Here is a 115,343-nt window from a genome sequence, read left to right as displayed (position 1 = left end):
AGGCTCTGGTCCTAATGATCTTAAAAGAGTATTAGGGTTCATTGTACCTGCACCTTTTTCAACATCATAAGGCTGCATCATGATACATCCTTGCTTTGCCCAATAGTTTTGCAATGTAAGTATCATATTTTGGAAATTCATATGAATACCTCCTATAAATTTTTAATTTTATGTATATTGTTAAAACTATAATTTTTAGTTTAAGTCTTATTATAAGTTTTAAAATATAAATTCCTATATGCTTAACAAAGCCTTTCGAATTAACGAAAGGCCTTTAGTATATTTCAACTTTTAGAATAACAAATACTTGAATTTTTGTCAATCTTATTGAAAAATCATAATTTTATCTCTATTTGTTGTTATCTAAATTTGAATTGTCATATTCATTTATAAGCTCATCTGTTATGTCTTTATCGTCTTTTTTGCTTTCCACTACAGTATCTTTTATCCCTTTAGCAGTATTACTTAGCATTTGCTTTAACATACTTAACTTTTCTTCATTTAATTCCCCTAAATCAACTATTGAACCATCTTGTTCATTTTGAATCATTATGTTATATTTTCCTATAACTGCAGCTGAAAGTCCAACTAATGTTACCAATGGACCAAGTGCTAAACCTACTACTCCTACTGTAAGAGGTATATTCATTATATTTTTACCATTTTTTTCTACTATAACTCTTATGACGCTACTTTTTTGAAGTAAATCTTTTACTTTATTTTTAAGTTCTTTCATATCTTCACTATCTTTTGAAAATACTTGTTCTACATTCTTTTTAACCTTTTTACTTTTACCGCTAAAGCCTATCTGTCCTTCTAGAGATATTATCGCTTCTATAACATCTCCATTAGTTTTTGTTAATGCACTTTTAGCTTGTTCATACGTAGCACCTGGTACTCTTTGTATAACAGCATCTAGTTTTTCTATTGTAATATTTTCATTCACCATTATCCACTCCCTTATAATTATTCTAAACTTACTCATTCAAATCTTCTTTTGAAGATTTTTTCATTTCTCTTAACATGTATAAAGATTTTTGATTTATATTATCTACATGTACCGCTAAGTATTGTTTTAGTATTTTTTCTAGTTCATATATGATATATTTAGATACTTTTGCTTTGGAACATCTTAATATATCGTTTGATAATATATATTCCATTAATTTTAACGTTGTTACATCTATACTTATGTTGTCTTGTACATTTTCACTACAACTACTACATAATGCTCCACCTTCGTATACATTAAATGCTGGTGATTTTAAGTCTCTAGTACCACATATTGAGCACCTGTTTATTATTGGTCTAAGACCTATATAATCTAAAAATTTTAATTCAAATACATGTGTTACAAATTTCTTGTCTACATCAACTTGAGTATATAGATATAAAGTTTGTGCAAGTAGTATAAATAACCTATTGTTAGTTTGATTTTCTAAGGTTGAGTTTTCTACTAACTTAGTTATATAGGTAGCATAAGAAAATGCATCTATATCGTAGGATATATCATAAAAACTTTTTATAATATCACTTTGACTTACCCTATACATACTTCCTTGTTTTCTTAATGTATAATTACAATAAGCAAAAAGCTGCGAAGATGAAAGTAGAGCGCTCTTGTTTTTTTTAGCTCCTTTTGCTAATGCTGATACTTTTCCAAGCTTTCTTGTAAATAGAGTTAATATAACATCGTTTTCTTCATATCTTACTGCCTTAAGTACTATCCCCTGGGTGTTCAATACTATCATAGTCTGTTTCTATCTCCCTCATAGTTTCTACTTCTTCATTTAGTGTTTTATAATCTTTTAAATATAAATAGGCTTCTATATTGCCTGTCTTTTTAAAAATTTCCCAACATAAATTGTTCATTTTTAAAAAACCCCCTTCTTACAGTTATATTTATATTTTAAGTAAGAAGAGGGTAAATCATACATTAACTTATTAAACAATTTTTGCCAAAAGCAAAGTTGTTATCATTAAATATATAGCAATTCCTACTATATCAAGAAGTGTTGCTATTATTGGTGCTGATATTATTGATGGATCAACATCCATTTTTTTAAATAAAAATGGCATAAATGCACCTATCATAGCTCCAACTATCATGTTTATAAATAGAGATAAGGATACTACTAACACTATATCTATGTCCCTCATAAATATAAATATTACTATTCCTATTAATATACTACATATTATTCCTGTTATAAGACCTACCATACCTTCTCTTATAACATTTTTAAATTCTAAATCTTTATTCGAAAGAACCATAACAGCAAGTGCTGATGACTGTGTTCCAATGTTTCCTCCCATACCTATAACAACAGGTATAAAAAATACTAAAGATGCATAAGTTGGGTTCATTATAAAATCTAAATTAGAAAATATTACCATAGATAATAATCCACCAAGTAAAGTTATTATAAGCCATGGAATTCTCGCTCTAACTGATGATATTATTTGTTCTTTTGATGTTGGATTAACTTTTTCTACAAAGTCTCTTTCTTGTTCCGAAGTACCTGCAAATTTATACATATCTTCACTTGCTTCTTCTTCCATAACATCTATTATATCATCTACTGTTATTATTCCTTTAAGTCTTTTTTGTCTATCTATTACTGGTATTGCTATTAGATTATACTTAGATACTAATCTTACAGCCTCTTCTCTATCTTCATCTACATATACAGATATTATGTTTTCACTCATTAGATCTTCTATAATGCTAGAATCTCTAGCTGTTATTAACTCTCTTAGAGATAGTACTCCCACTAGCTTTTCAGCATTATCAACTACATATATATAATATATTGTTTCTGCTTCCTCAGCATGACTTCTCATATGTTCAATTGCTTCTTTAGCAGTCATGTCTTTATTTACTTCTATGTATCCAGTGGTCATTATACCACCTGTAGACTCTTCTTCATATATTAAAAGTTCTTTTATATCATCTGCATCTTCTTTACTTAGAAGTTCCATTATATTTTCTATCTCGCCTTCTTCAAGCTGACTTAAAATATCTGCCATATCATCCAAAGACATTAATTCTAAGATATTTTTTCTATGATCAATATCTATCTTAGATAAAGTACTACTGAAAAACTGAGCATCACTTTCTTCTAATATAGATGCTGCTACATCAAGGGGAAGTACTTCAAATAATTTTATTTTCATATCTTCCTCTAAATGTTCCATAATATCAAAGATATCAATTGTATGATATTCTTCTAATAATTCTCTTAATTCTAGTATTTTATTATTTTCAATTAAACTCTTGACTTCGCCCAACAAATCCTGGGAAGCATCCTGTTTCCTATCCATATAATCCACCTTTATTATTTATCAGTATATCCAAAGTTACTCACATAATTTTGTAAGTTTCTCCAGTTTTCTTTTACCTTTACCCATAATTGAAGATTTGCCTTAGAACCTAATAATAGTTCCATATCTTCTCTTGCTGATTTCCCTATACCTTTTAATTTTCTTCCATTCTTACCTATTATTATACCCTTATGAGATTCTCTTTCACAATAGATAACAGCTGATATATCAACAATTTCTTTATCTTTTCTTGATTTCATTTTTTCTATTTCAACTGCAACTCCATGAGGAACTTCATCATGAACATAGTGTAATACTTTTTCTCTTATAAGTTCAGCTACTAACACTCTTTCTGGTTGATCAGTTATCATGTAGTCTGGGAAGTACTTTGGTCCTTCTTCTAAGTAAGTTTTTATTACTTTTATAAGCTCTTTTATGTTTCTTCCCTTAAGTGCTGATATTGGCACTATTCCTTTAAACACATTTTCTTTGTGATACATTTCCATTAATTCAAATAGTTCATCTTCTTGTAATTGATCTATTTTGTTTAATACTAATATAACTGGTCTCTTTACATTTCTTAATTCTTCTATTATTTTTCTGTCTCCAGGTCCTATCTTTTTAGAATCATCCACAACAAATAATACTAAATCAACATTTTTAAATGCATCAGTTGCTGATTTAACCATGAATTCTCCTAATTTATTTTTAGGTTTATGTATACCTGGCGTATCTAAGAAAACTATTTGAGCTTCTTCATCCGTATATACTGCTTGTATTGTATTTCTTGTAGTTTGAGGTTTATCACTCATTATAGCTATTTTTTCTCCAACCACATTATTCATTAAAGTAGACTTACCAACATTTGGTCTCCCTACTATACTAACAAATCCTGATTTAAACATATAAATGTCTCCTGTCTTTTCTTTTGTTTTATTTATGATTATCTACAAAGTCTATTCCTGAGAAATAGTGAGGAACTAACTCTTTTATAGTTGTTTCCTTTATAGTTCCTTCAGAATAACCTGTTATTATTCTTATATCTAACCCAAATTCTATTATAACCTGTCTGCATATTGCACATGGGTATGTTGATTCATTTTTTTCAGAGTTATCACTAGCTACTGCTATTGCTTCTATATCTCTATGTCCTTCTGATATAGCTTTAAATATTGCTGTTCTCTCAGCACAGTTAGTAGCTCCAAAAGATGCACACTCTACATTACATCCTGTGAATACTTTTCCATCTTTAGTTAAAAGAGCTGCTCCAACTCTAAACTTTGAATATGGAGAATAAGAATGTTTTCTCGCTTCTTCTGCTATTTTTAATAATTCTTTATTATTCATAATATATGCCTCCTGATATATCTTATAAGTCTATATTATAAAATATATATAATAAATATTCTTATTTCCGTATTTTATATTTAATATATTTATTTAGTACCTTACATTATAACACAAAATTGATAATTTAAGACTTATTTTTTAATAAAATACTCTTAATTTGAGTACTTTAATATATATTTTATATTATTTACAATATATTTTTGTATCTGCCTAATTTCTGCTTTTTAATTCAATATATCTATTAATATAATCAATATACATAACTTACTCATAATATAGGTAGTTAAAATGAAATATAAAAAGAGCCTCCCTAAAAAGATTAAAAGAAGACTCTTATATATTTAATAAAACCATCCTATTTGATATACTGCTAACCCCACTAAAACTCCTAATATTGATCCTGCTACTGTTTCCCAAAATGTATGTATCTTTCCTTCAATTCTACTTTGTGCAACTAAAAACGCCATTAAATATGATAGCGTGGATTGTATAAGTCCACCTGTCATCATAGTTATCATTGTAGCCATTGCAAATGCTAATGCTGAATGTCCGCTTGGCATTCCACCTTTTAGTGGTGTTCCTGTATTTGTCAAGGTTTTTACTACTACAACTGCTATTAAAACTACTACTATACATATTAAAGTTATATGAAGTTCTGACCTTCTTATAGAGTTTATCAAGTTTTCAGCCGGTTTTGATATTTTATCATAAAACACTAAATAGCCTACTACAACTGAATTTAAAGTAGCTATTAATACTCCTCCAGCTGCTACGTCTTTTGATATTTTAGCTAATGGATGATGTTCTTCTGTTACCATGTCTATAGCTTTTTCAATAGCCGTATTAAACATTTCTGATATTACAACTAAGCTTATAGCCATAATTAAAGCTATCATCTCCATTCTAGAAGGCTTAAAAAACATACTAGCTACGAGTACTATTACAGCAACACAATAATGTATTTTCATATTTCTTTCTGACTTAAATGTATATAATATACCTTCTATAGCTACATTAAATGCCTTAACTATCCCCTGACGTTTTTTTGTCCCCTTCATAAACTTACTCCCTTGTTATACTTAACTTATTTAGTATATGCTCTTCCTTTTGTCTCATTTCTTTTGTATTTTCGTCAGTATCATGATCATATCCTAAAAGATGGAACATGCTATGACATACTAAAAAACATACTTCTCTTTCAAAGCTATGATTGTATTCTATACTTTGTTCAAAAGCTCTTTCTAAAGATACTACTATATCACCTAGTGATTTTTCTTCTAATTCTATATCAAAATCATCTTCACTTATCATTGGAAAAGATAACACATCTGTTGGTCTATCAATCCCTCTAAATTGCTTGTTTAACTCATGTATTTCTTTGTTGTCTACAAAAGATAAACTAACTTCATAATCATCGTCATATCCTTCATAGTCCAAACATTCTAATATGATATCTTTTATTTTCTCTATTAATTCTTCACTTATGTCCATTTTATCTTGTCTATTATCCATTATTAATTCCATTTTATTCACTTCTTCCTTAGTTATTTTCTTTTACTTTTTTTATCTTTTTTACTTTCTTTCTTATCTAATTCCTTATTGTCAAATCTATCATAAGCTCTTATTATTCTTTGAACTAATTCATGTCTTACTACGTCTTTGTCTGTTAATCTTATACTTCCTATTCCTTCTACTTTATCTAGTACTTTTATAGCATGAAGTAATCCACTTTTACTTTTTCTAGGCAAGTCTGTTTGAGTTAAGTCACCATTTACTACTGCTTTAGAGCCATATCCTAGTCTTGTTAAAAACATCTTCATTTGTTCTGGAGTAGTGTTTTGAGCTTCATCTAGTATTATAAAGGCATTATCTAATGTTCTACCTCTCATAAATGCTAAAGGTGCTACTTCTATAGTTCCTCTTTCTAAATATTTGCTAAACTTTTCAGGACCTAGCATATCAAATAATGCATCATATAATGGTCTTAAATATGGATCTACTTTATCTTTTAAATCCCCTGGTAAAAAACCTAAACTTTCGCCTGCTTCTACCGCTGGTCTTGTAAGTATTATTCTACTTACTTCATCCTTTTTAAAAGCTTTAACAGCCATTGCTACTGCTAGATATGTTTTACCTGTTCCAGCTGGCCCTATTCCAAAAGTTATATCATTTTTCTTTATTAAATCTATATATGTTTTTTGACCAAGAGTTTTTGGCCTAACAGGATTACCTTTTTTAGTTAATACTATAGTTTCTTCTAGGTCTTTTATCTTTTCTTCACTACCTTCAAATAAAAGAGATAAAGAATAAGATATACTTTGCTTGTCTAAATGTTTTCCATTTTGTACTGTTGAATGTAGTTCATCCATTAGTCTTAAGGCTTTTTCTACATATTTTTCTTCACCCATTAAAACTATATTGCCTTCTCTTAATATTACATCTATATTTAAAGCATCCTCTATCAATTTAATGTTTTCATCAAAGTTACCAAATAATTCTCTTTCAAACTTCTCTTCTGATACTATAAATTTCTTTTGTACTATCAATTTACGTCCTCCTTAGTTTGTATTTGAATTTTTATCTTTTTCTTTGCTTTTATCATTTTCTTCTTTATCTTTATCTTCAAATTCATTTCTTATATCATTAATCGGTCTTTTATCAGGATTTTTAGGAATTTCTTCCTCTGACTCATTTTTTTCACTTTCTTTTATATATTCCTCTGCTTCTGACTTGCTAAGTGCGTAAGTATGCGCAATATTCTCAGTTGTTTGTACTGTTAACACATATTCTAACATATTATTTTTATTTACTTTATAATCATGGTCTACTTTTATGATTCTAGCTGATGGAGGTATAATATATTCTATTTCTTTTTGAGCCCTTTCTGATATTTCTTTTTTCAATTCTTCTTTATTCTTGCTTATCTTTTTATTCTTAGCTTCATAGAAAGTACTTACTTCAATTTTTATAGGAAAAGTATAATCTCCTATAGATAATTTATGTGTTTTGTTTTCTATAATATAATCCTTATACTTTATATTTCTCCTTAATGTATATTTTTTATCATAGAAACTTATGGTATATACTCTTTTTTTATTTCCTGTTTTTTCTTTTATAGTATCTTCATAGCTATCAGTTTTTTTAACTTCATAAAAAGTTGTTGCCCATATTTCAGGGAGAGACTTTGTATTTGCGTCACTTACTAACACATCTCCCTTTTTTACTATATCTCCAGGATTTACACTTGGGTTTCCACTTCTTGGTATTACCTTTTCTATTATACCATTTTTACTAGCAATTATATTACAATAATTTGAATCTTTAGTAGATTTTAGAGTTTCTGCTTTTTTTGTTACAGTTACAAATATATTTGTACCTTTAACATTTATAGATATGTATGCTATATCATTAAATTCTAACATTATATGGTCTCTTATTTCTTTTCTATCAATATTTTTTTTATAAACTCCAGGCTTTAGTCCTGCATTATATAGCTCTTTTCGTACATCATCTTTGTTTATCCCTTCTGGAACCTTTATGTATATATCTGTTACAAATTGAGATGTCATAATAAGTAAAAACAACGATATTATAGCACAAATCCACATTCCCTTTAATTTATAGATTCTCTTAAGTATAAATGGTACACCTGTTTTTTGCTTTACCTTTATATCAAAATTATTTCCCCTATAAGCTCTTTTTAAATCCTTCATATCTTCTCTATTTACACAAAATTCTATTTTAGTCTTACTTATTCTTTTTACATTATAAACTTTTACATTACTTCTTATTAAAAGGTTTATAAACTTTTCTATCTCCACTCCCTCTACACTTATAACATAATATCCCCTTATATAGCTTATCATGCGTATTTCCCCCTAATCTATATATTCTACTGTGTATATAACTCCTTTTACACCTATTTCTTCTTCTTGTATATATTTAAGTGAAAGATCACTTCCGCATATTTTTATTGTTTTTTCTCTAGTTTTTATTTTTATTAAATCTGATTCATAGGTGATTATAGATATATAATTTTCTATACTTACGAAGGTATTTGAAATTATAGTAACTGTTGGTTTATTTACTAACAATTCTTCTGAAATATCTATCATACTATTCCTCCTTAATTTTTTTACTTATTTTTCTTTTATGGAATTTAAGCCTAATAACTCCATACTAATATGATTATTTTTTTATTTAAATAAAGTCAGCGTGTAAACTTATAATATCTATTTGAATAAAATATCTATATATTTATGTTATTAAAAAAGAGGTGATTAAATGAAAAATATTTTTGCAAAAATCATACAAAATTGCATTTACCTAGATATATATTTAAGCTATCTCATAGATTATTCTTATTCGATTGATACGTTAACTTCTATAAAAGAGGAAAATAGTAGGAATACGAAGCTACTCTCTCAACTTTATAAAAATATATATCATAATTCTCTAGATAATGAATTTATCAGAACAACCAATTCATTATCCATAAATGAGGTAGATTTAAATTCTATACTTATACTTAGCTTTAATATACTTTCTGATTTAAAACGTTTAAAAAAATATGCGATAAGTAATTATTCGAAAAATATACTTACATCTCTTAATAATAGTTATTTTAATTTAATTTCATCTATGCAATCTTTATATCCATTAATTAAACCTAAATCTAAAATTAACTTAAGAAATTCTTATAATTTACCAAGTGACTCACGCATATTAAATATATGCGAAAAAACAAAAGATGATACTTTAGATACTACTTCCGATGAATATTTACGTTTTATTTGTATAAAAACTATAAATGCTATATTTGATGATTCTATTTGTGAAGAATCTATAATCGATGAAGATTTTGATATATTTTTCGATAATAATGATGCACTTAAGTTTTATCAGTATTTTTTTAAGACTAAAAATAAAATTTACAAAATAAGAATTTCTAAAAAAGATAATAAAATATTTTATATCTATCAGCGACCATATTTTAATTTAAAAATTCTTCCTATTCAAAGCAAAGATTTTTACCAAAAAATAGTTGATGAATTTTTGAAAAATAAATTAAGTAATTCTTATAATGATTTATACTATGATAAAAACTATATAAAAACTTATCAATATGATAATATAATTGAAAGTTATACATTTAAATATGATTATAAACATAATAATCTTAATAAAAGTTTATATATAAATATAAATACTCTTAATTCTCTAGTATATGAGTTGCTTCTTCTAGAGAATAAAATATAAAAAATACTGAGAAAAATCTCAGTATTTTTTATAAGCTACATATCTTTATTCATGCTCTATTAATCCATACCCACCATTTTTCCTTTTATATACAACATTTATTTCATAATTATCTTGATTTCTAAATATAAAAAAATTATGTCCTAAAAGTTCCATCTGAAGTACTGCCTCTTCTATGCTCATAGGTTTTAGATTGAATTTTTTTCTTCTTTTTATTATTATTTCATCATCTTCTTCAGCTTCTTCTGACTCTTTTATTATTAATGGGTCTGTACTAAATTTCAATTTTGATTTATACCTTATTAGCTTGCTATATACTTTTTCAAAGGCAGCATCTACTGCAGAGTACAAGTCTTCATTTATACTTTCCACTTTTCCAATATTTACATTATCTTCACTCATTAAAACCTCAATGTTATACATGCTTTCATCTTTTTCTATAATAACTTTGACACATCCATCTTCTAAAGAGCTTTTTAACTTATCAAATTTTGAATTAATATACTCTTTTATACCATCCCTTAATTCTACATTTCTACTACATATACTACGTTTCAATCAAATCCTCTCCTTAAAGTCTAATAAAATTGTATTTTATTTTTCACTTTATAGTCTCCCTTAATTTAATCATTGGCTTCTACTAATGTTTTATATTATAAGTTTTTTAATTATGATTAATTAAGTATATGTAGTATGTTATATATTGTTGCTTGTTCTATTTATTTATTATCCATATAAAATAATTTAAATATAAAGCATACATAAGCCATAGAATATATGGTATATTTATATAAGTTGCTTTTTTATTTATTTTAAAGAATTTATATGTCATAACTATTACAATTAACAATATTATTACAAGCACTATTAATGCTGTTAGTCTTAAATCAAATCCAAAAAATAATATGCTCCATAAAAAATTAAGTCCAAGTTGTAACCAATAGTAAAACATTGCATCTTTTACTTTAGTAGATTCATAACCTTTTTTTAATATTAAATAAGCTGATATTCCCATTAATATGTATAGAATTGTCCATGCTATTGGAAATATAAAGCTGGGTGGTGCAAAGTCTGGTTTTATTAAACTTGCATAGTTGGCTGCTGTATTTGTTCCTGCTATTATTTGAGATATCATACTACTAGCATATCCTACTACTAGTGGTATGAGGACACTTATAAAAAAATTTATAACTTCTTTTACGGATATAATCAAAGTTATCCCCCTCTTTTCATTGTTTTCTTATTTATAAGTATGTACAAGTTCTCTTTTTTATGACAAGTTTATTTTCGGTATGTCAATATAAAAAATCATATATATAATTTCATAAGCAGTATTTCTATTTCTCAAATTTTATAGTTTTTAATTATAGATTATCAACAAAATAGGTAACTTATGATTTCTTAATATAAATAAAAGCCAATTCTAATTAGAACTGGCTTTTATTTATATATTATTCTTTTTTCTTTTTTTTATTATAAATACAATGATACCTATTAAAGCTATAATACCAACTACTAATATAGCTATATTTTTTATATTAGGTATTTTAACTTTAGCATATATATTATCTACTTTTCCTAAGTTAAAATCCCAATTATATGTATGTATACCATCTTTTTCTGAGTTAGATGTTGCATTTGATTCTATCAATTCTAAAGGTGTATTTAAGTGGAAATTCAAATCAAAACCAGAACCAAGTAGACCTAACATACCTACTTCTTCACTACTCATATTTTTTTGCATATAATCTTTTAGCATTATGTTAACATCATATATATTATATAAAAATTTATCTTCTTGATTTATTTTTATTAAATCAGCGTATTTGCTTAAATCCTTGTTGTTATCAATTTTTATATCTTTGATATTTCCTATGTTTTCTGTTATTTTATAACCTGTTTTTCCTGGTTCTGTTATTTTTTCTACATTAGAATATGATTCTTTTAATTTGGCTTCATCTATACCTTTCATTAGGTAATCACTACTTAATATTTGTGCCGATGCACTTATATTTCCCTTTTTGTCTATATCTAATGTTATGTCTGTATTTACACAACCTGTCAAAACAAAAATAGATATAAATATTGTTATTAATGTTGTTAGTTTTTTCATATTATCCTCCAGTTGTTATTGCTATGATTATTTTACCATATTATATGGAAAGTATTTAAATTTTATATTTTAATTCATAATTTATTCCATTTTTAATATAATATAAATACAAGCAAAAGGATATACAAATCTTAATTAGATTTATCTTTACTTTCGTTTTTAGATTTTATAGCTTTGTATACAACTCTTTCAATAGAGGCGTTACATCTTCCACATCCCATACCAGCTTTTGTTTTTTTCCTTACTTCATTTATAGATGTTATCCCTTCATTTACCGCATTTTGTATATCAGCTTTAGTTACTTCAAAGCAACTACAAACTACTTTATTTTTGTTGTCTTTGTTTTCTTTATACTTTTTAATTATATTCTTAAGCATTTTATACTCCTTAAACTTTTATAATATTTATATTATACCCATAGTTTCATACTTAAAAAACATCTACTACAAAGTGTTTTCTATTTAGTAAATACATTTTTCAAGTATTTTTAATTTTATCTGATAAATAAATATTATTATATTTAATATAAATTTAAATAACTAGACAATATAAACTCCTTATACTATAATAGTTGCAAAGTAAATGAAGTATTTTATATTATGTAAATTTAAAATATAGAAAGGATAATTATGAATAAAATAGGATTAATATTAGAAGGTGGTGGTATGAGAGGAATTTATACTGCTGGCGTATTAGATTTTTTCATAGAAAAGAATATAGGAGTTGATATGGTTGTTGGAGTTTCTGCTGGAAGTTGCCATGCTTCTTCTTATTTATCAAAACAATATAAAAGAGCTTATCATGCTACTGTAGATTATGTAAATGATAAAAATTACTTAAGCTTTCGTAATTTAATTAAAACAGGTTCTATATTTGGTATGGACTTTATGTTTAACAAAATACCTAATGAGTTAAATGTTTACGATTACGATGCTTTTAATAAATCTACTACTAAATTTATAGCTGTTGCTACTAACTGTGAAACTGGAAAACCAGAGTATTTTACTTTAAGTGATTTAAGAAAAGATATTATTTATCTTCAAGCCTCTTGTTCTATACCTATGTTTGCAAATATAGTTGAGGTAGACAATTATAAGTTGGTTGATGGTGGAGTATCTGATTCAATTCCTATTGAATACGCTATAAATCAAGGATATAAAAAAAATATAGTAGTACTTACTAGAGATTATACTTACAAAAAAAATAAACAAAAATTTACTTCAATTGTAAAAAGAAGATATAAAGCTTATCCTAATCTTGTTAGTGCTATTGAAAATAGACATATTAATTATAATAAAAGCCTTGATTTAGTAGATGAATTATCTAAAAAGGGAGATGTCCTTGTTATTAGACCTAAAAAACCTGTTAAAGTTAGTCAAGTTGAAAAAGATGTTAATAAACTTACAGCATTGTATGAAGAAGGTTATAATGACGCAAAAGAGCTATACGATGAAATATTAAATTTTATAGTTTAAATTTAAAATTCAAATAAGGACTAGAAAAATTTCTAGCCCTTATAATAATCTTCTTTAGTTATCTCACATCTATGGATTTTTCCCATAACCATTTTACCTTGTAGCTTTATTTCTCTTTCTTCACTTCCTAAATATTTCATACCACATTTTTTCATTACATTACCTGATTTTATATTTCCGTCATAAAATTGTGCTTCTATTTTTTCTAATTTTAAATCATCAAATCCAAATTTTATTAGCCTTGTTACAACTTCAGTCATTATGCCTTTATTCCAATAGTCTGGGTTTAGACAATATCCTAGTGTTGCTACTTTATTTTCTATTCTACAAAACCCTGATGTTCCTATAAATTTGTTATTTTCTTTGTATGTTATACCATAATCATAAGATATTCCTTGTTTATACCTTTCTATAAAAAAGCTTTCTATTAAGTTTTTAGTATTTCCTAAACTTTCATGTTTTGGGAATGTCATATATCTTACTACTTTTTCTTCTTTTGCGTATTCATACATATCTTTTGTATTTTCTAGACACACTTCTTTCAAAATACACCTTTTAGTCACTAATATTGGTAGCATAATATCCTCCCTTAATTAAAAATTTAATACATATTCTATATTGATACTTTCAAAATACCCCACTTCTTTTAGATATATTTTAATATTGTAGCAGAACATTATATGTGTTTCATTAATATTTGTATTTATTTATATGGATATATTGTTTTTCAATGGCTATAATTTAAGTATAATTTTTATTTAAACTTATTTTTAGAAACTCTATATCTATTTTTTTATATAATATTTTAAAGGAGGATTTTATATGGATATTCTATTGGATATAGGTGAAATTATTGCCGACTTTATATTAACTATATTTTCCGGTGATGACTTAAAAAAATTAAATAAGCACATTAAAAAACCTAGAGACTAGTCTCTAGGTTTTTCTATCTATTGTAAGTTAGCTTTCACTAACTCGTTTATTAGTTTTCCATCAGCTCTTCCCTTAACTTTAGGTCTAACAACTGACATAATTTTTCCCATATCCTTCATAGAAGTAGCTCCTACTTCAGATATAGTTTCTTTTATAATTGTGTTTAGCTCTTCTTCGCTTAACTGTTGAGGTAGGTACTCTTTTAAAACTTCGATTTCAGCCTCTGCTTCACTTACTAAGTCTTCTCTTCCAGCTTTTTTAAACTCAGCTAAACCATCTCTACGCTGTTTTAACTGCTTAGCTATTATATCTATAATGCCTTCATCATCAAGCTCAACTCTATTGTCAACCTCGAATTGCTTTATAGAAGCTCTTATTAAAGTTACCACAGATTTTCTTACTGTATCTTTATTTTTCATAGAAGACTTTAAATCTTCTTGTAACTTTTGTTTAAGGGACATTACCCTCACCTCTTTATTTCTTTTTTAACTATTTCTTAGCGTTTTTTCTTCTAGCAGCTTCTGCCTTCTTCTTACGTCTAACGCTTGGCTTATCATAGTGCTCTCTTTTTCTAACTTCAGACATGATGCCAGACATTGCACATGAACGCTTGAATCTTCTTAACGCGCTGTCTAATGTTTCGTTTTCTCTTACTCTTACTTCTGACATTTCATTTTCCCTCCCTCCGATAGTGCGAATTCTGCTGTGTCTATAACAAAGATTATAACATTTATATGTATTATAACCTCACACTTTGTTTATTATAAACTACTTTTATTTTTTTTTCAAGTATTTTATTTAAGAAGAATTTTTTAAATTTTTCTTACTTATTCATAGCTTCATACATCGGTAATTTTTGGCCACCTAGTATATGATAATGAAGATGTTTTACTTCTTGACCTCCATTTACGCCACAGTTGTTTATAACTCTGAAACCATCTTTATCAAAGCCTTGTTCTTTAGCTATTTTGTTTATCACCTTATGTATATGCGCCATTATGTCCATTTGTTCCTCAGATATATCTATTAAACTATCAAAATGTTCTTTTGGTATTACTAATATATGTATAGGTGCTACTGGATTTATGTCATTAAATGCTAATACTTTATCATCTTCATAAACTTTAGAACATGGTATTTCTCCATCTATTATTTTACAGAATATGCAACTCATAATATTTCTCCTTTTTGTTTATTATTTAACTTTTTAGGCTACTTAATCTATTTGTATATAATATTTTACCTACTATTATTTAAAATGCCTTACACAAACCTTTAAACGCGTATTACGCAATTTTTTTAATATATACTGTATTTAATTAAATGTACTAAAAGAAATTATGACAGTTTTTATAAATAGCCATAATTTCTTTTAAGTCATTTTATATTTCTACATATTATACTAAAATTCCTTCTACAAATTCATCATTAACCTTAGTTATCTTAACTTTAAGTATTTGACCTTGTATATCTTTTTCACTATCAACTATAACTCTTATATAATTAGTTGTTAATCCTTCAAATTTATTATCCTTCATTCTATGTTCAAATAGTACTTCTACTTCTTTACCTTCATATTTTGATGCAAACTTTTTAAAGTTTGTATGACCTAAAGCTATAAGCTTATCACTTCTTAACTGCTTCATTTGAGGATCTATTTGATTTTCCATAGTTGCAGCTGGTGTCCCTTTTCTTGGTGAATATTTAAATACATGCATTTGTGAAAGTTCTATTTCTTCTAAGAATTTATTTGTTACACTAAATTCTGCATTAGTTTCCCCTGGGAAACCTACTATAATATCTGTTGTTATTGCAACATCAGGTATATGTGCTCTTAATCTATCAACTATTTCTTTGTATTCTTTAGTTGTATATCTTCTATTCATTCTCTTTAGTGTTTCGTCACATCCACTTTGTAATGATAAATGATAGTGAGGACACACTTTGTCCATTTTAGAAACTTCTTCAACAAACTCTTCTGTGAATAATACTGGTTCAACTGAACTTAATCTTATTCTTTCTATGTTTTCTATTTCATCTATTGCTTTTATAACAGTTAATAAATTCATATTAGCATCTGTTACATCTTTTCCATAAGATGCAACATGTATACCTGTTAGAACTATTTCTTTGTATCCTTTATCTGCTAATTTGTTAGCTTCATTTACTATACTTTCTAAATCTCTACTTCTTACTTTTCCACCTCTAGCATAAGGTATTATACAGTAGGAACAAAATCTATCGCATCCATCTTGTATTTTCATAAATGCTCTAGTTTTTCCGTTTGTTTGATTTATTTCTATTTCTTCAAAGGCTCTTACCTTCATTATATCATCTACTGTACTAGCTTTTTGAGATGCATCTAGTTTTTTAATTTCTTCAACTATTTGTCTTCTTTCGTTAGTACCCATTACTAAGTTTACTTCTTCTATCTCAAGTATTTCTTCTGGTGATACTTGAGAATAGCATCCAACAACTGCTATTATTGCGTCTGGATTTTTCTTTTTCATTCTTCTTATATATTGACGTGATTTTCTATCACTCATATGTGTTACTGTACAAGTGTTTATAACATAAACATCTGCATAGTCTTCGCTTTCAACTTGAACATATCCATCTTTTTTGAACATTTCAAGCATAGCTTCTGTTTCGTATTGATTTACTTTACAACCTAATGTGTAAAATGCTACTTTTTTCACTTATGCTTGTCCTCCTAAGTCACTTAATTCATATAAAACTATAGAAGATGCTACTACTGATGCCGTTTCAGTTCTTAGTATTCTAGGTCCAAGAGATACCGATTGACCATTTATATCTTCTATTTGTTTAATTTCTTCTTCTGCAAATCCACCTTCTGGGCCTACAAATATTCCTATATTATTTATATCTATATCTTTTATAGCTTGTTTTATAGACTTCGTTCTTTCATTTTCATAAGGAACTATATTAAAGTCATTATTTTTCATATCAGCTAATGCTTCTTTGAAACTTAAAACGCCTCTAAGTGTTGGTATTTTTCCTCTTTTACTTTGCTTTGCAGCTTCGTATATTATCCTTTCCCAACGCTCTATTTTTTTGTCTTCTTTTTTATCATCAACTTTGGCTACACTTCTTTTAGTTTGTACTAAGATTATTTCATCCACTCCAACTTCTGTTAACTTTTGAAGTATCATTTCCATCTTAGGACCTTTTGGTAACCCTTGGTATAGCCTTACTTTAAGGTCTGATTCTCTTTTTATATCTATAGTTTCTACTATATCTAGAGTTACTTCTTCTTTAGATATACCCGAAATCTCTGCTATATACTCATTATTGTCATTGTCACATATTTCTAGGCATTCTCCAACTCTACATCTTAAAACTTTTGATATATGTTTTACATCTTCACCTTCTATTATGCAAGTGTTATTTTCTAGGTTTATGTTTTTCTTTTCTACAAAAAATCTATCCATAATTTCACCTACTTAGCTATTTTAGATACTATAGCATTCCACTCACCTAAAGATTCTACATGTACTATTTCTAATCCATTTGAAACTAGTGCTTCTTTAACTTCATCAACCTTTGCATGTATTATTCCTGAAGATATAAATACTGCATCATCTTTCATAAAGTTTTTGATATCTTTAGCTAATAATTTTATTATATCTGCTATTATGTTTGCAACTACTATATCAGCTTTATCAGTTACAACTTCCATTAAATTACCGTGAAGTGCTTTAACACTTTTAGATACATTGTTAAGTTCTATATTTTCTTTAGATACTTTAACTGCTACTTCGTCTAAGTCAACTGCTAGTACATCTCTAGCTCCAAGCTTTGCAGCCGCTATTGCAAGTATCCCACTTCCACATCCGATATCAAATACTTTACTTTCAGGCTTAACGTATTTTTCTAATTCTCTTATACACATGCTTGTAGTTTCGTGAGTTCCTGTCCCAAATGCCATACCTGGATCTAGCTCTATTATAAGGTCTTCATCACCAGCTTCATATTCTTCCCAAGTTGGTTTTACTACTATTTTTTCTCCTATTTTAGTTGGCTTGTAGTAGTTTTTCCATTCATTAGCCCAGTCTTCTTCATCAACGTATGATAATTCAACTATTGCTTCTCCTACATCTATACCGAACTCTTTTAATCCATCTATTCTTTCTTTTATAGATTTAATATCTTCACTTACATCTCTTTCTTCTGTTATGTATGTTTTTATTATTACTCCGTCGTATCCACTATTAAATATTTCTTCTTCAACGAAATCCCAATCAAATTCATTTTTCTTTTGGAATTTGAAGTCTTTAGGATCTTCTATAGATACTCCTCCTACATTGTGTTCGTATAATATATTAGTTATAGCTTCAACTGCTTCTGTTGAAGTTTTTATTGTTATTTCAGTCCATTTCATGTACTACACCATCCTTTTAGAATTCCTGTTTTTACGTAAATTTTATTATATCATATTTAGTATTATCTTTAAAAATAATCTTTTATACTTTTAAAGAAAATTAATTTTTAAAAGTAGTTTTCTTTGAAAGTATTATTAATTAATTTTATAATATTAAAAAAGGCCAAGAAAATTCTTGCCCTAATTTACATTAGCATATTTACCTATATATTGTATATTTGCCTTTTATAGCTTCTGTTGTCTTTAATTTATTGTCATGTGCTATACCACCCATATCTTTGACTACTTGTGTATATATAATATCCAATACAAACATCTGAGCAAGTTTTGAATACATTGAACCACTTTCAAATACTCCTTCATTTGAAATATACGATAAACATATGTCTGATAAACTCCTAACCTTAGAATCTTTATCATTAGTTACAGAAATTACAGTAGCTTCATTTTTCTTCGCCATTTCTACTGAACTTACTATATCTTCTGTCTCTCCTGTATGAGATACACAAACTATTATATCTCCTTTTTTCATTAAAGAAGACATCATTAATATAGTATGACTATCACTAAAGTAATTACAATTTATCCCTATCCTCATAAATTTATAATTAATATCTTGTGCGATTATTCCAGAGTATCCAACTCCAACAAAATACACTTTATTTGCTTCTCTTATTAGTTTTGAGCACTTATGAATATCTTCATAGTTTATTATTTGTGCTGTATTTTCTAAAACATATATGTTGTTATGTAAAAGCTTTTTAGCAGTTTCTCTTGCATGTTCCTTATTATCTATACTGCTATCTATTATATGCTTGTTCTGGATATTCGTAACTTCTTGTGCTAAGGTTACCTTAAAGTCTTGAAATCCACTAAACCCTATCTTCTTAGCAAATCTAGTTATAGTAGCTTCTCCAATATTATTATCTTTAGCTATTTCTGATATAGATTTATATGAAAAGTTTTCCATATCATTTTTTATGTAATCTATTATTTGTCTTTCTGATTTAGTAAATTTTAAATTTTTATCATCTAATTTATTTATTATACTCATTTAACCAGCCCTTTTTATAATAATTCTTTAACTTCCTTTAATTATTTTTAATATTAAAAGGTGTATAAAATATTATACACCTTTTAAGTATTTAGAAACTATATAAATTATTCATTAGTTCCTAATATATCATTTATTATATTTTTATATAAAACTGCTTTGGCTCCAAATACTGCTTGTATTCCTCCACCAACTTCTAATACATCTATTGCTCCTATTTTTTTAATTGTAGCTTTATCTACTTTATTGACATCTTTAACCGATACTCTAAGTCTTGTTATACATGCATCAACTTCTTCTATATTTTCTGCTCCACCTAATGCTTCTATTATAACAACTGCATCGTCCTTTAAAGAATCTTTATCAGTTACTTTAACTTCTTCAACTTCATCGTCTCCTCTTCCTGGCGTTGGTATATTAAACTTTGTTATGAAGAATCTAAAAGACACATAATATATTGCAAACCATAATAATCCTACTGGTATTACTAACATCCAATTTGTTTTGTCATTTCCTTGTAATACCCCAAATAATGTGAAATCTATTATACCGCCAGAGAAAGTATTACCTATTGATATGTTTAATATGTCTGCCACAAAGAAAGATATACCATCTAGTACTGCATGGAAAACATATAAAAGTGGTGATATAAATAAGAACATAAACTCTATTGGCTCAGTTATACCTGTTACAAATGAAGTTAAAGCTGCTCCTAAGAATAATCCACCTACTAAATTTCTTTTTTCTTTAGGTACACAGTGATACATTGCTAAACATGCTGCTGGTAACCCAAACATCATTGTTGCGAATCTACCTGCAAAGAATCTTGTTCCTTCTGTAAATAACCCTACATGATTTGGATCTGCTAATTGTGCAAAGAATATATTTTGAGCTCCTACTACTTGCTTTCCTGCTACTGTTGCTACTCCTCCAAGCTCTGTCATCCAAAACATTGGATATATCATGTGATGAAGTCCTACTGCTCCACAAATTCTCATTAAGAACCCATAAAAAAATGTTCCTACTGGCCCAAGTACTGCTATCTTCTCACCTAATACTACTAACCAACCTTGGAATGTTGGCCATACTATAAAGAATATCGCTCCTACAAATATTGATGCAAATGCTGTTGCTATTGGAACAAATCTTGAACCACCAAAGAAACCAAGTACTGCTGGTAATTGTATGTTATTGTATCTATTATGTAGCCATACTGCAACTGATGCTATTGCAATTGAACCTATAACTCCAGTATCTATTGCGGGTGCATCTGGTGTAAATATTCCAAGCATTGCTTTTATAGATGCATTCATTATAACGTATCCTACCAACGCCGCTAATGCCGCTGTTCCCTTATCTTTTTTAGCTAACCCTACTGCTAATCCTACTCCTAATATTAATGCTAAATTTCCAAATACAGCGTCTCCTGCTGATGACATTATAGTAAATATTGCTTGTAGCCACGGTATATTTAAAAATGGATAAGCATTTATAGTATTTGGATTTGATAATGCTCCTCCTATTCCTAAAAGTAAACCTGCTGCTGGTAATATTGCTATAGGTAGCATAAATGACTTTCCTACTTTTTGTAAGTATTTAAACATATTTGTCTCCCCTTTATATGATTTTACTTTATAGCATTTACAAACTTTGCTGTTATAAGTTGTGGTCTAGTTATAGCTGAACCTACTACTGCTGAAAATGCCCCATTTTCATATACATCCTTTAAATCCTTTGGTGTATTTATTCTTCCTTCTGCTATAACTGGTATATATAATTCATTTGATAATTTTTTTATAAGCTCTAAATTTGGACCTTCATGCTTTTCTGAGTAAGAAGTATATCCACATAATGTTGTCGATATACAATCACACCCTAGATTTTGAGCATTTAAGGCTTCTTCATATGTTGATATATCTGCCATTACTAAAATACCAAAGCTATGTATATAATCTATTAAATCTTTTAAAGTTTCACCATTTGGTCTAACTCTATCAGTAGCATCTATTGCTATCATTTCACATTTTGTCTTTGAAAGTTCTTCTACTTCTTTTTTGGTAGGTGTTATATATATTTCTGAATCACTATAATTTCTTTTTATAATTCCTATTACTGGTAAATTAGTTGTTTTTTTTATTTCTAATATATCTTCCACGCCTTGTGCTCTTATAGCTACTGCTCCACCTTCTTTAGCTGCTTTTGCCATCTTTCCCATTACAAATGAACTATGTAATGGTTCATTTTCTAAAGCTTGGCACGATACTATAAGTTTTCCTTTTATTTGTGTAAACATCATCTTCCCCTCTTCGCAATCGTTTTTTATGTTCAAATTTTATCATATCATTTTTATTTCTGCAAGTTTTTTTCCTTTTTTATTATTTTCTCAGTCTATTATTTATATTTTAGAAAAATATTTTCATTTTTGAAATTAATCAAAATATCTATATTAAATTCAATTGTGAGTATTATCTTCTTTGTATATAAAAAGCTGTCTAAAAGTATTTTAACTTCTTTTAGACAGCTTTTTTCTTATGTATCTTGATTAGATATTTGCCTTGGCCACGAAAGTAAATCTTTTCTAGATATTTCTAATTCTTTTTCTTTAGGAAAATGTATACTACAGAAATAATTATGATAATTTGCAGTCCATACATACTTGTCCCATACTCTCATGTTTTCTCTATTTATAAATAATTGTTCTTCTATTTTCTTTTTATGTCTAAGTAATAATTCATATTGAACTCTCTCAAATTCATATTCATTACTACACTCTGTATAATATTAAATATAGTATTTAAGTAATTTAAAAACCAATTTCCATCATTATCTATAAGTATTTTATTTTTCTGAGGTGCTACATCATAATGGTTCATATAAGTTTGTACTTTTGATACGGTATTGTTATCTAATATAATCCTTGGGTAACAAGCAATCTTACTTTCTGTGTTGTGGGCATCCAATAGCGCTGGTCCAAAAACTATATCTTCATTTATATAAAAGTCCCCCATGCTTATACCACCACGAACGAAAAGTCCTTCTAAGGATAGTTTAAACTGATACTCTGCTACATTTTCTAATATTTCATCTAGTTCTTTTTCTCCATCCCCTTTTATAGGATAGGCCACTACCATGTTATCCGTAAATATTTTTATTTTACCTTTACTGTATTTATTAGGTATTATACATTGTTTATTTTTATTTATAAGGTAGTTTATTTCTGTTGGTAGATTATTCCCATATCCATTTTTAGAGGAATTCACTATCATTTGTGAAAATCCTAGTATGTCTATCGCACATACAATAGAGTTTACCAACCTTGGATTGTCTCATCATATTTTATTACATTCATTTTTACAAATCCTTAACTAATAATCATATATATTATACTTTATTTTTTAATAATCTACTATAAGCTTGTATGCGCACATAAATAAAATATATACTACCTTTAACTTATATTTTTTAGTATAAAAATACTCCATATATTTTTTAGTATAAAAATATATGGAGTATTTTAGTAATTCTAAGATTTTTTTCTTTATTTATGTTTTTCTATTAATTCCTCAATTTTAGAAATACATCTGCTGCCTTTACATGGACCAGTTGTTGCTTCAGTCTTTTCTTTTACAGCTTCTATACTTGTTGCTCCTTCTTTTATAGCTTTTACTATTGCTTCCTCACTTATGCTTTTGCATAGACATATTATATTTTCACTCATATTTTCCTCCTTATTTTTGCTTGAATGTAGAACATTTTGTTTCCATATATAAGTTTACATTTTCTCCACTTACTTGTACTACATCTGCATTGCATAATTTGTTATTGTTATATGTACATGTAGCTACATTGCATATTAAACAATCACAAGCATTACTTGAATTTTTACCTTCACTTGCATTATTTATTAACGTTGAGTAATGTCTTTTGTCTAAGAAAGAACCACAACATGTTTCTTCTGTATTTTTTGCTCCTTGTCCACCTATATTTACACGATTAGCATAACAAGTATCTTGACAATTATGAGCACAGTTTGTTACACTACAACTTATTTTTTTCATATATACTCATCCTTCTTTTTATATTTTAAACTAAGATTATTTTTAACAATTTAAAAAGTATTATACAACTGTTTACTTAAAAATCTTTTCTGTACTTTATTTTTCTTTTGTATAGATTATAATTTAGATGTCTTATTAGAAGTTTCATACTTTAAAATAAATAACATATGCTAATTATATAAACATAGATGCGATAACTTTTTAAGACATAATATTTTAATTTTTATGATTGAACACCTTTTCCTTGGGTATCTACAATTGTAAGAATATATTAAAGTTTAAAGGAGAATTTAAAATGGAAAATAAAACAGTATGTTTTTGTAAACAAGTTAAATATTTAGATATAAAAAAAGCTATAGAAGAAGGCGCTAAAACAGTAGAAGATATTAAAAATGCTACTGGTGCAGCTACTGGATGTGGTAGATGTGTATCTTCTATAGAAGAAATCTTAAAAGAAAAATAATAAATAAATCTTAAAAATATTACTCATACAAAAAAAGTGCTTAAATTAAGCACTTTTTTGTTTTCTTATTTTTGTATTTTTAAGTTTAATTATTTGTTTATAAAATTTATATAATAATTTAACAATAAAGGAAATGTCTAAAATATGTACTGGTTTAACTTTAACAACTAATAATATCTATCATTTATTTTGAAAATCTATGGATATTAAATATAATTTTAATCAATCTGTTCATTTTATATCAAGAAACTTTACTTAAATAAATGCTGTTAATGGTAAAATCAATAAAATGAAATATGCAATTTTAGGAATGGTAACTACTATAGACAATCATCCTTTGCTTAATTATGTTCTTAATGAAAAAAGATTAACTTATGCTGAATTAAATTTTCTAGAATATGCTTACTATGAGAAAAAATCATTAGAAAGTAAATTAAATTTAGGTCCTTGGTCGGTGGCTCTGTTATTACACCTCAAGGTAAATATGTTCAAAGAAAATTTAGATGCAGATACTTTAAAGTCTTTTACATATATTAATAAACCTGTTATACATTTTGCTAGTTAGTTTATGTAATCTAAAACATACTTTAATTTATTTAAATAAAAAAGAGGATAAGTATCCTCTTTTTTATTTTCTATCTAATTTAGTATAAATACATTTTAAATATATAAATTACGCTCATTTAAGTTTTATTTTTATGCTCCTTTTTTCTCTTTTCTATTTTTAGCATATTCTGCCACGGCTGTAAAAAGCACATCCGTAGAAGAATTTAATGCTGTTTCACAAGAATCTTGTATAACCCCTACTATAAATCCTACTCCTACTACTTGCATTGCTATATCGTTTGATATACCAAATAAGCTACAAGCTAGAGGTATTAAAAGTAGTGACCCTCCTGCTACTCCAGATGCTCCACAAGCACTTACTGCTGACATTAAACTAAGCAATAATGCCATACCCATATCTACTTCTATTCCTAAAGTATTGACTGCTGCTAATGTTAATACTGATATTGTTATAGCAGCTCCTGCCATATTTATAGTTGCTCCTAGTGGTATTGATACTGAGTATGTGTCTTTATTTAAATTTAATTCTTCACATAGCTTCATGTTTACTGGTATATTTGCAGCTGAACTTCTTGTGAAAAATGCGGTTATTCCACTATTTTTCAAACATTTAAATACTAAAGGATATGGATTTTCTCTCATGTATACATAAGCTATTATAGGATTTACTACTAATGCTATAAATGCCATACATCCTATTAATACTACTATTAAATGTCCATAACTAAGAAGTGATTCTATTCCTTGTGTTGCTATAGAATTAAATACCAATCCCATTATACCAAGTGGTGCAAAATTTATTATCCACCTTACAACCGTTGATAGAGCATCTGATACATTTGATATTACTAATTTTGTTGAACTTGAGGCATTTTTTAAAGCTAATCCTAGCATTAATGACCATGATAATATACCTATATAATTTGCATTTAAAAGTGCACTTACTGGATTATCAACCACATTCATTAGTAATGATTTTAATACTTCTACTATACCTTCTGGTGGTACAACATCTTTAGCTCCCTCTACTAATGTTAATGTTGTTGGAAATATAAAACTTCCTACTACTGCTGTTAATCCAGCTAAAAATGTTCCTAACAAATAAAGTACTAAAATTGATTTCATATTTGTTTGCTGACCTTTTTCATGGCTAGATATCGCTGACATTACTAAGAAAAATACAAGAATTGGTGCTACCGCTTTTAATGCCCCTACGAATAAAGAACCAAAAATCACTATTGGACTTGCTATGTCTTTAGCTGTAAGTGCAAGTATTATTCCTATTATCAGTCCTATTAATATTCTTTTTACCAAACTTATTTTATTCCATTTGTTTATTAAACCCTTCATGATCTCCCCCTTTTTCTTTCTTCTATTTTTAGTTCTTATAGAGTATATATGCTTTTTTACTAACCCTATTCTATTTATTTTTAACTTTATATATAAAGTTAAGTAATGATTTGATTGTATAGATTCTAAATTTGTTAATAGTTAATTTTTATAATATTTTTTGAATTTTTAGATATGTTTTTTTGATGTGCTTTAGGGTAAGTACACTACTAATAACAAATTTTATAAAAAAGGAAGCGATTTTTATGTTTGATTTACTAAACAAAATAGTTAATGAAAACAAAAAATACATAAAAAATGGTCATGTAGCTACCTATATACCAGCACTTGCTGAAGTTGATGAAAACCAGCTTGGTGTAGCTATTGTAGATTTGAGAGATTGCAATTGTAAGGAATACTTTGCTGGAGATTATAATAAATCTTTTGCAATAGAAAGTACTTCTAAGGTCATAGCTCTTATAATGGCTATGATGGATAATTCACCACAGTATGTTTTTAGAAAAATAGGGGTTGAGCCTAGTGGTTTTGCTTTTAATTCTATTCTTAATATGAAAATAAATAATAAGCCTTATCCATCTAATCCATTTATAAATGCAGGTGCTATTATTGTTAATTCACTTATAATGGGTAAAAATAGTAATGAGAAAACCAATAGAATATTAGAATTTACTAGAAAGTTAACTAACAATCCTAATATTCATGTAATTGAAGATATTTATTTATCTGAAAAAAGAACTGGTGATATAAATAGGTCTTTAGCTTATTACATGAAGGGGCATGGCCTAATTGATAATGTTGAAGATGTTTTAGACTGTTATTTTAGACAATGTTCTATTTCTGTTACTGCTATAGATTTGGCAAGGATTGGGGCTATTTTAGCTAACAAAGGAGTCAGTCCTTTTACTGGCGAAATGATTATACCTAGAGATATTTGTACTATTGTTAAGTCTATAATGGTTACTTGTGGCCTTTATGATGAATCTGGTGATTTTGCAGTACATATTGGAATACCTGCTAAATCTGGTGTTGGCGGTGGTATACTTGCTACTGTACCTAATAAAATGGGAATAGGTGTATTTGGACCTTCACTTGATGCTATGGGTAATAGTGTTGCTGGTGTTAAGATTTTACAACAGTTGTCTAACGAGCTAGTTTTAGATATATTTGATTAAATTAAAAAGATGCTTAAAATAATTATTTTAAGCATCTTTTTATGATTGTATGTTAAGCATATAGATTATTATGTAATCTATTAATTTTCTCTATTGTTGTTTTTTCTCACTTAGCTCTTCTATTAAAATATCAAAACCTCTTTTATTATTTATTGATTTAACATATGCAGTTCCTATATTACTATTAAGACTAACTATATTTACTGGCTCATTTTGATAATATACTACGATATTTTCCTTTTGCTTTGAGTTCATTATCTCTGCTGCTCTTCTTAATTGCATGATGTTCCTCCTAAATGTTGTTTTAGTCTTAGTTTTTCATTTTTAAATTATTTTATTCTTACATACATATCATAATCCTATATATATCTTTAATATGTTTAATCATATTCCAGTATACTTTTATTTCATCTGCTGCTTTAAATAAATCTCTTTGTCATTCCATAACTCTACTTGTCTATTTATCTTTTCTTGAAGCTCTTTTTGGGTACTTGCCTTTATAATTTTAGCTTCTTTTAAATAAGTATTTTCTATAACTTGTAAACAATTATGTTTCTTTAGCATAATTCCTCCTAAAAACTTTTACATTAGTTTTTTCAAAATTTATTCTATTTATCCATGATTTATCCTTCTAATATTTTAATATTACCATCTGCATATCGCTTTATATGAAACTATTATAAGTTTAGTTGATATATACTTTTGTAATTCCTTTTTTTATATGTATAATATATATATAACTTACATTCGATAAACTTTGGTGAATTCAAAGAGATTTATTGCAAGATAAATGTGATTTTTTATTGTTATATAAAAAATCACTTATATACAAATTTAATAGTTTTTTGTAAATTTGATAGATACTATTTTTTATTTCGAACTTAATTAAAAGAGTTGAAAATAGACATTTTTAAATAGGGGTGGTATTATGAAAAAAATAAGTAAAAAGCCTAAAAATCTTTTGCAATACATTTTTTTAATCCTTTTAATGACAGTAACCACTTATTTAGTCGCTAGTACATTAGATATAAATATTTTATCTGATATTTTAAAAGTAATTGATTATAAGTATATAGCTGTTGGATTTTTATTAATGATTTCATATATAATTTTAGAAGGTTATATTTTAAGAGTTATAATAAACTCTATACATGGAGCTAAAACCAAATTTTTAGGATATAAAGTAGGTATATTAGGTCTTTATTATAACTTAGTTACTCCTATGGCATCTGGTAGTCAACCTATGCAAGTTTATGAGTTATCAAAATCTAATATATCAGCTAGCAAAGCTGTTGCAGTTGTCTCTAATAAAACTGTTATATATCAAATTATGGTAACTTTATATTGTATTTTTTTAATGGCTTTTAATGTAGATGTTCTTAAATCTACTTTAAAACCTGTACTTACTTTCATTGCTATGGGTATGTCTCTTAATATAGTTACTTTATGCTTCGGATTTTTTATAGTTTATAGACCAACTCAAACTAAAAAGTTTGTTCACTTTATTTTTAATTTATTAAGTAAAATTAAATTTTTAAAATTTTTAGATAACAAACGACCAAAAGTGAATAGCTTTATAGATGAGTATAATTTTTCCATTAAATCCTTTATAAAGGATAAGAAAGCTTTGTTTAAATCTACATTACTTACAATTGTTCAGCTTACTATTTACTTTAGCATAGCATTTTGTATATATAAAGCTCTTAGATTAAGTGGTGCTTCTTATTTTTATATGCTGTCACTACAAGTCTTTTTATATATGGCTGTTTCTGCTATGCCTACACCAGGCAATGTTGGTGCTAATGAAATAGCATTCTTTACAATATTTGGTGGTATATTCTCTAAAGCTATTATTGGTTATTCTGTATTCTTATATGGAATATTTGTATATTATTTTATTTTAATAGTTTGTGGATTATTTACTATATTATCTCAAGGTAATGTATTTAGAAAAATAAGATTATGGCTTAGATTTGCAAAGTATAAAATGAACACGGCTACTAGTAAGTAGTAGATTCTAATATAAAAATCCAACAGCTTTTACTGTTGGATTTTTATATTTATTTAAAATTACATAATTTATTAATTTATCATATTTATTTTATTATTTTAAAGTTAGTTGTTAAGTTTATATTAGCTTTTTTTCTTATTTTTTCTGCTTGATTCTTTACTTTTTCTAAAAGCTCTACCTCATCTAATACTAATATTTCTTTTTCTTTCATTAACCACTTACCATCACATATTGTTGATTCAATATTTTCACTACTCATAGAGTATACTATATTTCCTATTGGATTATGCATTGGCAGTGAATGTATAGTGTTTGGGTTAAGTATTATCATATCTGCTTTTTTACCAACTTCAAGACTTCCTATTTCCTTTTCTAATAATGCACACTTTGCACCGTTTATAGTAGCCATTTCTAATACTGTCTCTGCATTTACAACTTCTGGGTTTAACGTTCTACCTTTATGTATTAATGATGTTAGGTACATATCTCTCATCATGTCCATTCTATTGTTTGACGGAGCTCCATCTGTTCCTATTGATACAGGTATTCCCTTTTCTAACATTTCAGGTACTGATGCAAACCCTAATACTACTTTCATAGCTGCTGCTGGATTATGTGAAACTTTAACATCATAGAATCTAAATAGCTCTATTTCTCTTTCTGTTAACCATACTGTATGAACAGCCAATAAATTTTTATCTAGCACTCCTAATTTATTTAGATGTTCTACTGTTGTAAGCCCTGCTCTAAGCTTTGCAAATTCAACTTCATCTTCTATTTCAGCAACATGCATATGTATACCTGTTTTGTATTTATCTGCTAATTGTTTAGTTTTAAGTATTAATTCATCAGAGTTATTAAATATTGTTCTAAGAGCAAACCATATTTTTACCCTTTCATTAGATGTATTGTTATATTTATTATATAACTCTTCTTGTGTATCTAATTCTTCTTGTGCAGCTTTATCAAATGCTTTAGGTAATCCTTCCCCCTCATCCATTACTGATTTTGCTAAACATGCTCTTATTCCTGTTTTATTTACTGCTTCTACCATTGCATCTACATATTGTCCGCCTGATTCTAAGAAAGTTGTTACTCCTGAACGTATTAATTCTATACAGCAAGCTGTTGATGATATTAATGAATCTTCATAATCAAAACTACTTTCATAAGGCCATACTCGTTCTCTTAACCAAGTTAATAAATTTACATCATCTGCTATTCCTCTGCCTAGTTGTTGAGACAAATGAACATGAGTATTTACTAATCCTGGCATAAGTATTTTCCCTTTTGCATCATACACTTCTGCACCAGAACTTACTATACTTTCATCAAAATTTCCAACTGCCTTTATTTTATTATCTTCTATTAACAGTTTGCCATTTTCATAAACTTCCCTTTGTCCATTCATTGTTATCAAATATGCATTTTTTATAAGTATCTGCTTCATAATAAACTCCCTTTTTCTCATTTTTTAAAATTATATATTAATCACGAACATTTTTCAATATTTTAAACTTAAAATACGATTTATTTATTTATTATTTTTATTTAATACATCATACTTATTGAATATTTTTTATTAGTATATCATATTTTGTATTTTTTTATAAAAAACTGTTGTATTTTATATAAGTTTTATATTAAAATAAAATCAATCAATGAACATTGGAGGTAAAATATGAGGTTTAAGAAAATATTGACAGCAGGGGTTGTTTTATCATTGATGTCTTTTGCTCTTGTGGGATGTAGTTCAAGTAGTGGTAGTAAAGAATCTGATACTTTAAAGATAACTATGATATCTGACTTAGGTGGTATAAATGACCAGTCTTTTAATCAATCAGCTTGGGAAGGACTGCAAAAAGCTGAAAAAGAGCTTGGAGTTGATGTTGAAGTCATACAATCTAAACAAGTGTCTGATTATGCTCAAAATGTTGAAACAGCTGTAGATAATGATTCTGACTTAGTAATTGGTATAGGTTTTCAAATGGATGAAGCTATAAGAGAAGCTGCTGAAAACTATCCAGATCAAAAATTCGCTATTATAGATCATTCTTATGAAAAGCAACCAGCAAATGTAAACTCTATAATGTTTAATGCTGAAGAAGCATCTTATTTAGTAGGATTAATAGCTGGTATGAAAACTGAAACTAATACTGTTGGTTTTATAGGGGGCACTAAAAATCCAATAATAGAAAGTTTTGAGTATGGTTTCTTAGCAGGTGTTGATGATGCAGGAAAGGGTACTAAAGTTTTAAGACAATATGCAGATACTTATTCAGATGCGGCTAAAGGAAAAGCTATTGCTAATCAAATGCATTCAAATAATGTAGATATAATATTTACAGCAGCTGGAGATACTGGTTCGGGAGCTATAGAAGCTGCTAGAGAAAATAATAAAATGGCAATAGGTGTTGATAAAGACCAAAACTCTTTAGCACCTGACAATGTTATAACTTCTGCTATTAAAAGGGTTGATATGGTAGTATATAATACGGTTAAAGATTTAGTTAACGGAGATTTTAAAGGTGGGGAAATAAGTGTTTTCGGAATTAATGAAGATGGAGTTGGAATAGCTCCTACTACTGAAAAAAATGTTAATGAAGAAATTTTAGCATTTGTTAAAGAACAAACTGAAAAAGTGAAAAAGGGAGAAATAACTATTCCTGTTAATCAAAAGGAATATGATAATAGAAAATAATATTTAAAATATATATGACATTTTAGGAGGATTTAGACATGGGATTAACACCACATAACGCTGCAAATTTAGGAGATATAGCTGAAACTATACTTTTACCTGGAGATCCATTAAGAGCTAAATTTATAGCTGAAAATTTTTTAGAAAATGCAGTTGAGTATAATACGGTTAGGGGAATGTACGGATATACAGGATATTACAAAGGTAAAAGAATATCAGTTCAAGGTACTGGTATGGGTGGACCTTCTATGGGAATATATTCTTATGAATTAATACATTTTTATGGTGTTAAAAATCTTATAAGAATAGGTTCTGCTGGTGCTTTAAATAGCAATCTAAAAATACATGATATAGTTATAGGTATGGCAGCTTGTACTGATTCAAATTACGGGTCTCAGTATAATTTACCTGGTACATTTGCTCCAATAGCTAGTTTTGAATTAGTAAAAAAAGCTCATGATATAGCTTTAGAAAAGGGAATAACTCCAGTAGTTGGTAACATATTCTCTAGTGATGTTTTCTACAACGATGGCGGTTTAGATGCATTAAAATCATGGAGTAAGATGAATGTATTAGCTGTTGAGATGGAGGCTGCTGCTTTATATATGAACGCTGCTCGTGCAGGAGTTAATGCATTATGTATGTTAACAATATCTGATTTACCTTTTGAAGGTGTTGCTACTACTGCTATGGAAAGACAAACTGCTTTTACTAAAATGATGGAAATTGCTTTAGAATTAGCTTAATGTTATTATCTATGAAATTATTTCTTTAAGCACTACAATCATGATATAATACCTAAATTTTTACAATCAATTTCAAATTAAATTAAAAAGCTATATAAACTTTAAGTTTATATAGCTTTTTAATTTAATTTTATGAAGACTATCTTTTAATTGAGATATGACTTTACGTATTAATTATTAATTCTAAATATACCCCACATACCTGATTCTATATCCCATCTTATAAGCCCAGATCTATATAAATAGTCCCCAGGTATCATGGATGCTCCATTTAGTAATTCTATATTAAACACATTTCCTATATTCATAGCTCCTTGAGCTGATATGATTCTTGTAAATGGTTCTTCTGGTTGGGCTTTCCATTCATGTCCATGAAGTACAAAGCAAGTATTTCTAGGCTTATCGGCTGGCATTAGAAGTCTTATTATAACTTTTTCTCCTGGTGAAGCTTCAAATATTGGTGTAGCTGGATCTCCATGAACTTTAGAGCTAAATATTTTTGATATATCATAGTTAGGATTATATTTTAATCTATTAAAAAATCTTTCTGATCTGTAATTAAATCCTTTTTCACCTCTATCTTCAAAATCTACTGGTTCAGGTACTTCACCATCTTCATTTACTTGATTAGTTTTTATTAAATTACCATGTGCATCCAAAAGTCTTATTCCATTGTGCATAAACATTACAAACTCTCTAAATTGTTCATTTCCATCTACAGATACTGTTACTTGTTCTTTATAATTGTCTTTATTTCCATTATTGCTAGAACTACGTATTTGTGATCCTTCTGGCTCTATTATTATTGCTCCAAATAAACCATGATATCTATGATTTCTTATATCTGTAAATGATGATAATAAGCAAGTTCCATATTCTTCATCTGCGTACCATAAATATTCTATACTTTCTCCAGGTCCTACAGTTTGATCTACATCGTTATATCCTATATTTATACCACTACTATTTATTGGATCAAATTTTAAAAATTGTGGGCTAATTCCTACCCTCATAGACGGCTTAATTTCTTTATCCACTGGTACTCCTGGAAAATCTTGGTATGGTATTGGTTTAGTGAATAAATTAGTTAAAGTTACTTTTATATATTCACCTTTATTTGCTCTTAATATTAATGGAATTGGTTCCATCGTTCCATTAATTATAGCATCTTTGTGTTCATATGGCACAAATAACAATCCATCTGGATCATGATCTTTAAAATTATTATATAGTATATCTTTTTGGATGGCTGCTATATGAAACTCTCTAGTGATTATATTTTTATTTTTCATTGTATCCATATTATTTATACAATTATTATTATTACCTATAGGCAATAATTTTTCAGTTTTATCTTTATAAACTCTTATTATTCCCCATAAACCTAACCAGAAATCATCTTGTCCTCCAAAGTAATAAATATAATCACCTGCTTTATAGTCATCTGTTATTTTTATATTAAATGCTTCTGATATTCCTAATGTTTGAGATTGAACTAATGGTGATTTTTTATCTGTTATTTCTTTTCTCCACTTCATTCCATTTATATTAAATGCATGTTGCTCTTCTTGTGCTCCATCTAATAATCTTATTACAATTTCATCTCCTGGATATGTTTCTAGTAATGGTGTCACTGGGTCACCATGTACGTTAGAACTAAATACATAAGCTGGATCATTAAATACATGATTTGGGTCATTACCATTTAATCTTTCTCTTAAGGGTTCGCATTTATAATTTATGCCCATAACACCTGGATCATCATGTGACCCTGAAAATGGCGGTGGATTTAATGGATTTTTATCTTTATCAAATAGTAATGCAAAGTCATGAACAAATAATCCAAACTCCCTGAAAGTTCTACCTGAAGGTGTTTTTATTACTGCTTTTGTCCCATATTTTATTGGATTACCTGTTTTCGGATCATGGTATGTGGATCCTTTAGGTTCTATTATAAGACTTCCAAACACTCCATGTTGTTGATGTGAATTTGGATTAAGATGGTCGTGGAAGAAACAAGCATTTAATTCTTCATTAGCATAATATCTTTCTACTATAGTTTCTCCATAAAAAACAGAAGCCATATTATTATATCCATTTGCACCACCATCTGAAGCTATAACATCAAACTTAACTAAATGTATATGAAAGCCTACATTATCAGTTAAAGTTTCTAATTGAAATTCTGTTTTCGGTAATGTTTCTGGTAAGAAATTAGTAAGTCTAACTTCTATACAATCACCCTCATTAGCTCTTATAACTAATGGCTCTACATTAATCTCTTCATTTTCTATTCCAGCTACATACATTTTAGCTAACTTTTCTTTATTTTCATCTGTCATCTTATGTCCTGTATATTCTTCTATTTGCTCTTTCATAACATAAAATCTTCCATATGGATCATTCCACCCTGCATTGTTATATATCAATTTTGCTTGTAGTGCAAATAGTTCAAAAATAGCATCTGGCTCTTTAAAGTAGCATTTACTTGTATCTGGACAAGGTTGAGTGTATAAAGCTCCTCTAGTAACATCCTTCGAAAGGTTTGCTCTTTCAATATCAGTTGGGCACATTTTATTTTGACCGTTTTGATTAAGTATTCCTAAAGGCGGCTGTTTTGCCCTTTCTTTAAACACTCCATTTATAAACCCTGGATACCCTGGATGGTCTAAATCTTTTTTAGGTGGTTTTTCTCTATCTGGTAAAGGATTTAGAGCTTTTATATAAGTTCCATCTGGATATAGTGGACGTATGATTTCTCCATTTTCAAGTATTACATCTTTGCCTGTTTCTAATCTATCAAATACTCTCCATAAAGACCACATTCCTTCATGAAAGTGAGGGTATAAATGACAATGCCATATGTGATCTCCTATAGACCCAGGTAAGCTTCCTGCTCCGTGTAATATATCTATAGTATGACTTTCTTGAGGGCTTACTGATATAGAGTCTATTATAGTAGAATTCGGATCATCTGGTTCTAACTTCCATTGATGTGTATGAAGATGGAATACATGTGTTTCTAATACACCTCCATGTATAAGTCTAAATTTTGAGGGGTCTCCTTTATATGCTCTTGGTATAAAAGTTGATGGATCTCCATAAGTCCATGAACTCATAGAAACGTCTTCACCATCTACTAGCATATGATTAGGCTCTATTATATCTGTACGGCTGCAGCTATCCTCTGGATTAAAAGGATTACAACATTTAATACCTCTATCTTTTAGCGGTATTAAATTAGCTCTATTTACCATTGGCTCTGATCTATAACTGATAGCAGTTACTGCCATTGGTTGATTAGTATGAGGATCTATTATTTGATTTCCAAATCTATTTACAACTTCAAGTTCATCATGAAAATACACTGCATATTCTCTAAAACTTGGCTTAAATGGATTGTGTATATCAGCAAATATACCGCTTCGAAGTTCAGATCCATCTACAGGGTCTGTCCATGTAGATCCTTTAGCTTGTACTATAAGTGCTCCAAATAGGCCATGTATATTAGTTGCATCTTCACTAAATCTAGTATCTCCCATATCACTAAAGTAAAATATTCCTTCTCTATCTGCATACCATTCATATATTATCTTTTCACCTGGACCAACTGTAGAATCTTCATTGTAACCTACATTAGCACCATCAGATTTTATATTTCTGTACTTAAGTCCTTGCATATGAATTGATAACCTTCTATTTTCATTGTGCTCAAACTCTATTCTTACTGTATCTCCGACATTTGCCCTTATTGTAAGAGGTTGAACTTCTTCTGTAGGTATTGGAAGTGGATCTCCTTTTTGATCTTTATTGTTGAAATTTTTCAAAGCCTTCTCTTTCACTTTCCCTTTATCTTCACTTAATATATACATCATTCCATTTGGATCATAGTCACCAAAAAAGTCATATACAATCGGAATGGATAATACTGTAACATTAAATTTTCTAGTTATATTGTCAAAGTTATTACTATACACCTATATTCCTCCCTTAATTATGTGTTTATATATTAATATGATGTATAGTTTCAAACAGTTACACTTTTATTGCTTTTTTGACATATTATAACCTTGGAAGAATTTAAGTAATTTATAATCTACTAATATATAAAAAAGCCGTATCATTTGATTGTGATACGGCTTTTTTATTATTTTAATTTTTCATATATATTAGTTATTCTATTTATTACATATACATCTTATAAATTAGATAACTCATCATAACTTGATATAACTTTACTTACTATACCATAATCAACTGCTTCCTCTGCATTTAACCAGTAGTTTCTATCTGTATCTTTTTCTACCTTTTCTAAGGATTGTCCTGTAGCAGCACTAATTATATTATTAATTCTTTTTCGAACTCTTACTATCTCTTTTGCTTCTATATGTATATCTGTAGCTTGACCTCTACATCCACCTAATGGTTGATGTATCATATATCTAGTATTAGGCAGTGAATATCTGTCTTCTTTGTCAGCAGCAAGGTAAATTGTTATACCTGCACTTGCAACCCATCCAGTACCTATTATAATAACGCGAGGTTTAATAAACTTAATCATATCATGTATAGTATCCCCTGCTTCTACATGACCACCTTGACTATTAATAAATATCTTTATTGGTTCGTCTCCCATTTCCTGTAGAATTAATAATTGTGTTGCTACTTTTTCAGCCAACTCTTGGTTTATCTCTCCTGAAATGATTATTGATCTAGAATTTAATAGTTTTTCTACTACTACACTAGATGTATCTTTTACATTCTTTTGATTTTCCCCTTGATTATTCATATGTTCCCCCTATTATTTAGTAAATTTAATAATCTGTTAATAATAAGTATAGCATAATTATTCTAAATTATATTTATATTTTAATACTATATAAATATTTTCATATCCATAATAATATTAAAACTAAATCTTTTATAAAACTCATAATTAGTACTTTCTTTTTTGACATATTACACATAATACATTTATTTATAAGTTAAAAACCGCATCACTTATAGTGATATGTTTTTAACTACTTTGCTTCATTATATATAGTATTAATCGGAGGCTTTGATACAGATACATAATCGCCCTCATTTAATGAATTAATAGCTTCTATATCTTCATTTGAAATTTCAAAGTTAAATATGTCTATATTTTCTTTTATTCTATCTTCATTTGACGATTTTGGTATAGGTATAATTCCTCTTTGTATATGCCATCTCAATACTATTTGAGCTATTGTTTTTTTATATTTTTCTGATAAGTTTACCATTAAATCACTAGAAAATACCCTCCCCCTACTTATAGGGCTCCATGCAATAACTTGAATATTATTGTCTTTACAGTAATTTAAAATTTCATTTTTAGTACTAAAAGGATGAATTTCTACTTGATTTATCATTGGCATTATTTTTGCGCTTTTCTTTAGATCTTCTAAGTGATTTACTTTAAAATTGCATACACCTATAGCTTTTACTTTTCCTGTTTCGTATAAGTATTCAAATGCTTTCCATGTTTCATTATTTAATTTATTTGGCCAATGAATTAAATATAAATCTATATAATCTACTTGCAAATTATTTAGTGATTTATTGAAAGCTTCAATAGTTTTTTCATATCCATGGTCATCATTCCAAAGCTTAGTTACTAAAAATATTTCTTCTCTATTTATTTCACTATCTTTTATCCCTTTACCTATGCCAACTTCATTTCCATAAAAATAGGCAGTATCTATCATCCGATATCCTGCATTTAAAGCCTTTATTACTAATCTAGCCGTTTCTTCATCATTTCCTGACTTGTATGTGCCAAAACCAACTAAAGGTATTTTTACATCATTGCTTAATATTTTAAACTTTTCATGCATAATTAATTTTCCCCTTTTAATTAATATCTCACCTATTGATATATTATTTAAATCAATAAAAAAACATTGCCTAGATATATGCTTTTTTTGCATCATTTCATTATCATCTGAGTATTTAACTAGTTACCTTTTAAGTATAGATTACACATTAAATATTATCAATTCTATTTTCAAATTACTTATATATAAGAGAATATATTTTTAATCTACTTTGTGTTATACTATATGTCGTGAAATTCTTACATAAAAATACAAAATTTTACAATATATATTGTAAATATAGTTACTATTTATATAGCTCATAAGCTTAAGTAACTTCATTAACAAATAATTGAGATCATAGTAAGTTTTTTCTTATCAGATTTAAATCTAATAAAAAAAGAAGGTATGATATGGGTAAAATAAATTTTTTTATTACTAAGGAAAAATTAAATTCCAAGACTGGAATTTCGAATTTAAATTATAAATCTAATTTTTATGAATTTATATATTTTCATATACATATGGCTTCATCATGAGTTTTTTAATGATGAATTGTATTTTATAAATTTTTTGATGAAGTTACATAAATCAACCATTTGAGTAGTATAAGTATGTATTTAGATATTATTAAACTAAAGTACTAAAATTAAGACATATATTTGATGGAGATATATATTATGAATCAGAGAGAAAGTGAATATTTATTAAGTGTTGCCCTTGAAATTGGAAAATCAATGTTAAGTGCTGGTGCTGAAATATGGAGAGTTGAAGATAGCATTAGACGTATTTGTAAGACTTATAGTATAGATAATGTAGAAATTCATGCTTTAACAACCTTAATAATTGCAACTATAAAGACTAAAGAAGGCTATCATTCTACTCAATCAGTAAGAATAGAAAAAGTATCAAATAACTTAGGAAAATTAGAGTCTTTAAATGAATTATCAAGATATATTTGTAAAAATGCCCCAAATATAAAAGATATTGAGTATATGACTAAAAAGGCTGTTTCCTCAGTCAATTCCGGCTATTATAGCTGTGTTGGATATATTTTATCTTCTCTATCCTTTGCTATATTTTTTGGAGGAAGCTTTTTAGATGGTATATTAGCAGGAGTAATAGGTGGGATTGTTTTCTTTATGGAAAAATATTGTAATTTGAATGGTTCTAATAATTTGATATATACAATGATTTTAAGTTTTATAACAGGATGTTTCGGAATAATTTTAGTTAAATTTGGACTAGGACAAAATGTAGATAAAATTATGATAGGAAATATAATGTTATTTATTCCTACATTAGCGCTAGTAAATGGTGTTAAAGATATATTTTATAGAGATATTATATCCGGTCTTTATAGAATAATTGAGTCTGTCTTAATTGCGTTATCCGTTGCATTAGGATTTGGCTTATCTCTTGTAGTATTTGGTATTTTTCATATATAGTCTTGGAGGATTTTAATTATGGATAGTAATTTAATACAAATTATAACGGCTGTCTCTGGTACAGTTGGCTTTGCTATTTACTTTAATGTAGATAAGTCAAAGTTAATACCAATCTCATTTGGTGCATTTATTTCATGGATAATGTATTTATTCGTTTTGAATATGAGCAATAGTTTATTTCTAGCAAATTTTTTATCTGCTATATTGGTATGTATATATTCTGAGATTATGGCACGTGTGTTAAAAACACCAGCTAATATTTGTTTAATTCCTTCAGTTGTTCCATTACTTCCAGGTAGTAGCTTTTATTATACAATGTTAGCAGCAATAAGTATGAATATGAATGTATTTAGACAAAAGGGAATGGAAACTTTTATGATAATTTTAGGAATATCTCTTGGAATAGTTATTGGTTTTTTCATATTTGTACAATCATTAAAAGTTTTTCATAAAATTAAATCTTATAATCTTAGTTAAATAATTAAAATAAGTACAAAAAAGACCCTATATCGAAAACACGTAAAAGGTATTTATATGAGGTCTTTTCTGTATAATATTAAACTAGGGTATTTTGCTAATTAAAAAGCTGACTCCTATTAAGTTTAGTAGTCAGCTTTTAGATACTTAATTATACTCTTTATTATATTAATTTTAATTTGATATTAGTTCACTAAATATATTTATACTACATCATAAAGTTCATATATATCTGAAAACTCTAGCTGTATCTTTTGTATATCTACTTTGTAAACATTACTTACTATTTTTTTGCTATTTTCCTCTTCTAAAACTTCATTAGGTAATAAAATAGTAAACTCTGTTCCTCTTACCCCATCACTTTTTAAGTTTATATTACCACCCATTAACTCAACAATAGATTTTGTTATACTTAACCCTATTCCACTACCTTCATTTTCTCTTCTTAATGACTTATCACCCTGGACAAATCTATCAAATATCTTATCTTGAATCTCAATAGGTATACCGATTCCCTCATCCTTTACCTTGATACTTACCCACTTGTTTGTAGTTGACATATCTACTAAAATAGTTCCACCATTATCACTAAATTTTATAGCATTTGATAATAAATTTAACATGACTCTTTCTATCATATCTGGATCACATTTTATGTTAAGCTCTTCTACATCTGTATCAAATATTACATCAATTTCTTTTACCTTAGCATAATTTACAACAGATGTACTTATCCCCTCGACAAGTCTTACTATATCATAGTTACTAAAGTCTGGAACTTTAAACCCTACTTCTAATTTAGTTATATCCACTATATTATCTATTAATCTAAGCATTCTTTTGCAATTTATATCTAAGCTATTTTTATATTTTAAGTATATTTCCTTAAAGTTATTTTTATCTAAGCTATAATTTAATAGTTGCATAGTTGAATATATTATATTTAAAGGAGTTTTAAGTTCATGACTTATATTAGCAAAAAATTCATTTTTCATTCTTTCTTCTTTTTTCATATTTTTATATTCTAATAAAGCTGTTTGCATTTTATACTTTTCAGATACATCCTTAATAATTACAACTTTATATCTCTTATCATTTTTTTTAAATAATTGTATAGATATATCTATGAATATATCTTCACCTTCTATGTATATTTCTTTGTTATAATGATCATATTTTTGTAAACATTCTTCTATTTCATCAAAAAGTATTTTTCCCTTAAATATCTTGTCAATATTAAGTTTATATTCTCTATCACGGCATAAATAATCTGAATACTCTTCCTTCCTACTTGATATAGCCTTTTTATTTAAATATTTAATGTTATATTTTTCATCACAGATTATTATATTATTATGTTTACTTTCTTCTACTATACTAAAAAATAGACCTTTTTGCTCTTCTAGTTTTTTGTTTTTCTTTACATTTTCGCTAAGTTCTATAAATAATCCTAATATAAACATTATAAAACCTATATAAGTTATTGAAACTGATGTTAATCTAATTTCATCATTCGTATATATATAACTTGCTATAGAATATATAGACTTTGTTGCAAACATGAGTATACTAGATGCTATTACTCCATATATATATTCTTTTTCTGATATACTTTTTATATAAAAAATAACAGCTATAAATAAATATATAAAAAATAGTAGTATATTATATGCTATGAAAAATTCCATATTCATTATACTTTCTGAAATTTTGTAGTTATACTCTATATACGTAACCATAAAAGTGCTAATTACCACTATTATAAATGCTTTAACTTTATTTTCTATAATAAAGCCTTTAAGATTTTCCATGTTACTAATAGATATAAGTGCGATTACAACTCTTATAAACGTTGTCCCTATTGCAAGATATACCTCAACATTATTACTTTCATAGTTTAATTGATTAGAAATACATATATCTAATAAAAAAACTATATACATTAGTGATATTAAAAATAACTCTTTTTTCTTATTGCTACTATATGATAGTAAACAACTTAAAACTCCTAATGCAGCTAAAATCGCATTGAAAAACCTTATAAACTCTGATCTTGTGAATTCAAAATTTGATTGTCCATCTATAAGTGATCCTAATCTTATTATATAAACCCCAAATACTATAATAGATATTAGAAATATAATTATCATATTATTTTTATTTTCTTCTCTTATATCCTCAAAAACATTAAAATTTTTCATTAAAATCCCCCTTCAATACTATGATATGTGATTATATCATATAAATTGTAAATTTTTGTTTTTTAGATTATATTTAATAATATATCTTATTATTTACCATACTAAAAAACTATATATAAACATTAGATTTTATATATAGCTTCTTAGTTTATTTTTTTAATTTTATTATTCTAATCCCTTCATAAACTCCACCTATAATTATACCTAAAAAAAGCCCTAGCATTATTAAAAATTCGATTTCATAAGATTTTACTCCAACCCTAGTTGATAGTACATAAGTTACTAGAACTATTGATGGTACTGTTAAAAATACTATCCATCTAAATACTATCTTTTTCATCTATCTAGTTCCTTTGTTTTAAATATTATTAATAATATTTATGCTAAATTGTAAATATATTATTATAATTAAAAAGCTTTATAGTATATAAGAACTTTCATTATATAACTCATATATATCTGAAAATTCTAATTGTATTCTTTGTATATCTATATCATAATCTTTATGTATAACTTTATTTTTATTGTATTCTTTTAATACTTTATTAGGTAGCAAAATAGTAAATTCTGAACCTATATTTTCCTCGCTTTTTAAGTAAATTTTGCCATCCATCAGCTCAATTATAGATTTTACTATACTCAATCCTATGCCACTACCTTCATTTTCTCTTCTCAAAGATTTATCACATTGAACAAATCTATCAAATACCCTTGATTTAATATGAGAAGGTATACCGATACCTTCGTCCTTTACTTTTATTTTAACCCATTTTTTATTAGTTGATATATCTACTAGGATAGTACCACCTTTATTACTAAATTTTATAGCATTTGATAGCAGATTTAACATAACTCTTTCCATCATGTCTGGGTCTAATTTTATATCAAGTTCCTCTACATCTGTATCAAATATAACTTCTATATTTTTAATACTAGCATAGTTTATAACAGATGTAGTTATCCCCTCAACAATTCCCACTATATCATAGTTTCCATACTGAGGAACCTTATATCCTACTTCAAACTTAGTAACATCTACTATATTATCTATTAGCCTAAGCATTCTTTTACAATTTATATCTAAGCAACCTTTATACCTTAAGTATATATTTTTAAAATCACTTTTTTGTGTACTAGCCGTTAATAATTGCATAGTCGAGTATATTATATTTAATGGTGTCTTTAGTTCGTGACTTATATTAGCAAAAAATTCTGTTTTAATTTGTTCTTGTTGTCTTATATTTTCATACTCTAGTAATGCTTTTTCCATTTTGTACTTTTCAGATACATCCTTTAATCTTACCAACTTGTATATGGTGTTATTTTTTTCAAATTCCTGTATAGAAACATCTACTATCATATCATTTTCTTGTATGTATATACTTTCACTATAATTTTCATCTTTTCTAAGTTTTTTTTCAACTTTATCAAGGACTGATTTGCTTGAATGTATAAACTTTAAGTTATGTTTATCATTATCTCCTTTTGATTCTTTAATATTAAATGCTTTTAGGTTATTATTTCTAGCTCTTTTATTAGCATATTTTATATTGTATTCTTCATCACATATAACAATACTACTGTACTCATTTTCTTCTACTATTTTAAAAAATAAGTCCCTTTGTTCATCTAATTTTCTATTCATCTTTATATTTTGACTAAGTTCTATAAATAGACCTATTATAAATATAATAAAACCCATATATATTACCGATGTTGCAGTTAAGCTAATTTCTTCATTATGTTTTATCAAACTACTATAATCATATATAGATTTTATAGAAAACATTATGGCACTAAAACCTATTACCCCATATATATAATCTTTTTTAACTATACTTTTTATGAAAAATATCCCTGATATAATTAAATATATTATAAATAATGATATGTTATAATTTTTTATAAAATTAATATCTAGAAAATTATTATATAAATTATATTTATACTCTAAGTATATAAATAAAAACGTTATCAATACAATTATTGATGTAGCCTTTATTTTATTTTCATCAATTATATTTTTTAATTTTTCTAGGTTACTAGCTGCTATGCTCATAACTATAAGCCTTATAAAAGATGTTCCTATTGCAAAATATGTATATGTTTTATCACTTTTAATATATATTTGGTTTGATACAAATATATCTATAAAAAATATAGTGTACATTAATGCAACTATAAACAATTCCTTTTTTTTGTTACTATTATAAGATATAATACAACTTAAAATACCTAGTATTGACAAAACGGCATTGAAAAATCTTATAAAATAAGACCTGGTAAGCTCAAATGATACTCCCTCGTTTACAAGCAAATTTAACCTCATTATGTATAAGCTAAATATTATCATTGATATTAAAAGTATTATTACCATACTTATTCTTTTTTGTTCTATGGAATTATTAAAGACATTTCTCACCCTCACTAAAAGCCCCCTTTTATAAATATCTTTACCTAAATTATAACATATAAATTATTCTTTTAACATAAATTGACAAATGCTTTAATTTTTAGAATATGTTTTAATATAGTATTAATTTTTTTAAGATATAATAGCAGAGTATCCATGCCCTTTTTATATATCAATTTTATAATATTACGTTGTAGGTGTTAGTGTCATATTGTAGCCATGTTGTCTAGATAAATAAAAAAATGTTATAAATCTTTTAACATTTTCATTTTCTATATTTAGTTTTTTCATTTCCTTTTTTGCTACTCTTTCTAAAAAATCTATATGATTAAGATTAAATAACATAACCATTCCTGATGTAAAATTTACATCACCTATGCTTATTATTCTTGTAAATACCAAATGGTCTTTATCTAAAGTTCTTGAAAGAGATATATCTATTATATTTATTATTTCTTTTGTATTTATATCTTCTATTTTAATTTTAAAGTCTTTTTTATCTATATCTATTACTTTGTAAAGAGAAGTTTTTGAGTTTTTCATTGATTCTATAAGCTCTATTTCTGATTTGTCTTCTAATTTATGACTTTCTAGAAATAAGTCCACTCCGCTTTTATTATTTAGAGTTTTTTCATATAATATAAAGTCATGACAGTAGTCAAATTCTATATTCTTATCTAAATATACTCTATTATTTTTAAGTAATCCCATTATATTAATATCATTTAACCCTTTTTGGGTAGTTTCTAGATAATCAAATATTTTATCATTTAGTATCTTACTTATTTCTCTATATTCTCTGTATGACTTTATAGATTTTTTTGATTCTAGATAAAGTGTATTTATATCTATCAATTTTAAATCTCCTTTTTTCTTTTTATTGGTATTATGAACTTAATACTACAGATTATACAAATATATATCTTTAAATAAATTAAATTTAATATTTATCATATTGAAAATATATAGATATTACTATATAATAATTTAAGTTATAATAGATATTAGTATCTAGTGCTAAAACTAGATTAAAAAGGAGACATAATGAAAAAGACATCTAAGAAGAAAGTGTTATTTATAGCCATTATAATGGTGTTATCTCTACTAGGTGGTTCCTACTACTTAGGAAAACTAGTGTATTACGGATCTGTTGGTTCATCTGAAGTTAATAAAAGTGAAAATATAGTTGAAGTATTCTCTCAAAAACCTGATAAACCTTTAGATAAGTTAAAAAACTACAAACATGAAAATTTAATGATTAAAACTAAAAACAATTATAAAATAGAATCTTTACTTATAAAGTCTAATAAGAAAACTAATAACACTATAGTAATGGTTCATGGTATTGGTCGTTCTTATTATGATATGCTAAGATACTCTTTTAACTATTTAGATAATGGATATAACGTATTAGTATACAATCAAAGACACACAGGAAAAAGTGGTGGTGATGATTATAGTTTTGGACTTTATGAAAGATATGATTTAGATAGTGCTGTTAAATATATTAAGAAAATATACCCTGATGGAAAAATAGGTGTTCATGGATTTTCTATGGGAGCTGCTACTTCCACTATGCACGTTGCTTTAAATGAAAAGAATAAAAATGTTGATTTTTATATATTAGATTCCCCATATTCTAAAATGGAAGATGCTGTTAGATTAGGTATCGAGGCAGAAAATATTCCTCTTATTCCTACTAGCTATATTAGTTTTTGGGGTGATATTTATACTAAGCTTCATTCTGGATTTAATTTTGATGATGTTATGCCTTATAAAGCTGTTGAAAATTCAACTGTTCCTATAATGCTTATTCATGAGAAAGGTGATAAGGTGTGTGCTTCTGATAATAGTGAAGAAATATATAAATCTATTCCTCATAACAAAAAAGAGCTTTGGATTATAGATGGTAATAATCATATTGGTGGATATGATGATACTGGTAATGAGTATTTTTTTAGAATTTTTAAATTTATAGATAAGTACGCAAAATAATTATAGCACTTTATTGTATAAATAAAGCCTATTTTTCAAAGTTACAATTTTCCTAACTCAAAATTATTTTTTATAATTCTATCTCTATGATTTCTAGCGATTGATTTTATACTTATAAAATTCATTATATTAACTTCAAAATATTATACTTTTTTGGTATAAATTTCAAAAATATAACTCATATACTACATTGCTAATAACAATATAATATATGAGTTATATTTTACTATTTTTATAGCTACATAATTTATAAAAACTATTAAATTATTAAAATATGTAATTTTAAGCTTTATATTAGTCTTTTAATAATATTATTATTTTGAAGCATCCATTATTTTATCATAATAATTATCCTCTATAGACTTAAATCCTACTTCAATTAAAGATACATAATCATAGGCATTAAAGTTTTTTTCATTTGATATGTAAGTGATTCTAGCCATTATTGTATTATCCTCATGTAAAAAGAAATTAAGTACTAAATTTTCTTCATTAAAAGCATTAATAAGATTTAATAAGTCATTCTTCTTATGTAGATTATCTAATCTACCTATACAATAATATATAGGAGCTAAGTTACCACCATTTAAACTTAAAGATATAATACAATCACCATTCTTTAAAGTTTGCTTAGCTTGGAAAAGTACACTTTTAGAAGTTTCCCTTGAAATAGTAAATATATTGTCTAATCCTCTTTCCTCAAGTGCTTTTATTACTTGAACTTGCTGTAGTTGGTAATTCATAAAAAGACCTCCCCTAAAGTTGATTTGTATAATTTTTTATACCCTATGCAATTTATTGTAAACAAACTAAAAAAAATAGGCAGTATTAAAAATTTTCACAAAATTTTATAATAAATACTTTTCAAGCTTCAAAAGATGATGGTTTAAAGTTAGTTTAGATATGTATAAATTATTTAAAACTTTTGACATACTCTTTAAATACACAATTTAATAAAAATAATTTAAACTACTTATATGTATATTACGCTACCACCAATATCTAATTACAAAGTTTAAAATCATTATCCATTATATTAAATGTTTCTTTAATTCCCTCTGTTATATATACTTCTTTATCATTAGTTATAAATATTGCATCTATATTTTCTAGACTTTCTACAAAATCAAATCCTTCTTCTAGTCCTTTTGTAAAAACTAATGTAGATAAAGCATCTGCATCTACTGAATAATCAGCTATTATTGATACACCTGCTATTTCAGTTTTATAAGGATATCCAGTTTTGGGGTTTAGTATGTGATGATACTTTATATCATTTTCTTCTATAAATCTTTCATAAACACCTGTTGTTACTATAGATTTATTAGCTACTTCTATAGATCCTACTACACTTCCTCTATCGTCAAATGGATTTTGGATACCTATTTTCCATTCTTTATTCCCTTCTTTACTTCCTAGAGCATATATATTTCCACCTAGATCTATTATAGCTTCTTTAACACCCTCTTCTCTTAACAAATTTGCAAGTTCATCTGCAGTATATCCTTTTGCTATACTTCCTAAATCTAGCATCATACCTTCATCACTTAGAAATACTTCTTTGGTTTTATCGTTTATCTTTACTTTTGAATAATCAATAAGTTTTATAACTTCATCAATTTCTTCTTTTGTCGGGACCTTTGCACCTTCAAGGCCTATACTCCAAAGTTTAACTAATGGACCTATAGAAATATCATATCCACCATCAGATAGCTTTGAATATTCTATTGCTTTTTTTATAATTTTATAACTAGTATCACTTAGTTTTACTGAAGATTTACCTGCATTTTTATTAAGTTTATATAATTCTGTACCTTCTTTGTTTATACTCACTAGGTTTTCTATTTCTGAAACTTTACCAAATGCTTTATCTAATATTTCTTTGCTACCCCCGCTATGCAAGGTAATTGTTATTGGTGTCCCCATAAATATTTCCGTTCTTCCTATTTGTTCACCTTGTTCTTCTTTTTGACATCCCACTAAAATGATAGTTAAAATTATTATTATTATACTAACAATCATTTTTCTGCCCATATTTAATTTCCCCTTATATAATAATATTTGCTATCCCTATAATCTCTAATTATAACTATATTCTGTATACACAATAATTAAAATACTTACCCTTTTTTATTTTTATGATACATAAGTACATTCTTTTATATATAGATTTATCATTATTTGATTGTAAAGTCAATATTTAAACAATTATTTAGTTATAAAAATAATTATATATATTAATAGTTTTTCTTTTTACTTAATTTGTAGTTTTTTTGCTCTTTGAGTTTTAAATTTTTTCTTCAGTTGAAGAACATTCCATTTATAATGGGATTATACACTCTAATTTAGTAAACATATTAATATTTTTTTATAAAATATATTTTTTAGATTGCCATTTATATTTTATATCCTTTAAAATTCAATTATATGAAGATTTAATATTTTTGAATAACCTAAAGGAGAAATCATTTATGAAAAGTTTAAAAAAGCTTGATATTATTATTATTGTATCATTACTTATTTTATCTTTTGTACCGAGTATAATTTTCTCAAAATCCCTTTCTAAAAATTTTAATTCAACTTATGTTAGTATAAAAGTTAATGGTAAATTTTATGATAATATACCTTTATCTTCTTTTAAAGATGAGAAAACCTTTACTATAAAATCTAAACATGGTACTAATGATGTATTAGTAAAAGATAATAAAATAAAAATTATAAAAGCAAATTGCAAAGATGAGCTTTGCATAAAGCAAGGTGAAATATCTAATGTAGGTGAAAATATTATTTGCCTACCAAATGAATTAATAATTGAAATTAAAGGAGCTGAAAAAGATAGTTCATCTGATGATATGATACTATCACACTAATTATGAAATTAAACAAAACTTCTAAAATGATTTATATGTCATTGCTCGTGTCAATGGCGTTAATACTATCCTTGATTGAACGAATGATGCCAATTCCATTTGTAACTCCTGGTGCTAAACTTGGACTTGCAAACTTGATTATAATAATATCAATCTATACATTAGATAATTATAAAGATTCTTTTATTATACTTATATTAAGAGTATTTTTAGCTGCAATCTTTGGTGGTAATATGTCTACACTGTTGTACAGTGCTACTGGTGGTATATTTAGTTTTATTGCCACTATAATTACTAAAAAATTAGGTGGTAAACATGTTTCTGTAATAGGTGTTAGTTCTTGTGCTGCTGTATTTCATAATGTAGGCCAATTACTTGCAGCATCTCTTATTTTAAATAATTTTGGAGTATTTCTATATCTTCCAGTATTGTCTACAATAGGTATTATTACAGGTATATTTATAGGACTTTCTGCAAATTATCTCTTGAGCCATTTATCCCAATTACCTTATTTTAGAAATAGATTAAATTTGGATAATAAAAAATCTTCATTAAAATATAATTAAAAAAGGAGGTATCTCAAATCGAGATTCGCTCCTTTTTTAATATATTTTTAATATTTGCTTAATTGTTCCATGGACCAAATATTCATTATAAGATAATATATCCCATATTTAGTTACATAATTTCACTAAAAAATAATACAGATATTACATGTCAAAATAGATTAAACTTCCCCCCTTGAAGTTATACAGAGCTCTTGCAAATAGCAAGTTCATGTCCACCTCCCTCTGTATTTCTAGACTTATCTCCTCAATAGTCATATTTTTAAAGGTAATTTGAACATTTTTATATTCATCTACTATATAAATATACTCTCAAATTTTCCATAAGATATTTACTTATATTTACAAGTAAATTTATAAATGATATATTAAAATAAATTTGTAATTTCCCCAGTATACATATCTACATTATACCATCCTAGAGTAGCTATATGTGAACCCTCTCCCTCTATTTCAACAAGTTCATAAACTTGTATAACATAATTATTACCTTCTATATGATCTACTTTAATTTTTGCATTCAACCCTTCTCCTATTAATTTATCTTTAACTAGATAAATAGCCTCTTCTTCTGATAGTTTATTTGTCATATTTTCAGTAGGTTTTAAATCTTCATTTTTACTATTATCTACATTTATTTTTACTGTTTCTCTTTCTATCTCTGTTCCATCTTTATTAAATCCATAAGCTACTACATAGTACCCTTTATTACCTAATTCATCAGTCCAAGTTATGCAATAGTTTGGTATAGTTTCTGGTTCATGTAGTCTTATTATTATTGAATTATTTTTATCTAATATTACATCCTCAAGTTCTATATAATTAAGTTCACTATATTTTTCTAAGTATGCATCTATATCAACTCCTACATCCATAAATTCTTCACCTAACTCATGTACTCGTATATTTTTTATGGCTCCGTCAGTTTCAAGTAATAATAATACATTTCCTTCTATTTGCGTATTTGTGTATATTTTACTGCTTTTAGATTTTGATTTTAACTCATCTATACCTTCTTTAGAAGTATCATAAGATTTTTCTATAAATAATGTCTTTTCTTTTAATTCATTACTGTCTTTAGTTATTTTCAAATCTTTACCTGTTTTTCTAGCTGATTCTTTATCTTCTTTTTTAGCTGCCTCCATGACTTCTACCGATACATTTGACTTAGTACTTGTTTTTTCTCTAGGTTTTTCTTCAGCCTTAGAACACCCCACTAATAATAAAGAAATTATTAAAATTAATAGATTTAATGTTATTTTAATTTTACTAACTAATATATTTTTCATATAATACCACCTCTATTATATATATGTCCTAATTGAGTATATGATTTTTAATTATTAATTAGTATAAAAGTTTTCTACAATAAGTTGTAATCCTCACTATTTTTCTAAGAATCCTAATTTTGGATAATTCATAGCCAAAGTATACTTAAATATAGTTATAATTTTATAATAATTATATTTAGATTTTCATTTTAATTTTTCACCCCTTGTAAGTTTTATTATTATATAGTAATATGTATAATCAATAATTCGATAAGGAGTCATATTATGAATAAATTTTTAAATGAGTTTAAAGAATTTGCTGTTAAAGGAAATATAATAGATTTAGCAGTAGGTGTTGTTATCGGAGGTGCGTTTTCTAAAATAGTCACTTCTTTAGTCAATGATATTATAATGCCAATAGTAGGAATGGCTACTGGTGGAATAAACTTTTCAGAGTATAAGATAGTATTAAAAGAATCTATAGGATCTATTCCTGCCGTTACTTTGAATGTAGGTAATTTTTTACAGACTTCAGTTGATTTTTTAATAGTAGCATTTTGTATTTTTATATTTGTTAAAGCTATAAACAAGTTAAAGTTTACTAGAAAAAAAGAAGAGGCTGCAACTAAAGAGGAAAATGCTCCTCAAATATCTGAGGAAGTTTTGCTACTTAGAGATATTAAGGATTTATTAAAGAATCAAAATTGATAAAAAAGGATAGACAAAATAAGTCTATCCTTTTTTATTACTTATTAATTTAGTATAGCATTCTTTAAATTTATACTGAAATCGCTTAAATTTTTAACTATTTTATTTTTTACCACAAAATTAAAGTTTACTTATATTATTTAATTTACTAAGTTAATACTATGCAAAATATTCATTAGTGGCTTTTTTTACTTTTGGAACTAATACAATCAATGCTAAAAGATTTGGTATTATAAGAAGCCCAAGAGCACAATCTTGTATCAGCCATACTATATCCATACTAACTAATGCTCCAATAATACTAAATATAGGAAAGACATATTTGAAATTAACTGCTACAGTTTCTCCCAGTACATAATTTAGCCCTACATATCCAAAATACCACTGACTCATAAGAGAAGTTAATGAGAATAAAATTAAACTTAAAGATACAATATACCCCATTAATGGATGTATTGTTTTAAACGCATTTATTACTAAAATAGATGGATGTTCACCACTATTTAATACACCTGTACATCCTAAAATCAATCCTGTTATGGTACATATTACAATTGTATCTATAAATACTTCAGTAACACCAAATATAGCTTGTTCTACAGGATGTTTTACATTTGCTGCCGAATGAATTACTGGAGCAGAACCCTCCCCTGCTTCGTTTGAGTATAATCCTCTGGCTACACCAAATCTCATAGCTTCTTTGATAGTATGACCTGCCATACCACCTACACCAGCTTCAAATGTAAATGCACTTTTAATTATATCCTCTAATACACCTGGAACTTTATCTATATTAACTAATATTAAAAATGAGCCAAACAATATGTAGAATATAGCCATTATAGGAACAATTTTTTGAGTAACAGTTGCTAATCTTTTAAGTCCACCATAAACTATGGTAAAAACTATAGTAACTAATAATATACCAGTTATCAATGGAGATACGCTAAATGTATTCTTCATCACACTAGATATAGTATTAGATTGTATAAGATTACCACCTATTATTTGAACAGTCATAAGTATAGCAGTTATACTTCCTAATATAGGTAGATTTAACCCTTTAGAAATATAATACATAGGTCCGCCTATATATTCACCTTTATTATTTTTTTCTCTATATAAAATACCTAAAATAATTTCCCCAAACTTAGTTGCCATTCCTAAAAATGCAGCTACCCACATCCAAAAAATTGCACCTATTCCCCCAGATGCAAGTGCAGTAGAAACACCTATAATATTTCCACTACCTACGCAACTTGCTAAAGCTGTGCACATTGCTTGAAATGACGTTATAGACCCCTCAGAACTTGATTTATCTCCTTTAAAATTTTGCTTCATAGGATTTATTATTGTCTGGTTTATTATATACGGAAATTTTTTAAATTGAACAAATCCTGTTGCAAAGGAATATAATAAACCTACTGCTAAAAGGGTAAATAATAACCAATTTCCCCATAAGATACTTGCAAGCTGTCTCAAAAAAAGTTCCAAATTTTCCATACTTCTCCCTCTCAATGTCAATACATTTATTTTGACTTTATATCATCTATAAATATAGGATTGCTCCATGCTATTTTACCATATTTATCAACACATTCTATTCTTATATATGTTTCATTTCCTCTTAGCTCAAACTCTGCTCTTGTAATACTATCTTCTTTAGGCTCTCCCCAATATGAAAAACCACCATTTATAGCATTTCCAGACATAAAGTTGACATGATTTACAGGAGAACATTCTACATATGCAACTCCATCTTTTATACCAAAATCATATATTTGAGGACCTGATGAAGAATAGTAATCTCCATTTATTAATGCATTTATTATATTATCATGTTCTAGAGATTCAGCTTTAACCATTACCCATCCTCCAAATGAATCCGGTAAGAAATCTTCATTATGATTATCATCTGATGCAAATGCAAATACTTTATTTCCTTTTCTCAACATAGTATCCCAATGAGTTGTATCATATCCTGTATTACTTTCTAATACTGTACCATGATTATATATTTCTAAAGCAAAGATTCCTTTTGTATCTATAAAATCTTCTTGGTCTACTCTTGACCATAAAGGGTGATTATAAGTTGATATACACCCCTTAGCTTCCATAAGATTAGCTATGTCTTGAGCGGTTTTAGCACCTTCCCATACTAGAGGTTCTAAAATTTCCATATGTTTGAAAAGCTTATCCTTAGCCTTTTCTTGCATTTCTGTAGTTCCCAATAATCCATGCAAATGATGTATTTTTTTTCTTTGATTATCCTCATCATATAATACACTTGAGCATTCTATCCCAGGTAATATTATAAATCCTTCACTATTTAATTCTCCTCTAAAATCTGTGTATATATCATGCTCACTTAAGCACATAAAATCATATCCATTTCCTTTATACAGATTCACTGATTCCTGTGGAGTTAATTTTCCATCTGAAACTGTAGTATGACTATGTAAATTTCCTTTAAACCATTCTCCATTTCTCTTAAAACCATTTATATTTATATTTTTCATATTATTTTTCTCCTATTTTAAATAATACATGCTCTATGATTTTATATATAATTACTTCTATAACCTATGGATATATCCACAGGTTATAGAAAATTTTTTAATTTTTTATTTAACATATCTCTTATACTTATCTTGCATCTTCTGCTTGCTTACGTTTTATAACTCTAACTAAGTAAGAACTTATAAAAAATCCTAAAATTGAGAATCCTACCATTGTCATAAATACCATTTTATATCCTGATAATCCTGGACTTTTATCTAACATACTTCCATAAAGAGTGTATGCAAATGTTGATGGGAAGTACCCTACAAGAGATCCTATAGACATCGCTGCACCACTTATTTCTTTTGGTACTTTTATTTCATCCATTGGAGCAAAAAATACTGCTCTCATTGTGAATATTATAGCTCCAAATCCTAGTGTTAAGCTCATCCCAGTATATATACTCATTGATTCATGAGGTAAAAATATTATTATTGTCATAGCTATTGCTGCTACAACAAATGCTGCTCTTATATATTTAGCTGTAGATTTAGTAACTTTATCTGCTAGGAATCCTCCCACTGGCCCTCCTACCATCTTTAGTCCATATTGGTTTATTATACCATATGCCCCTACTAATGTTGCTGGCATAGCATATACATCACTTAAAAATGGTATAAAGTATGTAAGGCCACAATATACACAATATACAGAGAATATTGTAAATGCAACAACCCATATTTCTTTCATCTTTATAGCATTAATCATGCCTTGGAATGCAGCTGCATTTTTACCAATTTTTTCGCCTGATTCATTTACTTCCTTTATTTCATCATGTGGAACTGTAAAAAACGATATTATCCCAACTACTATAACAACAGCTGAAAAAAACAGTATACCAGCTTTAAGACCTTGTGCACTTTCACCCATTGCTGAGAATATAGCTAAAGCTGAAAATGCTACTATTGTATCAACTATACCACGTCCAGCTTCTAAAAAACCAAATATTCTACCTTGCTCTTTTTCAGTAGCTATAAGTCTAACTGCTTTTAAAAGTACTGGCCAATAAATAACCTCTCCGAATATAGCAAGTACGGCAAATGCTGCTAAAAATCCTGCATACGGAGGAAATGTTGATAAATAAATACCTACAAGTCCTACTCCTATCAATGAGAAAGATATCATATATTTCTTAGAAAACCTATCTGCTAAATAAATTGAGAATATTAATCCAACCGTTTGTACCATCCCATATGTAGATAAGGCCATACCTATTTGAGTATGATTTAATCCCATATATTGTTGCATAGGTATGTAAAATGCATCTTTAAGTGAACTAAGCTTAAATATAGTTCCTGCACCTAGTACAAGAATTGCAAATGTAAACCACCTATTACAAGCATACTTTGTTTTTATTTGTAATTCTTTTTCGTTCATCTTAAACCTCCATGATTAATTTTATAAAATCGTTTTCAAGGTTAAATATATTTACCCTTTTCTTGTTACGGTTATAATTATAATTGGTTTTTTTTGTAAATACAAGTTTTTTATTGTTTTTTTTTGTTTTAAATTGTTTTTTATAGCTTTTTATATTGTTTTTTATAGCTTTTTATCCTTTTTCCATTACTTTTTTCTATAATAAGTGGATTTTTATAAATTTTTGATATATAATTTATAATTAATACCAAAAATATACAATCTAAAATTATTTTTATCCAATTAAATCAACATTTTTTGATGTCAATATTTTTAAATTTATTCTGGAGGTGGTATTTATAATAGCTGAAGAAAGATATGCCATAATTTTAGATAAGCTAAAATTTGATGGTATAGTAAAAACATCTGATTTAAAAAAAGAATTAAATGCCTCTTCTGAAACTATAAGAAAAGATCTTAAATATCTTGATGAGGCAGGATACTTAGATAGAGTTCATGGAGGAGCTATTCCTAAATCTGATGTAAAACCTGATGATAATGATGATGATGTATATATATCATTTAAAGTTCGTCAATCACAAAATTCTGATATGAAACAATCTATAGCCCTTAAAGCTGCTGAATTAGTCAAAGAAGGTCAATCAATTGGACTAGATTCTGGGACTACCTCTTATGAGCTTGCTAAGGTTCTAAAGAAAAAATTTAATAACCTTACAATAGTTACTAATTCTTTAATAAATGCTTATGAGCTAGTTGATAAAAAAGGATTCACTGTAATTGCGACAGGGGGAGTACTTACCCCTGATGAAAATTCATTTGTTTCTGATTTCGCTACCCTTATACTGGATAAAATAAATCTGGATATGATGTTTTTAACAACATGTGGCGTTTCCTTAGAAAATGGTATAACAGACCAAAGAATGGATGAAGTTGTTATACATAATAAAATGAAAGATTGTTCAAAAGAAGTTGTGGTTTTATCTGATAGTACTAAATTTAATGAAGTGTCACTTATAACAGTCTGCCCTCTTGAAAGTATAGATTGTATCATTACTGATTCTAACATTGATATAGAATTGGTAGAAAAATTTAGAGCTCAAGAACATAATATAATTATCGCTGAATAATGGTTGTACTAATCAGCAATAAAACGAATTTAGAAGTATAATTGTATATTCTTAAAATTTAATTTAAGTGGTTAATTAAATTTTATATAGGGCTATAACTACTTAGATATAGTCCTTTTTCATAATTTCTATAAAAATAAATTTTATTGCTTATGATATCATTTTAAGTTTAATGTCCTTATATACTCTCTTTTCCCAGTTAAAATTTTTTAATACAAATAAAAAAGGAAGTTTTAAATCACTCCCATTTTTACACTATCCTACAATTCTGTATTAGTTTCAAGTGCTTCCACTATCCTTATAATATCAACCTTAAAAAAATTAACTCCACCTATACACATTCTATCATCTGTATTTTCGTCAACTAAATAAACTAATTCTTCTAATTTTTCCTTAGATAAGCCTTTTAAATGTTCTTCTAATGCTTTAACTTCTTGTTCATATGTTGGTCTCATTTTAATTTCTCCTATTTATTTAAAATTTGATATGGATATCCCTATTTTGAGTAAGAATCTGTAAGTTATTTAATATTCTCACTTTTTATAATAATTTATACCCAAATTAATCATTATAATTCTAACTATATTTCTTAATATATATTATATATAATACTAAGAGAATACTTCAATAATTTTCTTTAGCTTTTAAACTTACTCTTAAATCAAATAAGATTTTATTAGCTTAATAAATATAGTAAATAAAAAAGATATAAGCATCTTAGTCATAGCAGACTATACAACCTATATCTTTAAATATTATATTTAAACACTTAGCTTTACTTATTATATTTTTTACTATAATCTAATTGTACATAAATATCCCTATTAATATAATAGATACAATCAACATAATTATAGTACTACAGATAGTTATAAAGCTTTTTACTTTATTATCATATTTAAATATACTTTTAATGATAGTATAAATACCTATTCCAATAATCCCACCAATCGTATTTGTTATAATATCAGTTATATCACTAGCACCTATACCTAATATATATTGACTAATTTCAAATATAAAACTTATTATAACTATTATACATATACTTTTAGATATCCTTACATCCTTTATTATCATATTTATATATATCCCAAATGGTATAAATAAAATTATATTCCCATATATATCCATTTTATTAAATTTACCCTTAAATATATCATTAAATGGAATTATATTAAGTGTCTGTGAAAAAAACCTATCATTACTGAATATCTCTAATGGAGATACATATTTAAACAAAATATTCCACAAAATAAACAATAAATAGAAAATAAATCCCATAATAAATAGAGTATTAATTATTTTCTTGCGCATTTAATTTCCCCCTAGTTTTATATTAAACGTCTTATACCTACAATATAATTATATTGTAGGTATAAATTATCATATTTAATTATAACTTAAACTCTACTTAGTATCTATAACTTCATGTGCCATTTTAACTAATTCATCTTGTGATAAATTGCCATCTCTAACTAGGAAATTATAGTAAATACCATTTTGCTTCCAATTTAAATATTTAACCTCACTTACCTCTATTTCTTTAGATCCATAGCTAAACACATATTTACCAGATAACTCATCTTTTTTATCTTGTTCTGTCATTTCATAATCACCTGGTACAAGCTTATTTTTATATACATTATAATATATCTCTATACCTTTATAAGTATCAACCACTGTTTCTCTATTGGATTTTTCACCTAATATTCCTTCTTGCATTGAAAGATTTATTTTATCCTTGCCATTTTTATAAACAAAATCTATTGTTTTTGACTTCTCAAGTGAACTTCCTTCCTCATCGATACCTTCATAATTTGTAGTGTATCCATTTTCAAATACATATCCATTACTAAATTTATCTACTAACTTCGGTTCAAAACCAAAATCTTCTTTTACTTCTTTATCTGTTGGCATATCAGTATAAATTGGTATATTACTAGAGTGTCCAACTATAGAAAGCATTTTCCCTGCTGCAAATACAGTTGTCCCTAATGCCATAGTTGCCACTAAAGCGGCTATAATCCTTTTTTTAGCCGATACCTTCTTATACACTTTTCTATCTTCCATTTCACTATTCCCCCTTTTTTCTGGTAAGTTATCTAAAGTATCTCTTACCATATTTTTAAAACTTTGTGGTGTATCTAAAAAAATATTATTTAAATTTTTTTTATTCATAAATTACCTCCATATTTTTTAACTTTATTTTTAATAGCTTTCTTCCTTTTGATAATCTACTTTTTACAGTTCCTGAAGGTATTTTTAAAATTTCTTTAATTTCATCCACGCAATACCCTTCTATATAGTAAAGAACTATTGTAATACGAATTCGTGGAGGTAATTTACAAATAGCCAAATATAGTTCACTATAGTCTTTTTTATCATCATTGTAAACTTCAATGCATTCTTCATAAGGTACTACTTTACTTGCTCTACGTTTTAAACTATAGCATTCATTTATAAGTATTCTAATTAACCAAGTTTTAAAATACTTCTCTTCTTTTAATGTATTCAATTTATCATAAGCTTTTAAAATTGCTCCTTGAACTGCATCCTCACAATCTTGGTCATAAATCAAGATTGACTTAGAAACATGATATAAAGTATGTTCAGCTTCAAGAACTTTCTCTATAAATGTACTTTTATTCAATATACTTCCTACCTTTCCTTGCAAATTATAGCGCTATTTCTTTGCTTTACACTAATTAGATGTTTTAATAGAACAAACGGTTCATTTTATTTTAAAATTTTTTAAACTTAAATTTGTAATTTAATTGCAATCAAAAAGCATCTAGCTTTAAACTAAATGCCTATATTTTATATTATTAAATTATTTTTTATTTTTAAATATGTATTTTATATTCTCTCTACTTTGTATCTAAGCACTGTTTTTAACTTTTCAGGTTCAGTCTTTCTAAAATCTGATAAATATATTTCTCTATGAACTTTAGTCCTTAATCTTAAATTATTTTCATCACAAAACTTTTGCATGATTTCAAAAGTTATAGGCTCATCATCATAAAATCCAATATGTAACATTTGTACAGATAAACTATCTTTAATACTTTCAAATTTCACCTTATCTAATAATCTATGTGGCTTTTTCCTTTTTACTTTTTCCATGGCTCTATTAAATACTTCATCATTTACAAAGCTAGGTTGTCTAATCATTAGTGTATATATTAGCTCATTTTTATCTAAATATTCTAGCCCTCTTCCATTTTCTTTTAAATCCCATAATCCTTCTAGAGGATATACTGTATATTCAAAATATCCTTCTGGTATATTATCACTTTTATGCATCATTCTAACTGTATAAGCTAATTAATATAACACTCCTATAGCTTCACTAAATTCCTCACTATTTGGATTACTTCGCCCCTTTATAGTAAAAAATTTAAACTCTGGTATTTCTATTAACTGCGGTTTTTGCTTTGGTATGTAATATTCCTTTTCTTTTTTTCTCCACTCGTGCTTCATACTTACCTCCTTTATTATTTAATAGCTATCTAAATAATATTATACATTCTTTTTGGTTCAAATTGGCAACACTAAGTGTTTAACTAAAAGAGCCTACTATCTTTGTCATAAAAAATAAAAGAGTATCAATATATTAATACTCTTTTATATAAATAGCTATTTATTTCCTTTTAAAATTTTTTTTAATTTACATATATCTAATGGCCTATAATAAACATACCCTTGTACCATGTCACATCTAAACTCCCTAAGTATATCTACTTGCTCTCTACTTTCTATTCCTTCACAAACTACATCGATGTTATACTCCTTGGCTAAATTAATAATAGCCTTTAATAAACTCTTAGTCTTTTCATCTTCTTCTATATCAATTGATAAAGTCCTATCTATCTTTAAAACATCTATATCAAGTCTCTTTAAATTGCTTAGATTTGAAGAACCTGTTCCAAAATCATCCATAGAAACCTTGATACCTAGGCTTTTTATATCTCTTATTCTATTATTAATATAATCAATATCATTTAAGGCTGCAGTTTCTGTTATCTCAAATTCTAAGTATTCTGGTGAAATATCATATCTCTTCATAGTATTTCTTATATAATCTATTAGATTATTTTGATAAAGCTCTACCCTCGATAAATTTATAGCGATAGGAACTATATTATCTTTATTTACTTCGCATTTTTTTATTTCTTTGCAAACTTCTTTTATAACCCATCTTCCTATAAGATTTATATCTCCATTTTTCTCAGCTATTGGTATAAATATATTTGGTGATATATATCCTACATCTTTATGTTTCCACCTTATTAAAGCTTCTGCAGATACTATCTTTTCACTATTAATATCTACCTTAGGTTGATATAATATTTCAAATTCTTCATTTTTTAAAGATCTTTTTAAATCCCTTTCTACTATCAGCTTTTGTTGTATCTTATACTCTAGTTCATCATTATATAAATAGTATAATTTATCTCCTACTTTTTTTGATTCTATCCTAGACTTATTTGCATTATCTAAAGCCTTATCAATTTCAATACATTCCTTTTTCATCTTAAATACACCTATATGGGTATTTAATTCTAATTTTTTATTAATATAACGTTGCTTTGTAACATGCTTATTTATATACTCGATTTTTTTTTCAAAGTCTTCATCGTCCTCTATTTTGAATAATAGTGTGAATATATCTTCCCCTATTCTTGCACTAATATTTTCAAACTCTATACTTCTTATATTATCAGCTATCATCTTCAATACCTTATCTCCCTTATCATAGCCAAATAATTCATTTATAGCTTTGAAATTCTTTATATCAAATGCCACTATTACACAAACATAATCCTTAGCCCTATTTAATATTATCTTTTTTGCATCTAATTTAAACTTTAACAAATTTCTAAGATTAGTTAAGGAATCTACATAACTAGCTTCTTCTAATTCTTTTTTATTTTTTATATCTTCATAAGTACCAATAATTACGTATAAGAATAATGACAATATAATTGTAAATAAAGATAATTTTATTGTACTATGTGTTCCTGTAAATACTTTTGCTATAGGAACTATAGATATAGCATACCAATTGTTACTGTTTTTTACCTTATTATAAGCAATTACATTTTTTTCCCCATGTTCATCAAAACTATCTATACCATTATTTCCTTTTTCATTGATTAATTTTAATATTATATCTCTATACATGCCTAAATTTTCTTTAGACCCTAACACTATGTTCCCATTAGAAGTAACAATATATACCTTTACTTTATCTGAAAATGTATTATTTACTAAATTTTTATCTAATATCTCCTTAGGTTCAATCCCTACAATTGCTCCTTTGATTTTTCCATTTATAATTAATGGTCTTGAATATACTGTATCTAGTTCATATTCTAATCTATTTTCTATAAGTTTACTTACATGGTTACCCCCAGATATGGCTTTTTTAAAATACTCTCTATCCCCTACATATACCTTTTTATCATTATCACCTATATTTATGTACCCATCCATACCCACTATGCCTATGTACTTAAATAAACTTCCACTACTAATTCTATTTATATTTTTTAAAAATATGTCTTCATTATACTTATCTTTGTATTTTTTCATATCTTCGTTTATATATTTATTTATATAATCTAATTTCTCCATTCCATTGTATATATCTATAGATACTTTATTCGAAACCTGCCTATTAAACTCTCTTATACTTCTTTTAGATTCTTCATACAGGTTCATTTCTACTTTGGTTATAAATATTATACTTATTAATGTTATTAACAATATCCCCTTCATTCGCTTTAACATTGATTTAACATTAAATACACTCATGCTTGTGTTGTTGCTATCCATTCTAATTCCTCGTAATTTTTTACATTAGATTTCTTATTTTTAATTATTATACTATATTTTTTAATCCTTTTATATGTTAAAATTAAAATACCACTTCAAAAAAATTCCTCTGAAGTGGTATTTAACTTAATTTATTTGCTTTTTTTAAAACTTTCTAATAATATAATTTTATCTATTCCCTTTTAACTACTATGACATTTAACTATAATATACTGCCCCTTATTTATTGATATTTATTACTCATATATAAACACATTATAAAACACCCCATATAAATTACAAACAAAATTGCTAGATTCATAAAATACTCTCCCACACTTTAATATTTATTAGCATTTTTTTGATATTATTAATCTACCTTATATGTATTATTAAAAAATTTATTTTCCCCCAACTCTACACACATAATTATTTATTTAATTCAAAGTTTTTTTATTTTTCATTAAATATCTAAATTTATATAATATAAATAATATATCTATACTTTTTATAATCATCTCGATGTTGTTTACATATAGATCCCACCAAATATATGATAATCCTAATCAAAATCAAAATCAATTTATTTCCTTTTCATTTTCAATAATTTTATGTAAATAGCAATTTTAAAGTATAATTTAGATTTATATATTAATAATAAATTTACCTATAGACATGTTCATCAAATACTATTTAGCATGAACAATTTCCAAATAAATTATCTAATCTTATCTTAAGTTCTTTATTCTTAGATCTACTTATAGGTATTTCAAATCCTCCTATAATTATAGATTTTTCCCTTAGTTCTTGGATTTTCTTTAAATTTACTAAATAACTATGATGACATCTGTAAAAGTTATAACCTAAAACTTTTCCTTCTAATCTTCTCATACTAGCTTCGATAGTATAAGTTTTTTCTTCTGTATATATTGTAACTTCTTTTTTCCTAACCTCAGCATAAAGTATATCTCTAACTGGCAATACTAAAGTTTTTTTCCTAGATTGTATGGATATTATACTATGTTTTTCTAAATATTCTTTTATAGACTTTCTAAGCTGAAGTCTTATTTCCTCATACTTTAAAGGCTTAGCTAAGCATCTATAAGCTCTTGTTTCAAAAATATAATCTGCTGGCGTAGTAAACATTACCTCTACATTCTTATCAATTTCCCTTATTTTTCTGGCAATATCCGTGCTGCTTATTCCGTTAATTTTAATGTCTAAAAATAATATATCTAAATTTTTAGGATAGTCATTTAATAATTCTTCTTTACAAGAGTATTTAAGCAAATTATATTCTATACTCTCCTCTTTTAAAATTTTATCTATATGCTTTTCTAATATTCCTATATTTAATACATCATCATCGCAAATGGCTAACGTAAAGCTCATATTTACTCCCCCTATGTTTCTATATTTAAATTAAAATAAATATCAATAGAGATTTATAAAATTAAAATCTTTATATGTAAAAAAATATTGTCATCTTTATATTACTATATTTTTAATTTATAAACTACTTTTATCTAATATATAATTAGTAGGATATACATTTTTACATTAATTAATAAAACAAATAACTAATATAACCTTCCTAAATAAAAATAAAAGCCTTCTTTTTTAATATTTTAAAAGAAGGCTTTTGTTTAAGTTTAATCATATATTATATTTCTATTTTTTTCAAAACACCTAAAAATGTTGCTAAGTCATTATCTGGCGTACTTATATGTCTTATATTAAATGTATCTACTAAGTATTGAAGCACATTAGGACGTCTTGAAGTGCTGCTATTTCTGAAGTCTTTCCACATACTCCAACTTTAGTACATCCCTTACTTCCTGATGTTTGTTCACATTGATAACAAAACATCGGATAATCAATATAGTACCTCCTTATTTTTTCATTCTATAATAGATTTACTATATTTCGTCTATATATAATTACTTATAAAATTTTATTTAAACAAAAGCCAAGATTAAATTAATTTAATCTTGGCTTTTTCAATTTATATTTATCCTAATATTTGTATTTCTATATTTTGTCTACCAAAGTTTGTACATTGTTGCTCACTACCCATGAATATATCTATCTTATTACCTTTTATAGCTCCACCACAGTCTTCTGCAACGAATACTTTGTCAAACATAGGTATATAAACTTTAGTTCCATAAGGTATAACAGATGGATCTACTGCTATTGTTCCCCACTTAGGAGTAGCTCCTGTAGCTGTTATGCTATGTCCTGAATAAGCACTTGCATTTACAGTAAGTTTACGCCCTTTAGTGTTTGATGTAGCTTTCTCTTCCTTAACTGGCTCTTTTTTCTCAACTACATTAGATTTACTTGCTGAAGTCTTTGGACTATCTGACGTAGTATTTGATACTACATTATTTACTTTTTCTACTCTTTCTAATTGTTGCATTTGAGCTAATTCTTGTTGTCTTTTAGCCTCTTCTTCTTTTTGCTTTCTTTCTTGAGATTCTGTTAATACATATTCAGCAGAAACCCAACCAGTTTTTTCTTCTTTTTTATCATCATTTGAAGCTTCTTTTTCTGATTTTGTAGCTTCATCTTCTACTAACTTAACTTGGTGCCATACTTCTTTTGTATCTTTATTTTCATCTTTAATCTCTGCTGTTTTTAACACTTCAACAACAGTATTATTCTTTAATGTTTCTAACTTTTCTTCATCTGTAGATGGTCCTTTTCTTAAGTTTAATTCATCTACATTTACCTTAGCTTTTTCTTTAACTGTAAATTCACCACTTACCCAACCTTCTTTTCCATCAGAAAGTTTTATCTTATCCCATCCATCTTTAGTTTCTAATACTTCTACGACAGAACCTTCTTTTAAAGCACCTATTTTGTCTTCATCTTCAGATGGTCCTTTTCTTATATTTAATATATCTGCAACTACTATTTCATTGTTTTCTATTTTCATTTCTTGTTTTTTATCTGAATTTACTTCCACTTTGTTATCTGCATATATATTCCCAGCTGATGCGTACATCCCACCTATTACTAATCCTAATGCCAATATCGTTGATTTATTCATTCTCTTTTTCAAACTCATAAAAACCTCCTAATAAGTAAAATTATATATTATTAACTATCTCATATTTTTTAATTCATATTCTTTTGTTTGTTACTTTTTTGTAACTTTTCTTAACTTGTTATTAATCTTAATACACTTTTTAGGATTTGTAAACACCATTTTAGGCAAAAATTAAAAAAGGGTAACAAATTAGTTACAAATTGTAACAGTCTTAATCTATTGAAGTTCCAACGTTTCTTAAACATTAGATTTTGCTAAAAAATTTTAAAAAATTTTTTTTAAAAAATAGCTATTTAAGCATAAATTTTTGCCTAAATAGCTATTTTAATCATACTTACTAACTATTATTTTTACTAGTAATTAGTAAAAAATAGTTACAATATTAGCTTCATTTTTTATTTTTATATTCATATATAAATTTTATTAAAAACATTAAATTTATATATGAAATTTATAGTCAAATTAAGCTGTAACTTTTGCTTTTTTAGCTTTTACCATTCTTAGGTGATAATAATTTACTCTTAACAACTTATAAAAAATATTCATGTATAAAATCATCTAATGATAAAATATTTAATAAAAAATTAACGATATTATATGATTTAAAGTCTTATATCAGTGTTATTTTATCTGTTAATTTATACTAATATTTAATACTAAAATAAGTTTATAGATATCCATGTAAATTAATTTATAAAACCTAGTTATTTCAAGATATCCACCTTATTTTTTATTATTTTTTTCAATTTTTTCTTCTATTTAAAATGAAACCTGTAAAATATATTTATTTTTTATATTTAATATAAATTTTATAATTTAAGTCTATTAAGTTATTTTTAAAGTATAAGTAAACTATAAAGAACGAATATTTTGACTTTTGTACAATAATTAAACAATATCTACAAATATAAAAGTAGTAGTTTTAAATCCTATTAAAACTACTACTTTATTTATATATTATTTATTTACCTACTTATATATATTATAAGAAATACTCACTAATTTACCATTTTCATCCTTGTTAATTATAGCATCAACCTCGTAAACTTCTTTTATAAGTTCTTTAGTCATAACTTCACTAGGAGTCCCATATGCTATAATTTTTCCATCCTTTAAAACATATATTTTATCACAATACATTAATGCAATATTTAAATCATGTATTGCAGCTATTACTTCTATATTTAATCCTTTTACAATACTCATTAACTGCAATTGATGCTTGATGTCTAAATGATTTGTAGGTTCATCTAATACTAAGCAATCCGTTTGTTGAGCAAGTGCTCTTGCTAGTATTATTCTCTGTTGCTCTCCTCCTGATAAAGTATTGAAACTTCTTTCCTTAAAATCTATCATACCTACTTTTTCTAAAGCATCATCAACTATTTCAAAGTCTTCTTTAGAATCTCTCTCCATTATCTTTTTATGAGGTGATCTTCCCATAAGAACAATATCATATACCTTAAAATCAAAATCATAATAGTTATGTTGAGATAATACAGCTAATTTCTTAGCACTCTCCTTAATAGGTATAGTTGATAAATCTTCATCCCCTAACATAATAACTCCGCTAGATGGCTTTAAATTTCTGTAGATACATTTTAAGAGAGTGGATTTTCCACTCCCATTTGGACCTATTATTCCAACAAATTCTTTATTTTCAACATTTATATCTATTCCTTTTAATATGTCATTGTTACCAATACTTAGTTTTACACCTTCTGTTTTTATATGCATTAACTTTTACCTCCAAAACCATAAGTCTTTCTAATCATCAACCAAACAAAACAAGGTGAGCCTATAATAGATATAAGAATTCCTATAGGTATTTCCGTTCCTTTTATTATACTTCTGGATAATACATCTGCCCATATCATAAATATTGCACCTAATATAGAAGCTACTGGGATTAACTTTTTATGATCTGTACCAAATATCATTCTAACTATATGAGGTATAATAAGACCCACAAATCCTATCATCCCAGACGAATAAACTAATAGTCCTATCATAAGAGAGGTTATAATAAGGTATAAATGTCTATATTTATGAAGGTCAGTTCCTAGTGTAACTGCAACTTCATCCCCAAGTAACATTAAGTTTAAAATTCTAGATTGAGTAGCGAAAAATACTAACCCAATTAATATAGAAGGAAGTATAAATACTATTTGTTCCCATTTAGCACCAGCTAGGCTTCCCATAAGCCAAAAAGTTATCTTTTGCACACCTTGTGCGTCATCTGTGATATAAATTATAAAACTAGAAAATGCACTACATACAGAACTAAGTGCCATACCTGCTAATAATAATTTTACAGAGTTTGCTCTTCCTCCTATATTAGATATAATTAAGACTGATATAGATACTGCAAATGCTCCTATAAACCCTGCAATCCCAATATAGTTTCCACCAAATACACTTCCAACTCCTAACATTATGGCTAATGTTGCACCTAGTGATGCTCCTGATGATACTCCTAATATATATGGGTCTGCTAATGGGTTTTTTACTATAGCTTGCATAACTATTCCAACTACAGATAAACCTATTCCAACTGCAATAGCAAGAACTATTCTTGGTAATCTTATAAGCCATACTACATCATGAACTGCGCCATTTGATATTACTTCATTTTGACTTAAATTAAATATCTTATTTATTATAATAGTGTAAACTTCTCGAATGCTTATATCTACTGAACCGATTGTTACAGCAAATCCTATCGATAAAAATAATAATACTAATAATACAACAGAAACACCTATATATATAGGTGTCTCCTTAAATAATTTTTTCTTACTTGATGATAGATTCATTCTATTCTCCATAAAGTTGCTCCTACTTATTTAAGTTTGGATATAATCCTTTTGCAAATACATTTATTCCATCTATTGTCCTTATCCCACTGCAATACATATCTCCTAGTGGTATAGGGTTAACTCTATTATTTTTTACTGCTTTTAAGCTTGAAAGAGCAGGATTTTTTAGTATTTTATCAACTTCTTCTTGCACTGCTTTTTCATCTCCTCTGTTCATGTAAACGACAAATATTGAATCTGGATTTAATTTTATTAAATCTTCTTCTCCAATATTTCCACCTTCAGGATTTAATACTTTACCACCTAATCTAGTTACCATATCTCCACCTAAAGTTTTTGCCCCATAAGTATATATCTTACCATCCATATACTCTATTATTAAAGTTGTTTGTTCTTTTTGGCCTTTAACATTTTTAGATGCTTCACCTATCTTTGTATTTATTTCATCAGTTATTTTCTCAGCTTTATCTTCTACATTAAATATTTTTCCTAGGTTTAGTATATCTGTAATTTCATTTTCAACGGTTCTTTCTTCAGCCACTCCACTATTTAGAGCCATATATGTATTTATACCATTTTTGTGCCAATAATCAACATCACCTAACTTCTTGTCATCAAATAAAGAGTGCCAAGATAATATAAAGTCTGGTTGCTCCATTAATACAGTTTCTTTATCTGGCGCAAATTGGTCTGAATAATTTATTTTAGAGAAAGCTTTTTTATATTCATCTTTAACTTCATGATCAAGTCCTGCTGCTAATTTTATTTTATCCTCTAACCCTAATGCTAACATAGTTTCTATTGAGTTTTGATATATAGCAACAACATTTTCTGGCTCTTTTTCAAAAGTTATTTCTACTGGTTCTTTTTTATAATTATGAGTTGTTATAGTAACTGGATAATGTGAATTAGTTTTACTTGATGACTTTACATCACTTTCAGTTTTTTCAGTTTTTGTTCCACTACATCCTGTTATTCCTAGTATCATTATAGAACTTAATATTATAGCTATACTTTTTTTCAATTTTTTCATATTATTCCCCCAAATTTTGTCATTTAACTATTGATATTATAACACACATTTATTTTGTTTTATTGTCGAAATTTACGGACAATTATGTCGTTATTGTGTCATTTTTAGGACATCTTATATAAATTTAATATTTGTTCAAATTTTATCTACTAATTATGTATTTATTTTGGGATATAAACCTTTTGCAAAAGTTTTTATAATAAAAGTATAATCACTTTATTTTAATGTTAGCTCTAAATAAAAATTTAAAAACACTATGTCCTAAGTATTGCCTTTAAAAATTTACATAAAAATAAATCTTAAGAATATTTTTTCTTAAGATTTATTTTTAGATAGTTATGTTTATTTTTAACTTAAAAATGCTGCTCCTATTATACCTGCATCGGCTCCTAAATTTGCACATACTATGTCTGCAAATTCATTGTTTTTAAATACAAGCTGCTCTCTTACTAATTCTTTTAATCCAGAAAGTATAATATCACTAGCTCTTGACACTCCTCCACCTAGTGATATTATATCTGGGTCTAATGTGTTTACTATATTAGCTATTGCCTTGGATAAGTAAAGTTTAAATCTATTTATAGTTTCTACTGCCACTTCATCATTTTCTCTATAAGCATCAAACACTATTTTAGCATTTATATCTTCTGCATTACCATTTGCCATATCTAATATTATACTTGCTCTTCCTTCTTTTATTAGCCTTTGTGCATACTTTATTATGGCTGTTGCCGAGCAAAAGGTTTCTAAACACCCGTTATTTCCACAATTACAGTCAAAGTAATTCTCACCTATTATAACATGTCCTAGTTCAGATCCCATACCATGTGCACCTGAAAATGCTTTACCGTTTATTATTATTCCACCGCCTACACCAGTTCCTAGTGTATACATAACAGCACAATTTTTTCCTTTCATACTACCTGATTTAGCTTCTGCTAATGCTGCAACTGTTGCATCGTTTTCAGCATATACATCAATCTCATTAAATTTATTTTTTAAAGACTCTATAAAATTAACGTCTTTCCAACCTAAGTTTACAGCAGTTGCCATACCTTGTTTATTTATAAAACCTGGTACACCAAATCCTATAGACTTTATATCTCTCATATCTAAATTATTTTCTTTTAGTAATCCCCTCACTAAGTATTCTATATCATTCATAACATTTTCAAATCCATCTAAAGAATTAGTCTTACACTCTTTTCTAAAAAGTATTTCACCATTTTCATTAACTATCCCTGCTTGTATTCCTGTTCCTCCAATATCCACTCCTACAAAATACATGCTTCTCCTCCTTAGTAAATCTAATTATAACATGGTAATTTTTTAACTTAATTATATTATAAATGCTACCTTAATTTAATTCTATCTTATATTATTAATTTTTTTACCAAAATTTAAATTATTTATTTTTTTCTAAAAATAAATTCCTTTTCAATTGAAAATACAATCTAAAAAAACATTTTCTTTATTATATATTTCCAATGATTTATACTATATAGTATATATAATAACAACTTAAGGGGGTTTATTATGGAAAGATTTGAGAGATTAAAGTTATTTAAAGATATACAAAAAGTATCAGATAAATATAAGAATTTGCAACTTAAAGATGGTAATAAAGAAATAGAAGACAATATAAAATTAAATTCACTACTTGGATTTTATAAGGAAAAAATAGATGATATAACAAACCGTTCTAATATGTTGTTAATAAAAACTAAGGATGAATTAAAAGACAAAAATTTTAAAGATATACATAAAGTTTTAGTAGATTTAAATACTTTCTCACTTCAAAAATTTAAATCAGTAAAAGATGAAAATATAGATTCAACTACTGTTATGGCAGTAACTCATGCTACAGTTGATGAACTTAATCTTATAAATGAATCTATAAGAAATAAAGAGTATTTAAACGATAAATATACATACTTTTATATTTATGAAAAAGTTTTATTAAATGCATTCATAACATTCCTGGCTTTAAAGGAGATGGATATGAATAAAAAAACTATCTCAGACCTTTCTCAGGGTATATTTACCCAACTTCAAACATTAGCGATAATATCTATATAAAATTAAAAAAATAGGAATGTATTTAAATATATTTCTATTTTTTATATAATATTTTGTTTTCATATGGTAATTTTTGGGTATGGTTTTTATAGAGGTGAAAAATTATTATGAACAGCATAGACAAAATATTTATAAAAGAATTTCTTTCAAAACTTGACTCAAGTACATTTGAGGTAAAACTTTGGGATGGAGAAGAATTCTTAATTGGGCAAGATGAGCCTAAGTTTAAGGTTTACTTTAATAAGCCAATTAGTAAAAAAGATTTATTAAATAGTACATCGTTAGCTTTAGGGGAAGCATACATGAAAAAAGATATTGATATTGATGGTGATTTACTACTAGTCTTAGATGCTTTATTTAGCTGTCAAAAAGAACATTTTCATACTAACTTTGCAAAATTATCAAAACTATTCCATAAAGCAGGAAATGAAAAGAATCAAAAATTAGAGGTTTGTTCTCACTATGATATAGGAAATGATTTCTATAGCCTTTGGCTAGACGATACTTTAAGTTATTCTTGTGCTTACTTCGAAAATGATGATGATACTTTATACCAAGCTCAAATGAACAAAATACATCATATTTTAAAAAAATTAGATCTATCAGAAGGTGAAACTTTACTAGATATAGGATGTGGTTGGGGATATCTTCTTATAGAAGCCGCTAAGAAATATAAAATTAAAGGAACTGGTATTACACTAAGTGAGGAACAATATAAAAGATTTAATGAAAGAATAGTAGAGGAAGGACTTCAAGACTATTTACAAGTAAAACTTATGGACTATAGAAATCTTGAAACATCTGGTATGATGTTTGATAAAATTGTAAGTGTTGGTATGTTAGAACATGTTGGTCGTGAACACTATGATTTATACTTTAAAAATGTAAATAGTGTATTAAAACCTAAAGGGTTATTCTTATTACATTATATAAGTGGTTTAGTTGAATCTCCTGGCGATGCTTGGATTAGAAAATACATATTCCCAGGTGGAGTTATTCCTTCACTACGTGAAATTATAGACTTACTTCCTAAATATAATTTTTATACATTAGATGTTGAAAGTTTAAGAAGACATTATACTAAAACTTTAGTTGAGTGGTATAAAAACTTTGATAAACAAAGAGATGTTGTAGAGGATATGTTTGATGAAGAATTCGTAAGAATGTGGGACTTATACCTTTCTTCTTGTGCTGCTTGTTTTAATAATGGAGTTATAGACCTACATCAGATCTTAATGAGCAAAGGTGTTAATAATGAAATAAGTATGACAAGAGAATATATTTATAAAGATTAAAAAATGAGTAAATTTTATTCTATAATTTTTTAAATTATATTATGAAATGTGTACATTTTAAAAAAAAGAGACATAGTTTAAACTATGTCTCTTTTATCTTTTGTTATATTTACTTGTTTATAAATTACTTTCTTTTAAACATGTCTTCTATTTTTTGTCCAAAAGTCTTTTTCTTTTCGTGAACATCTTCTCCACATTCTTTAGCAAATTCTCTTAGTATTTCTTTTTGCTTTTCATTTAATTTCTTAGGAGTATCAACTATAACCTTAACATATTGGTCACCTCTTGAGTTACCTCTAAGTCTTGGTATACCTTTTTCTCTTAGTCTAAATACAGTTCCAGTTTGAGTTCCTTCTGGTATTGTATACTTAACTTTTCCATCTAGTGTTGGAACTTCTATTTCATCTCCTAATGCAGCTTGAACAAATGTTATTGGCATATCAAAGTATATGTCAGTTCCTTCTCTTGTAAATAATGGATGAGGTTTAACATTAACTATTATATATAAATCTCCTCTTGGTCCACCTTTAGATCCAACTTCACCTTGACCTGATAATTTTATCATTTGTCCATCATCTATACCTGCTGGTATATCAACTTCTATAGTCTTAACTTTTCTATTATATCCCTTACCGTGACACTTTGGACATGGTGATTCTATAACTTCACCTTCTCCATTACAAGCACTACAAGGTCTACTTGATGCTATATTACCAAATGGAGTTCTTTGAACAGTTCTAACTTCTCCAGTACCATTACATGTTGGACAAGTTTTCTTAGATGTTCCTGGCTTAGCTCCGCTTCCATGGCATTCTTCGCACTCTTCACTTCTATTTATCTTTACAGATACTTTCTTTCCAAATGCAGCTTCTTCAAAGCTTATACTAACACTTTGTTTTATATCTGCTCCACGCTCTGGACCTCTTCTTCTGGCTCTACCACTGCTAAATCCACCTCCGAATATATCACCAAACATGTCACCAAATATATCTTCAAATCCACCGAATCCTTGACCACCAAATCCTCCTTGGCCACCAAATCCTCCTTGACCGTTTACACCATCATGTCCGAATTGATCGTACATTTGTCTTTTACTATCATCTGATAATACTTCGTACGCTTCATTTATTTCCTTGAATTTTTCTTCTGCTTCTTTATCACCAGGATTTCTATCTGGGTGATACTTCATAGCAAGTTTTCTATATGCTTTTTTAAGGGCTTGAGCATCGGCACTTTTATCTACACCAAGCACCTCATAATAATCTCTCTTAGCACTCATTATTTGTCACCACCTTTATTATTACAAAATAATAGCTTGTAGAATATCATACTACAAGCTATTATTATTTTTAAGTATTAGTATATAACTATCTACTTATGAAAAGATACTCTTTTCTATTATATATTAAACTATATATTTTCGTAACCTATTTTTCGTCATTTACTTCTGTGAAGTCAGCATCTACAACGTTATCGTCTTGAGCACCTTGACCAGTTTCGCCACCCTGAGCCCCAGCCTCAGCTTGTGCTTGTTGATACATCATTTCAGAAACCTTATGGAATTTGTTCATAACTTCATCCATAGCTTTTCTTATTTCTTCACCTGTTGACTCTTCTTTATCTTTAACTGCCTTAAGTTCAGCTATTGCAGCTTCTATAGCACTCTTATCTTCAGCGCTTACTTTGTCACCTAATTCATTTAAAGTTTTTTCTGTTTGGTATATAGTTGAATCAGCTTGGTTTAATGCTTCTATTTTATCTTTCTTTTGCTTATCAGCTTCAGCATTCATTTCAGCTTCTTTAACTTTCTTTTCTATTTCTTCTTCACTTAAATTAGTTCCAGAAGTTATAGTAACTTTTTGCTCTTTTCCAGTTCCTAAGTCTTTAGCAGTAACGTGAACTATACCGTTAGCATCTATATCGAAAGTAACTTCTATTTGAGGTATTCCTCTTGGAGCTGGTGGTATATCAGTTAATTGGAATCTACCTAAAGTAGTGTTATCATATGACATACTTCTTTCACCTTGAAGAACATGTATATCAACAGCAGTTTGGTTATCAGCAGCAGTTGAGAATACTTGTGACTTCTTAGTTGGTATTGTAGTGTTTCTTTCTATTATTTTAGTCATTACGTTACCCATAGTTTCTATACCTAATGATAATGGAGTAACATCTAGAAGTAATAAATCATTAACATCTCCAGATAATACACCTGCTTGTATAGCAGCACCTGCAGCAACACATTCGTCTGGGTTTAATCCTTTGTGTGGCTCTTTTCCTATGAATTTCTTAACAGCTTCTTGAACAGCTGGTATTCTTGTAGAACCACCAACTAATAATACATCATCTATATCAGAAGTTGAAAGACCTGCATCTTGTAATGCCCTTCTTGTTGGTTCCATAGTTTTTTCTACTAAATGAGCAGTTAACTCATCAAACTTAGCTCTTGATATATCCATAGTTAAGTGTTTTGGACCTTCAGCAGTAGCTGTTATGAAAGGTAAGTTTACATTAGTTGTCATTGTTGATGATAACTCTTTTTTAGCCTTTTCAGCAGCTTCTTTTAATCTTTGAAGAGCCATATTATCATTTCTTAAGTCTACACCTTCAGCTTTTTTGAATTCTTCAGCTAAGTAGTCTATTAATACTTGGTCAAAGTCATCTCCACCTAATCTGTTGTTACCAGCAGTAGCTAAAACTTCGAAAGTTCCATCTCCTATTTCAAGAACTGAAACGTCAAATGTTCCTCCACCTAAGTCAAATACTAATATTTTTTTATCTTGGTCTAACTTATCCATACCATAAGCAAGTGCAGCAGCAGTTGGCTCATTTATTATTCTCTTAACATCAAGTCCTGCTATTCTACCTGCATCTTTTGTTGCTTGTCTTTGAGCATCTGTGAAGTATGCTGGAACTGTTATAACAGCTTCAGTTACAGGTTGCCCTAAGTAGCTTTCTGCGTCTGCTTTTAATTTTTGTAAGATTATAGCTGATATTTCTTGTGGTGTATAATCTTTACCATCTATATTAACTTTGTAATCTGTTCCCATGTGAGTTTTTATTGATATTATAGTTCTATCTGCATTTGTAACAGCTTGTCTTTTTGCAGGCTCCCCTACTATTCTGTCTCCGTCCTTAGTAAATGCTACTACTGATGGAGTAGTTCTCATACCTTCTGCATTAGTTATTATTTGTGGTTCTCCACCTTCTAATACTGCTACACAAGAGTTTGTTGTTCCTAAGTCAATTCCTATTATTTTTCCCATGACCAAATTCCTCCTAAATAATTTTTTATGATTTTTATTCTATATAGAATTTAGTTATTATTTATTTTATATATTTAAATATCTAAGTTCTAATTTTGCTAGAACATAAGATATATTTTAGCTAAATTCTTAAACTTTATTGCTATTTATATCAAACTAGCAAGATACTTTAACCATACTTGGTCTTAATACTTTATTTCCTAGTTTGTATCCTTTTTGAAGTACCATTACAACCTTATTTGCTTCAACTCCATCAACACTTTCTTGCATTACTGCTAAGTGTAAATTTGGATCAAAGTCTGCATTTTCAGCTTCTATTGCTTCAACTCCATACTTTGTAAGTATTCCTTGAAGTTGCTTATATACTAAGTCTATTCCTTGGTACATACTTCCTTCTTTGTCATCACAAGCTTCTAAAGCTCTTTCCATACTATCGATAACAGGTATTATATCGTTTAGTATTTTTTCATTTGCAAATAATCCTATAGTTTCTTTTTCTTCATTTGTTCTTCTTCTATAGTTTGCATATTCTGCTTGAAGTCTTTGATGCTTATCATTAAGAGCCTCTAATTCTTCTCTTAATTTATTTTCTTCTAATTTGTCATTTATATCTGTAACATTGTCTTCTACAACTTCCTCAGTCGTTTCTTCAATTTCACTTGAAGTTTCTAATTCTTCTTTTACATTTTCTTTTTCTAAATTATTTTCTTGCAATATGTTACACCCCTTAATCTATTTTTTGTTAAAAATCAAACTCATATAATTAACAATTGTATAAATCTTAGCATAGTCCATTCTTGTAGGCCCTATAAAACTTATACGCCCTACTAGATCTCTACTTATATTATAAGTTGCTGTAACTATACTACAATCTTGCGCTAACTCAAAATCATTATCACTACCAATGATTATATTAACATTATCCTTCTGTATACCTTTTGACTTAGCCATACTAGATATCATTTCCTTATGTTCTAGCATATGTAAAAATGACTTGGCCTTAAGTACATCATTAAATTCGGGATAGTTAAATATATTAGTTGCTCCACTTAGTGAAATTGATGTATCATCATTGGTATCAAAATTTAGTGCATCTATTAATTCATCTATTAACACTGCATGTTCACTTATTTCATATTTTATAAATGCTATAAGTTTTTCATCTAAATCAACTATACTTTTTCCTGATAATTTTCTAGTTAGATTGTCAGAAATTATGTTTAATTTTGATTGATCTAAATGAGTGTTAGTAGCTAAATTTACATTTTTTATATCACCTTTATCTGTAACAACTATTAATAAAATGTTGTTATCACTCATACTAACTAACTGTATGTGTTTTATAACACTTTGATTAACTAAGTTTTTAGTAACAGCTACAGTTGTATAATTAGTAATTTCTGATAATAGCTTAGAAGTCTCATGAATTAAATCTCTTATATCATTAACATTTTTATTTATACAACTCTCTATTAAAATTTTCTCTTCGTCACTAAGTTCACTTTGACTCATAAGAGAATCTACATAAAGCTTGTATCCTTTCTCAGATGGAACTCTACCTGCCGAGGTATGTGGCTGGATTAAATATCCTAATTCTTCAAGGTCAGCCATTTCATTCCTTATAGTGGCAGCACTTACACCTAAGTCATGTTTTTTTGATATAGTTCGTGAGCCTACAGCCTCAGCTGTTTCTATATAATCTTTAACTATAGCTTTGAGGATCTTTAATTTTCTTTCATTTAATTCCATCACCTTCACTCCTCGCTGTTAGCACTCACTACTTTCGAGTGCTAAAAAGATTATATATATTATATATCATTTTATTTTATTCTTGTCAACACTTTCTAATTAATTTATGAATTCAACAAATACAGAATTTGATATTTCTCGTCCCTTTTGGGTAAGCTTAATACCTACTTTACTTTCTTTTATTAAGTCTTTATTTTTCAAATCCTCAATTTGCTTATTATATTTATTTTTGAATTCTATATTAAATTCTTTTTTAAAGTCTTCAAAATATATCCCTTCATTCATTCTAAGTCCCATAAATATTTTTTCTTGTATTTTATCTTCTATACTTAAATTTTCTAAATTGCTTATAGGTTTTTCATTTTTTTCTATCATATTATGATACTCATCTAGATTTTCTACATTATTATATCTAATATTTCCTAGATATCCAGATGCCCCTGCACCTAACCCTATATAATGATAACACTTCCAGTATAGTATATTATGCTTACACTCAAAACCTGGCTTTGAATAGTTTGATATTTCATATTGATTGTACCCATTTTGTTTTAGGTAATTTATTGTGTGATTATACATATTTATATCTGTATCTTCATCTATAAGTTCAAATTCATTGTCTTCATACATATCATATAACTTTGTGCCCTCTTCTAATATAAGTGAATAAGCTGATATATGTGATGGGTTTAATGAAATAATTTTTTCTAAGCTTTCTTTCCATTCATCAATGTTATGATTTGGAAGTGCATACATTAAATCTACATTTATATTATCAAAACCAACCTCTAAAGCTTCTTTATAATTTTTCTCAAACTCTTCATATGTATGGATTCTTCCTATTTCCTTTAATTTATTATTTTGCACTGCCTGAAGACCTATACTTAATCTGTTTACTCCACACTTTTTCATAGTTTCTAATTTTTCTCTTGTTAATGTTCCTGGATTGCACTCCATAGTTACTTCAGCATTATCCTTTATATTGAAGTTCTTATAAATATTATTAAATATTTCTTCAATTTCATTAGATGTTAGTATGCTTGGAGTTCCTCCCCCTAAAAATATACTACATATTTCTTTTTCATAATTTTCTTTTTCTATATCTTTCTTATAAAGTTCCATTTCCTTTTTTAAATCATCTATGTATCTTTTCTTTAAGTTTACATCTAATTTGTATGAATTAAAGTCACAGTAGTTACACTTACTCACACAAAATGGAATATGTATATATAATCCTAACATTTATTTTTCTCCTATTCATATATTGCTTACATTATTAAATATATTTTACTATATTATAACAATATATATGTGATAGTTGTTATCTATTTAAAAATGCTTTATTAATTTAAAATATATAAAAGGCACCTAAATGTAAAGATGCCTTTTACTTATCTTAATTTAATTTTATAAGAATATACTAGTAAACCAATAAGTGTAACTATTATTCCTCCTAATGAAACTAAAGTCATTGTTATTAATTGATTTATTATAACAAAAAGTCCACCTAGTATAGCAACAATAGGAACAATTGGGTATAATGGAACCTTATAAGGTCTTACCATATCTGGTTTTTCTTTTCTAAGCTTAACTACTCCATAGAAAGTAAATATATAAAATACCCATATTATAAATATAGTTAGATCACTTAACAGGTTAAATTGTCCAGATAAAGCATATATACATCCAAGACCGGCTATTAACCAAATAGAGTTGTATGGAGAACCACCTTTATTTAACTTAGAAAATATTTTTGATCCTGGTAATAATCCCTCTTTTGAAAGTACATATGGTACCCTAGGTGCTGTAAGTAAATATCCATTTAGAGCACCAAATACTGATATTAGTATACCTATGGATATTAATTTTCCACCTGTATTTCCAAATATTTTTTGTGCAACAAGTGCAGCTGGAGCTATTGATGTAGCAAGTTCTGATGCTGGCGCTACCCATAAATATGCTAAATTTATCAATATATATACAGCCATAACTATTGATAAACCTCCAACTATAGCTAGAGGTAAATTTTTTTCTGGACTTTTCATTTCACCAGCTATAGCTCCAACATTTATCCAACCATCATAAGCAAATAGTGTAGCTATTAATACTTGTCCTAAAGATCCTATGACAGTAGTTTCACCTCCTACTAATGGTGTTAATATTGGGTTTCCATTTCCTTTTATAAATCCAAATATTATTATAAGTATTAAAGGTAATAACTTACAGATAGTAGATACAGTTTGTATAAATCCACCAAAAGATGATCCTACTGTATTTAGCAAAGCTATAAATATTATTATTCCTAAAGATACTGGTAAAACTACTACCATATTTTGTGGACCATAACCCATAAGTTCTGATACCTGTTGCGAAAATATAACTGCAAGCGCTGCAATAGTACCTGGAAAATATAATACCGTTTGCATCCATCCTGTCAAGAATCCTATTTTTTCTCCATATATTTCACTGAGATAAGTCATCATTCCACCAGTTTTAGGTATAGCTGCTGATACTTCGGCTGCAGTTAATCCTGCTGTAATAGTTATAATACCACCTAATATCCATGCTATTATACCAAGACCTGGTGCACCATTGGTTGCCGTGTATATTGCTTGAGGCTTAAAAAATACTCCAGACCCTATAACCATACCAACAACTGTTGAAAGAGCTGCTGGTAGTCCTATGGTACTATTAAGCTTACCATTCATATATGTCCTCCTTGTGCTGTTTATATTTATGATATTTTTGTATACTTTGCATTTTTTAGTATTCCCAAGTTTTTATCTATTATTAGAATTTAGATATGAGGACAGGTTTTACACACGATTTTAGTTAATAGAACTTATAATAAAAAAGCCAAAGGAAAAATCCTTTGACTTTAGCTATTATTCATCTAATTTTAATACTGACATAAAGGCCTTTTGAGGAACTTCTACAGATCCGATTTGTCTCATACGTTTCTTACCTTCTTTTTGCTTTTCAAGAAGTTTCTTCTTACGAGATATATCTCCTCCGTAACACTTAGCTAAAACGTCTTTTCTAAGTGCACTTATAGTTTCTCTAGCAACAACTTTATTTCCAACAGCTGCTTGTATAGGAACTGCAAACTGATGTCTTGGTATTTCATTTTTTAATTTTTCACACATAGCTTTACCTCTTGGATAAGCACGAGATTCATGTACTATAAAGCTAAGTGCATCTACTTGCTCTTTATTTATTAATATATCAAGCTTAACAAGTTTAGAAGGAGTGTATCCCTTAATTTCATAATCTAAAGATCCATATCCTCTTGTTCTAGACTTTAATGCATCAAAGAAATCGTAAACAACTTCATTTAGTGGTAAATCATAATGAAGCATAACTCTCTTTTCATCTATGTATTCCATATTTATCATTGTTCCACGTCTTTCTTGACAAAGCTCCATAACAGTACCAACATAATCTTTAGGAACTATTATATCACCTTTAACGATTGGCTCTTCTATCATATTTATTTCTGATGGTTCTGGTAAGTTTGTTGGATTTTGTATCATTACAACTTCCCCATCATTTTTAGTAACTCTGTATATAACAGATGGTGCTGTTGTTACTAAGTTTAAGTCATATTCTCTTTCTAGTCTTTCTTGGATTATTTCCATATGAAGTAGACCTAAGAACCCACATCTAAATCCAAATCCTAATGCAGCTGAAGTTTCAGCCTCAAATTCCAGCGCTGCATCATTTATTTGCATTTTTTCTAATGCATCTCTTACATTTTCGTACTTTTCACCTTCACCTGGGTATATACCACAATAAACCATTGGAGTAGCTTTTTTGTATCCTGGCATAGGTTCATCAGTTGGATTATTTGCATCTGTTATTGTATCACCAACTTGACAACTTCTTATATCCTTTATACTTGCAGCTATGTATCCAACATCTCCTGCAGCTAACTCATCAAGTTCTCTTTGACCAGGAGCCATAACACCAACTTCAGTTACCTCAAACTTTTTGTTAGTATTCATCATTTTTATAGTCATACCTTTTTTAACAGTTCCTTCATAAACTCTAACATACGCTACAACACCTTTATATGCATCGTAATATGAGTCAAATATTAAAGCTTTTAAAGGAGCATCTTTATCACCTTGTGGTGCTGGTACTTTTTCTACTATGGCTTCTAATACATCTTCTATATTTAAACCACTTTTAGCTGATATTAAAGGTGCATCACTTGCATCAAGTCCTATTATATCTTCTATTTCTGTCTTTATTTCATCTGGTCTAGCACTTGGAAGGTCTATCTTATTTATAACTGGTAGTATTTCTAAATCTTGATCTAACGCTAAATAAACATTAGCTAATGTTTGAGCTTCAACACCTTGTGCTGCATCCACTACTAATAATGCACCTTCACAAGCTGCTAAACTTCTTGATACCTCATAGTTAAAGTCAACATGACCTGGAGTATCTATAAGATTTAAATAATATTCATTTCCATCCTTAGCCTTATAAACTAACCTAATATTTTGTAACTTTATAGTGATTCCTCTTTCTCTTTCAAGATCCATATTATCTAGTAATTGATCTTTCATTTCTCTTTCACTAACAAGTCCAGTTTTTTGTATTAATCTATCTGCTAAGGTAGACTTACCGTGGTCTATATGTGCTATTATACTAAAGTTTCTAGTTCTACTTTGTTTACTGTCCACCTTTATTCCTCCTTTTTAATACTTAAAAATTTTATTCTTATTTATCATAACTTTTATTTTATAATATATCCGCATTTATGTAAATAATAAGGACAAAAAATAAGACTTAAGTGCCTATAAGTCTTATTTTTTACTATATATTAAGTTGAGAGATTAGTTTTTTAGTCTTATCTGAAAGTATCTCTAACTTATTTTCTATAAATTTTTGTAAATCTTTAATATTTTCTTCTATATTATATGTATCCTCACCTAACATACTTTTGGCACTTTGATTTATTGTAAATATACATATAAATAAATTTGCAGTCATAAGCAATATAAATAGTACTTTACTTATGAATTTTCTTTTTCTTTTCTTTATTTTTTTTTGTATATTTCTTTCAACTCTACTCATACTTCAAGTCTACTTCTTTTCTTTAAAATATTCGTCTAGTACATTAGCTATATATTTTACACTATTTTGAGCCTGTTCTAAGGTTGTCCCATTACTTCCTACTTCTATAAGAATATGATTATCAGCTACATACTGATTAAATTTACCATATGGCTTTTCTATTACTGGTAAAACTAAATCTGGGTACTTTTTCTTTGCAAAATTTGTAATATCATTAGCTAGTGCTCTTACTTCTTTTACATTTGGATTTCTTTGTCCAACTACAAATAAAAACTTAGCTACTTCTTCACCATTATAATTAGCAACCATTCTATTAGTTTCTTTATCTTTTTTTGCCTGTGTATCTAATGTTCTAGCATCTCTATGTAAGTCAATGGCTATATCTATGCTATTTTGTTCACTCATTATGCTATTTATAGTTTTTAGACTATTTGAATAAGATGAGTTATAATCTGGAAAATCATGATACTTTGTACTATGAACTATACCCCATCCTTTTTTATTTAATTCTTCTGTTAAAAGACTTCCAACAGATACTATCGACTTATTATTATCTTGGCATCTATAATTATTTTCTGGAGAATCTGAATAACTTTCAGATGCATGAGAATGATATATCATCATTGTTGGTTTTTCTCTTGTTATCCTTATGTTGTTAGTGTAATTTGATGCTAATGTATTTGAAGCTTCCTTACTTTCTTCTTCATCACTATTATTTTCTTCCTTTATAGTAGGTATATTTTCTTCTCCTATAAAGAATTCTATATATTCTTCATCTTTACTAGTACTTTCTTTTTTTTCATCTTCTTTTACTTCTTCTTTAGCCTCTGGATACGATGAATTAACTAAAAATTTTAGGAAATCATCTTTACTTATGGCATATGAGACCGTTGGTAAAATACAAATTAACACACATGACACAATAGATGTCTTAATGCGTTTATTAAACATATTTTCTCCTCCTTACTTGGTTATCCTCCCTGGATGAAGAGACCTATTTAAGCCCTCGCTTATTATTATAGATAGGTTTTCTATTGTTTCGTCTATATCTTTTGGTGTAACTATAAGATTTTTATCATATGGTTCTAATGATTCTTTAATAAGATGATACTTTTCTTCTTCTTTAAGCGTTTTTAACATATTATAGAAGTTATCTGCGCCCTCTGATTGATTTATAAGATTATCTATCGCTAAATCTAGTACATCACTAGTTAATGTAGCTGCATCTACTACTGTTGGAACTCCAATCGCTATAACATCTACGCCTAAATATTCTTTATTTAAAGCTTTTCTTTTATTTCCAACTCCCCCTCCAGGAGATATTCCTGCTGTTGATATTTGAATAGTTTGATTTACTCTTTCCATTTTTCTAGATGCTAATGCATCTATTGCTATAACTCTATCTGGTTTTATTCTATCAACTAATGACTTTACAGTTTCACTTGTTTCTATACCAGTAAGTCCCATTACTCCAGGGCTCAGAGCTGATACTTCTGTAAAATCATCATCGTAATCTTTATTGTAATTTTTAAATATATGTCTTGTTACTAACGTCTTAGAGACTGATTTAGGGCCTAAAGCATCTGATGTTATATTCCAATTTCCTAACCCTATAACTAATGTTTTTTTAGTTTTGTCAGTCCCTAATATATCTACAAGTTCATCTTTTAAGTATGTTATAACCTCTTCTCTTGATTCATCATCATCAAACTTCATTAAATTGCTTTCTAATGTTACATATTTTCCTATTCCTTTATTCATTATTTCTGCGCCTTGTTCATTTATAATCTCAACTATTGTTACTGTTGCATTGTCTAATTCTTTTTTATCTAATTTAACTCCAGGTATTTCTTTTGGTTCTTGGCTTTCCTGAACTACTTCACTTGCTTCTAGCGCTAAATCTGTTCTTATATTAATCATACTAAACCTCCAGGTGTAATTTAAATGATACTTATAATTGTTGACAGTTTTTAGCATTTTAAAACCAAATCATATTTAAAAAGTTTAAATTTATAAATCTCTGAATATTTAATTTGGATGTTGTAAATTATTTTTATATAGGTTATAATCTAAAAAGTCAAAACAAAAAGATATTATAAACTTATAAATAATTATCCTTGATTTTTAGATTTATTTCTGTTAAAATCTAATATGTTGACGATGAATAAGATAATAAAGTAAACGAGGGGGTGAACCACGGTGGCAAACATAAAATCAGCTAAGAAGAGAATAAAAGTTATCGAAAAGAAAACTGCTTTAAATAGAGCTAGAAAATCTCAAGTTAAAACTGCAATAAGAAGATTCGAAGAAGCTGTTACTGCAGGAAACAGAGAGGAAGCTACTCAAAGATTCCAATTCGCTCAAAAGAAGATACAACAAGTAGCTTCAAAAGGAACTATACACAAGAACGCTGCAGCTAGAAAAGTTGCTAAGTTAGCTCAAAAGTTAAACGGAATGAACGCTTAATTAACCGTTTAAGTATAGATTTAAACCCTTGATTTATTTCAAGGGTTTTTTGTTTTGCTCAAAATTCAAAATTACCTTATAAAATTTCACCAATATATATCTAAATTTTTTATATAGAAATAAAAAATGAACCCTATTTAGAGTTCATTTATATTACATTATTAAATTCTCTTTTACAATATTTACTAACAAGCATCTCTACTGCTAATGTATCCCTAATTAACCCATTTTTTATCTTATAATCACATTCTAATATATAATTTAACATATCTATTATTATTTCATCTGAAAAGTTTCTACTTTGTTTTATAGCTTTCGTAGCTACAAATGGATGAATTTTCAGTTTTTCAGCTATTACTTTTGATGTGTACCCATCACTTTGTAATTTTCTTGATTGTACAACTACTTTAAACTGTCTTGCTATCATAGAAAATATCCCTAAAACAGATTCACCTTCATTTATCATATCGTTTAATATTTTCATGGCATTAGATGAATTTTTTTCACCTATATAATCTATTAACTTAAATATATCATTTTCTACCTTCTTTTGGGAAAGTTTATCTATTACTTCTCTACTTACAATATTTCCCTTTCCTACAAACGAACTTATTTTATTTATTTCATTTTCTAAATCCGATAATGTTTTTTCACTACTTTTATCTCTATATCCTTCTTGTTCTATAAAATACATTATCTCAGAGTTCTCTACTATTACATTATTGAGTTCAAATTTTTTTCTAACCCATTTAAATAAGTCCATATCAGATAATTTATCACAATTAAATACTATTCCTTTTTTATCTATCTTTTTTACTAGTGACTTTCTTTTATCTATATCCCCATATACTATAAATACTAAAACAGTTGTATCTGGTATATTATCTATATGGTCTATAAAATACTTTTCATCACTATCGCTAAAGTTCTTCTTTTTACCTTTTAATAATTCAAAATCTTTTACTATTACTATTTTTTTATCATCCATAAAAGGGAGTGTCTCTATAGAACTTATAACCTGATCTATAGCAGTTTCCCTTCCATCTATTATATCTAAGTTAAAATCAAGCATTCCTTCGCTTAAACTTTCTTTAAATACTTTTATTGCATTTTCTATTAAATAATATTCTTTTCCATAAAAAAGATATACATTTTCAAAGTTTCTATTTTTAATATTGCCTATAATATCCTTGTAATTCATTTGCCTGCTCCTTCATAACTTTCATTTCTCTATATATCATATATGAAAAAACTACAACATAGTAAATTATTACATATATCAAATTTGGATTTACAATCTCTAAATACAAAAAATCCAACTCACTTATTTTATTTAATATATAATATATATTATCTATTATAATATTATTAAAATACGCTATAAGCTTAGAAATACCCATGTTTACATTAAATAAAATTACACTTACAATACTCATATACATAATAATGCCTATAAAAGGAACTATTATAATATTACTAATTATTGAACTTATTGGTATTCCATTAAAATTATAATATATAATCGGTAATGTTAATATATTTGATGCTATAGTTATTGAAACTAAACTCATATTGATGCTCTTATTTATATATCCGTAAAAGTATATTATAGACAATGTAGAAAGAAAAGACAATTGGAAACTTATATTATATATAATATATGGGTTATTTATTACTAAAAATATGCCTATGAATGATAATGTACTTATACCATCTCTCTTCCTATCAGTAAATATGGATAAGTATAATATAGCAGTAAAAAATATAGCTCTAATTATAGATGGTGACTTATCAATCATCATAGAGTAAAGTGTTAGTAGAGATATAAGTATTATTAATTTATAATATTTATTGATTTTGCCTATTAAAATTGCTATAAAAACACATAAAATCCCCGTATGAAGTCCTGATATAGCAATTATATGACTTGTTCCTGTTCTTGAAAAAACTTCTTTTTGCTCACTAGTCATTTCATATTTTTCACCTAATATCAAAGAATTTATAAAATCAGAATTAACTTTGTATAAATATCTAGTTGTACTTCTTATATATATTTTTAATCTTCCTAAATATTTAAAAATCTTACTTTCACCTATAACTTTATAATCATTTAAATTTATTACTCCTTCATATCCATTGCTTCTCAAGTACTTACCATAATCAAAATCATCAAACTTCATACTATTTAGAGAATTAAATTTTCCATCTACATTTACTTTTAATCCAACCATAATATTTTTTCTCTTGGTATAATCTCTTACTAAGAATTTATCTATTATATATTCATCGTATTTCGCTTTTGTTTTTTTCCCTTTAACTATACCTATTAAATTTATATTAGATTTATCTTCATAAACATCTTCACAAAAAATATTAGTTATAGGGTATGACACTATTAATACTAATATAAATATTATAAGAAGCGGCCTTCTCATTTTTCCTCCTGCTGGTTTTTATCTTGATTATATTCAAATTTTATATTTTATAAACTAATTTCTTATAATTAACTTATACTTAATTTACTTACCGTTAGTTTCAGACTATTCTTCAACCAAGAAAATACATCTTTCCTCTAATATTTACATAGATTCAAATTACATAAAATTTAGTACTCATAAAAAATATACTAAAATATAGGTTAAAACCAAGCATTCTCAATAAAAATAAATAAATGATTTTTGAACTATCTATCAGTGATTTTTTATTTATAATAATGAAATTTCAAGTAAAGTTTTTAAATCGACAATATTATTGTAATATAACTAAAATATGAAATTAAATTACAAAATAAATAAAATATATGAAAATTTTTGTATGAAAGTGCTAAAATAAATATAAGGTAAAATAAGGTAAATAAAGGGTGATTAGTAAGAAATATATTTTAATAAATATAAAGGGCTTGATAGATATTAATTTTTAATATGGAGTAAATTAAAATGGGTGTAAAGCATATAAGAATTTTTATATAGTTAAATTAAGTAAAATACAAGTTTATGGTCACTACTTTATGAATTATATTTTTAAGGGCAAAAGGAGATTATTGACTATGGGAAAACACAAAATTAAAAGTATATTAATTTTAATTATAGTATTTTTAATAACTATATCAAGCTACAATACTTTATATGCCAATGAAAAAGATAGAACTGTAAAAGTAGGAGTGTATGATTTAGATCCATATTTTAATATAAAACCAAATGGTAAAGTAGAAGGTTATTACAAGGATATTTTAGACAAGATTATTTTTAATATAAATAAAAAATTGCCTATAAATAAAAAAGTAAAAGTTAAATATGTAAAAGGTAACATTCCTTCTTTAATTGAAGATTTAGAAGAAAATAAAATCGATATGATGATTGGACTTCATTACACCAATGAAAGAAAAGATAAGCTTATTTATTCTAAAGAAACTATAGGTACTGAACTATTAGGAGTTTACGTTAATAAAGATTATAAAGATATAAAATCTCTTAATAATAAGAAAGTTGCTTTTATAAAAAGTGAATATGAATCTAAATGGTTAATGGATGAGTTAAAAAGAAAAGGAACAAAGCCAATACTTGTATGGGGAGAAAATTTAGATCAAATAATAGATATGCTAAAAGATAAATCTGTAGTAGCAATTATAGCTCCTGTAAATCAAAAGAAATTAAGTAGATTTAAAAAAATCTATGAATTTTCACCAGGACCTGTATATATAACAGCATCAAAAAATAGTAAATGGATTATAGAAGAGATTGATAACTCACTAGAAAACTCTACTAAACATGAAAAAAATGAATTGGAAAAAATACACCTAAATTATTTTTTTAAAGGTATAAACTCAAAAGAAATAGTAACCTTATCTATTATAGCATCAACATGTATTTTATTTATATTGATAAAGCATATAATACCAGCTATAAAGATAAATAAATTAAGAAAAAATATAAAGGAAAACTTATCAAAAAATAGGTATAAACTTTATTATCAACCTATAATTAATCCTAAAAACGATAAGGTTGTAGGGTTTGAAGCTTTAATTAGATACATAAACCATGATGGAAAAATAATCTCTCCTTATTTTTTTATAAGTGATATTGAAAAATGTAATATGACAGAAGAATTATCAATATGGATATTTAAAACTGTATTAGAAGATTATGAATGGTTTAAGCTAAATACAAACTTAAAAAATGAGGAGTTTTATATTTCTATAAATATATCATACAATGAAATAAGGAGCAAAGAATTCTTAGAAAAAGTTAATTATATAATTGATAATGACAATGATTTTAAGTCGAAAAAAATTGTTTTTGAAATTGTTGAAAATATAGAATCAGGTAACTTTAAACAAATAAAAAGCGGAATGGAATTTTTGCAAAGTAAAAATATAAAAATAGCTGCTGATGATTTTGGTATTCAATATTCAAATCTAGATATATTATCTAAATTTGATTTTGATGTTGTTAAAATAGATAAATATTTTATAGATGAGATTAAAGAAGGTAATTTTAATTATGAGCTTATAATATTTTTAAGTAAAATTTGCAAATTATCTGGCACTAAGATAATCGCAGAAGGTGTTGAAAATAAAGAGCAAGTAGATATTATAAAAAATATAGATAGTGATAATATATTTATACAAGGATATTTTTATGCACAGCCTCAATATAAAGAGGATATAGCTTTAATTAAAATAATTAAAGAATAAAATTTAATAAAACAACAATATAAATCAAAAAGGAGCTGACAAAGTCAGCTCCTTTTATATAATTAGATCTTCCCAATTTACACACTGATATAGGTATATTATCTATAATTCTAAGATTATGCTTTTATATCTAAGTAATTTTTTTATTATCAAATTCATTCCATCTAAACCTTAGTAATCCATCTATTATATACTATTAAATATATTTAATATACAATTTAGCATCTTTTATACATATTCATTTATATAATTATCTTTCTTATCAAATATAGTTTTAAACAGCTTTATAACATTATCACTAGCTTTATTATTATTTATAATTAAAGCATCTTCTATGTCTATATATGAAAATCCTAACTGAGTCATTGTGTTTATGTTAAATGTAACATCAGCTTCAGATTGTATTTTTTCAACATAAATTCTTTTATTTTCTAATTTTATATTAAATATTCCATTATTTTCTTTTATAAACTTATCTTCAACTTCTATATTAGCACTTAAGATTAAGTCACTTTCTATATTTAAACTTTCTAAATATCCTTTTAAATTTATTATTCTTCCCATCATAAAAGGCTTAATTTTTATGTCTGACGTTTTAGGATTATCTAGTATAAATCTTATCTTATCATTTATAGGAGCTGATATAGTAACTTTCTTACATTGCGTATTATGATTATATATAAACTTAAGCATAGTTTTTAGAGAATCTATATTTTTATAATATATTTCTCTTACAAACATATTATCTCCATTTAAAAAATATATTATATATCCTTTTACTTTTTCATCTTCATGAATATATATATGACCATTTTCACTTTTTACTTCTTTAAATAAGTTTTCATAGTATGCTTGATCTCTTTCTATATTTCCATTTGTATCCTTAAGAAAAGAATTACTTATATTTATTAAATCTTTAATGTTAGAATCCTTTGCTTTTATCATCTTTCCTTTTATTTTAAAGTTCTTTAATTCTTCTACATCTAAGTTATATTCTATCTGATCGTAACATTGTTCATATCCATATTTTCTATATAATCTATAATCAATAGGCATTAATATAGATACAAATTGACCTTTATTGTACATTTCATTAAGAGAAAATTCCATGATATTTTTCATATATCCCATCCCTCTTGCTTCTGGGAATGTTGATACTCCTACAACATATGATGTATCGTATATTTTGCTATTTAATTTTAACTTATATTGATTTAGTTGAAGAGAAGAAACTATATTTTCATCTTCTTCTATGACAACTGTATTATAATTTTTATATTTATAATTAAAGTAGTAATCTACGAAACCTTCTTCATCATTAAAACAATAATTCCATATATCTTTTATACTATCTATATCATTGTCTTTGGCATATCTTATATTCATATTATTTCTCCCTAACAGTATACTTTTCAACAAATTTACATGGGTGATATGATAATTTAGCTTTTCTAAGGCCTTCTATACCCATATCTTCTTCTCTATTTACAAATTCTACATCTGGAAATTCATTTACTATAAATTGTTGATTTATATAAGGATATAAGCCTCTTATATCTGGATTCGCTTTTTCTATATGAACTAGTGCCATGTTTTTATTTAAAAGTTCTCCTATTGTAAATGCCTCTAACTTTCCATCTACATATATACCAGCTATTTTTACTCTATCTTTTAGTATGTCATAGCTATCAAATATTTTTTTTATTCCTATTAACTCATCATCCATACCTTCATCAAATTCATTGTGTTCTTCCTTATTTATACTCCACTCTTTTAGTAAATTTAGACACTCCCCAAAGTTTTCTTTATCTAAAAGCTTATATTCAAATCTTCCTTCATATTCCTTTAAGAAGTAATTTATATGATTTCGCTTCTTTTGATTTTTTCTTCCCCCTAAAGTTCTTAAGCTCTCTCCTTCATATATATAATCAAATAAATCTCTTTCTTCTATATATTCAAATCTATCTTTAAAATCTTCTTTAAGTGCTTCTATTACCTCTTTTGTTACACCCCTTAAATATATTTTCTTATTTTCTTTTTCAAAATATTCTATAACAAAATCTATAACTTTGTTTAAATTCTCTTTTTTAGTTAATGGTAATATAGAGAAACTATCTCCTTCGTATTCACCAACTAATACTGCGAAATCTTCTTGTGTATAATAACTTGTTTTGTAAACATGTTGCCACATATATAATGTAGCAAAACAATACTCACATGCTTCATAGTCTACCAAATCAAAATATGGATCTAATTCCTTTTTTGCATTTATATCTATTTCTTTAAAAAACATAACTTCCTCCTGTTTACTATCTTCTGTATAATCTTGACTTTCATAATTTTTATCTATGTATAACTTTAAAAATCTCTAAAGTTGAATTTTTCTTTATTTTTTTGTTTAAAATCTTAACATAATAATCAATATTAACTTATATTACCCAAATTATTTTTTAATAAACATTTAAGTGAGGTGGTTTATCACTTGAGAAGTATAATTTTCTCGCTAATACTTATTATAATATCACTTTTATCTGGTTGTGACAAAGTTTCTCATTTAGAAATTCATATTATCGATGTTGGACAAGGCGATAGCATTCTAATCCAAACACCATATAATAAAAATATCTTAATTGACGGTGGAGACGAAGATAGTGATAACATAGTCAAAAGATATCTCAAAAAACAAAATGTAGATGTTATAGACTATTTAATAGCTACACACCATGATTCAGACCATATCGGTGGTCTTGATAACATAATTAATAACTTCAAAGTTAAATCTATTTATATGCCTGAATATAAGCATGATTCAACTTCCTACTCAAACTTAATATCAGCATGTTCTAATAAAAATCTATCTATAAATTACCTGTATAAAAATGATACTTTGCATATAGAAGATAATATAATTTTATCAGTGTTAAGTCCTTCTTTTATACAAAAAGATAGCAATTTAAATTCTATAGTATTTAAGCTATCTTACCTGAACAAATCATTTTTATTTACTGGTGATGCTGAAGAACCAAATGAAATTGATATTATAAATTCATTTGATATTAAGGATATAGATTTTTTAAAGGTAGGCCATCACGGCAGTAGCTCTTCAAGTAGTGATCTATTCTTAGATGAAGTTAATCCAGATATAGCTGTTATATCCTGTGGTTATAAAAATCAATATGGACATCCTCACAGAAATATATTAGAAAATCTTTCTAATAAAAATACCCTAGTTTACAGAACTGACATTTTAGGTGATATTGTTTTTTATAGTGATGGAGACATTATCTACACTAAAAATAACTACGAATATAATACCCATAAATAATATAACAATACATTATATTTATATCAATTAGTTACTTTTTAGTAACTATGCAATTTTATTCTTCACAAGTTATGTGTTGATTACTCCACTCTATCATTTTTGCCATTACATTTAAAAGTGCTAACCCTGATTCGCTAAGATAATACGTAGATTCAACAGTATTTTTTATTAATTTTTTATCATTTATAATAATATTATTTTCTATTAATAAATCTAGCTGCTGGATTAGCATTTTCTTGCTACATTTATTCATCTTCCTTTGTAAATCACCAAATCTTACTTTATCATCTTGTATAGCCCATATAATTCCCCCAACCCATTTTTTACCTAATATACTAGCTAATGCTTCAACGGGGCAATCATATACCATATCACTTATATTGTACATTTTTTGTCCTCCTTATTAAATCTTTGTATATATTAAGTTATAATATTATTTCTATTTTGTCCAATTTTAATCTTTTAAATTTTACTTTAATTTATTTTAGATATTATCTCTTTAAATTTTTTAACGATTTAAATTTTTTTAATAATAAAAAAACCTATGGATAAGTAAATTATACCGTAGGTTTTTTATTATTTCTGTAAACTCATTTGGTTTATTCTCAATTTGTCTAAGTGAGATATTGCACTTGATACCGCCATTTGACCTTCTCCTGATGACTTTAGATATTGATATGGCTTACCTGCACAATCTCCAGCTGCATATAACCATTCTATATTAGTTTTCATTTCTCTATCTGCTTTTATATGAGGTCCTTCAACTTCTAACCCTGGTACCATATAACTTGGCGATACACTATCCTCCATAATAAATATACCATCTGCATATAGTTCTGTATTTTTTAGAACTAATTTATTAACTGTTTTTTCTCCTTTTATTTCTAAAGGTTTATCGTTAATTATTTCTATAGATGAATCTAGTGAATTAGTTAATTTATACATTGGTATATAATATATCTTTGAAGCTATTTCACTCAAGAAGTTTGCATCTTCTTCTCCTTCATGATTGTATCCTACTACTGCAACTACTTTATCTCTATATAATCCCGCATCACAAGTTTCACAATATCCTACACCTTTTACTAGATATTTTTCTTCACCTTTTATTTTTATTTCTTATTTTAGCATTTAATGCAGCAGCCATACCTGCTGATCCACTACCTACTATTGCTATATCATATCTCATATTACTTACTTTCTTATATTTATATATGTGATTTAACAATTTCTTCTAATTTTTGTTTTGGTATAAACCCTACTAATCTATCTACTTCTTTTCCTTCTTTAAAAACTATAACTGTTGGTACAGTATGTATCTCAAATTGTCTAGCTAATTCTAAACTTTTATCTATATCAACCTTTAAAAATTTTGCATCTTCTTTCATATCTTGTTCTAATCCTTCAAATATTGGTGATAACATCTTACATGGTCCACACCAAGTTGCAAAAAAATCTACCACTGTTGTTTCATTTGATAATTCTACCTCATTAACAAATTCTTCTGTATTTATTATTCTAGTCATTACATTATCTCCTTTGTTTATTTTGATAAATATACTATACCAACTATAGTTTCTTATAACAATTAGTTACTTATTTGTAACCACCTATAAATATAACTTTTTAAAAAATAAAAAAGAAGAACACAAAGCATTCTTCTTTTTTATGTTATTTATTTATTAAATCATTTATAACAACAGATGCTATAACTAGACCTCCAACAGATGGTACAAATGAAACACTTCCTGGTGTAACCTTTTTGCCATTCATTATTTTTTCTTTAAGCTCTCTTGGCTTTTCAGTTGAAAATACTACCTTTAATTTTTTTATTTTTCTATCTCTTAGTTCTTTTCTCATCACCTTAGCTAATGGGCACATAGTTGTTTTATGCACATCTGTAACTACTATTTTAGTTGGATCTAATTTATTTCCCATTCCCATAGAACTTATTATTTCAAGTCCCTTCTTTTTGCAAGTTTCTATTAAATGTATTTTAGAACTAACCATATCTATTGCATCTACTACATAATCATACTTTTCACTTAATAGTTCTTCACTTGTTTCTTCATTATATAAACTTTTTATAGCTTTTATATTTATATCTGGATTTATATCAAGTATCCTTTCTTTCATAACATCAACTTTATCTCTACCTACAGTTGAGTGTAGTGCTGGAAGTTGTCTATTTATATTAGTTATATCTACATCATCAAAGTCTACTATAGTAAGATTTCCTACTCCTGCTCTTGCTATAGCCTCTGCTGCAAAACTACCTACTCCTCCAACTCCAAATACTATTACATTTGAATTTTTTAGTTTCTCTATACCTTCTTGTCCTATTATTAGACCGGTTCTAGTTGTAAAGTTTTTTTCCATATCTTATTTCTCCTGAAATTATTTATTATTGTTTTAAAAAAATATATTCTACCAAGTTATATAATGAGATTTACATAAAATTTATAAATCTACCTTTTAACTTATTATTAGTTTCATCATTTAATCTTATTATTTATTTTTATACGATAACTGATTGTATTTTTTATTATGTTAAAATTAAATATAATGATAATTATAATTTAATTGTACGAATTTTAAAAGATATAAATAAAAATAATTCAATAAAACATAAAATCATTTTTATATTAAACATTTATATATATTTATTGTATAGTAATTTAATGTACTCTTATAATAAAAAAAGAACTCATAAGAGTTCTCACAAATTGGCGGGAATGCGTGGGAGTCGAACCCACCTAAGAGGCTCTTAACCCCTCATACTAGTTTTGAAGACTAGAGAGCACACCGGCACTCATCCATCCCCATATTAATCATTTAATAAAAATATCATATTTCTATGCATATTTTATTATATTGACATAAAAGTATTTTTAATACCTTAATAATTTGTAATTATACCATAAATATACTCTATTAACAATCTTTATGCAATATATTTTAATAAAAAATTAAGTTCATAGTTTATTTTAATTGTAAACTATGAATCTCTGTACTATTATTTAATCAGATAATATTTATATTGCATTTCTAATAGATATTTACCATTTAAATTGTGACTTTTTTAATATATAATATCAATTTGATAAAAATAAAATGTGCTTAGTAAGTTTTTTCAATAATTCTAGCACATCTTATTATATCATTTATTCTTAGTATTTTCGTTATTTTTCAAGTTCATATTTATAGCCTTTTATACCTCCAAATAAACTATATAATTTATTAAATCCATTTATACTTAATACCTTACATGTAGCTTTACTTTGGCTCCCTATTCCACAATATAATAATATTTTCTTATCCTTGTAATCTGCCAAGAAATCCATCTCATCATTTATCTCATTCATTGGTATATTTATAGCCTTTGGCAAATGACCATTTAGGTAATATTCTTCATTTCTAATATCTATAATAAGATCGAATTCATTGTTATCTATCATTGACTTTATTTTTTCTGATTCTAATATATATATACTCATATACAGCCTCCTCTCTTATTTAATATATTATGATTTTTTTCACAATAAGTTACATAGTTAAAGTTAATATTATATATCTAATTATATTTTGACAAATATTTATTGATTTTATCTATAATCATATATTCTTTATTAACAAAATAACTACACCTATATAGGTGTAGTTATTTTTATATATTAGGTATTTGCCACTGTATAGGGCTTTTACCTATTGATTTTAATATTTTATTAGTTTCTAAGAAATGATTACATCCAAAGAATCCTCTTCTTGCAGATAAGGGACTTGGATGAGGAGATTCTAATATATAATGATGATTAGAAGTTATAAGCGCCTTTTTGCTTCTTGCATTTGCTCCCCATAATATAAATATTACAGGGTCTTTTCTATTATTTAAAATTCTTATTATTTCATCAGTGAAAATTTCCCATCCCTTCCCTTTGTGAGAATTAGCTTCATGAGCTCTAACTGTTAGAGCTGTATTTAATAGTAATACACCTTGATCTGCCCACGGAATTAAATAACCATTGTTTGGTATAAAACATCCTAATTCACTATTTAACTCTTTATATATATTTAATAAAGATGGTGGTATTTTTTCTCCTGGTTGCACTGAAAAAGCCAGTCCATGTGCTTGATTTTCACCATGATAAGGATCTTGTCCTAGTATAAGTACTTTTGTATCTTTATATGATGTATGCTTTAAAGCTTCAAATATATTATTCATATTTGGGTATATTATTCTTTCGCTATATTCTTTTTTTAAAAATTCTCTTAATTTTAAATAGTAATCTTTTTTAAATTCTTCTTTTAATAATTCGTCCCAGTCATTATTTAAATTTACCATTTTGTCACCCTTATCTAAAATAGTACTCTGCTATTTTCTTTTCTCTTAGTTATTTTATTTCTATCAAAGTTTTCTAATAATATCACACAATTTTTTCGGCTAGAATTAAGTAAGTCTCTGTATTCGCCTAAAGTTATTTCTTTATTTTCTTTTAAATAATTAATCAAATTATTTTTTAGTGTTTCATACAGCTCTTTATCAATAACATGCTTTTCATCTAATTGTTCTACTTCTTGTCCTATCATAGATTCTAATACTTCTTCATAAAATTTATTTTTGTTACATATACCATCTATTGTTAATATATTTTCTGATTTATTCATGCTAGAATTTAACTGATTTTTTATAGTGTTTTTTATTTCTAGCTGCTTTGAGTTTAACCTTACTTCAAATTCATATAAAGATATTAAATTATCGTTTACTTTTACTACTTTTTCTTTACTTAACTTATCTATTAATAAGTCCATCTCCTTAGTCTTAAACTTACCTTCAACTTTAGATCTAAACTCTTCTTTTACCATACCATTTCTAAGTCTGTAAGATTTATGATACTTAGTAAGTAAGTCTACACTTTTAGATTTTAGAGTCTCATATTTATTAATATGCATATACATACTATTTATACAGATAGCTTTATCCATATTTATAAGCTCTTGTAAAGCTTTATCTACATTTTCTTCATTTTCTCCAATATAGGCCATTATCTCTTTTTTACTTGGATATATTTCAGTATTTTTTTTAAGATACTCTTCTAATATATCTTTTAATTCACCTTTTTCTTTTATCTTTAATGAATTTATAACGTTTGTATCAAATTTTTTATGCTTTTTAGGGTTTGTGTCTATTATAGTTCCTCCACCTATAGTTTCCATAGGTGAATAACTTCTAATAACAAATTTATCTCCTTTTTTAGCTACTATACTTTCTTCTAATCTTAATTGTACATATCCATCTTCTGATGAGTTTATTATTTCTTTGTCTAATGGTACTGCCCTGCACAAAATTTCTTTTGTACCATGGTAAAGCCTTAACCTATCCCAATGTTTTAAGCTTTTGTTTGAATGATTTACAATAGATATTTTAACATCTAACATCATGGATTCTTCTAAAGAATTTTTTGCACCTAAAACATCTCCTCTTTTTAGATCTTCAACTTTGACATTAGATATATTTATTGCAGTTCTTTGTCCTGCATAAGCAGTGTTTACATTTTCGCCATGAACTTGAATACTTCTTATTTTCGTTTCTATATTTGAAGGATATAGCATTAAATCATCTTCAACACTTATTTTTCCTTCTGTTAGGGTCCCTGTTATTACAGTTCCAAATCCTTTTACAGAAAATACTCTATCTATATTAAGCCTTGCAGGTGAACTTATATCATTATCTTCTATATCTTTACTTATTTCATCAATTTTGTTTATAAGTTTATCTATACCCCTTTTAGATATAGAATCAACTTCTATTATATCTGCATCTTCAAGAAAAGTTCCTTTTACCTTTTCTATTACATCTTCTTTTACTAATTCTATAAATTCTTCATCTACTGTATCACATTTTGTTAAAACTATTATTCCATTTTTGACATTTAAAAATTTTAATATATCTAAATGCTCAATAGTTTGAGGCATTACACCTTCGTCAGCTCCAATTACAAATAAAACCATGTCTAAACCAGATGCTCCTGCAAGCATGTTTTTTATAAATTTTTCATGCCCTGGAACATCAACTATACCTGCTCTTTTTTTGCTCGGCAAATCAAAATATGTAAATCCTAAATTTATTGATATTCCTCTCTTTTTTTCTTCTGCTAAAGTATCTGTTTCTCTTCCTGTAAGTGCTTTTATAAGGGTAGTTTTTCCATGGTCTATATGACCTGCTGTACCTATTACTATATTTTTCATGTTAATCTCCCCTCTTGTATACTATTTAAATATATTTTTAAGCTCATTTATTATTAAATCATATTCGTCTTCAAATATAGTCCTTACATCTAATATGTATTTATTTTCATACACTCTTGCTATTATATGAGCATTACTTAATCTTAGTCTTCTCTCTAGTGTTGATACATTCATATTATTTGGAGTTATCGCGACTACCTTACTTTTTATAGTCTCTAAAGGCATAGATCCTCCCCCAACTTGAGATAAACCATCTTCTACACATACTTTTGCATCTATTTTTAGTTCTTTTATTTTATTTAATAAATCGTTAGCTTTTTCTTCTAATTCATCTATTTTATAAGTTAACATTCTAAGCGTTGGTATTTCTTTAATTGCTTTTTCTTCATCTAAATAAGTTCTAAGTGTAGATTCTAGAGCGCATATAGTTAACTTATCTACTCTTAGGGCTCTTGTTAATTGATTTTTTTTCATTTTATCTATGTACTCTTTTTTACCAACTATTATACCAGCTTGTGGTCCACCTAGCATTTTGTCTCCACTAAAAGTAACTATATCAGCACCTTTTCGTAGAGAATCTAAAACAGTAGGTTCATAAGACAGTCCATATTTTGATAAATCGATAAATACTCCACTACCTAAATCTTCTATCACAGGTATATTATGCTTTTTGCTAAGGATAGATAACTCATCTATATCTACACTTTCTGTAAATCCAAGTATTCTATAATTACTAGTATGAACCTTCATAATAGCTTTAGTATCTTCACTAATCGCTTCTTCATAATCTTTTAAATGTGTTTTGTTAGTAGCACCAACCTCTAAAAGTTTTGTACCACTTAATTCCATTATACTTGGTATTCTAAAAGAGCCACCAACTTCTACTAACTCACCTCTTGATACTATAACTTCGCCATCTTTAGCTAATGTGCTTAATACAAGCAGTACAGCTGCTGCATTATTATTTACCACTAATACATCCTCAGCATTTGTAAGCCTTTTTATTGTATCTGCTAGATGATCGTACCTCGAACCTCTTTGACCTTTTTCAATATTGTATTCTAAATTAGAATATCTAGATGCAGAATTCCAAAGTTCTTCTTTTATACTTTCACTAAGTAATGATCTTCCTAAATTAGTATGTAATACTGTACCTGTAGCATTTATAACCTTTTTTAAGGATAATGCATAGCTTATATTAATCTCATTTTTTATATCTTTAATTATATTATTTAAATCTAAATTTATATTATTTTTATCGTCCTTAATATCTATTATTTCTTTTCTTTTTCTATCTATAACCTTCCTTATGCACTCTATGACTAAATTTCTAGGATACTCTTCTAATGTATTTTTTATATCTTCTTGGTTTAAAACTTCATCAACTGAAGGTAGCTTAGAAAATAATTCTCTTTTATTCAAATAAATCACAACCTTTGCTCTAAATTTCTAATTATTTAATAATATTTTATATTATTCTATTTTATAGCTAACCCACCTTCTATGTAGTACATAATATTTTCAAAATAAAATTTTATTTGTTTAGCTATTTTATTGATCTATTTTAGTATGTTTTATGCAAATTTTTTCATATATAAAATATGGAAATCATATACTGTATGATTTCCATATTTTATATTATCTATATAACAGTTATGTACTTACTAGATTTTTCTTTAACTTCACCAATTACTTTAGCCTCTATAGATCCATTTTTCTTCATATCTTTTATTAGCATATCTGCTAATTCTTCTCTAACAGAAATTAGTAATCCACCTGATGTTTGAGGATCGTACAATATATCCTCTATTTCAGTTGCTATATTATTTGTACTAACATCTTTTCCTATGTATTCTTTATTTCTATACATACCTGCAGGTATTATACCCATTCTTGCCATATCGACAGCTCCCTCCAATATAGGAACTTCCTTCGAATCTATTTCAATACTTACATTTGATGCCTTTGCCATTTCTAGGGCATGTCCTAAAAGTCCAAATCCTGTTATATCTGTAACTGAATTAACTTCTATATTATCAAAACTCATTGCTGCATACTTATTTAAATGTATCATAGTTTCTATTACTTTTTCAGAAACTTCTTTATCTACTAATCCTTCTTTCATAGCTGTATTTAATATACCTACACCTATAGGTTTAGTTATAATTAACTTATCACCTACTTTAGATGTTGCATTTGATAATACTTTATCTGGATGAACTATACCAGATACTGAAAGTCCATATTTGGGTTCTTTATCATCTACAGTATGCCCCCCAACTAAAAGTGCGCCACTCTCCTTAACTTTATCAAATCCACCCTTTAATATTTCTGCTAAAACATTCATATCATGACATGATGGAAAACAAACTATATTCATAGCTACAATTGGTTTTCCCCCCATAGCATAGACATCTGATAAAGAGTTTGCTGCTGCTATTTGACCAAATATATATGGGTCATCTATCATTGGAGTGAAAAAGTCTAGTGTCTGAATTAAAGCACTATCATTATTTAATTTATATACAGCTGCATCATCGGATGTTTCTAATCCAACTAATAAATTGTCTGTGCTTTCATTTCTAGGTAGTTTACTTAATACTGATGCCAGAACCTCTGGCCCAATCTTAGCCGCTCAGCCACCTGAAGTAGTCATATCTGTAAGTTTTCTTAACATCTCCATATATATCTCTCCTTGTTATGTCTTATAATAATTATAATATCATATTTTTACTTTTAAATTTACAAGTTTATATCAAATATTATTTTATTTAATGGTTATTTTACTCTATAGTAATCATATCCTTAATATCTTCATATTTTTTATCTCCAATTCCATTTACATTTTTTATTTCCTCAATACTCTTAAACTGACCTTTTTCTTCCCTATAATTTAATATTTTGTTAGCCGTAGCCTCTCCAACCCCAGGCAGTTTGTCTAAATCGCTTACGTTAGCTATATTTATATTGATTTTTGAATTATCTTCTTGAGACTTAGTATTATTTTGTGTTACATTTTCGTTATTATTATTTATTTCTTCACCTATTTTAGGTATTATATAATGCATTTCATCTTCTATAGTCATAGCTAAATTTATTTTATTTAAATCTGCCTCTTCTGTAAATCCTCCTAGTAAATCTATAGCATCTATTAACCTTTTGCTATTTTCAATTGTGACCACCCCAGGATTTTTAACCTCTCCACTTATAAATATCCTTATTTCTTTTGATTTATTTTCATTTATATCATTTTTATTTGCTGTTTTTTCCAATATTTTATCTTTGTCCATTTGTTCATCGTACTTTAAATTTTTAGTTTCTTCTTTCTCACTTTTGCTAACTACATATACATTATCTCTAACTTTTAACCCTCTATTAATTATAGTAGCAGATATAGAAAATACGGTTATGAGTATTACTATTGCAACCTTTTTTTGCTTGTTCAAATAAAATCACTCCTTCATTTTAATTATTGACAAAATTATGTTATACTAAAATATAAGTTTTGTTTTGGAGGTTAGTAAATGAAGAAAATTTTATCAATTTTGGCATCCTTGATGATTATACTCTCACAAATTTTAGGAGCTACTAATGAGGCTTTTGCTCAGGATAAAAAGCCTGACCTTACAGCAGAATATGCAGTATTAATGGACTATGAGACTGGAAAGGTTTTATACAATAAAAATGGACATGCCAGAATATATCCTGCATCAACTACTAAGGCATGGACAGCTTATGTAGTTATAAAGCACGTATCTGATTTAAGTTCAATGGTAACAATAAAAAACTTACCACCTATAGATGGATCTAGTATGTACTTAAAAAATGGAGAATCTTTTACAGTTAAGCAATTATTACAAGCTCTTTTAATACATTCTTCTAATGATGCTGCCTTTGTTTTAGCCAAATATGTTAGCGGTTCTGTGGACAAATTTGTAGACCTTATGAATAAGGAAGCTAAAGCTATTGGAGCTGAAGGTACTCATTTTAACAATCCACACGGTTTACCAGATGAAAAGCACTGGACTACAGCTTATGATATGGCTTTAATGGCCAGACAAGCTATGAGTAATGATGTCTTTAGAGATATCGTTAACACTAAATCTATAAAGTTTGAACCAAATGAGGCTTATCCTCATGAAAGATATTTTATAAATACTAATAAATTTTTAACATCTAATGAGAAAATAGACTACAAGGGTGAAAAAATCGATATTAAATATGATATAGTTGATGGTATTAAGACTGGTTATACAGATGATGCTGGTAGATGTCTTTTAAGTAGTGCTGTAAAAAACGATATGAGATTTATAGCTGCTGTTTTTAAAGCTGTTGGAAATGATTTATATCTAGATTCTAGAACACTACTAGATTATGGCTTTGATAACTTCTCTAATACTACTGTTATTGATAAATCTGACTATATAAAACATAAAAAAGTAATTTTTAGTAAACAAGGAGAATTAATTTACGAACCTGAATATAGTTATAAAGTAGTTCTTCCTAAGGGTACTAAAGATGGAATATATACTACAAAAGTTAAATTAGATGATATTAGTTTACCTATAAAAAAAGGGGACAAAGTTGGTGAACTAGAAGTTTATAATAAAAATAAACTAGAAACTACTATCAACCTTGTAGCTACAGATGATGTCAATAGCATTTTTAGCTTTATAACAGAAAATAAAATCATAATGACAATAATAAAAGTTGTATTGTTAATTGGAATTATTGCTTTTGTATTATTTATAACTATGAGAAGAAAATCAAATAAAAATAGACGTTATGCAAGTATCTATTCAAATAAAAACAAAAAATATAAAAGAAGAAGATAAGAGTAGCAATTTATTGCTGCTCTTTTATTTTGTGTAACATTTGTTACAGACAAGTTTTAACTTTTAAGTTATAATGTATTTTTTAATATATTAAATTATTGGAGGTTTATTATGAGCTGTGGATGTTCAAACATGGATAAAAATAACGGTAGAAATGTAGTAGATTTAGTTAGAAGTAAAGGTAAAGGAGATTTTCCTCTAAGAACTACTCATGATATAGAATGTGTTAATTGTAGTAAAGTATTTACAATGACTACTCATGTAGACAAATGCCCTCATTGCAACATGGTTTATGGAGTTACACCTTGTAGTTCTATGGATAAAAATAATATAAAGCCAGCTGGTGTAAATTATTAATCATTTTAACAAATTAAGTTTTTCAAAGAAGTTACTTTTTATATTTTAAGTAGCTTCTTTATTTTTACTTATATAAAAAGAGCTGTTCTCTATGAGATACAGCTCTTATATATTATCCAAATATTTTCTTAGTTAAAGAACATCCTGTGCAAGTAGCAGCAACTCCACCTAATGCAGTTTCTCTTAACTCCATTGGAAGTGTTTTACCTACTTTGTACATTGCTTCAACAGTTTCATCAAATGGTACTATGTTTAATATTCCAGCTAAAACTAATTCAGCAGATATTAAAGCATTAGCAACACCTATAGCATTTCTTCCTTGGCAAGGCGCTTCAACAAGTCCTGCTATTGGGTCACATATAAGTCCCATAACATTTTGTAAACAGTGAGATGCAGCATGAATAGCTTGTTCAGGTTTTCCACCCATCATTTCAACTACACCAGCAGCAGCCATAGCAGCAGCAGCACCAGTTTCAGCTTGACATCCACCTTCTGCACCAGCAACTGTAGCATTTCTAGTTATTATAGCTCCTATTGCTGAAGCTGTAAATAGTGCATCTACCATTTGCTCATCAGTAAATCCATATTCTTTACCTATTGTAACAACAGCTCCTGGAAGTATACCACAAGAACCTGCTGTAGGTGCAGCAACTATTAGACCCATAGAAGCATTAATTTCCATAGTACCCATTGCAGCAACCATAGCTTTATTCATTAATTCTCCACATACACTTCTAGATGAATTTCTATAATTAGTTAATTTCTTAGCTTCTCCACCTATAAGTCCACCCATAGACTTTATATCTTCTTCAACAGCTCTTTCAGTAGCTGCTTTCATTATGCTTAAGCTATACATCATTTTTTCTCTTATTTCTTCTTTAGATAAACCTGACATCTCAGCTTCTCTTTCTAAACATAATTGATGTATAGGCATATTTAACTCTTTACATTTTTCTAATAATTCTGCTCCACTTGTAAAGTTATATTTCATTTTTTCGTCTCTCCTTACTCATTAGAATTTGTCTAAAACTACAACCTTAGCTATTACTTCAAACTTTCTTAATTGCTCAACTAAATCTTGTTCTAATTTTTCATCTGTTTCTATAGTAACAAATGTAAACTCAGATTTAGCTGGCTTATTTGTTGATATTGTTGATATATTTTTATTGTTATGAGCAAGTAATCCTGTTACAAACGATACTGCACCTGGGATATCTTTTATTTCTAGTACTACTGCAGCCTTTGAACCATTAAAATCAAGAGCTAATCCATCCATTTCTGTAAGTTTTATGTTACCTCCACCTATAGAAGCACCCATTACAGTTGACTTTGATCCATCTTCTAAAAGCATTTCCATTTTAACAGTGTTAGGATGTACGTTTTCTCCTAAATCAGTTTTGATAAATTCAAACTTAATACCAGCTTCTTCTGCTAATTTGAAAGAATCTTTTATTCTAGCATCATCAGTCTCAAATCCTAATATCCCACCTACTAATGCTTTATCAGTTCCATGTCCTTTGTATGTTTCTGCAAAAGAACCATGTAACAAGAATTTAACTTCCTTTATACGTTTTCCTGCTATCTTCGAAGCAGTTTTCCCTAGTCTAGCTGCTCCTGCTGTATGAGAACTAGATGGTCCTATCATGTTTGGTCCTACGACATCAAATACACTATAATCCTTAGCCATTGTATTACCTCTTTCTCCTAAAAGTCTTAATTAAAATTTTTTGATTTTAATTGCATTGCATATTAGTATTAATTTTAAATAGCTTAATATTATTATTTATCCAAAACTATCTTATATACATATTTATATCCTTAAATAAATGTATATAAACTAGTTTCTCATAAAATTCAATTTAAAATTTAATCCATTGATAATATTTTATTTAAATTCGTCATATTTTGTCAAGAAGGAAAGCAAAAAAAACTTTTTTGACTATATAATTTTATTTTGTAATTAAACATTTTTTTAACAAACTTTCCTATAAATTACAAAATGACCAGATTTAATCTGGCCATTTTAGTAATTTTTGGTAAAATATTATTTTACAGCTATTACTTCTATTTCAACTTTAACATCTTTTGGTAATCTTGCAACTTCTACACAAGCTCTTGCAGGCTTGCTTTCACCGAAGAATTCAGCATAAACTTCATTTATTTGAGCGAATTCGTTCATGTCTTTTATAAATACTGTAGTCTTAACTACATCTGCAAAGTCATATCCAGCTTCTGTTAATATAGCTTTTATGTTTGTTAGTGATTGAGCTGCTTGAGCTTTAACATCTCCTTCAACTATTTCCATAGTTTCTGGTACAAAAGGAACTTGTCCAGATACAAATAACATATTTCCAGCTTTAACAGCTTGTGAGTATGGTCCTATAGCTTTAGGAGCATTATTAGTGTGTATTACTTCGTGTTTCATTTTAAATTCCTCCTTATACATTAACTATATGTATTTAGTATTAGTCTTTCGATACTATTATACTACTATATTTATATTTGTACACATATTTTTTTAAGCAGGGTTACAAATATACTATATTTTTATTTGTAAACACCTGCTTTTAGTATATTTTTTAAAATTACATTTCTACTATATCAAATCCAGCACTTGTTACTGCATCTTTTATTTCTTTTATATGATCTTCTGATACAGTTTCTACAACTAGCTCAGCAGATTGTTTTCCTAGAGTACTTCCCATTGCTAATCTAGATATATTAGCTGCTAATATATTTCCATTTTTTTCACTTATTATCTTAGTTAATTCAGCAAGTCCGCCTGGCTTATCTTGTATTACAGTATTGAATGAGTATCTTCTTCCTTCTGTAGCTAATGCTGTTCCTATAACTCTATATAAAGTGTTAACGTCTACGTTACCACCAGATATTACACAAACAACGTTTTCATCTTTAGCTGGAACATACTTTCCACTTACCATTGCTGCTGTACTTACTGCCCCTGCACCTTCTGCTATAACTTTTTGATTTTCCATTAAGAATAAAATCCCTTGTGCTATTTCTTCTTCAGTTACAACTATAACATCATCAACTAATTCTTTTATTATTTCAAATGTTAAATCTCCTGGTGTTTTAACTGCTATACCATCAGCTATTGTAGTATCATTGAAAGCTGTAGTTACTTCACCATTTTTCATAGATTCCTTCATTGAAGGTACGTTAGAAGTTTGAACCCCTATAATTTTTACATTTGGGTTTAAAGCTTTAGCAGCTACTGCTATACCAGCTATTATTCCCCCTCCACCGATTGGACATAATATAGTGTCTACTTTATTGTCTAATTGCTCAAATATTTCAAGAGCTATTGTTCCTTGTCCTGCTATTACATATTTATCATTAAATGGATGTAAGAATGTTGCTCCAGTTTCTTTTTGTATTTCAACAGCTTTTGCATATGCATCATCATATACTATTCCGTTTAAAACAACTTCTGCTCCATATCCTTTAGTCGCTGTTACCTTTGCAAGTGGTGCTGTTGCTGGCATAACTATTGTTGCCTTTATTCCAGTCATCTTTGCTCCTAAAGCAACTCCTTGTGCATGGTTTCCTGCACTTGAAGCTATAACACCGTTTGCCTTCTCTTCATCAGTTAAGTTAGCTATTTTGTTACAAGCCCCTCTTAATTTAAAAGATCCTGTTTTTTGTAAGTTTTCGCACTTATAGAAAACATTTGCCCCAGTCTTAGCACTTAGCTTAGCACTTTCTAATAAATCTGTTTTTTTAACTATATCTTTTATAGTTTCTCTAGCTTGTTGTACATCTTGTAAAGTAACTTTTGTCATCGTATAAGTCTCCCTCTTATTAGTAATTTTTGTAATCACCCTTTAACAATTATTATTCTATACTCTTTTTTTACAAAATGCAACAGGAAATCGCTATTTCATAATTTTTTAATTTTTCTAAAAAAGTGACACAATTACTATTTTCTCCTTTATTAATTAAGAGTATACCTTTGTTACACCTTATTTTTTTAACTTGTATACATTATATTTTACTATATATTTGATACCATTTTATTTTAAAATTTTTTTAAATAATTTTAATTTATTTAGGATTTTATTGTATAAGTTTATTTCTTTTATATTATCCCTAAGCGTAAAAAAGAGGTAGCTTAGCTACCTCTTAAAAACTATTTAACAACTATGTTAACTAACTTCTTAGGAACAGCTATAACTTTAACTACAGTTTTACCTTCCACTAAAGCTTTTATTTTTTCGTCTTCCATTGCTACTTTTTCCATATCCTCTCTAGATATATTAGTAGCAACACTTAATTTTCCTCTAACTTTTCCATTAATTTGAACTACTATTTCAACTTCATCTTTAACTAATGCAGTTTCATCATATTCTGGCCAAGATATATCAAATATACTTCCTTCTTTACCTATCATTGCCCATAATTCTTCTCCAATATGAGGAGCAAATGGTGAAAGTATAGTAACTATTGTATCTACACCTTCTTTTATAACAGCATCATTTCTAGCTTCTAATTCTTTGTATTTATACATCTCATTTACTAATTCCATTAATGCTGATATAGCAGTATTAAATCCAAACTTTTCATTAAGGTCTTCTGTAACTTTCTTTAAAGTTGCATTTATTGTGTATCTCATAGCCTTATCTTCTTTAGTTAATTCACCTAGAGAAACATCCTTCTTAGCTACATCTGCTAATTCATCTATTAGTCTATATACTCTATTTAAGAATCTAAAGCATCCTTCAACACCTTGATCTGACCATTCTAAATCTCTTTCTGGTGGTGCAGCAAATAATACGAATAATCTAGCCGTATCTACTCCGTATTCTTTTATTATTTCTGATGGTGCTACAACATTTCCTTTAGATTTACTCATCTTAGCTCCATCTTTTAAAACCATACCTTGAGTTAATAAGTTCTTAAATGGTTCTTTAAAATCTAACATTCCCATTTCATTAAATGCTTTAACAAAGAATCTTGAGTAAAGAAGATGAAGGATTGCATGTTCTACTCCACCTATATACTGGTCAACTGGCATCCAATTGTTAACTGCTTCTTTATTAAATGGCTCTTCAGTATTTTTAGGATCTATGTATCTTAAATAATACCAAGAAGAATCAACGAAAGTATCCATTGTGTCAACTTCTCTTCTAGCTGGCTTTCCACAACAAGGACAAGCAGCATCCATAAATGTTTTTGAAGTTGTAAGTGGAGATTCACCTTTACCTGTAAATTCAACATCTGTAGGTAATAATATAGGTAAATTTTCTTTCTTTTCAGGAACTATACCACATTCATCACAGTATACTACAGGTATTGGACATCCCCAATATCTTTGTCTTGAAAGTAACCAGTCTCTTAATCTATAATTAACTGTTTTCTTACCTCTTCCCATTTCTTCTATTTTTTCAATTATAGCTTCAAAAGCTTTTGAAGCTTCCATTCCATTAAATTCACCAGAGTTTACCATTATATTTTCTTCATTTATAACTTCAACTACTGGTAATTCATATTTAGCTGCAAATTCTCCATCTCTTTCATCATGAGCTGGTACTGCCATAACTGCACCTGTTCCATAATCTGCAAGAACATAGTTAGCTATCCATAACTGAACTTTCTCTCCATTTACAGGATTTATAACGTGCTTACCTATAAATAATCCTTCTTTTTCTACATCACTTGAAGTTCTTTCTATTTCAGTCATAGTATGCATTTTAGCTACGAAAGCATCCACAGCCTTTTCGTATTCTGTTCCTGCTACTAATTCTTTTACTAGCTCATGTTCAGGAGCTAAAACCATATAAGAAACACCATAAACTGTATCTGGTCTAGTTGTAAATACCGTTATAGTTTTATCACTTCCATCTATATCAAAAGTTATTTCAGCTCCAGTACTCTTTCCTATCCAGTTCTTTTGCATTGTTTTAACTTTTTCAGGCCATCCATCTAAAGTGTCTAAGTCTTGAAGTAATTCTTCTGCAAAGTGAGTAGTCTTGAAATACCATTGTTCTAGATCTTTCTTTATAACGATAGAATCACATCTTTCACATGCACCTTGAACAACTTGTTCATTAGCAAGAACTGTTTCGCAAGATGGACACCAGTTAACAAAAGATTTTTTCTTATATGCTAATCCATGTTCTAAGAACTTTAAGAATATCTCTTGTGTAAATTTATAGTACTCTGGTGTAGAAGTTGCTACTTCTCTATCCCAGTCAAAGCTAAGACCTAATGTCTTAAATTGCTTTCTCATATCTTCTATGTTTTCCATAGTCCATTTATCTGGATGTATCCCATGCTTTATAGCTGCATTTTCCGCTGGAAGTCCAAATGAATCCCATCCCATAGGATGAAGTACATTGTATCCTTGCATTTTTTTAAATCTAGCTACTACATCACCTATAGAGTAGTTTCTAACATGACCCATATGTAATTTTCCTGATGGATAAGGGAACATTTCTAATGCATAATATTTTGGTTTTGTTGTATCATTTGTATCTGTTTTGTATTGGTTGTTTTCTTCCCAAGTTTTTTGCCATTTGGCTTCAACTTCATTTGGCTTATAAACACTCATTTTAATCCTCCTATTATTTTTATAATATTAAAAAATCCCCGTCTCTAAACATAATGTTTAGGGACGAGGATATATTTTCGCGGTACCACCCTAATTAGTCTATAAATAGACTCTCTTAGATAGTTTTTATGCCAACTACGGCTAAATAGATACTTCTAGCAAGTTCAAAGGTATATTTTACTAGTTTTCACCTACCACTAGCTCTCTGAAAAAACATATTCTTTTACTACTCTAGTCTATTTAATTATTTTTAGTTATAATAGTTTATATTATCACCTTTATGCTAATGTGTCAACATCAACATATGGAGCATCTTTCCATAATTTTTCTAGATTATAGAATGATCTATCTTCTTCATTAAATATATGAACCATTATATCGCCATAATCTAAAAGTATCCAAGTTTGAGATTCGTATCCTTCTTTTCCTCTTGGTTCTATACCAATCTTTGTAAGTTCATCTTCTACATTATCAGCTATTGCCTTTACTTGTCTTTGAGATCCTGCTGTTGCAACTATGAAGTATTCACATAAACTTGAAACAGCTCCTATATTTATTATAGATATATCTTGACCTAACTTATCATCTATTGCATCATATGCAATCTTAGTGATTTGTTCTACTGTCATATTATTTCCTACCTTTCTAAAATTAAACATATTTTTATATTATATCATAAATTGCGATTTAAATATATTACTATTTATTGCTTCTATTCTCTAGCATATAGTTTCTTGCTTTTATAGTTTTTTCATGTATCATTTGATTGTTATCTATAACAAATTTTATAGTATTATTAAAAGACAACAACAATGCTTCGTCTAAATTGCCACCATATACAAGTTCTCTTAATTTTTCCACACCATTAAAGTTTCTATCTTCTTCTATTAAGTCAGCTATATATATTATTTTTTCAAGAAGTGACATATTTTCTCTTCCTGTAGTATGAAATCTTACAGCTCTTATAACATCTTCATTTTCTATATTATATTCATATTTACATATATATGAACCTATTATACTATGAGACAATGCTAAACTATTTTTTTCTAATTTATCTAGTTTTATATCATATTTTTTAACATAAAATTTGACATCCTCATCACTTAAGTATTTTGCACAATCATGAACAATTCCTGCTAAATAAGCCATATCTTTATCATACCCGTAAATTTCGCTAAGTTTTACTGCACAATTGGCTACATTCTCAGAATGTCTATATCTTTTTTCTGGTAACATATTTCTTACTTTATCTTTTATATCATTGTAATTCATTTTTAATCTCCATTATTATATAGTTTCTTACATTCTATATACTCTCTAACTTCTTCTGGTACTAAATATCTTATAGATCCATTATTTTTTAATTTTTCTCTTATATAAGTAGATGATATATCTAAAGATGGTACATATACCTCTATAATATTTGCACTATATTTTTTTCTTAAATCATTTATTTTTTCTTTAGTACTAGCTTTGCTTATGCCCGGTCTTGTAGCTGCTATAAATGTTGCTAATCTAAAATTTTCTTCTACATTTTTCCAAGTTTCTATATCACAAATTGCATCTGCCCCTGTTATAAAATATATATCTATTGAGTCGTATTCTTTTTTCATATCCCTAAGCGTATCTATGGTATAAGTTCTTTTATCTCTTATAATTTCCATATCTGATACTATGAAATCTTCATTGCTCATGGTTGCTAACTTTACCATTTCATATCTATCATATTTGTTTACAATGGTATTTTTTTTATGTGGTGGATTGCCCGATGGTATAAATATTATTTTATCTAGTTTATATTTATCCCTAATAAATTCAGCAGTTGCTAAATGTGCAGAATGAATTGGATCAAAAGTTCCCCCCATAATTCCAACTTTTGTACCTTTATATGTTTTGTTAAACTTTCCTAGTTTTGTCCTATTTATCTCCTCTGCTTTCTCAACTAGATTACTAGTAATCATTTTTACTCTCCTTTATATATTTATACTATTATTTTATCATTTTTTTTATAATATTAAAGATTATAAATCATATTTTAGTGTATACTTATATTTATATAATTATAAAGGAGTTTAAATATGGCTATAATTACTAAAATAGAGGCACAAAAAAGGAATACTGACAGAGTAAATATTTATGTAAATGATGAATTTTTCATGGCTATATTTACTGAATTAGTATATACATTCAGTCTAAAAAAAGGTATGGCTATAGATGAAAATGACTTAAAATCTATACTTAAGGAAGAGATGTATATAAAAGCTAAAACAAAAGCTCTAAATATTTTATCTAAAGCAGATCAATCAGAAAATAAAATAAGAGAAAAGCTTTCAAATGACTTTGAAGAAGATACTATTGATTTAGTTATAGAGTTTTTACAAAAAAATAATTTTATAAATGATGAAATTTTAGCTCAAAAAATAGTCAATACAAATGTTAATTTAAATAAATATGGTAAAAATAAAATTAGACAAAATCTATATAACAAAGGTATAGATAAAGATTCTATAGAGCAAGCTATATCTAGCTTAGATCAAGATAAAGAATTTGAAAATGCTATGTATTTAGCTAAAAAAAGATATGATAGGATAAAAAACGACGATAAACATAAAATATATCAAAAAATTTATCAACATTTAGCTTATAAAGGCTTTAGTTATGATATTATTAAACGTGTACTAAATAAATTACTAAACGTTGATGAATACGATATGTAGTTTTAGGAGGATTTGCTTTGAGCGAGGTTAAAAGAATATTAATAGGTGCTATAAGCCTAGGAATAGGTATATATAATCTTATTCAACTATATAGACAAG

At 27.2% G+C, this 115,343-nt stretch carries 115 protein-coding genes, 1 tRNA gene, 1 pseudogene and 1 other annotated feature (1 of these 118 only partly in view); of the genes and pseudogenes, 23 read left to right on the top strand and 94 right to left on the bottom strand.

The window, feature by feature from the left end; genetic code table 11:
• The 12 genes from glyQ to ABCP60_RS00845 all read right to left on the bottom strand — a co-directional run.
• Positions 1-141 carry the 5' portion of a glycine--tRNA ligase subunit alpha gene (glyQ, locus tag ABCP60_RS00900; RefSeq protein WP_092927021.1) on the bottom strand. The gene continues 735 nt to the left of window position 1, outside the view, so 141 of the gene's 876 nt are visible here — the first part of the coding sequence; its start codon is at positions 139-141; its stop codon lies off the left edge, out of view.
• Positions 142-349: 208 nt separating this feature from the next.
• On the bottom strand, positions 350-985 hold the full coding sequence (locus ABCP60_RS00895) for a DUF4342 domain-containing protein (RefSeq protein ID WP_242871345.1): 636 nt from the start codon (positions 983-985) through the stop codon (positions 350-352).
• Positions 978-1,751 carry a DNA repair protein RecO gene (recO, locus tag ABCP60_RS00890; RefSeq protein WP_092927023.1) on the bottom strand — a complete coding sequence of 258 codons (774 nt, stop codon included), beginning with the start codon at positions 1,749-1,751 and terminating at the stop codon, positions 978-980. The genes ABCP60_RS00895 and recO overlap by 8 nt, the downstream gene beginning before the upstream one ends.
• Positions 1,717-1,872, bottom strand: coding sequence for a YqzL family protein (locus ABCP60_RS00885; protein WP_092927025.1), 156 nt, complete (start codon positions 1,870-1,872; stop codon positions 1,717-1,719). The genes recO and ABCP60_RS00885 overlap by 35 nt, the downstream gene beginning before the upstream one ends.
• Before the next feature lie 72 nt (positions 1,873-1,944).
• Positions 1,945-3,324, bottom strand: coding sequence for a magnesium transporter (gene mgtE, locus ABCP60_RS00880; RefSeq protein WP_166504957.1), 1,380 nt, complete (start codon positions 3,322-3,324; stop codon positions 1,945-1,947).
• A gap of 14 nt (positions 3,325-3,338) precedes the next feature.
• Positions 3,339-4,229, bottom strand: coding sequence for a GTPase Era (era, locus tag ABCP60_RS00875; RefSeq protein ID WP_092927029.1), 891 nt, complete (start codon positions 4,227-4,229; stop codon positions 3,339-3,341).
• 28 nt (positions 4,230-4,257) lie between these two features.
• Positions 4,258-4,671, bottom strand: coding sequence for a cytidine deaminase (cdd, locus tag ABCP60_RS00870; RefSeq protein WP_092927031.1), 414 nt, complete (start codon positions 4,669-4,671; stop codon positions 4,258-4,260).
• Positions 4,672-5,015: 344 nt separating this feature from the next.
• The gene (locus ABCP60_RS00865; RefSeq protein ID WP_092927033.1) at positions 5,016-5,732 is read right to left on the bottom strand and encodes a diacylglycerol kinase; all 717 of its coding nucleotides are present in this window, start codon (positions 5,730-5,732) and stop codon (positions 5,016-5,018) included.
• Positions 5,733-5,736: 4 nt separating this feature from the next.
• On the bottom strand, positions 5,737-6,198 hold the full coding sequence (ybeY, locus tag ABCP60_RS00860) for an rRNA maturation RNase YbeY (protein ID WP_092927035.1): 462 nt from the start codon (positions 6,196-6,198) through the stop codon (positions 5,737-5,739).
• A 20-nt stretch (positions 6,199-6,218) separates the two neighbouring features.
• The gene (locus ABCP60_RS00855; RefSeq protein WP_092927037.1) at positions 6,219-7,220 is read right to left on the bottom strand and encodes a PhoH family protein; all 1,002 of its coding nucleotides are present in this window, start codon (positions 7,218-7,220) and stop codon (positions 6,219-6,221) included.
• 12 nt (positions 7,221-7,232) lie between these two features.
• A complete protein-coding gene (gene yqfD, locus ABCP60_RS00850) occupies positions 7,233-8,540 on the bottom strand; it encodes a sporulation protein YqfD (protein ID WP_343101038.1) in 1,308 nt (435 codons plus the stop codon).
• Positions 8,541-8,552: 12 nt separating this feature from the next.
• A complete protein-coding gene (locus ABCP60_RS00845) occupies positions 8,553-8,789 on the bottom strand; it encodes a YabP/YqfC family sporulation protein (RefSeq protein WP_092927041.1) in 237 nt (78 codons plus the stop codon).
• Positions 8,790-8,958: 169 nt separating this feature from the next.
• Between ABCP60_RS00845 and ABCP60_RS00840 the strand changes: the two genes are divergently transcribed.
• A complete protein-coding gene (locus tag ABCP60_RS00840; protein ID WP_195236849.1) occupies positions 8,959-9,933 on the top strand; it encodes a hypothetical protein in 975 nt (324 codons plus the stop codon).
• Positions 9,934-9,978: 45 nt separating this feature from the next.
• Here ABCP60_RS00840 and ABCP60_RS00835 read toward each other — a convergent pair whose 3' ends face one another.
• The 4 genes from ABCP60_RS00835 to ABCP60_RS00820 all read right to left on the bottom strand — a co-directional run bounded on the left by ABCP60_RS00835 (position 9,979) and on the right by ABCP60_RS00820 (position 12,423).
• A complete protein-coding gene (locus ABCP60_RS00835) occupies positions 9,979-10,491 on the bottom strand; it encodes an HPF/RaiA family ribosome-associated protein (RefSeq protein WP_343101037.1) in 513 nt (170 codons plus the stop codon).
• Positions 10,492-10,648: 157 nt separating this feature from the next.
• Positions 10,649-11,146: a TspO/MBR family protein gene (locus ABCP60_RS00830; RefSeq protein ID WP_092927047.1), complete on the bottom strand. Its 498-nt coding sequence runs from the start codon at positions 11,144-11,146 to the stop codon at positions 10,649-10,651.
• A gap of 231 nt (positions 11,147-11,377) precedes the next feature.
• The gene (locus tag ABCP60_RS00825; RefSeq protein ID WP_343101036.1) at positions 11,378-12,046 is read right to left on the bottom strand and encodes an LPXTG cell wall anchor domain-containing protein; all 669 of its coding nucleotides are present in this window, start codon (positions 12,044-12,046) and stop codon (positions 11,378-11,380) included.
• A 131-nt stretch (positions 12,047-12,177) separates the two neighbouring features.
• Positions 12,178-12,423: a (2Fe-2S)-binding protein gene (locus ABCP60_RS00820; protein ID WP_092927051.1), complete on the bottom strand. Its 246-nt coding sequence runs from the start codon at positions 12,421-12,423 to the stop codon at positions 12,178-12,180.
• 252 nt (positions 12,424-12,675) lie between these two features.
• Here ABCP60_RS00820 and ABCP60_RS00815 point away from each other — a divergent pair, with 252 nt between their 5' ends.
• On the top strand, positions 12,676-13,521 hold the full coding sequence (locus tag ABCP60_RS00815; RefSeq protein WP_092927052.1) for a patatin family protein: 846 nt from the start codon (positions 12,676-12,678) through the stop codon (positions 13,519-13,521).
• 32 nt (positions 13,522-13,553) lie between these two features.
• Here ABCP60_RS00815 and ABCP60_RS00810 read toward each other — a convergent pair whose 3' ends face one another.
• From ABCP60_RS00810 to ABCP60_RS00745, 14 genes are all read right to left on the bottom strand, one after another.
• Positions 13,554-14,099, bottom strand: coding sequence for a GNAT family N-acetyltransferase (locus ABCP60_RS00810; RefSeq protein WP_343101035.1), 546 nt, complete (start codon positions 14,097-14,099; stop codon positions 13,554-13,556).
• A 372-nt stretch (positions 14,100-14,471) separates the two neighbouring features.
• Entirely contained in the window at positions 14,472-14,915 is a 444-nt protein-coding gene (locus ABCP60_RS00805; RefSeq protein WP_092927056.1) for a GatB/YqeY domain-containing protein, read from the bottom strand.
• A 28-nt stretch (positions 14,916-14,943) separates the two neighbouring features.
• The gene (gene rpsU / locus ABCP60_RS00800) at positions 14,944-15,123 is read right to left on the bottom strand and encodes a 30S ribosomal protein S21 (protein ID WP_021125460.1); all 180 of its coding nucleotides are present in this window, start codon (positions 15,121-15,123) and stop codon (positions 14,944-14,946) included.
• Between the two features lie 154 nt (positions 15,124-15,277).
• Positions 15,278-15,628 (bottom strand): histidine triad nucleotide-binding protein, encoded by a 351-nt coding sequence (locus ABCP60_RS00795; RefSeq protein WP_092927058.1) that lies wholly within the window; start codon positions 15,626-15,628, stop codon positions 15,278-15,280.
• A gap of 223 nt (positions 15,629-15,851) precedes the next feature.
• On the bottom strand, positions 15,852-17,153 hold the full coding sequence (mtaB, locus tag ABCP60_RS00790; protein WP_092927060.1) for a tRNA (N(6)-L-threonylcarbamoyladenosine(37)-C(2))-methylthiotransferase MtaB: 1,302 nt from the start codon (positions 17,151-17,153) through the stop codon (positions 15,852-15,854).
• Positions 17,154-17,906, bottom strand: coding sequence for an RsmE family RNA methyltransferase (locus ABCP60_RS00785; RefSeq protein WP_166504950.1), 753 nt, complete (start codon positions 17,904-17,906; stop codon positions 17,154-17,156).
• 8 nt (positions 17,907-17,914) lie between these two features.
• Complete coding sequence (gene prmA, locus ABCP60_RS00780) at positions 17,915-18,856, bottom strand: 50S ribosomal protein L11 methyltransferase (RefSeq protein WP_092927064.1); 942 nt, start codon at positions 18,854-18,856, stop codon at positions 17,915-17,917.
• 199 nt (positions 18,857-19,055) lie between these two features.
• Entirely contained in the window at positions 19,056-19,910 is an 855-nt protein-coding gene (locus tag ABCP60_RS00775) for a MurR/RpiR family transcriptional regulator (RefSeq protein WP_092927066.1), read from the bottom strand.
• Positions 19,911-20,017: 107 nt separating this feature from the next.
• Positions 20,018-21,514 (bottom strand): PTS transporter subunit EIIC, encoded by a 1,497-nt coding sequence (locus ABCP60_RS00770; RefSeq protein ID WP_166504949.1) that lies wholly within the window; start codon positions 21,512-21,514, stop codon positions 20,018-20,020.
• A 23-nt stretch (positions 21,515-21,537) separates the two neighbouring features.
• The gene (locus ABCP60_RS00765) at positions 21,538-22,203 is read right to left on the bottom strand and encodes an N-acetylmannosamine-6-phosphate 2-epimerase (protein WP_092927070.1); all 666 of its coding nucleotides are present in this window, start codon (positions 22,201-22,203) and stop codon (positions 21,538-21,540) included.
• 236 nt (positions 22,204-22,439) lie between these two features.
• Positions 22,440-22,583, bottom strand: a complete 144-nt coding sequence (locus ABCP60_RS00760) for a hypothetical protein (RefSeq protein ID WP_240276131.1) — start codon at positions 22,581-22,583, stop codon at positions 22,440-22,442.
• A gap of 29 nt (positions 22,584-22,612) precedes the next feature.
• Positions 22,613-23,176: a hypothetical protein gene (locus ABCP60_RS00755; protein WP_243239960.1), complete on the bottom strand. Its 564-nt coding sequence runs from the start codon at positions 23,174-23,176 to the stop codon at positions 22,613-22,615.
• 272 nt (positions 23,177-23,448) lie between these two features.
• Complete coding sequence (locus tag ABCP60_RS00750) at positions 23,449-23,628, bottom strand: (2Fe-2S)-binding protein (RefSeq protein ID WP_092927072.1); 180 nt, start codon at positions 23,626-23,628, stop codon at positions 23,449-23,451.
• Positions 23,629-23,638: 10 nt separating this feature from the next.
• On the bottom strand, positions 23,639-23,968 hold the full coding sequence (locus ABCP60_RS00745; RefSeq protein ID WP_092927074.1) for a DUF1540 domain-containing protein: 330 nt from the start codon (positions 23,966-23,968) through the stop codon (positions 23,639-23,641).
• Between the two features lie 295 nt (positions 23,969-24,263).
• Here ABCP60_RS00745 and ABCP60_RS00740 point away from each other — a divergent pair, with 295 nt between their 5' ends.
• Both ABCP60_RS00740 and ABCP60_RS00735 read left to right on the top strand, forming a co-directional pair.
• Positions 24,264-24,431, top strand: a complete 168-nt coding sequence (locus tag ABCP60_RS00740) for a (2Fe-2S)-binding protein (protein ID WP_092927076.1) — start codon at positions 24,264-24,266, stop codon at positions 24,429-24,431.
• 259 nt (positions 24,432-24,690) lie between these two features.
• Complete coding sequence (locus ABCP60_RS00735) at positions 24,691-24,996, top strand: linear amide C-N hydrolase (RefSeq protein WP_343101429.1); 306 nt, start codon at positions 24,691-24,693, stop codon at positions 24,994-24,996.
• Positions 24,997-25,127: 131 nt separating this feature from the next.
• Here ABCP60_RS00735 and sstT read toward each other — a convergent pair whose 3' ends face one another.
• The gene (sstT, locus tag ABCP60_RS00730) at positions 25,128-26,348 is read right to left on the bottom strand and encodes a serine/threonine transporter SstT (RefSeq protein ID WP_092927080.1); all 1,221 of its coding nucleotides are present in this window, start codon (positions 26,346-26,348) and stop codon (positions 25,128-25,130) included.
• A gap of 245 nt (positions 26,349-26,593) precedes the next feature.
• Between sstT and glsA the strand changes: the two genes are divergently transcribed.
• Positions 26,594-27,520, top strand: coding sequence for a glutaminase A (glsA, locus tag ABCP60_RS00725; protein WP_166504946.1), 927 nt, complete (start codon positions 26,594-26,596; stop codon positions 27,518-27,520).
• 90 nt (positions 27,521-27,610) lie between these two features.
• Here glsA and ABCP60_RS00720 read toward each other — a convergent pair whose 3' ends face one another.
• Complete coding sequence (locus tag ABCP60_RS00720) at positions 27,611-27,802, bottom strand: small, acid-soluble spore protein, H family (protein ID WP_092927084.1); 192 nt, start codon at positions 27,800-27,802, stop codon at positions 27,611-27,613.
• A gap of 120 nt (positions 27,803-27,922) precedes the next feature.
• Positions 27,923-28,084, bottom strand: a complete 162-nt coding sequence (locus tag ABCP60_RS00715; protein ID WP_343101034.1) for a hypothetical protein — start codon at positions 28,082-28,084, stop codon at positions 27,923-27,925.
• Positions 28,085-28,448: 364 nt separating this feature from the next.
• On the opposite strand from ABCP60_RS00715, the gene ABCP60_RS00710 reads away from it, so the two are divergent.
• Positions 28,449-29,531 carry a lysylphosphatidylglycerol synthase transmembrane domain-containing protein gene (locus ABCP60_RS00710; RefSeq protein WP_166504943.1) on the top strand — a complete coding sequence of 361 codons (1,083 nt, stop codon included), beginning with the start codon at positions 28,449-28,451 and terminating at the stop codon, positions 29,529-29,531.
• Between the two features lie 85 nt (positions 29,532-29,616).
• Here the strand turns inward: ABCP60_RS00710 and ABCP60_RS00705 are convergent, their stop codons facing one another.
• Positions 29,617-30,981, bottom strand: coding sequence for an amidohydrolase (locus tag ABCP60_RS00705; RefSeq protein WP_343101033.1), 1,365 nt, complete (start codon positions 30,979-30,981; stop codon positions 29,617-29,619).
• Positions 30,982-31,212: 231 nt separating this feature from the next.
• Between ABCP60_RS00705 and ABCP60_RS00700 the strand changes: the two genes are divergently transcribed.
• Both ABCP60_RS00700 and deoD read left to right on the top strand, forming a co-directional pair.
• Positions 31,213-32,232, top strand: coding sequence for a BMP family ABC transporter substrate-binding protein (locus tag ABCP60_RS00700; protein ID WP_092927090.1), 1,020 nt, complete (start codon positions 31,213-31,215; stop codon positions 32,230-32,232).
• A gap of 38 nt (positions 32,233-32,270) precedes the next feature.
• On the top strand, positions 32,271-32,978 hold the full coding sequence (gene deoD / locus ABCP60_RS00695; RefSeq protein WP_092927092.1) for a purine-nucleoside phosphorylase: 708 nt from the start codon (positions 32,271-32,273) through the stop codon (positions 32,976-32,978).
• Between the two features lie 170 nt (positions 32,979-33,148).
• On the opposite strand, the gene ABCP60_RS00690 is transcribed toward deoD, so the two are convergent.
• The 3 genes from ABCP60_RS00690 to ABCP60_RS00680 form a co-directional block, all read right to left on the bottom strand.
• The gene (locus ABCP60_RS00690; RefSeq protein WP_195236837.1) at positions 33,149-36,955 is read right to left on the bottom strand and encodes a multicopper oxidase domain-containing protein; all 3,807 of its coding nucleotides are present in this window, start codon (positions 36,953-36,955) and stop codon (positions 33,149-33,151) included.
• 221 nt (positions 36,956-37,176) lie between these two features.
• Positions 37,177-37,767, bottom strand: a complete 591-nt coding sequence (locus tag ABCP60_RS00685; protein ID WP_092927096.1) for an ATP-dependent Clp protease proteolytic subunit — start codon at positions 37,765-37,767, stop codon at positions 37,177-37,179.
• 232 nt (positions 37,768-37,999) lie between these two features.
• On the bottom strand, positions 38,000-38,836 hold the full coding sequence (locus tag ABCP60_RS00680) for an aldo/keto reductase (RefSeq protein WP_092927098.1): 837 nt from the start codon (positions 38,834-38,836) through the stop codon (positions 38,000-38,002).
• Between the two features lie 659 nt (positions 38,837-39,495).
• On the opposite strand from ABCP60_RS00680, the gene ABCP60_RS00675 reads away from it, so the two are divergent.
• Together ABCP60_RS00675 and ABCP60_RS00670 are read left to right on the top strand one after the other, a co-directional pair.
• Positions 39,496-40,263, top strand: coding sequence for a threonine/serine exporter family protein (locus ABCP60_RS00675; RefSeq protein ID WP_343101032.1), 768 nt, complete (start codon positions 39,496-39,498; stop codon positions 40,261-40,263).
• Between the two features lie 18 nt (positions 40,264-40,281).
• Positions 40,282-40,740 carry a threonine/serine exporter family protein gene (locus tag ABCP60_RS00670; RefSeq protein WP_092927102.1) on the top strand — a complete coding sequence of 153 codons (459 nt, stop codon included), beginning with the start codon at positions 40,282-40,284 and terminating at the stop codon, positions 40,738-40,740.
• Positions 40,741-40,943: 203 nt separating this feature from the next.
• On the opposite strand, the gene ABCP60_RS00665 is transcribed toward ABCP60_RS00670, so the two are convergent.
• The 4 genes from ABCP60_RS00665 to ABCP60_RS00650 all read right to left on the bottom strand — a co-directional run bounded on the left by ABCP60_RS00665 (position 40,944) and on the right by ABCP60_RS00650 (position 46,209).
• The gene (locus tag ABCP60_RS00665) at positions 40,944-42,941 is read right to left on the bottom strand and encodes an MFS domain-containing histidine kinase (RefSeq protein ID WP_343101031.1); all 1,998 of its coding nucleotides are present in this window, start codon (positions 42,939-42,941) and stop codon (positions 40,944-40,946) included.
• A gap of 148 nt (positions 42,942-43,089) precedes the next feature.
• On the bottom strand, positions 43,090-43,281 hold the full coding sequence (locus ABCP60_RS00660) for a hypothetical protein (RefSeq protein ID WP_092927106.1): 192 nt from the start codon (positions 43,279-43,281) through the stop codon (positions 43,090-43,092).
• Between the two features lie 78 nt (positions 43,282-43,359).
• The gene (locus tag ABCP60_RS00655) at positions 43,360-45,369 is read right to left on the bottom strand and encodes a HAMP domain-containing sensor histidine kinase (RefSeq protein WP_195928306.1); all 2,010 of its coding nucleotides are present in this window, start codon (positions 45,367-45,369) and stop codon (positions 43,360-43,362) included.
• A gap of 171 nt (positions 45,370-45,540) precedes the next feature.
• Positions 45,541-46,209: a hypothetical protein gene (locus tag ABCP60_RS00650; protein WP_166504939.1), complete on the bottom strand. Its 669-nt coding sequence runs from the start codon at positions 46,207-46,209 to the stop codon at positions 45,541-45,543.
• Between the two features lie 189 nt (positions 46,210-46,398).
• Here ABCP60_RS00650 and ABCP60_RS00645 point away from each other — a divergent pair, with 189 nt between their 5' ends.
• Positions 46,399-47,349 carry an alpha/beta hydrolase gene (locus ABCP60_RS00645; RefSeq protein WP_343101030.1) on the top strand — a complete coding sequence of 317 codons (951 nt, stop codon included), beginning with the start codon at positions 46,399-46,401 and terminating at the stop codon, positions 47,347-47,349.
• A gap of 314 nt (positions 47,350-47,663) precedes the next feature.
• Here ABCP60_RS00645 and ABCP60_RS00640 read toward each other — a convergent pair whose 3' ends face one another.
• Both ABCP60_RS00640 and ABCP60_RS00635 read right to left on the bottom strand, forming a co-directional pair.
• Positions 47,664-48,092: a hypothetical protein gene (locus ABCP60_RS00640; RefSeq protein WP_092927114.1), complete on the bottom strand. Its 429-nt coding sequence runs from the start codon at positions 48,090-48,092 to the stop codon at positions 47,664-47,666.
• A gap of 259 nt (positions 48,093-48,351) precedes the next feature.
• Complete coding sequence (locus tag ABCP60_RS00635) at positions 48,352-49,383, bottom strand: FAD:protein FMN transferase (RefSeq protein ID WP_092927116.1); 1,032 nt, start codon at positions 49,381-49,383, stop codon at positions 48,352-48,354.
• A gap of 437 nt (positions 49,384-49,820) precedes the next feature.
• On the opposite strand from ABCP60_RS00635, the gene ABCP60_RS00630 reads away from it, so the two are divergent.
• Together ABCP60_RS00630 and ABCP60_RS00625 are read left to right on the top strand one after the other, a co-directional pair.
• Positions 49,821-50,219 carry a NusG domain II-containing protein gene (locus ABCP60_RS00630; protein WP_166504936.1) on the top strand — a complete coding sequence of 133 codons (399 nt, stop codon included), beginning with the start codon at positions 49,821-49,823 and terminating at the stop codon, positions 50,217-50,219.
• A gap of 35 nt (positions 50,220-50,254) precedes the next feature.
• Positions 50,255-50,785: a Gx transporter family protein gene (locus ABCP60_RS00625; RefSeq protein ID WP_242977266.1), complete on the top strand. Its 531-nt coding sequence runs from the start codon at positions 50,255-50,257 to the stop codon at positions 50,783-50,785.
• A gap of 368 nt (positions 50,786-51,153) precedes the next feature.
• Here the strand turns inward: ABCP60_RS00625 and ABCP60_RS00620 are convergent, their stop codons facing one another.
• Complete coding sequence (locus ABCP60_RS00620) at positions 51,154-52,074, bottom strand: hypothetical protein (RefSeq protein WP_195928305.1); 921 nt, start codon at positions 52,072-52,074, stop codon at positions 51,154-51,156.
• Between the two features lie 267 nt (positions 52,075-52,341).
• Between ABCP60_RS00620 and mscL the strand changes: the two genes are divergently transcribed.
• Positions 52,342-52,764 carry a large-conductance mechanosensitive channel protein MscL gene (mscL, locus tag ABCP60_RS00615; protein WP_343101029.1) on the top strand — a complete coding sequence of 141 codons (423 nt, stop codon included), beginning with the start codon at positions 52,342-52,344 and terminating at the stop codon, positions 52,762-52,764.
• A gap of 159 nt (positions 52,765-52,923) precedes the next feature.
• On the opposite strand, the gene ABCP60_RS00610 is transcribed toward mscL, so the two are convergent.
• The 3 genes from ABCP60_RS00610 to ABCP60_RS00600 all read right to left on the bottom strand — a co-directional run bounded on the left by ABCP60_RS00610 (position 52,924) and on the right by ABCP60_RS00600 (position 56,703).
• Positions 52,924-54,267, bottom strand: coding sequence for a sodium:alanine symporter family protein (locus tag ABCP60_RS00610; protein ID WP_343101028.1), 1,344 nt, complete (start codon positions 54,265-54,267; stop codon positions 52,924-52,926).
• A gap of 26 nt (positions 54,268-54,293) precedes the next feature.
• Positions 54,294-55,283, bottom strand: coding sequence for a PHP domain-containing protein (locus tag ABCP60_RS00605; RefSeq protein WP_343101027.1), 990 nt, complete (start codon positions 55,281-55,283; stop codon positions 54,294-54,296).
• Between the two features lie 127 nt (positions 55,284-55,410).
• Positions 55,411-56,703, bottom strand: a complete 1,293-nt coding sequence (locus ABCP60_RS00600) for an MFS transporter (protein ID WP_166504931.1) — start codon at positions 56,701-56,703, stop codon at positions 55,411-55,413.
• 329 nt (positions 56,704-57,032) lie between these two features.
• Between ABCP60_RS00600 and ABCP60_RS00595 the strand changes: the two genes are divergently transcribed.
• A complete protein-coding gene (locus ABCP60_RS00595) occupies positions 57,033-57,830 on the top strand; it encodes a DeoR/GlpR family DNA-binding transcription regulator (RefSeq protein ID WP_092927132.1) in 798 nt (265 codons plus the stop codon).
• A gap of 260 nt (positions 57,831-58,090) precedes the next feature.
• Here ABCP60_RS00595 and ABCP60_RS00590 read toward each other — a convergent pair whose 3' ends face one another.
• The 14 genes from ABCP60_RS00590 to ABCP60_RS00525 form a co-directional block, all read right to left on the bottom strand.
• The gene (locus ABCP60_RS00590) at positions 58,091-58,285 is read right to left on the bottom strand and encodes a hypothetical protein (protein WP_092927134.1); all 195 of its coding nucleotides are present in this window, start codon (positions 58,283-58,285) and stop codon (positions 58,091-58,093) included.
• Between the two features lie 346 nt (positions 58,286-58,631).
• Positions 58,632-59,147, bottom strand: coding sequence for a VanZ family protein (locus tag ABCP60_RS00585; RefSeq protein WP_092927136.1), 516 nt, complete (start codon positions 59,145-59,147; stop codon positions 58,632-58,634).
• A gap of 93 nt (positions 59,148-59,240) precedes the next feature.
• Positions 59,241-60,011, bottom strand: coding sequence for a hypothetical protein (locus ABCP60_RS00580; protein ID WP_195928300.1), 771 nt, complete (start codon positions 60,009-60,011; stop codon positions 59,241-59,243).
• On the bottom strand, positions 60,004-60,483 hold the full coding sequence (locus ABCP60_RS00575; RefSeq protein ID WP_092927140.1) for an RNA polymerase sigma factor: 480 nt from the start codon (positions 60,481-60,483) through the stop codon (positions 60,004-60,006). Before ABCP60_RS00575 ends, ABCP60_RS00580 begins: the two co-directional genes overlap by 8 nt.
• A gap of 206 nt (positions 60,484-60,689) precedes the next feature.
• Entirely contained in the window at positions 60,690-61,136 is a 447-nt protein-coding gene (locus ABCP60_RS00570) for a GyrI-like domain-containing protein (protein ID WP_330677986.1), read from the bottom strand.
• Positions 61,137-61,157: 21 nt separating this feature from the next.
• On the bottom strand, positions 61,158-61,313 hold the full coding sequence (locus ABCP60_RS00565) for a hypothetical protein (protein WP_330405564.1): 156 nt from the start codon (positions 61,311-61,313) through the stop codon (positions 61,158-61,160).
• 156 nt (positions 61,314-61,469) lie between these two features.
• Entirely contained in the window at positions 61,470-63,671 is a 2,202-nt protein-coding gene (locus tag ABCP60_RS00560; protein ID WP_166504928.1) for a GGDEF domain-containing protein, read from the bottom strand.
• Between the two features lie 672 nt (positions 63,672-64,343).
• Complete coding sequence (locus ABCP60_RS00555) at positions 64,344-65,042, bottom strand: LytTR family DNA-binding domain-containing protein (protein WP_343101026.1); 699 nt, start codon at positions 65,040-65,042, stop codon at positions 64,344-64,346.
• 357 nt (positions 65,043-65,399) lie between these two features.
• The gene (locus tag ABCP60_RS00550) at positions 65,400-65,519 is read right to left on the bottom strand and encodes a hypothetical protein (RefSeq protein WP_330405563.1); all 120 of its coding nucleotides are present in this window, start codon (positions 65,517-65,519) and stop codon (positions 65,400-65,402) included.
• 142 nt (positions 65,520-65,661) lie between these two features.
• Positions 65,662-66,723, bottom strand: coding sequence for an SH3 domain-containing protein (locus tag ABCP60_RS00545; RefSeq protein ID WP_343101025.1), 1,062 nt, complete (start codon positions 66,721-66,723; stop codon positions 65,662-65,664).
• Positions 66,724-67,674: 951 nt separating this feature from the next.
• Positions 67,675-68,442: an ABC transporter ATP-binding protein gene (locus ABCP60_RS00540; protein WP_271892027.1), complete on the bottom strand. Its 768-nt coding sequence runs from the start codon at positions 68,440-68,442 to the stop codon at positions 67,675-67,677.
• Complete coding sequence (locus tag ABCP60_RS00535; protein WP_242871347.1) at positions 68,442-69,533, bottom strand: iron ABC transporter permease; 1,092 nt, start codon at positions 69,531-69,533, stop codon at positions 68,442-68,444. The genes ABCP60_RS00540 and ABCP60_RS00535 overlap by 1 nt, the downstream gene beginning before the upstream one ends.
• Positions 69,534-69,543: 10 nt before the next feature.
• Positions 69,544-70,557 (bottom strand): ABC transporter substrate-binding protein, encoded by a 1,014-nt coding sequence (locus ABCP60_RS00530; protein ID WP_343101024.1) that lies wholly within the window; start codon positions 70,555-70,557, stop codon positions 69,544-69,546.
• 348 nt (positions 70,558-70,905) lie between these two features.
• Positions 70,906-71,844, bottom strand: a complete 939-nt coding sequence (locus ABCP60_RS00525; RefSeq protein WP_343101023.1) for an ROK family protein — start codon at positions 71,842-71,844, stop codon at positions 70,906-70,908.
• Positions 71,845-72,093: 249 nt separating this feature from the next.
• Here ABCP60_RS00525 and ABCP60_RS00520 point away from each other — a divergent pair, with 249 nt between their 5' ends.
• Both ABCP60_RS00520 and ABCP60_RS00515 read left to right on the top strand, forming a co-directional pair.
• A complete protein-coding gene (locus ABCP60_RS00520) occupies positions 72,094-72,636 on the top strand; it encodes a hypothetical protein (RefSeq protein ID WP_343101022.1) in 543 nt (180 codons plus the stop codon).
• Positions 72,637-72,743: 107 nt separating this feature from the next.
• On the top strand, positions 72,744-73,931 hold the full coding sequence (locus tag ABCP60_RS00515; protein WP_092927158.1) for a cyclopropane-fatty-acyl-phospholipid synthase family protein: 1,188 nt from the start codon (positions 72,744-72,746) through the stop codon (positions 73,929-73,931).
• Positions 73,932-74,055: 124 nt separating this feature from the next.
• On the opposite strand, the gene dnaJ is transcribed toward ABCP60_RS00515, so the two are convergent.
• From dnaJ to gpr, 10 genes are all read right to left on the bottom strand, one after another.
• A complete protein-coding gene (dnaJ, locus tag ABCP60_RS00510) occupies positions 74,056-75,210 on the bottom strand; it encodes a molecular chaperone DnaJ (RefSeq protein WP_166504913.1) in 1,155 nt (384 codons plus the stop codon).
• 148 nt (positions 75,211-75,358) lie between these two features.
• Positions 75,359-77,197 carry a molecular chaperone DnaK gene (gene dnaK, locus ABCP60_RS00505; protein WP_166504912.1) on the bottom strand — a complete coding sequence of 613 codons (1,839 nt, stop codon included), beginning with the start codon at positions 77,195-77,197 and terminating at the stop codon, positions 75,359-75,361.
• A gap of 156 nt (positions 77,198-77,353) precedes the next feature.
• On the bottom strand, positions 77,354-77,911 hold the full coding sequence (gene grpE, locus ABCP60_RS00500) for a nucleotide exchange factor GrpE (RefSeq protein WP_207741676.1): 558 nt from the start codon (positions 77,909-77,911) through the stop codon (positions 77,354-77,356).
• Positions 77,912-77,929: 18 nt separating this feature from the next.
• Positions 77,930-78,946: a heat-inducible transcriptional repressor HrcA gene (gene hrcA, locus ABCP60_RS00495; RefSeq protein ID WP_092927166.1), complete on the bottom strand. Its 1,017-nt coding sequence runs from the start codon at positions 78,944-78,946 to the stop codon at positions 77,930-77,932.
• A 99-nt stretch (positions 78,947-79,045) separates the two neighbouring features.
• Positions 79,046-80,188 (bottom strand): radical SAM family heme chaperone HemW, encoded by a 1,143-nt coding sequence (gene hemW, locus ABCP60_RS00490; RefSeq protein ID WP_092927167.1) that lies wholly within the window; start codon positions 80,186-80,188, stop codon positions 79,046-79,048.
• Positions 80,189-80,337: 149 nt separating this feature from the next.
• A complete protein-coding gene (locus ABCP60_RS00485) occupies positions 80,338-81,654 on the bottom strand; it encodes an amino acid permease (protein ID WP_092927169.1) in 1,317 nt (438 codons plus the stop codon).
• Between the two features lie 177 nt (positions 81,655-81,831).
• Positions 81,832-83,637, bottom strand: coding sequence for a translation elongation factor 4 (gene lepA / locus ABCP60_RS00480; protein WP_166504910.1), 1,806 nt, complete (start codon positions 83,635-83,637; stop codon positions 81,832-81,834).
• 133 nt (positions 83,638-83,770) lie between these two features.
• Complete coding sequence (locus tag ABCP60_RS00475) at positions 83,771-84,031, bottom strand: hypothetical protein (protein ID WP_092927173.1); 261 nt, start codon at positions 84,029-84,031, stop codon at positions 83,771-83,773.
• Positions 84,032-84,040: 9 nt separating this feature from the next.
• A complete protein-coding gene (gene spoIIP / locus ABCP60_RS00470; RefSeq protein WP_092927175.1) occupies positions 84,041-84,982 on the bottom strand; it encodes a stage II sporulation protein P in 942 nt (313 codons plus the stop codon).
• A gap of 12 nt (positions 84,983-84,994) precedes the next feature.
• Positions 84,995-85,951, bottom strand: coding sequence for a GPR endopeptidase (gene gpr / locus ABCP60_RS00465; RefSeq protein WP_092927177.1), 957 nt, complete (start codon positions 85,949-85,951; stop codon positions 84,995-84,997).
• A 279-nt stretch (positions 85,952-86,230) separates the two neighbouring features.
• On the opposite strand from gpr, the gene rpsT reads away from it, so the two are divergent.
• Entirely contained in the window at positions 86,231-86,497 is a 267-nt protein-coding gene (rpsT, locus tag ABCP60_RS00460) for a 30S ribosomal protein S20 (protein ID WP_092927179.1), read from the top strand.
• 148 nt (positions 86,498-86,645) lie between these two features.
• Here rpsT and holA read toward each other — a convergent pair whose 3' ends face one another.
• A complete protein-coding gene (gene holA / locus ABCP60_RS00455; protein WP_092927181.1) occupies positions 86,646-87,698 on the bottom strand; it encodes a DNA polymerase III subunit delta in 1,053 nt (350 codons plus the stop codon).
• A complete protein-coding gene (locus tag ABCP60_RS00450; protein ID WP_092927183.1) occupies positions 87,667-88,932 on the bottom strand; it encodes a ComEC/Rec2 family competence protein in 1,266 nt (421 codons plus the stop codon). The genes holA and ABCP60_RS00450 overlap by 32 nt, the downstream gene beginning before the upstream one ends.
• 611 nt (positions 88,933-89,543) lie before the next feature.
• On the opposite strand from ABCP60_RS00450, the gene ABCP60_RS00445 reads away from it, so the two are divergent.
• The gene (locus ABCP60_RS00445; protein WP_343101021.1) at positions 89,544-91,190 is read left to right on the top strand and encodes an EAL domain-containing protein; all 1,647 of its coding nucleotides are present in this window, start codon (positions 89,544-89,546) and stop codon (positions 91,188-91,190) included.
• A gap of 228 nt (positions 91,191-91,418) precedes the next feature.
• Here the strand turns inward: ABCP60_RS00445 and ABCP60_RS00440 are convergent, their stop codons facing one another.
• A complete protein-coding gene (locus ABCP60_RS00440) occupies positions 91,419-92,576 on the bottom strand; it encodes a GNAT family N-acetyltransferase (protein WP_092927187.1) in 1,158 nt (385 codons plus the stop codon).
• A gap of 1 nt (position 92,577) precedes the next feature.
• Complete coding sequence (locus tag ABCP60_RS00435; RefSeq protein ID WP_092927189.1) at positions 92,578-93,483, bottom strand: phosphatidylglycerol lysyltransferase domain-containing protein; 906 nt, start codon at positions 93,481-93,483, stop codon at positions 92,578-92,580.
• A gap of 189 nt (positions 93,484-93,672) precedes the next feature.
• Between ABCP60_RS00435 and ABCP60_RS00430 the strand changes: the two genes are divergently transcribed.
• Complete coding sequence (locus ABCP60_RS00430; RefSeq protein ID WP_092927191.1) at positions 93,673-94,515, top strand: ComEC/Rec2 family competence protein; 843 nt, start codon at positions 93,673-93,675, stop codon at positions 94,513-94,515.
• 55 nt (positions 94,516-94,570) lie between these two features.
• Here the strand turns inward: ABCP60_RS00430 and ABCP60_RS00425 are convergent, their stop codons facing one another.
• The 11 genes and pseudogenes from ABCP60_RS00425 to ABCP60_RS00375 form a co-directional block, all read right to left on the bottom strand.
• Complete coding sequence (locus ABCP60_RS00425) at positions 94,571-94,903, bottom strand: helix-turn-helix domain-containing protein (protein ID WP_092927193.1); 333 nt, start codon at positions 94,901-94,903, stop codon at positions 94,571-94,573.
• Positions 94,904-95,091: 188 nt separating this feature from the next.
• Positions 95,092-95,704, bottom strand: a pseudogene (locus ABCP60_RS00420) (hypothetical protein).
• A gap of 19 nt (positions 95,705-95,723) precedes the next feature.
• The gene (gene trxA, locus ABCP60_RS00415) at positions 95,724-96,041 is read right to left on the bottom strand and encodes a thioredoxin (protein WP_092927195.1); all 318 of its coding nucleotides are present in this window, start codon (positions 96,039-96,041) and stop codon (positions 95,724-95,726) included.
• A gap of 145 nt (positions 96,042-96,186) precedes the next feature.
• Positions 96,187-96,894 (bottom strand): tRNA threonylcarbamoyladenosine dehydratase, encoded by a 708-nt coding sequence (locus ABCP60_RS00410; RefSeq protein WP_092927197.1) that lies wholly within the window; start codon positions 96,892-96,894, stop codon positions 96,187-96,189.
• A gap of 348 nt (positions 96,895-97,242) precedes the next feature.
• Positions 97,243-97,339 (bottom strand) — tRNA-Sec (locus ABCP60_RS00405).
• A 358-nt stretch (positions 97,340-97,697) separates the two neighbouring features.
• Positions 97,698-98,012, bottom strand: a complete 315-nt coding sequence (locus tag ABCP60_RS00400) for a rhodanese-like domain-containing protein (RefSeq protein ID WP_092927199.1) — start codon at positions 98,010-98,012, stop codon at positions 97,698-97,700.
• A gap of 170 nt (positions 98,013-98,182) precedes the next feature.
• Positions 98,183-98,857 carry a uracil-DNA glycosylase gene (locus ABCP60_RS00395; protein WP_092927201.1) on the bottom strand — a complete coding sequence of 225 codons (675 nt, stop codon included), beginning with the start codon at positions 98,855-98,857 and terminating at the stop codon, positions 98,183-98,185.
• A gap of 14 nt (positions 98,858-98,871) precedes the next feature.
• Complete coding sequence (selB, locus tag ABCP60_RS00390; RefSeq protein WP_166504904.1) at positions 98,872-100,761, bottom strand: selenocysteine-specific translation elongation factor; 1,890 nt, start codon at positions 100,759-100,761, stop codon at positions 98,872-98,874.
• 21 nt (positions 100,762-100,782) lie between these two features.
• Positions 100,783-102,183 carry an L-seryl-tRNA(Sec) selenium transferase gene (selA, locus tag ABCP60_RS00385; RefSeq protein ID WP_166504903.1) on the bottom strand — a complete coding sequence of 467 codons (1,401 nt, stop codon included), beginning with the start codon at positions 102,181-102,183 and terminating at the stop codon, positions 100,783-100,785.
• A 220-nt stretch (positions 102,184-102,403) separates the two neighbouring features.
• Positions 102,404-103,444, bottom strand: a complete 1,041-nt coding sequence (selD, locus tag ABCP60_RS00380) for a selenide, water dikinase SelD (protein ID WP_166504902.1) — start codon at positions 103,442-103,444, stop codon at positions 102,404-102,406.
• A 100-nt stretch (positions 103,445-103,544) separates the two neighbouring features.
• Positions 103,545-104,207, bottom strand: coding sequence for a helix-hairpin-helix domain-containing protein (locus ABCP60_RS00375; RefSeq protein WP_207733495.1), 663 nt, complete (start codon positions 104,205-104,207; stop codon positions 103,545-103,547).
• A 78-nt stretch (positions 104,208-104,285) separates the two neighbouring features.
• On the opposite strand from ABCP60_RS00375, the gene ABCP60_RS00370 reads away from it, so the two are divergent.
• Complete coding sequence (locus ABCP60_RS00370; protein WP_092927209.1) at positions 104,286-105,596, top strand: D-alanyl-D-alanine carboxypeptidase family protein; 1,311 nt, start codon at positions 104,286-104,288, stop codon at positions 105,594-105,596.
• Positions 105,597-105,707: 111 nt separating this feature from the next.
• On the top strand, positions 105,708-105,953 hold the full coding sequence (locus ABCP60_RS00365; protein WP_092927211.1) for a hypothetical protein: 246 nt from the start codon (positions 105,708-105,710) through the stop codon (positions 105,951-105,953).
• Between the two features lie 112 nt (positions 105,954-106,065).
• Here the strand turns inward: ABCP60_RS00365 and sdaAA are convergent, their stop codons facing one another.
• The 8 genes from sdaAA to nadD all read right to left on the bottom strand — a co-directional run bounded on the left by sdaAA (position 106,066) and on the right by nadD (position 114,488).
• Positions 106,066-106,944 carry an L-serine ammonia-lyase, iron-sulfur-dependent, subunit alpha gene (gene sdaAA / locus ABCP60_RS00360; protein ID WP_092927213.1) on the bottom strand — a complete coding sequence of 293 codons (879 nt, stop codon included), beginning with the start codon at positions 106,942-106,944 and terminating at the stop codon, positions 106,066-106,068.
• A gap of 21 nt (positions 106,945-106,965) precedes the next feature.
• Positions 106,966-107,640, bottom strand: a complete 675-nt coding sequence (gene sdaAB, locus ABCP60_RS00355) for an L-serine ammonia-lyase, iron-sulfur-dependent subunit beta (RefSeq protein ID WP_092927215.1) — start codon at positions 107,638-107,640, stop codon at positions 106,966-106,968.
• A 357-nt stretch (positions 107,641-107,997) separates the two neighbouring features.
• Positions 107,998-108,378, bottom strand: coding sequence for a RidA family protein (locus tag ABCP60_RS00350; protein WP_092927217.1), 381 nt, complete (start codon positions 108,376-108,378; stop codon positions 107,998-108,000).
• A gap of 160 nt (positions 108,379-108,538) precedes the next feature.
• Positions 108,539-109,756 (bottom strand): threonine ammonia-lyase, encoded by a 1,218-nt coding sequence (gene ilvA, locus ABCP60_RS00345; RefSeq protein WP_092927219.1) that lies wholly within the window; start codon positions 109,754-109,756, stop codon positions 108,539-108,541.
• Between the two features lie 347 nt (positions 109,757-110,103).
• A complete protein-coding gene (gene leuS, locus ABCP60_RS00340) occupies positions 110,104-112,524 on the bottom strand; it encodes a leucine--tRNA ligase (protein ID WP_092927221.1) in 2,421 nt (806 codons plus the stop codon).
• Between the two features lie 56 nt (positions 112,525-112,580).
• Positions 112,581-112,773: a binding site (T-box leader), on the bottom strand.
• A 29-nt stretch (positions 112,774-112,802) separates the two neighbouring features.
• Positions 112,803-113,153, bottom strand: coding sequence for a ribosome silencing factor (gene rsfS, locus ABCP60_RS00335; RefSeq protein WP_092927223.1), 351 nt, complete (start codon positions 113,151-113,153; stop codon positions 112,803-112,805).
• Between the two features lie 70 nt (positions 113,154-113,223).
• Positions 113,224-113,799 (bottom strand): bis(5'-nucleosyl)-tetraphosphatase (symmetrical) YqeK, encoded by a 576-nt coding sequence (gene yqeK / locus ABCP60_RS00330; RefSeq protein ID WP_195580842.1) that lies wholly within the window; start codon positions 113,797-113,799, stop codon positions 113,224-113,226.
• 2 nt (positions 113,800-113,801) lie between these two features.
• Positions 113,802-114,488 carry a nicotinate-nucleotide adenylyltransferase gene (gene nadD / locus ABCP60_RS00325; RefSeq protein ID WP_092927227.1) on the bottom strand — a complete coding sequence of 229 codons (687 nt, stop codon included), beginning with the start codon at positions 114,486-114,488 and terminating at the stop codon, positions 113,802-113,804.
• Between the two features lie 117 nt (positions 114,489-114,605).
• On the opposite strand from nadD, the gene recX reads away from it, so the two are divergent.
• Positions 114,606-115,244 (top strand): recombination regulator RecX, encoded by a 639-nt coding sequence (gene recX, locus ABCP60_RS00320; protein WP_343101020.1) that lies wholly within the window; start codon positions 114,606-114,608, stop codon positions 115,242-115,244.
• The last annotated feature ends 99 nt before the right edge of the window (positions 115,245-115,343 follow it).

Origin of the sequence: Romboutsia sp. MSSM.1001216sp_RTP31141st1_G3_RTP31141_220114 (assembly GCF_039031195.1) — a bacterium.
GTDB classification, from domain to species: Bacteria; Bacillota; Clostridia; order Peptostreptococcales; family Peptostreptococcaceae; genus Romboutsia_C; species Romboutsia_C hominis.
This window is presented reverse-complemented; position numbering and strand designations above follow the sequence as displayed.

Excerpts from the sequence above, each read along its gene's own strand:
- ABCP60_RS00895 (WP_242871345.1), bottom strand. The coding sequence starts at position 985 with ATGAGTAAGTTTAGAATAATTATAAGGGAGTGGATAATGGTGAATGAA.
- recO (WP_092927023.1), bottom strand. The coding sequence starts at position 1,751 with ATGATAGTATTGAACACCCAGGGGATAGTACTTAAGGCAGTAAGATAT.
- ABCP60_RS00885 (WP_092927025.1), bottom strand. The coding sequence starts at position 1,872 with ATGAACAATTTATGTTGGGAAATTTTTAAAAAGACAGGCAATATAGAA.
- mgtE (WP_166504957.1), bottom strand. The coding sequence starts at position 3,324 with ATGGATAGGAAACAGGATGCTTCCCAGGATTTGTTGGGCGAAGTCAAG.
- era (WP_092927029.1), bottom strand. The coding sequence starts at position 4,229 with ATGTTTAAATCAGGATTTGTTAGTATAGTAGGGAGACCAAATGTTGGT.
- cdd (WP_092927031.1), bottom strand. The coding sequence starts at position 4,671 with ATGAATAATAAAGAATTATTAAAAATAGCAGAAGAAGCGAGAAAACAT.
- ABCP60_RS00865 (WP_092927033.1), bottom strand. The coding sequence starts at position 5,732 with ATGAAGGGGACAAAAAAACGTCAGGGGATAGTTAAGGCATTTAATGTA.
- ybeY (WP_092927035.1), bottom strand. The coding sequence starts at position 6,198 with ATGGAATTAATAATGGATAATAGACAAGATAAAATGGACATAAGTGAA.
- yqfD (WP_343101038.1), bottom strand. The coding sequence starts at position 8,540 with ATGATAAGCTATATAAGGGGATATTATGTTATAAGTGTAGAGGGAGTG.
- ABCP60_RS00845 (WP_092927041.1), bottom strand. The coding sequence starts at position 8,789 with ATGATAGATATTTCAGAAGAATTGTTAGTAAATAAACCAACAGTTACT.
- ABCP60_RS00840 (WP_195236849.1), top strand. The coding sequence starts at position 8,959 with ATGAAAAATATTTTTGCAAAAATCATACAAAATTGCATTTACCTAGAT.
- ABCP60_RS00825 (WP_343101036.1), bottom strand. The coding sequence starts at position 12,046 with ATGAAAAAACTAACAACATTAATAACAATATTTATATCTATTTTTGTT.
- ABCP60_RS00820 (WP_092927051.1), bottom strand. The coding sequence starts at position 12,423 with ATGCTTAAGAATATAATTAAAAAGTATAAAGAAAACAAAGACAACAAA.
- ABCP60_RS00815 (WP_092927052.1), top strand. The coding sequence starts at position 12,676 with ATGAATAAAATAGGATTAATATTAGAAGGTGGTGGTATGAGAGGAATT.
- ABCP60_RS00810 (WP_343101035.1), bottom strand. The coding sequence starts at position 14,099 with ATGCTACCAATATTAGTGACTAAAAGGTGTATTTTGAAAGAAGTGTGT.
- ABCP60_RS00805 (WP_092927056.1), bottom strand. The coding sequence starts at position 14,915 with ATGTCCCTTAAACAAAAGTTACAAGAAGATTTAAAGTCTTCTATGAAA.
- rpsU (WP_021125460.1), bottom strand. The coding sequence starts at position 15,123 with ATGTCAGAAGTAAGAGTAAGAGAAAACGAAACATTAGACAGCGCGTTA.
- ABCP60_RS00795 (WP_092927058.1), bottom strand. The coding sequence starts at position 15,628 with ATGAGTTGCATATTCTGTAAAATAATAGATGGAGAAATACCATGTTCT.
- ABCP60_RS00785 (WP_166504950.1), bottom strand. The coding sequence starts at position 17,906 with ATGGATAGATTTTTTGTAGAAAAGAAAAACATAAACCTAGAAAATAAC.
- prmA (WP_092927064.1), bottom strand. The coding sequence starts at position 18,856 with ATGAAATGGACTGAAATAACAATAAAAACTTCAACAGAAGCAGTTGAA.
- ABCP60_RS00775 (WP_092927066.1), bottom strand. The coding sequence starts at position 19,910 with ATGAGTATAATAAATAAATTAGATGATAAAAATTTAAAATTTACTAAA.
- ABCP60_RS00770 (WP_166504949.1), bottom strand. The coding sequence starts at position 21,514 with ATGTTTAAATACTTACAAAAAGTAGGAAAGTCATTTATGCTACCTATA.
- ABCP60_RS00765 (WP_092927070.1), bottom strand. The coding sequence starts at position 22,203 with ATGTTTACACAAATAAAAGGAAAACTTATAGTATCGTGCCAAGCTTTA.
- ABCP60_RS00760 (WP_240276131.1), bottom strand. The coding sequence starts at position 22,583 with ATGAGAGTATGGGACAAGTATGTATGGACTGCAAATTATCATAATTAT.
- ABCP60_RS00755 (WP_243239960.1), bottom strand. The coding sequence starts at position 23,176 with ATGATAGTGAATTCCTCTAAAAATGGATATGGGAATAATCTACCAACA.
- ABCP60_RS00750 (WP_092927072.1), bottom strand. The coding sequence starts at position 23,628 with ATGAGTGAAAATATAATATGTCTATGCAAAAGCATAAGTGAGGAAGCA.
- ABCP60_RS00745 (WP_092927074.1), bottom strand. The coding sequence starts at position 23,968 with ATGAAAAAAATAAGTTGTAGTGTAACAAACTGTGCTCATAATTGTCAA.
- ABCP60_RS00740 (WP_092927076.1), top strand. The coding sequence starts at position 24,264 with ATGGAAAATAAAACAGTATGTTTTTGTAAACAAGTTAAATATTTAGAT.
- sstT (WP_092927080.1), bottom strand. The coding sequence starts at position 26,348 with ATGAAGGGTTTAATAAACAAATGGAATAAAATAAGTTTGGTAAAAAGA.
- glsA (WP_166504946.1), top strand. The coding sequence starts at position 26,594 with ATGTTTGATTTACTAAACAAAATAGTTAATGAAAACAAAAAATACATA.
- ABCP60_RS00720 (WP_092927084.1), bottom strand. The coding sequence starts at position 27,802 with ATGCAATTAAGAAGAGCAGCAGAGATAATGAACTCAAAGCAAAAGGAA.
- ABCP60_RS00715 (WP_343101034.1), bottom strand. The coding sequence starts at position 28,084 with ATGCTAAAGAAACATAATTGTTTACAAGTTATAGAAAATACTTATTTA.
- ABCP60_RS00710 (WP_166504943.1), top strand. The coding sequence starts at position 28,449 with ATGAAAAAAATAAGTAAAAAGCCTAAAAATCTTTTGCAATACATTTTT.
- ABCP60_RS00705 (WP_343101033.1), bottom strand. The coding sequence starts at position 30,981 with ATGAAGCAGATACTTATAAAAAATGCATATTTGATAACAATGAATGGA.
- ABCP60_RS00700 (WP_092927090.1), top strand. The coding sequence starts at position 31,213 with ATGAGGTTTAAGAAAATATTGACAGCAGGGGTTGTTTTATCATTGATG.
- deoD (WP_092927092.1), top strand. The coding sequence starts at position 32,271 with ATGGGATTAACACCACATAACGCTGCAAATTTAGGAGATATAGCTGAA.
- ABCP60_RS00685 (WP_092927096.1), bottom strand. The coding sequence starts at position 37,767 with ATGAATAATCAAGGGGAAAATCAAAAGAATGTAAAAGATACATCTAGT.
- ABCP60_RS00680 (WP_092927098.1), bottom strand. The coding sequence starts at position 38,836 with ATGCATGAAAAGTTTAAAATATTAAGCAATGATGTAAAAATACCTTTA.
- ABCP60_RS00675 (WP_343101032.1), top strand. The coding sequence starts at position 39,496 with ATGAATCAGAGAGAAAGTGAATATTTATTAAGTGTTGCCCTTGAAATT.
- ABCP60_RS00670 (WP_092927102.1), top strand. The coding sequence starts at position 40,282 with ATGGATAGTAATTTAATACAAATTATAACGGCTGTCTCTGGTACAGTT.
- ABCP60_RS00665 (WP_343101031.1), bottom strand. The coding sequence starts at position 42,941 with ATGAAAAATTTTAATGTTTTTGAGGATATAAGAGAAGAAAATAAAAAT.
- ABCP60_RS00660 (WP_092927106.1), bottom strand. The coding sequence starts at position 43,281 with ATGAAAAAGATAGTATTTAGATGGATAGTATTTTTAACAGTACCATCA.
- ABCP60_RS00645 (WP_343101030.1), top strand. The coding sequence starts at position 46,399 with ATGAAAAAGACATCTAAGAAGAAAGTGTTATTTATAGCCATTATAATG.
- ABCP60_RS00640 (WP_092927114.1), bottom strand. The coding sequence starts at position 48,092 with ATGAATTACCAACTACAGCAAGTTCAAGTAATAAAAGCACTTGAGGAA.
- ABCP60_RS00635 (WP_092927116.1), bottom strand. The coding sequence starts at position 49,383 with ATGGGCAGAAAAATGATTGTTAGTATAATAATAATAATTTTAACTATC.
- ABCP60_RS00630 (WP_166504936.1), top strand. The coding sequence starts at position 49,821 with ATGAAAAGTTTAAAAAAGCTTGATATTATTATTATTGTATCATTACTT.
- ABCP60_RS00625 (WP_242977266.1), top strand. The coding sequence starts at position 50,255 with ATGTCATTGCTCGTGTCAATGGCGTTAATACTATCCTTGATTGAACGA.
- ABCP60_RS00620 (WP_195928305.1), bottom strand. The coding sequence starts at position 52,074 with ATGAAAAATATATTAGTTAGTAAAATTAAAATAACATTAAATCTATTA.
- mscL (WP_343101029.1), top strand. The coding sequence starts at position 52,342 with ATGAATAAATTTTTAAATGAGTTTAAAGAATTTGCTGTTAAAGGAAAT.
- ABCP60_RS00610 (WP_343101028.1), bottom strand. The coding sequence starts at position 54,267 with ATGGAAAATTTGGAACTTTTTTTGAGACAGCTTGCAAGTATCTTATGG.
- ABCP60_RS00605 (WP_343101027.1), bottom strand. The coding sequence starts at position 55,283 with ATGAAAAATATAAATATAAATGGTTTTAAGAGAAATGGAGAATGGTTT.
- ABCP60_RS00600 (WP_166504931.1), bottom strand. The coding sequence starts at position 56,703 with ATGAACGAAAAAGAATTACAAATAAAAACAAAGTATGCTTGTAATAGG.
- ABCP60_RS00590 (WP_092927134.1), bottom strand. The coding sequence starts at position 58,285 with ATGAGACCAACATATGAACAAGAAGTTAAAGCATTAGAAGAACATTTA.
- ABCP60_RS00585 (WP_092927136.1), bottom strand. The coding sequence starts at position 59,147 with ATGCGCAAGAAAATAATTAATACTCTATTTATTATGGGATTTATTTTC.
- ABCP60_RS00580 (WP_195928300.1), bottom strand. The coding sequence starts at position 60,011 with ATGAATAAAAAAAATTTAAATAATATTTTTTTAGATACACCACAAAGT.
- ABCP60_RS00570 (WP_330677986.1), bottom strand. The coding sequence starts at position 61,136 with ATGCATAAAAGTGATAATATACCAGAAGGATATTTTGAATATACAGTA.
- ABCP60_RS00565 (WP_330405564.1), bottom strand. The coding sequence starts at position 61,313 with ATGAAGCACGAGTGGAGAAAAAAAGAAAAGGAATATTACATACCAAAG.
- ABCP60_RS00560 (WP_166504928.1), bottom strand. The coding sequence starts at position 63,671 with ATGGATAGCAACAACACAAGCATGAGTGTATTTAATGTTAAATCAATG.
- ABCP60_RS00555 (WP_343101026.1), bottom strand. The coding sequence starts at position 65,042 with ATGAGCTTTACGTTAGCCATTTGCGATGATGATGTATTAAATATAGGA.
- ABCP60_RS00550 (WP_330405563.1), bottom strand. The coding sequence starts at position 65,519 with ATGTTTTGTTATCAATGTGAACAAACATCAGGAAGTAAGGGATGTACT.
- ABCP60_RS00545 (WP_343101025.1), bottom strand. The coding sequence starts at position 66,723 with ATGAGTTTGAAAAAGAGAATGAATAAATCAACGATATTGGCATTAGGA.
- ABCP60_RS00540 (WP_271892027.1), bottom strand. The coding sequence starts at position 68,442 with ATGCATATAAAAACAGAAGGTGTAAAACTAAGTATTGGTAACAATGAC.
- ABCP60_RS00535 (WP_242871347.1), bottom strand. The coding sequence starts at position 69,533 with ATGGAGAATAGAATGAATCTATCATCAAGTAAGAAAAAATTATTTAAG.
- ABCP60_RS00530 (WP_343101024.1), bottom strand. The coding sequence starts at position 70,557 with ATGAAAAAATTGAAAAAAAGTATAGCTATAATATTAAGTTCTATAATG.
- ABCP60_RS00525 (WP_343101023.1), bottom strand. The coding sequence starts at position 71,844 with ATGTATTTTGTAGGAGTGGATATTGGAGGAACAGGAATACAAGCAGGG.
- ABCP60_RS00520 (WP_343101022.1), top strand. The coding sequence starts at position 72,094 with ATGGAAAGATTTGAGAGATTAAAGTTATTTAAAGATATACAAAAAGTA.
- ABCP60_RS00515 (WP_092927158.1), top strand. The coding sequence starts at position 72,744 with ATGAACAGCATAGACAAAATATTTATAAAAGAATTTCTTTCAAAACTT.
- dnaJ (WP_166504913.1), bottom strand. The coding sequence starts at position 75,210 with ATGAGTGCTAAGAGAGATTATTATGAGGTGCTTGGTGTAGATAAAAGT.
- dnaK (WP_166504912.1), bottom strand. The coding sequence starts at position 77,197 with ATGGGAAAAATAATAGGAATTGACTTAGGAACAACAAACTCTTGTGTA.
- hrcA (WP_092927166.1), bottom strand. The coding sequence starts at position 78,946 with ATGGAATTAAATGAAAGAAAATTAAAGATCCTCAAAGCTATAGTTAAA.
- hemW (WP_092927167.1), bottom strand. The coding sequence starts at position 80,188 with ATGTTAGGATTATATATACATATTCCATTTTGTGTGAGTAAGTGTAAC.
- ABCP60_RS00485 (WP_092927169.1), bottom strand. The coding sequence starts at position 81,654 with ATGAATGGTAAGCTTAATAGTACCATAGGACTACCAGCAGCTCTTTCA.
- ABCP60_RS00475 (WP_092927173.1), bottom strand. The coding sequence starts at position 84,031 with ATGAGTAGAGTTGAAAGAAATATACAAAAAAAAATAAAGAAAAGAAAA.
- spoIIP (WP_092927175.1), bottom strand. The coding sequence starts at position 84,982 with ATGTTTAATAAACGCATTAAGACATCTATTGTGTCATGTGTGTTAATT.
- gpr (WP_092927177.1), bottom strand. The coding sequence starts at position 85,951 with ATGATTAATATAAGAACAGATTTAGCGCTAGAAGCAAGTGAAGTAGTT.
- holA (WP_092927181.1), bottom strand. The coding sequence starts at position 87,698 with ATGAATTACAAGGATATTATAGGCAATATTAAAAATAGAAACTTTGAA.
- ABCP60_RS00450 (WP_092927183.1), bottom strand. The coding sequence starts at position 88,932 with ATGAGAAGGCCGCTTCTTATAATATTTATATTAGTATTAATAGTGTCA.
- ABCP60_RS00445 (WP_343101021.1), top strand. The coding sequence starts at position 89,544 with ATGGGAAAACACAAAATTAAAAGTATATTAATTTTAATTATAGTATTT.
- ABCP60_RS00440 (WP_092927187.1), bottom strand. The coding sequence starts at position 92,576 with ATGAATATAAGATATGCCAAAGACAATGATATAGATAGTATAAAAGAT.
- ABCP60_RS00435 (WP_092927189.1), bottom strand. The coding sequence starts at position 93,483 with ATGTTTTTTAAAGAAATAGATATAAATGCAAAAAAGGAATTAGATCCA.
- ABCP60_RS00425 (WP_092927193.1), bottom strand. The coding sequence starts at position 94,903 with ATGTACAATATAAGTGATATGGTATATGATTGCCCCGTTGAAGCATTA.
- trxA (WP_092927195.1), bottom strand. The coding sequence starts at position 96,041 with ATGACTAGAATAATAAATACAGAAGAATTTGTTAATGAGGTAGAATTA.
- ABCP60_RS00410 (WP_092927197.1), bottom strand. The coding sequence starts at position 96,894 with ATGGAAAAAAACTTTACAACTAGAACCGGTCTAATAATAGGACAAGAA.
- ABCP60_RS00400 (WP_092927199.1), bottom strand. The coding sequence starts at position 98,012 with ATGAGTATATATATATTAGAATCAGAAAAAATAAAGTCAATGATAGAT.
- ABCP60_RS00395 (WP_092927201.1), bottom strand. The coding sequence starts at position 98,857 with ATGGTAAATTTAAATAATGACTGGGACGAATTATTAAAAGAAGAATTT.
- selB (WP_166504904.1), bottom strand. The coding sequence starts at position 100,761 with ATGAAAAATATAGTAATAGGTACAGCAGGTCATATAGACCATGGAAAA.
- ABCP60_RS00370 (WP_092927209.1), top strand. The coding sequence starts at position 104,286 with ATGAAGAAAATTTTATCAATTTTGGCATCCTTGATGATTATACTCTCA.
- ABCP60_RS00365 (WP_092927211.1), top strand. The coding sequence starts at position 105,708 with ATGAGCTGTGGATGTTCAAACATGGATAAAAATAACGGTAGAAATGTA.
- sdaAA (WP_092927213.1), bottom strand. The coding sequence starts at position 106,944 with ATGAAATATAACTTTACAAGTGGAGCAGAATTATTAGAAAAATGTAAA.
- sdaAB (WP_092927215.1), bottom strand. The coding sequence starts at position 107,640 with ATGGCTAAGGATTATAGTGTATTTGATGTCGTAGGACCAAACATGATA.
- ABCP60_RS00350 (WP_092927217.1), bottom strand. The coding sequence starts at position 108,378 with ATGAAACACGAAGTAATACACACTAATAATGCTCCTAAAGCTATAGGA.
- ilvA (WP_092927219.1), bottom strand. The coding sequence starts at position 109,756 with ATGACAAAAGTTACTTTACAAGATGTACAACAAGCTAGAGAAACTATA.
- leuS (WP_092927221.1), bottom strand. The coding sequence starts at position 112,524 with ATGAGTGTTTATAAGCCAAATGAAGTTGAAGCCAAATGGCAAAAAACT.
- rsfS (WP_092927223.1), bottom strand. The coding sequence starts at position 113,153 with ATGACAGTAGAACAAATCACTAAGATTGCATATGATGCAATAGATGAT.
- yqeK (WP_195580842.1), bottom strand. The coding sequence starts at position 113,799 with ATGAATTACAATGATATAAAAGATAAAGTAAGAAATATGTTACCAGAA.
- nadD (WP_092927227.1), bottom strand. The coding sequence starts at position 114,488 with ATGATTACTAGTAATCTAGTTGAGAAAGCAGAGGAGATAAATAGGACA.
- recX (WP_343101020.1), top strand. The coding sequence starts at position 114,606 with ATGGCTATAATTACTAAAATAGAGGCACAAAAAAGGAATACTGACAGA.